The sequence below is a fragment of the Hyphomicrobium sp. 99 genome (genome assembly GCF_000384335.2).
GTDB lineage: Bacteria > Pseudomonadota > Alphaproteobacteria > Rhizobiales > Hyphomicrobiaceae > Hyphomicrobium_B.
Genome location: NZ_KQ031382.1, coordinates 1146286 through 1261628 on the forward strand (window position 1 = coordinate 1146286; position 115343 = coordinate 1261628).

At 59.4% G+C, this 115343-nt stretch carries 99 protein-coding genes, 1 tRNA gene and 1 pseudogene (2 of these 101 only partly in view); 45 read left to right on the forward strand and 56 right to left on the reverse strand.

Features of this window, described 5'->3' with window-relative positions; all coding sequences use genetic code 11:
* Positions 1–1188, forward strand: partial view of a Tex family protein gene (locus G359_RS05720; protein ID WP_045835348.1) — the 3' portion only. Its footprint begins 1113 nt before the window's first position; only the last 1188 of its 2301 coding nucleotides appear in the window; its start codon lies beyond the left edge, outside the window; the stop codon is at positions 1186–1188.
* Between the two features lie 13 nt (positions 1189–1201).
* On the opposite strand, the gene G359_RS05725 is transcribed toward G359_RS05720, so the two are convergent.
* The 7 genes from G359_RS05725 to G359_RS20340 form a co-directional block, all read right to left on the reverse strand.
* The gene (locus tag G359_RS05725; RefSeq protein ID WP_156150679.1) at positions 1202–1567 is read right to left on the reverse strand and encodes a hypothetical protein; all 366 of its coding nucleotides are present in this window, start codon (positions 1565–1567) and stop codon (positions 1202–1204) included.
* 32 nt (positions 1568–1599) lie between these two features.
* Complete coding sequence (locus G359_RS05730; protein ID WP_045835349.1) at positions 1600–2052, reverse strand: PAS domain-containing protein; 453 nt, start codon at positions 2050–2052, stop codon at positions 1600–1602.
* A gap of 95 nt (positions 2053–2147) precedes the next feature.
* Positions 2148–3398 (reverse strand): formyl-CoA transferase, encoded by a 1251-nt coding sequence (frc, locus tag G359_RS05735; RefSeq protein WP_045835350.1) that lies wholly within the window; start codon positions 3396–3398, stop codon positions 2148–2150.
* A gap of 53 nt (positions 3399–3451) precedes the next feature.
* A complete protein-coding gene (gene oxc, locus G359_RS05740; protein ID WP_045837697.1) occupies positions 3452–5188 on the reverse strand; it encodes an oxalyl-CoA decarboxylase in 1737 nt (578 codons plus the stop codon).
* A 582-nt stretch (positions 5189–5770) separates the two neighbouring features.
* Entirely contained in the window at positions 5771–6475 is a 705-nt protein-coding gene (locus G359_RS05750) for a GntR family transcriptional regulator (protein WP_045837698.1), read from the reverse strand.
* A gap of 371 nt (positions 6476–6846) precedes the next feature.
* Entirely contained in the window at positions 6847–8148 is a 1302-nt protein-coding gene (gene oxlT / locus G359_RS05755; protein ID WP_045835352.1) for an oxalate/formate MFS antiporter, read from the reverse strand.
* 398 nt (positions 8149–8546) lie between these two features.
* On the reverse strand, positions 8547–8996 hold the full coding sequence (locus tag G359_RS20340; protein WP_156150680.1) for a hypothetical protein: 450 nt from the start codon (positions 8994–8996) through the stop codon (positions 8547–8549).
* 113 nt (positions 8997–9109) lie between these two features.
* On the opposite strand from G359_RS20340, the gene frc (G359_RS05760) reads away from it, so the two are divergent.
* The 6 genes from frc (G359_RS05760) to G359_RS05785 all read left to right on the forward strand — a co-directional run bounded on the left by frc (G359_RS05760) (position 9110) and on the right by G359_RS05785 (position 16533).
* Positions 9110–10384 (forward strand): formyl-CoA transferase, encoded by a 1275-nt coding sequence (gene frc / locus G359_RS05760; RefSeq protein ID WP_045835353.1) that lies wholly within the window; start codon positions 9110–9112, stop codon positions 10382–10384.
* 105 nt (positions 10385–10489) lie between these two features.
* Positions 10490–11635, forward strand: a complete 1146-nt coding sequence (locus G359_RS05765) for an ATP-grasp domain-containing protein (protein WP_045835354.1) — start codon at positions 10490–10492, stop codon at positions 11633–11635.
* Positions 11636–11649: 14 nt separating this feature from the next.
* On the forward strand, positions 11650–12561 hold the full coding sequence (locus tag G359_RS05770; protein WP_045835355.1) for a succinate--CoA ligase subunit alpha: 912 nt from the start codon (positions 11650–11652) through the stop codon (positions 12559–12561).
* 62 nt (positions 12562–12623) lie between these two features.
* Positions 12624–12821: a sulfur carrier protein ThiS gene (gene thiS, locus G359_RS05775; RefSeq protein ID WP_045835356.1), complete on the forward strand. Its 198-nt coding sequence runs from the start codon at positions 12624–12626 to the stop codon at positions 12819–12821.
* A 2-nt stretch (positions 12822–12823) separates the two neighbouring features.
* A complete protein-coding gene (locus G359_RS05780; protein WP_045835357.1) occupies positions 12824–13594 on the forward strand; it encodes a thiazole synthase in 771 nt (256 codons plus the stop codon).
* A 551-nt stretch (positions 13595–14145) separates the two neighbouring features.
* A complete protein-coding gene (locus G359_RS05785; RefSeq protein WP_045835358.1) occupies positions 14146–16533 on the forward strand; it encodes a CehA/McbA family metallohydrolase domain-containing protein in 2388 nt (795 codons plus the stop codon).
* Positions 16534–16579: 46 nt separating this feature from the next.
* On the opposite strand, the gene G359_RS05790 is transcribed toward G359_RS05785, so the two are convergent.
* The 8 genes from G359_RS05790 to G359_RS05825 form a co-directional block, all read right to left on the reverse strand.
* Positions 16580–17530, reverse strand: a complete 951-nt coding sequence (locus G359_RS05790) for an ABC transporter substrate-binding protein (RefSeq protein ID WP_045835359.1) — start codon at positions 17528–17530, stop codon at positions 16580–16582.
* Positions 17531–17546: 16 nt separating this feature from the next.
* The gene (locus G359_RS05795; RefSeq protein WP_052699204.1) at positions 17547–18338 is read right to left on the reverse strand and encodes an ABC transporter permease; all 792 of its coding nucleotides are present in this window, start codon (positions 18336–18338) and stop codon (positions 17547–17549) included.
* Complete coding sequence (locus G359_RS05800; protein WP_245279942.1) at positions 18335–19159, reverse strand: ABC transporter ATP-binding protein; 825 nt, start codon at positions 19157–19159, stop codon at positions 18335–18337. The genes G359_RS05795 and G359_RS05800 overlap by 4 nt, the downstream gene beginning before the upstream one ends.
* A gap of 229 nt (positions 19160–19388) precedes the next feature.
* Entirely contained in the window at positions 19389–20555 is a 1167-nt protein-coding gene (locus G359_RS05805) for a metallophosphoesterase (protein ID WP_052699205.1), read from the reverse strand.
* 259 nt (positions 20556–20814) lie between these two features.
* The gene (locus G359_RS05810) at positions 20815–21648 is read right to left on the reverse strand and encodes an ABC transporter permease (protein ID WP_045835360.1); all 834 of its coding nucleotides are present in this window, start codon (positions 21646–21648) and stop codon (positions 20815–20817) included.
* Complete coding sequence (locus G359_RS05815; protein WP_045835361.1) at positions 21648–22514, reverse strand: ABC transporter permease; 867 nt, start codon at positions 22512–22514, stop codon at positions 21648–21650. The genes G359_RS05810 and G359_RS05815 overlap by 1 nt, the downstream gene beginning before the upstream one ends.
* A gap of 103 nt (positions 22515–22617) precedes the next feature.
* Entirely contained in the window at positions 22618–23781 is a 1164-nt protein-coding gene (locus tag G359_RS05820; protein ID WP_045835362.1) for an ABC transporter substrate-binding protein, read from the reverse strand.
* A 19-nt stretch (positions 23782–23800) separates the two neighbouring features.
* A complete protein-coding gene (locus G359_RS05825) occupies positions 23801–24889 on the reverse strand; it encodes an ABC transporter ATP-binding protein (protein ID WP_045835363.1) in 1089 nt (362 codons plus the stop codon).
* A 735-nt stretch (positions 24890–25624) separates the two neighbouring features.
* Here G359_RS05825 and mgtA point away from each other — a divergent pair.
* Positions 25625–28189 carry a magnesium-translocating P-type ATPase gene (mgtA, locus tag G359_RS05830; RefSeq protein WP_045835364.1) on the forward strand — a complete coding sequence of 855 codons (2565 nt, stop codon included), beginning with the start codon at positions 25625–25627 and terminating at the stop codon, positions 28187–28189.
* 252 nt (positions 28190–28441) lie between these two features.
* On the forward strand, positions 28442–28783 hold the full coding sequence (locus tag G359_RS05835; protein WP_156150681.1) for a hypothetical protein: 342 nt from the start codon (positions 28442–28444) through the stop codon (positions 28781–28783).
* An 84-nt stretch (positions 28784–28867) separates the two neighbouring features.
* Here the strand turns inward: G359_RS05835 and G359_RS05840 are convergent, their stop codons facing one another.
* Positions 28868–31600, reverse strand: a complete 2733-nt coding sequence (locus G359_RS05840) for a bifunctional acetate--CoA ligase family protein/GNAT family N-acetyltransferase (protein WP_045835366.1) — start codon at positions 31598–31600, stop codon at positions 28868–28870.
* Positions 31601–31782: 182 nt separating this feature from the next.
* Here G359_RS05840 and G359_RS05845 point away from each other — a divergent pair, with 182 nt between their 5' ends.
* From G359_RS05845 to G359_RS19600, 7 genes are all read left to right on the forward strand, one after another.
* Positions 31783–33627, forward strand: a complete 1845-nt coding sequence (locus G359_RS05845; RefSeq protein ID WP_371199038.1) for a PHA/PHB synthase family protein — start codon at positions 31783–31785, stop codon at positions 33625–33627.
* Between the two features lie 102 nt (positions 33628–33729).
* Positions 33730–34104, forward strand: a complete 375-nt coding sequence (locus G359_RS05850; RefSeq protein WP_082072821.1) for a phasin family protein — start codon at positions 33730–33732, stop codon at positions 34102–34104.
* Positions 34105–34162: 58 nt separating this feature from the next.
* Positions 34163–34906: a CBS domain-containing protein gene (locus G359_RS05855; protein ID WP_045835368.1), complete on the forward strand. Its 744-nt coding sequence runs from the start codon at positions 34163–34165 to the stop codon at positions 34904–34906.
* Positions 34903–36045 (forward strand): ABC transporter permease, encoded by a 1143-nt coding sequence (locus G359_RS05860; RefSeq protein WP_082072822.1) that lies wholly within the window; start codon positions 34903–34905, stop codon positions 36043–36045. Before G359_RS05855 ends, G359_RS05860 begins: the two co-directional genes overlap by 4 nt.
* Positions 36046–36048: 3 nt before the next feature.
* A complete protein-coding gene (locus G359_RS05865; RefSeq protein WP_045835369.1) occupies positions 36049–36840 on the forward strand; it encodes an ABC transporter ATP-binding protein in 792 nt (263 codons plus the stop codon).
* Between the two features lie 10 nt (positions 36841–36850).
* A complete protein-coding gene (locus G359_RS05870; protein ID WP_045835370.1) occupies positions 36851–37975 on the forward strand; it encodes an ABC-type transport auxiliary lipoprotein family protein in 1125 nt (374 codons plus the stop codon).
* A gap of 211 nt (positions 37976–38186) precedes the next feature.
* On the forward strand, positions 38187–38624 hold the full coding sequence (locus G359_RS19600; protein ID WP_052699206.1) for a c-type cytochrome: 438 nt from the start codon (positions 38187–38189) through the stop codon (positions 38622–38624).
* Positions 38625–38763: 139 nt separating this feature from the next.
* On the opposite strand, the gene G359_RS05880 is transcribed toward G359_RS19600, so the two are convergent.
* From G359_RS05880 to G359_RS05910, 6 genes are all read right to left on the reverse strand, one after another.
* The gene (locus G359_RS05880) at positions 38764–39801 is read right to left on the reverse strand and encodes a zinc-dependent alcohol dehydrogenase family protein (protein ID WP_045835371.1); all 1038 of its coding nucleotides are present in this window, start codon (positions 39799–39801) and stop codon (positions 38764–38766) included.
* 49 nt (positions 39802–39850) lie between these two features.
* Complete coding sequence (locus G359_RS05885) at positions 39851–41878, reverse strand: protein-L-isoaspartate(D-aspartate) O-methyltransferase (RefSeq protein WP_082072823.1); 2028 nt, start codon at positions 41876–41878, stop codon at positions 39851–39853.
* Between the two features lie 541 nt (positions 41879–42419).
* Positions 42420–43019, reverse strand: coding sequence for a sll1863 family stress response protein (locus G359_RS05895; protein ID WP_045835373.1), 600 nt, complete (start codon positions 43017–43019; stop codon positions 42420–42422).
* Between the two features lie 221 nt (positions 43020–43240).
* Positions 43241–43597: a c-type cytochrome gene (locus tag G359_RS05900; protein WP_052699207.1), complete on the reverse strand. Its 357-nt coding sequence runs from the start codon at positions 43595–43597 to the stop codon at positions 43241–43243.
* Positions 43598–43676: 79 nt separating this feature from the next.
* Positions 43677–44522, reverse strand: a complete 846-nt coding sequence (locus G359_RS05905) for a universal stress protein (RefSeq protein WP_045835374.1) — start codon at positions 44520–44522, stop codon at positions 43677–43679.
* A gap of 52 nt (positions 44523–44574) precedes the next feature.
* Entirely contained in the window at positions 44575–45231 is a 657-nt protein-coding gene (locus tag G359_RS05910) for a Crp/Fnr family transcriptional regulator (RefSeq protein WP_045835375.1), read from the reverse strand.
* Between the two features lie 126 nt (positions 45232–45357).
* Here G359_RS05910 and G359_RS05915 point away from each other — a divergent pair, with 126 nt between their 5' ends.
* The gene (locus tag G359_RS05915; RefSeq protein WP_045835376.1) at positions 45358–46074 is read left to right on the forward strand and encodes a response regulator; all 717 of its coding nucleotides are present in this window, start codon (positions 45358–45360) and stop codon (positions 46072–46074) included.
* A 4-nt stretch (positions 46075–46078) separates the two neighbouring features.
* Here the strand turns inward: G359_RS05915 and G359_RS05920 are convergent, their stop codons facing one another.
* Complete coding sequence (locus tag G359_RS05920; RefSeq protein ID WP_045835377.1) at positions 46079–47989, reverse strand: hybrid sensor histidine kinase/response regulator; 1911 nt, start codon at positions 47987–47989, stop codon at positions 46079–46081.
* A 287-nt stretch (positions 47990–48276) separates the two neighbouring features.
* Between G359_RS05920 and G359_RS05925 the strand changes: the two genes are divergently transcribed.
* From G359_RS05925 to G359_RS21105, 3 genes are all read left to right on the forward strand, one after another.
* A complete protein-coding gene (locus G359_RS05925) occupies positions 48277–48711 on the forward strand; it encodes a hypothetical protein (RefSeq protein WP_210165511.1) in 435 nt (144 codons plus the stop codon).
* Between the two features lie 36 nt (positions 48712–48747).
* Positions 48748–49197: a host attachment protein gene (locus G359_RS05930; RefSeq protein WP_045835379.1), complete on the forward strand. Its 450-nt coding sequence runs from the start codon at positions 48748–48750 to the stop codon at positions 49195–49197.
* 320 nt (positions 49198–49517) lie between these two features.
* Complete coding sequence (locus G359_RS21105) at positions 49518–49850, forward strand: c-type cytochrome (RefSeq protein ID WP_371199097.1); 333 nt, start codon at positions 49518–49520, stop codon at positions 49848–49850.
* A 960-nt stretch (positions 49851–50810) separates the two neighbouring features.
* On the opposite strand, the gene G359_RS05940 is transcribed toward G359_RS21105, so the two are convergent.
* Genes G359_RS05940 through G359_RS05950 form a run of 3 tightly spaced genes read right to left on the reverse strand, consistent with a single transcriptional unit; the run spans position 50811 to position 56118 of the window.
* Positions 50811–53912 carry an efflux RND transporter permease subunit gene (locus G359_RS05940; protein WP_045835380.1) on the reverse strand — a complete coding sequence of 1034 codons (3102 nt, stop codon included), beginning with the start codon at positions 53910–53912 and terminating at the stop codon, positions 50811–50813.
* Positions 53909–55036, reverse strand: a complete 1128-nt coding sequence (locus tag G359_RS05945; protein ID WP_082072825.1) for an efflux RND transporter periplasmic adaptor subunit — start codon at positions 55034–55036, stop codon at positions 53909–53911. Before G359_RS05945 ends, G359_RS05940 begins: the two co-directional genes overlap by 4 nt.
* On the reverse strand, positions 55036–56118 hold the full coding sequence (locus tag G359_RS05950; protein ID WP_045835381.1) for an efflux RND transporter periplasmic adaptor subunit: 1083 nt from the start codon (positions 56116–56118) through the stop codon (positions 55036–55038). Before G359_RS05950 ends, G359_RS05945 begins: the two co-directional genes overlap by 1 nt.
* A gap of 128 nt (positions 56119–56246) precedes the next feature.
* On the opposite strand from G359_RS05950, the gene G359_RS05955 reads away from it, so the two are divergent.
* A complete protein-coding gene (locus G359_RS05955) occupies positions 56247–56897 on the forward strand; it encodes a TetR/AcrR family transcriptional regulator (protein WP_045835382.1) in 651 nt (216 codons plus the stop codon).
* 505 nt (positions 56898–57402) lie between these two features.
* Here G359_RS05955 and G359_RS05960 read toward each other — a convergent pair.
* The 11 genes from G359_RS05960 to G359_RS06010 form a co-directional block, all read right to left on the reverse strand.
* Positions 57403–58113: a hypothetical protein gene (locus G359_RS05960; RefSeq protein ID WP_197077534.1), complete on the reverse strand. Its 711-nt coding sequence runs from the start codon at positions 58111–58113 to the stop codon at positions 57403–57405.
* The gene (locus G359_RS05965) at positions 58110–60527 is read right to left on the reverse strand and encodes a xanthine dehydrogenase family protein molybdopterin-binding subunit (protein ID WP_197077535.1); all 2418 of its coding nucleotides are present in this window, start codon (positions 60525–60527) and stop codon (positions 58110–58112) included. The genes G359_RS05960 and G359_RS05965 overlap by 4 nt, the downstream gene beginning before the upstream one ends.
* A gap of 8 nt (positions 60528–60535) precedes the next feature.
* Positions 60536–61060 (reverse strand): (2Fe-2S)-binding protein, encoded by a 525-nt coding sequence (locus G359_RS05970; protein WP_245279943.1) that lies wholly within the window; start codon positions 61058–61060, stop codon positions 60536–60538.
* Entirely contained in the window at positions 61057–62094 is a 1038-nt protein-coding gene (locus G359_RS05975) for a M29 family metallopeptidase (protein ID WP_045835384.1), read from the reverse strand. The genes G359_RS05970 and G359_RS05975 overlap by 4 nt, the downstream gene beginning before the upstream one ends.
* A 25-nt stretch (positions 62095–62119) precedes the next feature.
* The gene (locus tag G359_RS05980; RefSeq protein ID WP_052699209.1) at positions 62120–62947 is read right to left on the reverse strand and encodes an alpha/beta fold hydrolase; all 828 of its coding nucleotides are present in this window, start codon (positions 62945–62947) and stop codon (positions 62120–62122) included.
* Positions 62944–63705: a maleate cis-trans isomerase family protein gene (locus G359_RS05985; protein WP_045835386.1), complete on the reverse strand. Its 762-nt coding sequence runs from the start codon at positions 63703–63705 to the stop codon at positions 62944–62946. Before G359_RS05985 ends, G359_RS05980 begins: the two co-directional genes overlap by 4 nt.
* Positions 63706–63798: 93 nt before the next feature.
* Positions 63799–64446: a CoxG family protein gene (locus tag G359_RS05990; protein WP_045835387.1), complete on the reverse strand. Its 648-nt coding sequence runs from the start codon at positions 64444–64446 to the stop codon at positions 63799–63801.
* Positions 64447–64455: 9 nt separating this feature from the next.
* The gene (locus G359_RS05995; RefSeq protein ID WP_045835388.1) at positions 64456–65328 is read right to left on the reverse strand and encodes an FAD binding domain-containing protein; all 873 of its coding nucleotides are present in this window, start codon (positions 65326–65328) and stop codon (positions 64456–64458) included.
* Positions 65325–66422 (reverse strand): PEP/pyruvate-binding domain-containing protein, encoded by a 1098-nt coding sequence (locus G359_RS06000; RefSeq protein ID WP_045835389.1) that lies wholly within the window; start codon positions 66420–66422, stop codon positions 65325–65327. Before G359_RS06000 ends, G359_RS05995 begins: the two co-directional genes overlap by 4 nt.
* Positions 66419–68302: a PEP-utilizing enzyme gene (locus G359_RS06005; RefSeq protein ID WP_197077536.1), complete on the reverse strand. Its 1884-nt coding sequence runs from the start codon at positions 68300–68302 to the stop codon at positions 66419–66421. The genes G359_RS06000 and G359_RS06005 overlap by 4 nt, the downstream gene beginning before the upstream one ends.
* Positions 68303–68348: 46 nt before the next feature.
* Positions 68349–68993, reverse strand: coding sequence for an isochorismatase family protein (locus tag G359_RS06010; protein ID WP_045835390.1), 645 nt, complete (start codon positions 68991–68993; stop codon positions 68349–68351).
* A 238-nt stretch (positions 68994–69231) separates the two neighbouring features.
* On the opposite strand from G359_RS06010, the gene G359_RS06015 reads away from it, so the two are divergent.
* The 3 genes from G359_RS06015 to G359_RS06025 all read left to right on the forward strand — a co-directional run bounded on the left by G359_RS06015 (position 69232) and on the right by G359_RS06025 (position 72635).
* Positions 69232–70608 (forward strand): ammonium transporter, encoded by a 1377-nt coding sequence (locus tag G359_RS06015; RefSeq protein ID WP_082072827.1) that lies wholly within the window; start codon positions 69232–69234, stop codon positions 70606–70608.
* Positions 70609–70673: 65 nt separating this feature from the next.
* The gene (locus tag G359_RS19610; RefSeq protein WP_052699210.1) at positions 70674–71666 is read left to right on the forward strand and encodes an XdhC family protein; all 993 of its coding nucleotides are present in this window, start codon (positions 70674–70676) and stop codon (positions 71664–71666) included.
* 255 nt (positions 71667–71921) lie between these two features.
* On the forward strand, positions 71922–72635 hold the full coding sequence (locus tag G359_RS06025; RefSeq protein ID WP_052699211.1) for a GntR family transcriptional regulator: 714 nt from the start codon (positions 71922–71924) through the stop codon (positions 72633–72635).
* 739 nt (positions 72636–73374) lie between these two features.
* Here the strand turns inward: G359_RS06025 and G359_RS06030 are convergent.
* Both G359_RS06030 and G359_RS06035 read right to left on the reverse strand, forming a co-directional pair.
* A tRNA-Gln gene (locus G359_RS06030) sits at positions 73375–73448 on the reverse strand.
* 211 nt (positions 73449–73659) lie between these two features.
* Positions 73660–74457 carry a M15 family metallopeptidase gene (locus tag G359_RS06035; RefSeq protein WP_045835391.1) on the reverse strand — a complete coding sequence of 266 codons (798 nt, stop codon included), beginning with the start codon at positions 74455–74457 and terminating at the stop codon, positions 73660–73662.
* Positions 74458–74645: 188 nt separating this feature from the next.
* Here G359_RS06035 and G359_RS06040 point away from each other — a divergent pair, with 188 nt between their 5' ends.
* The 6 genes from G359_RS06040 to G359_RS06065 all read left to right on the forward strand — a co-directional run bounded on the left by G359_RS06040 (position 74646) and on the right by G359_RS06065 (position 81233).
* Positions 74646–75977: a Ppx/GppA phosphatase family protein gene (locus G359_RS06040; RefSeq protein ID WP_052699212.1), complete on the forward strand. Its 1332-nt coding sequence runs from the start codon at positions 74646–74648 to the stop codon at positions 75975–75977.
* Positions 75974–76738: an RlmE family RNA methyltransferase gene (locus tag G359_RS06045; RefSeq protein WP_045835392.1), complete on the forward strand. Its 765-nt coding sequence runs from the start codon at positions 75974–75976 to the stop codon at positions 76736–76738. The genes G359_RS06040 and G359_RS06045 overlap by 4 nt, the downstream gene beginning before the upstream one ends.
* Positions 76739–77055: 317 nt before the next feature.
* Entirely contained in the window at positions 77056–78570 is a 1515-nt protein-coding gene (gene guaB, locus G359_RS06050; RefSeq protein ID WP_045835393.1) for an IMP dehydrogenase, read from the forward strand.
* Positions 78571–78620: 50 nt separating this feature from the next.
* Entirely contained in the window at positions 78621–79043 is a 423-nt protein-coding gene (locus tag G359_RS06055) for an MAPEG family protein (protein ID WP_045835394.1), read from the forward strand.
* Positions 79044–79056: 13 nt separating this feature from the next.
* Positions 79057–80346 carry an RsmB/NOP family class I SAM-dependent RNA methyltransferase gene (locus G359_RS06060; RefSeq protein WP_045835395.1) on the forward strand — a complete coding sequence of 430 codons (1290 nt, stop codon included), beginning with the start codon at positions 79057–79059 and terminating at the stop codon, positions 80344–80346.
* Positions 80347–80648: 302 nt separating this feature from the next.
* Positions 80649–81233, forward strand: coding sequence for an SET domain-containing protein (locus tag G359_RS06065; protein ID WP_045835396.1), 585 nt, complete (start codon positions 80649–80651; stop codon positions 81231–81233).
* Positions 81234–81237: 4 nt separating this feature from the next.
* Here G359_RS06065 and G359_RS06070 read toward each other — a convergent pair whose 3' ends face one another.
* Positions 81238–81633: an SET domain-containing protein gene (locus G359_RS06070; protein WP_045835397.1), complete on the reverse strand. Its 396-nt coding sequence runs from the start codon at positions 81631–81633 to the stop codon at positions 81238–81240.
* A 157-nt stretch (positions 81634–81790) separates the two neighbouring features.
* On the opposite strand from G359_RS06070, the gene G359_RS06075 reads away from it, so the two are divergent.
* From G359_RS06075 to G359_RS06095, 5 genes and pseudogenes are all read left to right on the forward strand, one after another.
* Positions 81791–83803 (forward strand): acyltransferase family protein, encoded by a 2013-nt coding sequence (locus tag G359_RS06075; RefSeq protein WP_045835398.1) that lies wholly within the window; start codon positions 81791–81793, stop codon positions 83801–83803.
* 113 nt (positions 83804–83916) lie between these two features.
* On the forward strand, positions 83917–84366 hold the full coding sequence (locus G359_RS06080) for a TspO/MBR family protein (RefSeq protein WP_082073061.1): 450 nt from the start codon (positions 83917–83919) through the stop codon (positions 84364–84366).
* A gap of 131 nt (positions 84367–84497) precedes the next feature.
* Positions 84498–86045: a glutamine-hydrolyzing GMP synthase gene (gene guaA / locus G359_RS06085; RefSeq protein WP_045835400.1), complete on the forward strand. Its 1548-nt coding sequence runs from the start codon at positions 84498–84500 to the stop codon at positions 86043–86045.
* 249 nt (positions 86046–86294) lie between these two features.
* Positions 86295–87518: a GGDEF domain-containing protein gene (locus tag G359_RS06090; protein ID WP_045835401.1), complete on the forward strand. Its 1224-nt coding sequence runs from the start codon at positions 86295–86297 to the stop codon at positions 87516–87518.
* A gap of 2 nt (positions 87519–87520) precedes the next feature.
* Positions 87521–87928 (forward strand): annotated as a pseudogene (locus tag G359_RS06095) (GMP synthase (glutamine-hydrolyzing)); the annotation flags it as partial.
* Positions 87929–87973: 45 nt separating this feature from the next.
* Here the strand turns inward: G359_RS06095 and G359_RS06100 are convergent.
* From G359_RS06100 to G359_RS06110, 3 genes are read right to left on the reverse strand one after another with little or no spacing between them, the layout of a single operon-like run.
* On the reverse strand, positions 87974–88555 hold the full coding sequence (locus tag G359_RS06100; protein ID WP_045835403.1) for a TetR/AcrR family transcriptional regulator: 582 nt from the start codon (positions 88553–88555) through the stop codon (positions 87974–87976).
* Positions 88556–88588: 33 nt separating this feature from the next.
* Positions 88589–89080 (reverse strand): DUF302 domain-containing protein, encoded by a 492-nt coding sequence (locus tag G359_RS06105; RefSeq protein WP_045837716.1) that lies wholly within the window; start codon positions 89078–89080, stop codon positions 88589–88591.
* 31 nt (positions 89081–89111) lie between these two features.
* A complete protein-coding gene (locus tag G359_RS06110; protein WP_045837717.1) occupies positions 89112–90569 on the reverse strand; it encodes an amidase family protein in 1458 nt (485 codons plus the stop codon).
* Positions 90570–90916: 347 nt separating this feature from the next.
* On the opposite strand from G359_RS06110, the gene G359_RS06115 reads away from it, so the two are divergent.
* Entirely contained in the window at positions 90917–92161 is a 1245-nt protein-coding gene (locus G359_RS06115) for an alpha/beta fold hydrolase (RefSeq protein ID WP_052699213.1), read from the forward strand.
* A gap of 23 nt (positions 92162–92184) precedes the next feature.
* Here the strand turns inward: G359_RS06115 and G359_RS06120 are convergent, their stop codons facing one another.
* A complete protein-coding gene (locus tag G359_RS06120; RefSeq protein ID WP_045835404.1) occupies positions 92185–92553 on the reverse strand; it encodes a DNA glycosylase AlkZ-like family protein in 369 nt (122 codons plus the stop codon).
* Between G359_RS06120 and G359_RS06125 the strand changes: the two genes are divergently transcribed.
* Positions 92552–92986 (forward strand): YybH family protein, encoded by a 435-nt coding sequence (locus tag G359_RS06125; RefSeq protein WP_045835405.1) that lies wholly within the window; start codon positions 92552–92554, stop codon positions 92984–92986. The two genes, G359_RS06120 and G359_RS06125, sit on opposite strands and share 2 nt — an antisense overlap.
* 57 nt (positions 92987–93043) lie before the next feature.
* Here G359_RS06125 and aat read toward each other — a convergent pair whose 3' ends face one another.
* The 7 genes from aat to G359_RS06160 form a co-directional block, all read right to left on the reverse strand.
* A complete protein-coding gene (gene aat, locus G359_RS06130) occupies positions 93044–93727 on the reverse strand; it encodes a leucyl/phenylalanyl-tRNA--protein transferase (protein WP_045837719.1) in 684 nt (227 codons plus the stop codon).
* 60 nt (positions 93728–93787) lie between these two features.
* Positions 93788–95128, reverse strand: coding sequence for an acetyl-CoA carboxylase biotin carboxylase subunit (gene accC, locus G359_RS06135; RefSeq protein ID WP_045835406.1), 1341 nt, complete (start codon positions 95126–95128; stop codon positions 93788–93790).
* 40 nt (positions 95129–95168) lie between these two features.
* The gene (accB, locus tag G359_RS06140) at positions 95169–95660 is read right to left on the reverse strand and encodes an acetyl-CoA carboxylase biotin carboxyl carrier protein (protein ID WP_045835407.1); all 492 of its coding nucleotides are present in this window, start codon (positions 95658–95660) and stop codon (positions 95169–95171) included.
* Between the two features lie 59 nt (positions 95661–95719).
* The gene (gene aroQ, locus G359_RS06145; protein WP_045835408.1) at positions 95720–96175 is read right to left on the reverse strand and encodes a type II 3-dehydroquinate dehydratase; all 456 of its coding nucleotides are present in this window, start codon (positions 96173–96175) and stop codon (positions 95720–95722) included.
* A gap of 165 nt (positions 96176–96340) precedes the next feature.
* Entirely contained in the window at positions 96341–97192 is an 852-nt protein-coding gene (locus tag G359_RS06150; RefSeq protein ID WP_045835409.1) for a DsbA family protein, read from the reverse strand.
* A gap of 35 nt (positions 97193–97227) precedes the next feature.
* Positions 97228–98637, reverse strand: a complete 1410-nt coding sequence (locus tag G359_RS06155; RefSeq protein WP_045837720.1) for a M48 family metalloprotease — start codon at positions 98635–98637, stop codon at positions 97228–97230.
* A gap of 238 nt (positions 98638–98875) precedes the next feature.
* Positions 98876–102013: an Rne/Rng family ribonuclease gene (locus G359_RS06160; protein WP_045835410.1), complete on the reverse strand. Its 3138-nt coding sequence runs from the start codon at positions 102011–102013 to the stop codon at positions 98876–98878.
* A gap of 795 nt (positions 102014–102808) precedes the next feature.
* Here G359_RS06160 and G359_RS06170 point away from each other — a divergent pair.
* The 3 genes from G359_RS06170 to prfB all read left to right on the forward strand — a co-directional run bounded on the left by G359_RS06170 (position 102809) and on the right by prfB (position 108037).
* The gene (locus tag G359_RS06170) at positions 102809–104041 is read left to right on the forward strand and encodes an N-acetylmuramoyl-L-alanine amidase (protein ID WP_045837721.1); all 1233 of its coding nucleotides are present in this window, start codon (positions 102809–102811) and stop codon (positions 104039–104041) included.
* Between the two features lie 149 nt (positions 104042–104190).
* Positions 104191–106773 carry a penicillin-binding protein 1A gene (locus tag G359_RS06175; protein ID WP_052699214.1) on the forward strand — a complete coding sequence of 861 codons (2583 nt, stop codon included), beginning with the start codon at positions 104191–104193 and terminating at the stop codon, positions 106771–106773.
* Positions 106774–106902: 129 nt separating this feature from the next.
* Positions 106903–108037, forward strand: a protein-coding gene (gene prfB / locus G359_RS06180; protein WP_156150683.1) for a peptide chain release factor 2 whose coding sequence is annotated in 2 segments (ribosomal slippage) — positions 106903–106971 and positions 106973–108037 — 1134 coding nt in all. Because the reading frame shifts where the segments join, the coding sequence is not laid out codon by codon here.
* A 44-nt stretch (positions 108038–108081) separates the two neighbouring features.
* Here prfB and G359_RS06185 read toward each other — a convergent pair.
* Both G359_RS06185 and G359_RS06190 read right to left on the reverse strand, forming a co-directional pair.
* Positions 108082–108387: a hypothetical protein gene (locus G359_RS06185; protein ID WP_045835413.1), complete on the reverse strand. Its 306-nt coding sequence runs from the start codon at positions 108385–108387 to the stop codon at positions 108082–108084.
* 140 nt (positions 108388–108527) lie between these two features.
* Positions 108528–108965, reverse strand: a complete 438-nt coding sequence (locus tag G359_RS06190) for a winged helix-turn-helix transcriptional regulator (protein WP_045835414.1) — start codon at positions 108963–108965, stop codon at positions 108528–108530.
* 124 nt (positions 108966–109089) lie between these two features.
* Between G359_RS06190 and G359_RS06195 the strand changes: the two genes are divergently transcribed.
* The 5 genes from G359_RS06195 (at position 109090) to G359_RS06215 (ending at position 113158) form a co-directional block, all read left to right on the forward strand.
* The gene (locus tag G359_RS06195) at positions 109090–109698 is read left to right on the forward strand and encodes an FMN-dependent NADH-azoreductase (protein ID WP_045835415.1); all 609 of its coding nucleotides are present in this window, start codon (positions 109090–109092) and stop codon (positions 109696–109698) included.
* Positions 109699–109820: 122 nt separating this feature from the next.
* Complete coding sequence (locus tag G359_RS06200) at positions 109821–110747, forward strand: class I SAM-dependent methyltransferase (protein ID WP_045835416.1); 927 nt, start codon at positions 109821–109823, stop codon at positions 110745–110747.
* Positions 110744–111553, forward strand: coding sequence for a TrmH family RNA methyltransferase (locus tag G359_RS06205; protein ID WP_045835417.1), 810 nt, complete (start codon positions 110744–110746; stop codon positions 111551–111553). Before G359_RS06200 ends, G359_RS06205 begins: the two co-directional genes overlap by 4 nt.
* Position 111554: 1 nt before the next feature.
* On the forward strand, positions 111555–112493 hold the full coding sequence (locus G359_RS06210) for a 50S ribosomal protein L11 methyltransferase (protein ID WP_045835418.1): 939 nt from the start codon (positions 111555–111557) through the stop codon (positions 112491–112493).
* Between the two features lie 71 nt (positions 112494–112564).
* Positions 112565–113158, forward strand: coding sequence for an NnrU family protein (locus G359_RS06215; protein ID WP_045835419.1), 594 nt, complete (start codon positions 112565–112567; stop codon positions 113156–113158).
* On the opposite strand, the gene G359_RS06220 is transcribed toward G359_RS06215, so the two are convergent.
* The 3 genes from G359_RS06220 to G359_RS06230 form a co-directional block, all read right to left on the reverse strand.
* Positions 113155–113784, reverse strand: coding sequence for a hypothetical protein (locus G359_RS06220; RefSeq protein WP_045835420.1), 630 nt, complete (start codon positions 113782–113784; stop codon positions 113155–113157). The two genes, G359_RS06215 and G359_RS06220, sit on opposite strands and share 4 nt — an antisense overlap.
* Positions 113781–114980, reverse strand: coding sequence for a sialidase family protein (locus G359_RS06225; protein ID WP_245279944.1), 1200 nt, complete (start codon positions 114978–114980; stop codon positions 113781–113783). Before G359_RS06225 ends, G359_RS06220 begins: the two co-directional genes overlap by 4 nt.
* A 123-nt stretch (positions 114981–115103) precedes the next feature.
* Positions 115104–115343, reverse strand: partial view of a L,D-transpeptidase family protein gene (locus G359_RS06230; RefSeq protein ID WP_045835421.1) — the 3' portion only. 1491 nt of this gene lie beyond the right edge of the window; the window shows 240 of its 1731 coding nt (coding positions 1492–1731); its start codon lies off the right edge, out of view; its stop codon occupies positions 115104–115106.

Here is a 115343-nt window from a genome sequence, read left to right on the forward strand (position 1 = left end):
TGCATGAAGCATAAGGTCGAGATCATCGCCATCGGCAACGGGACGGCCAGTCGTGAAACCGACAAGCTTGCCGCCGATCTGATAAAGAAAATGCCCGATCTGAAGCTCACGAAAGTGATCGTCTCTGAGGCGGGTGCATCGGTCTATTCCGCGTCCGAAATCGGTGCGCAAGAGTTTCCAAATCTGGATGTCTCCTTGCGCGGCGCCGTGTCGATCGCCCGCCGTCTCCAGGATCCGCTCGCAGAACTCGTCAAGATCGAACCGAAAGCCATCGGCGTCGGCCAATACCAGCACGACGTGAACCAGAGTGAGCTGGCGCGCTCGCTCGATGCCGTCGTCGAGGATTGCGTCAATTCCGTCGGTGTCGATGTGAACATGGCCTCGGCGCCGCTCTTGGCCCGCGTTGCTGGTCTGAACGCGACGATCGCGGCCAACATCGTTCTGCACAGAAATGAAAACGGTGCTTTCAAGAAGCGGACGGAGATCAAGAAGGTTGCTCGGCTCGGGCCGAAGGCCTTTGAGCAGGCTGCCGGCTTCTTGCGGATCGCGAATGGGCCGAACCCGCTCGACGCTTCTGCAGTTCATCCCGAGGCCTACGAGGTCGTCGAACGTATCGCGAAAGAAATGAAACGGCCTGTCAAGGCGATGATCGGCGACAGCGCATTTCTGAAATCACTCAATCCCAAAATGTTTGCCGACGAACGCTTCGGCACGCCGACCGTGATCGACATTCTCGCCGAGCTAGAAAAGCCTGGCCGCGATCCGCGCCCCGAGTTCAAGACGGCGGAATTCAAAGAAGGCGTCGAGAAAATTTCGGATTTGCGCCCTGGCATGCTGCTCGAAGGCGTTGTGACGAACGTGACGGCATTCGGCGCGTTCGTTGATGTCGGCGTGCATCAAGATGGTCTTGTGCACGTGTCCGAACTCGCCGACAAATTCGTGAAAGATCCGCGCGAGATCGTAAAGGCGGGAGACGTCGTCAAGGTTCGCGTGAAGGAGGTCGACGTTGATCGCAAACGCATCGCGCTCACGATGAAATCCGGGCCGATCGAAAACCATTCGACAGGGCGCGAACGCGGTCCCGATATTTCTCGCTCAAACGTTCAGACATCGAGTCCGAAAAGCCAAGAGGGGGAGTCGGCTCTCGCAGCCGCCCTTCGTCGCGCGCGAGAGGCAGGAAAGAATTGAGGGACCGCAAACCTCAAAGCCTGCCGCGCTCAATGACTTGCGCTTCCGCGAACTGCTCGATCACGGCGGCTGGGATGCTTGGCGTTTCCAGCGCTGCGTAGCTCCCACCGAATTTTCGGCCGTGCTGATCGAATGCCGCCCACAAGTTCCCGCGAACGTAAAGTCCCACGATTTCCTCGGACGCGTTCCACCTGACGGATACATCTGACGCTTGAAAATCGGCGTGTCTTGAACCCACGCATATAGCGCCGCGAGCCTGCCTTCCGCGCTCCTTCGTCAAATCGAAGAGATAGAAATAGCCGCCCTCGCTATCGAATTCGAAAATTCCAGCGAGGTCTCCCGAGGTGCGGACGGCGCTTTCGAAGATGTCATTTTCCATAATGCGTGCCTCCTTGAAGCGGGCCGGTTCCTTCACATGCCGACAAGTTTTTCAGTCCGCGCGACGAGTGCTTCGAGCTCGGAAATTCGTTTGCGCTGAGCCCGGTCCTTCTCGAACCGGCGCGTGTCGTCTCGCATGACGGAGGCGATGGCCGATACTTTGCCGTCGGCCGAATGAAGAAGAGAAACGGTGAATGCGATGGAGAACTGGCGGCCGGACTTGTCGATCGCCGGAACCTGCAGCACGTCGCTGCCGTACCGGGTAATCCCGGTCTCCATTGTCTTCTGATATCCTTCCCAGTGCCGCGCGCGCAGCTTCTCCGGTATCATCAGGTCGAGCGACTGACCGAGCGCTTCGGCTTCCGTGTAGCCGAACATGCGCTCCGCGGCTTTATTCCATAAGATAATTGCGCCCTGCACATCGCTGACGACAACGGCATCGCCGACGGCAGATACGAGTTCCTGAAGATCAACCGAAGTTTGCATACCGACCTCCGCGATCAGGAAGGGAAATCGAGGAAAAGGCGACGCCCTCGCGGGCGTCGCTAGTTGGCTCTCGAAGGATGGTCGAGCTAGTGTCCTTAGACGGCGTTCGCAGCGTGGAGCTGTTGGATCCGGTCTTTCGTGTAACCGAGTTCGGAAAGCACCTCTTCGGTGTGTTCGCCAAGAAGAGGAGAGCCCGTGATCTCGATCTTCATGTCCGAGAACTTGATCGGGCTACCGACGGTCAGGTACTTGCCGCGAACCTTGTGGTCGACTTCCACAATCGTGCCGCTCGCGCGCAGCGAAGGATCGTCGGCCAGTTCCTTCATCGACAGCACCGGCGAGCAGGGGATGTCATACTTGCGAAGGATGTCGACCGCCTCGAACTTCGTCTTGTCCGCGAGCCAAGCTTCGATCGTCTCGAAGATCTCGATGATGTGCGGCTGACGCGCCTTCGCCGTCGTATAGTTCGGGTCGGTCTTCCACTCAGGCTTGCCGATGGCATCGCAGATCGGTTCCCAGGCATGGCCCTGGATCGTGAAGTAGATGTAGGCGTTCGGGTCCGTCTGCCAGCCTTTGCACTTCAAGATCCAGCCGGGCTGTCCGCCGCCGCCGGCGTTACCGCCGCGCGGAACGACATCGCTGAACGATCCGTGCGGATACTGCGGGTATTCCTCGAGATAGCCGACGCGGTCGAGGCGCTGCTGATCGCGAAGCTTGACGCGGCAGAGGTTCAGCACGCTGTCCTGCATCGACGCGGCAACCTTCTGGCCTTTGCCCGTCTTGTCGCGCTGACGAAGCGCAGCCAGAATTCCGATCGCGAGATGCATGCCGGTGTTGCTGTCACCGAGAGCAGCCGCGCTGATCGTCGGCGGGCCGTCCCAGAAGCCGGTCGTCGATGCTGCCCCGCCTGCGCACTGGGCGACGTTCTCGTAAACCTTCAGATCGTCGTAGTGGTGGCCGTCCGAGAAGCCCTTGACGGAGGCGAGGATCATCTTCGGATTGAGCTCGAGGATCCGCTTCCAGCTGAAGCCCATGCGATCGAGCGCGCCGGGGCCGAAGTTCTCGACCATGACATCCGAGGTCCGGATCAGCTTCTCCAGAACTTCCTTGCCTTCCGGCTTCTTGGTGTCGAGCGTCAGAGAACGCTTGTTGGAGTTGAGCATCGTGAAGTAGAGCGCGTCAGCATCCGGAATGTCGCGAAGCTGACTGCGCGTGACGTCGCCCGAACCGGGTCGCTCGACCTTGATCACGTCAGCGCCGAACCATGCGAGAAGCTGCGTGCACGCCGGGCCCGCCTGCACGTGCGTGAAGTCAATGATCTTGATGCCATCAAGAGCTTTGGTCATCGGTGCGTTTCTCCTTGGTAGAAGGTTGTTGGAATGAGCCGGCTGATCCGGACTTATTTTTTCTTCAGAACGCTTTGCGGATTGAGGTTCCCGATGCGGCCACTCTCGGTGCCGGCCGCCGGATCGATCACTGCGTTGATGAGTGTTGGCTTGCCGCTGTTCAGCGCTTCATCGACAGCGCGCTTCAGCTCGGCGGGACTTTCGACGTTGACGCCGACGCCGCCGAAGGCCTCCATCATCTTGTCGTAGCGCGAGCCTTTGACGAACACGGTCGTCGCGGGATCGCGGCCGGTCGGATCGGTGTCCGTGCCGCGATAGATGCCGTCATTGTTGAAGATGACGATGCAGACCGGAAGCTGATACCGGCAGATGGTCTCCACCTCCATGCCGCAGAACCCGAAGGCGCTGTCCCCTTCGACCGCGAGTACCGGCTTGCCGGTCTCGATCGCTGCAGCAATGGCAAAGCTCGTGCCGATGCCCATGATGCCCCAGGTGCCGACGTCGAGCCGCTTGCGCGGCTGATACATGTCGATGACGCCGCGTGCGAGATCGAGCGTGTTGGCGCCTTCATTGACGAGGATGGTATCCGGCCGCTCTTTGATGACGTTGCGGAGCGCACCAAGCGCACCGTGGAAGTCCATCGGCGACTTGGTGTTCGCCAGCCGCGGCGCCATCTTGGCAATGTTCTCGTCTTTCTTTGCCTTGATCGCGCTGGTCCATTCGGCGGGAGGCGCCTGCCACGTGCTGTCCATGCCCTCGAGCAGAGCCGTGACGCAGGAGCCGATATCGCCGACCAGCGGTGCGGCGATCTCGATGTTCGAGTCCATCTCTCTCGGCTCGATGTCGATCTGAATGAATTTCTTCGGCGCGCTGCCCCAGGTCTTGCCCTTGCCGTGCGACAACAGCCAGTTGAGACGGGCACCGATCAGCATCACGACATCGCTGTCTTTCAGCACAGTCGAGCGTGCCGCTCCCGCGCACTGCGGATGCGTGTCGGGAAGCAGACCCTTCGCCATGCTCATCGGCAGGAACGGGATGCCGCTCTTCTCGACCAACTCGCGGATGGCGTCATCGGCTTGGGCATAGGATGCGCCCTTACCGAAGATAATGAGAGGACGCTTCGCGTTCTTCAGCACATCGAGTGCGCGCTGAACGGCGTGCTTGGCTGGTATCTGGTCGGGCGCCGCGTCGATGACTTTCACGAGCGACTTCTTCCCGGCGACGGCATTCATGGTCTGCGAAAGCAACTTGGCGGGAAGATCGAGATAGACGCCGCCGGGACGGCCCGAGACAGCTGCGCGGATCGCGCGGGCGACGCCGATGCCGATGTCGGCTGCGTGCAGCACGCGGAAGGCCGCCTTGCAAAGCGGCTTGGCGATGGCGAGCTGATCCATCTCCTCGTAGTCGCCCTGCTGCAGATCGACGATCTCACGCTCGGATGAGCCGGAAATGAGGATCATCGGAAAGCAGTTCGTCGTGGCGTTGGCGAGCGCGGTCAGGCCGTTGAGGAAACCGGGAGCTGATACCGTGAGGCAGATGCCCGGCTTCTTGGTCAGGTAGCCGGCGATCGCCGCGGCATTGCCGGCATTCTGCTCGTGCCGGAACGAGATGACACGCAACCCATCAGCCTGCGCCATCCGGCCGAGGTCCGTAATGGGAATGCCCGGCACGCCGTAGATCGTCTCGATGCCGTTGAGCTTCAGTGCGTCGATGACGAGATGAAAGCCGTCCGTCAATTCGGGCTCTTCGGTCGCCGCGGGCTTTTCGCTTGTGGCTGCCTTGGGACCGATCCCGAGTGGATAGGCCGCCGGAACGAAAGCCGGAGCGTGGCCGCCCGAAGCAGGCTTCGCGACGCCGAGGGGATACGAAGCTTTGGGTAGGCTGGCAGGGGGCGGGGACGGGATGCGGGCGGCGGTCTCATCCGCACTTGGAGAAATCGGTCTGCTCGAAACCGTCTTCGCGAGAATGTTCACGGCGATCCTCCCTCTTTTTGGACTCGTTCCTTGGCGTTCACGTTTGCGGTGCAGCACATCACCGCATGGTCCTGTTATTTGGCATACGATATACCAGATACATACAGCGAGCAAGGTTTTGGCGCGATTTCGGTGGTGAAAAATCGCTGACGGCTTTCGAGATTGATATTCTTGGAAATTATGCGAGCGCGCACAGCCAGCGCCTAGCTGCACCAGCGCGAATGCGCAAGTTAGAGCGAAAAATTTTATTCGAGGTGGGCAGCGAGGGAGGCGGCTTTGTGCCCGCAAGCGGCCTGCTCAAGCGCCGGTCGCGACGACGCGTGAGCACGACAGCGCGCGCTGAACCCTAACGATCATCTCAAGATCAGATGCGTCCCGTGGAACGCCTCGTCATAACGATCAGTCGAAGATGCCTTCGCTGTGCTCTTCGACGTAAGCTGCAAGACCCAGCGTATGATCACGCGCCAGTTGCTCGGCGAGTTCCGTGTCGCGTCTTTCCAGAGCTTCGATGATTTTAAGATGATCTTCGATCGACCGCGCCGCGCGATGGTCACGACCAATCGTGATCTGCCTGATCCCGCGCACGTGCAGCAGCAGGTTCTCCGTCATCTCGGCAAGAAGAGCTGAGCCCGTCAGTTCGATGATCGTCTGATGGAATCGAATATTGGCCGTCGAATATTCGCTAAGAAAATCCTCGGGCTTGTGACTGGCGTTGAACTCTCTGAAAAGCAAGCGCAGCCGAGCAATTTCTTCATCGGTTGCACGTTGCGTGACAAGGCGCGCTGCCATTCCCTCAAGCGCGGCCCAAACTTGAATCATCTCGATGACTTCGCGCTTAGTCTTTTTGACGACCATAATTCCGCGACGCGGCACCGACTTCACGAAGCCTTGCTGCTCGAGCATGAGTATAGCTTCGCGCACAGGCGTCCGGCTCACACCGAGCTGTTCAGACAACTGGCGCTCGTCAATCCAAGCCTGCTCGGGTGAGCTGTAAATGTCCATTCCGATAATTGCGCTCTTGAGAGCCTTGTAGGCTTTGGCCTTGAAGGTTTCTTCCTGCGCGAACGGCTTGAGGACAATATCTGGCGTCGTTGTTTGAGCTATAGGCCAGCTTGTTTGAGCTTCGGCTTTCTCAGCCACGGTTGTCGTCTCCCGAGAGGACTTATATTTCTTGTGGCATACTATAGGCCAAGATTAGACAATTCCCCAATTACTTAGCCGCGATACAAGAGCGGCTGAGTACCGCAGATAAGGGCTAGGTGGCGGCAGTATTCGCCGCGAGCACGCTCGAAGCAGTGCAGCATTTATGAAAAAGCGAGAAGGCGAACCCGTTCATGAGTTGGCCTTCTCGCCCGGAGATCTCTTTGACGTAAACGGGACGGGTCCATGAGGAGCGTGCCGGGTGGCGCAAGGGGAAGTACTTGAATTGAGGGATGGCAACCGATGCGCCGCCATCCCTGTTCGCCGGTGCTGATCTAGGCCAGCACGCGAGCTTCGGGCAGTTCGTTCCGGCGCACGACACCGGCCCGCCAGGGCTTCAAGACTCCGATTGCGAGCAGCGAAGCCGCGATATTTGCGCCGGCAGCGATGATCAGAACCGTGTCCCACGATCCGGTCTGCTGCTGGAGCACGTTGGCAAACGGCACGATCAATGCAGCGGTGCCCTTGGCGGTATAGAGAAGGCCCGCATTGGTCGCAGCATACTTGGTGCCGAAGGTGTCAGTGCACGTCGACGGGAAGAGACTGTAGATCTCGCCCCAGGCGAAGAACACGCATCCGCTGAGAATAACGAACCAGACGGGATCGTGGCCCCAGAGATGAAGCAGATAGATGCCGATGCCTTCCATTGCGAAGGCGATAAACATCGTATTTTCACGACCGATATGATCCGAGACCCAGCCGAAGAAAGGACGAGTCAGGCCATTGAGAATTCGGTCGATCGTCGCGGCGAATGTGATCACCGTCATCGTGAGGCCGAAGAGAGTCACCGGAATGCTGTCAATTCCGAAGTCAGCGGCGATCGGCTTGAGGTTCGCCGTCGCCATGAGGCCACCGGCGCCCACGATTACGAACATCAGATACATGAGCCAGAATAGAGGCTGGCGCAGCACTTCCGACGGCGCAAAATTCTTCTTGGTCTGGATGACATTCTGGCTGACCGCTGCTTCGGGCGTCTGGCCCCGCTTCGGTGCCACCATCAGCAGGGCGAAGATCATCACGATCAAGCCTTGGCCGATGCCGAAATAAAAGAATGCCGACTGGAAGCCTTGCGTGCCGATCATCCATTGGATGGGAGCGACCGTGAGGGCGGAGCCAGCACCGAAACCTGCGGCGGTGATGCCGGCCGCAAGACCGCGTTTGTCGGGGAACCATTTGAGCGCATTACCGACGCACGTGCCGTACACGCCACCTGCACCGATACCCGCCAGGACCTGGCCAACATAAAATTGGCCGAGAGTTGTCGCGTAGGAGTTTACAACCCAGCCAATGCCGCAAAGTAGGCCACTGAATAAGACCACGCGCTGGGGGCCGTATTTGTCCACGAACCAGGCTTCAACGGGCACAAGCCAAGTTTCTGCTAGTACGAAAAGTGTGAAGGCCCATTGGATGGCTGAACGATCCCATCCAAACTTCGACTGGATGTCTGGGACGAAGAAGGTCCAACCGTATTGAAGGTTGGCGATCATCACCATACAGACGACGCCGATCGCAAGTTGCCGCCAGCGGTAACCGTCGGTTACACGTTGGGTGGCCAATTCTCCTTGAGTTCCTGCCATTTACTTCCCCCTTGGTTGTGTTGTTGGGAGGTATTTGAGGGTTTTTTTCCGCACTCAATTCGTCAACTTTGTCACAGGGGCATTCTGGTATATTGAATGCCAGATGGCAAGGCGCAATTGTCGCAGATGCGGATTTTCAACCTGGAAATGGCACGCAAAATCGGGCCCGTCGCGGGTCCTCCGCGGCGAGCAATCCATTCATACGTAACGATTATCTTTCGTGAGCTTTGATCAGCTCGACATCAGCCAAAAAATTTTTGTCGACGAAGGCTGACGTATTCCCTGCGGGGACAAGGCAAGACTGCGAACAAGGCGATTTTTCTCAAGCTACGCAAGCACTTGCCTTCTTTGAATGCCGCAGGAACGACCTTTGAGGCTATTCAGTCCGATCCACACACTCACAGGCCGAACGGTTCGGTTGAGTTATTGCGGCGGCTGATTTCGGCCGTCTTGTCCAAAAAGGCCGAGAGCCATGCCCAAAACCGGGCGGACAACGAACGATGACCAATGGAGCGGCGCAGCACAGTTGCAGTCATGATTAAATCTCCTTCCAAAATGTCGCAAAGCCCTGATAACGTGACTTCATCTAGTCTGGTATATAGCATGCCAAATACCGTATTTCCAGGATTTTGCTGCATTGCGGGAATGCGCCATTTGCATGGGTTCTGGGACATCGCCTGCGAAATGGGTATGCCTAAACGTCGCAGTTCGCGTTGACATTCTGGTATTTCGTATGCCAGATTCAGGCCACTGAATTTCTCGGCTCGCACCTTCGTGAAGCCGGTGGCTCCAATAAAAGAAGAACGAGGAGCGAGTTCATGGCGACGACCAAGACGCTCCCCCGGCAACCCCGCCCAATGCGGTGTCGAACTTTTAGCGAGCGGGCGAACCTTCTGAATGAGCGCGTCGGTCTGAGCGCGACGCCACCTTCCCAATACCAAGAAAAATCGAGGTAGGTCTCATGGGCAAAGCACTCGACGGCATACGCGTCCTCGACTTCACACACGTGCAATCGGGCCCGGCTTGCACTCAGCTTCTGGCGTGGTTCGGCGCCGACGTCATCAAGGTGGAAAAGCCTGGCATCGGCGACGTGACCCGCACGCAATTGCGCGATGTCCCTAATGCGGACAGCCTCTACTTCACGATGCTGAACCACAATAAGCGGTCGATCACGCTCGATACCAAGAACGCCGAAGGCAAGGCTGTGCTCGAGGAGCTCATTAAGACGTGCGATGTGCTCGTCGAGAATTTCGCGCCCGGCGCGCTGGATCGCATGGGGTTCTCCTGGTCGCGCATCCAAGAACTCAACCCGCGCATGATCGTGGCCTCGATCAAAGGTTTTGGTCCGGGGCCATATCAGCACTGCAAGGTCTATGAGAACGTGGCGCAGTGCGCAGGCGGCGCGGCTTCCACGACCGGCTTCGACGATGGTCCTCCGCTAATCACGGGAGCGCAGATCGGCGATAGCGGCACGGGACTTCATCTCGCGCTCGGAATCGTCACGGCACTTTTTCAGCGGACGGTCAGCGGCCGCGGTCAACGTGTCGATGCGGCCATGCAGGATGGCGTGCTGAACCTCTGCCGCGTCAAGCTCAGAGACCAGCAACGGATCGAGCGCGGGCCACTGACCGAATATCCGCAGTATCCCAACGGTACATTCGGAGACAGCGTCCCACGCGCGGGGAATGCATCGGGCGGCGGCCAGCCAGGATGGATTCTCAAGTGCAAGAATTGGGAAACCGATCCCAACGCCTACATCTACTTCATCACACAGGCGCCGGTCTGGACTGACATCTGCAAAGTGATCGGAAAGGAAGAGTGGATCACTGATCCCGACTACGCCACGCCGGCAGCGCGCCTGCCGCGCCTCAAGAGCATTTTCGCAACGATCGAGGAATGGACCTCGAGCAAGACGAAGTACGAGGCCATGGAGATCCTCAACAAGTATCACATTCCATGTGGGCCGATCCTGTCGATGAAAGAGATCGCCGAAGATCAGTCGCTTCGCCAGACGGGCACCATCGTAGAAGTCGATCATCCTGTTCGAGGAAAATATTTGTCGGTCGGCAATCCAATCAAGCTTTCCGATAGTCCGACGGTGGTCGAGCGCTCGCCGCTTCTAGGCGAGCACACCGAAGAGATCCTGCGCGATGTTCTGAAATTCGACGAACATCGCATACGCGAAATCGAGGCAAGCGGCGCTCTGGGCGAACTGGTTCCGATCGCAGCCGAGTGATCACCGCAAAGCCTTGGGCGGCGGAGGCGCTTCCTCCGTGCTTTCGCCGCCTTTTTCAAACACCTGAGTTCGTTGCAAAACAAAAAACCAAAATAGGAGGAGTACATGAAGCTCCACGAATTCCAGACGAAGCAGCTGCTGTCGGATTTCGGTCTGAAGTCTCCCGAGTGGGGCGTCGCGATTACGCCGGAGCAGGCGGAGGAGATCGCCGTCGGGCTCGATGCTAAAAGCTTCGTCGTGAAAGGTCAGGTCCACGGATTTCGCCGCAAATTATCTGATGCATACCTCGTCTATTCTCCAACAGAGGTGAAGAAAGCGGCGGGCGACCTGCTTCAGCGAAAGATTGCCGACGACGGCGGCGTAAAAGCGAATTCAGTCCGTCGCGTCATGGTCGAGGCCGGTGTCATCGCTGAGCGCGCGATCTCGTTGTCCCTCTTTATAGATCCGGCTGTGCGAGGAATCGTACTCTCGGCTCAAAATTGCGACGCAGCCGGCAACGTAGCCGCATTTGGCCAGGCAGGCGTGCAGCAGTTGACGCTCGGTACAGGCCATACGTTTCCCGAATACGATGTGATGCTATTCGCGGCTCGCCTTGCCATTCCGGACAACGCGCGAAATGCGTTTTCGACATTGACGCACGGGCTCATGCGCGCCTTCGTGGAGCTCGACGCGAGCCGCATCGAAATCGATCCACTCGCGATCATGCCGGACGGCGAGTTGCTTGCGCTGAGTGCGGTGCTGACGATCGACGATAACGCGATGTTCCGCCATCCGTCGCTCTTCGCGCTCCGCGCCGATGACGAAAGGGAGATCAACGCGCAGAGTTATAGGCTCAACTACGTCAGCCTCGATGGTGATATCGGCGTCGCCGCAAACGGCGCAGGGCTGGGGCTCGCGACCATCGATATGGTTCGCGCCGCCAAAGGCCGGCCGGCGAACTTCATGGATATCCGCACCAGCGCTTCGAGCGTAGAAATCGCCCGTGGCTTTGCAATGATCCTCGACAATCCGAAGGTCCGCTCCCTGCTTATCAATATCCACGGAGGCGGCATGCAGCCTTGCGATAAAGTCGTCGAAGGTCTCGGCATCGCCATGCGTCGCACCGGCCGCTCACTGCCGACGGTTGTCAGGCTGGCCGGCAACAACGCTCACGCCGCCAGGGCACGTCTCGAAGATTTCGGCTGCCGCATTGTCGATTGTGCCGACATGTGGTCGGCCGCCGAGCACGCCGTAGCCGAAGCACGTCAGTAGGAAGGAGGAAACTCATGTCGATCCTCGTCAATCGCCAAACTCGTGTCATCTGCCAGGGCATGACCGGCCGCGCCGGAACGCAGCAGACCGCGACCATGATGAAGTACGGGACGAATGTCGTCGCTGGTGTAACGCCAGGAAAGGGCGGTCAGCGGCATCTCGATCTCCCCATTTTCGATACTGTCGCGGAAGCGGTTCAGCAGACCCGCGCCAATGCCAGCATGATCTTCGCTCCGCCGATGCAGGCGGCCGCCGCCATGATCGAGGCGATCGAAGCGGAAGTTCCGTTAGTCGTCACGCTGACGGAGCACGTTCCCGTTCTCGACATGGTCCGTGTCTGCCATGCCCTGAAGGGCTCGCAGACGAGACTTGTCGGCCCGAATTCAGAAGGCATTCTTGCGCCGGGCATATGCAAGCTTGGTGTGATCGCAACGGGGAACGCGCGCCCCGGCGGCATAGGTGTCGTTTCACGCTCGGCATCGCTGACGAGCGAGGTGATTGCCCAACTATCCGCAGCAGGGCTCGGCATATCGACGAGCGTCGGCGTCGGCGGCGATCTCGTGCACGGCCTAAGCATGAAGGATTGCGTCGAACTGTTCTTGGCCGACCCGGAAACGGAGGGCATCGTCCTCATCGGGGAAGTGGGCGGCACCGAAGAACAGTATGTCGCCGACCTCATTCGCCAGAAAAAGCCGCGCATTCCGATCGTTGCGCTGGTTGTCGGTTGCCATGCGCCCTCCGAACGGCGCGCGGGAAATACCGGCGCGCTGCTGGTGCACGGCCGCGATACGGCTGCCGCGAAGATCGCAGCTCTCGGGAGGGCGGGGGTCATCATCGCGGAAAGTCCACATCTCGTGGGCGCAACGATGAGCGCAGCACTTCGTGGCCAGAAGGATCAGAAACAACCTCGCGCCGCGCTGGGCTGACCTGCAAGAGCGCCGAGCATGTCGACTGGCGGCGGGACTGCGTGCCCGCTGCGGAGTGACCGATGACGATCGTTTGCAATGGCGCGAAACGCGAAGTTCAAAATCTCGTGCTGTCGAAGACTTTGGTCGAGATTGGATACGGGGAGCGGCGGGTAGCGACGGCTGTCAACGGATGCTTCGTGTCGGCGCGTCAACGCGATTCCGTTTTATTGAAGGAGGGCGACAAGCTTGAGGTCGTCACGCCGAGGCAGGGAGGCTGAGAATGGAAGTTTACGGCACGACGCTCAGCAGCCGCCTCTTGCTCGGCAGCGCGCAATATCCCTCGCCGAAGGTTCTAGCCGACGCCGTACGAGCCTCTGGCACGGAAGTCGTCACGGTCTCGCTGCGGCGTGAGGCCGGAGGCGGGAGGGCCGGTCATAGTTTCTGGTCGCTCATCCGCGAGCTTGGCGTACGCGTCCTTCCGAACACTGCTGGTTGTCATTCGCTCAAGGAAGCTGTCACGACGGCCCATATGGCGCGGGAAGTTTTCGAGACGAACTGGATCAAGCTCGAAGTGATCGGCGACGACGACCTTCTCCAACCGAATGTTTTCCAGTTGGTCGAAGCAGCGCGAATCCTTTGCGAGGACGGCTTCGAGGTCTTCCCCTATACGACCGACGACCTGAGTGTCGCTGAACGCTTGGTAGAAGTCGGTTGCCGTGTGCTGATGCCGCTCGCGGCGCCGATCGGCTCCGGCCGGGGATTGAACAATCCGTTCGGCTTGCGCGCGCTTCGAAACCGCTTCCCGGATACGCCACTCATTGTCGACGCGGGGATCGGACTGCCCTCGCACGCAGCCCAGGCAATGGAACTCGGGTACGATGCTATTCTTTTGAATACAGCGGTCGCAAAGGCCGGCGACCCGGTCGGCATGGCGGCCGCGTTTGCTAAGGCGATTGAGGCGGGTCGCATGGCATATCTCGCCCACCCGATGGAGCCGCGCGACATGGCATCGCCGTCGACGCCGCTTCTCGGGCGAGCCGCGCTTACTTGAACTGGCTTTCAAGAATCTGCGTGGCTGGTGCGGACAACCTGCCGACATCGTTAAGCTTGCACATCAGTATGAAGTCGTCGCCATGTGCAGCAACCAGTCCCGGCCGTTGGCAAAGAAGCTCAGAAAATCATACTTTTGGAATCTGCACTTCGATTTTGCGCCACCATCGTCAAAACGACCCCTCCAAGCGAAGAGGGCAGGCAGCATGCCTTAGCCCTTATCGCGCGATGTGTTTCGGTGTCGCTTCGTGCGGTTTCGATCGCCGCGACTGATGAGTTCCCAAAGAAAGAGATTTAAGCAGACGCCCTGGACGTCTTGACGCCGTAAGGCGAAGGAAGCGGAAGCGCGCCGGGATGGCACATGCCAGGCCCTTTCAGTCCCGGCACCGGCAACAACGATCCCCCTATTTGGGAATATGCATTTCTGAATTTGTTGATTAGCAAGCCGTTCTGCCCTGCCTATAGGCAGGTTGCGCCAGACCTTACCGAACACTCCAGCGGCCTTCTGCGCGCCTCACAATTTCCGGCCGCGCGAACATCGAGGGAACGCGCTTGCGAGACGAACACGATCAGGATCACAAGGCTTTTTCTTCTCCTCAGCGCACCGCCCCGCTAGGGCTCCGCGAAAACAACAAGCGCTATCCGTTTTTGGGGACACTTCGCTCATCTCACGACCGCCTTGTGGCCGGCGTCTGGGAGGATATCGTGCTCGACTATACGGTGGGCGAAAGCGGCATTGCGGACGGCGCCAGGCTCAAGATTGCTTTCAAGTTCTACACGGACTGGGCCCTGTTTCAGACCAGCGACCCGGCGGCCGCCAACTACGTCTCGGCGGAGTATTCGGCAGGCCCGCTCGTTCCCGGACAAGGCCCGGCCACTGTCCAGGCCCTCAAGGTTAGCTTTGACCAGAAAGGGCACGAGCGGCCGTTTCAGAAGGCCCTCTTGATCGACATCGTCGACGGATATCTCAACCCCGGTGATCGGATCACGATCCGCCTTGGCGACCGGCGCGGCGGCGGGCCGGGGACACGCGTGCAGACGTTTGAGGAAAAGGGCTTCACATTCCGCGCATTCGTCGATCCGCTCGGCACCTCGAAATTCGCTCCCGTGCCGGGTGACGCGAAGATAGACATTGTCTCAGGCCCGCCCGCGTCTCTCTCTATCGTGACACGCCGCCTCGCTGGAACTGGAGAAACAACTCCGGTTCGCATCCGAGCGTTCGATCGCTGGGGCAACTCTTGTCTGGGTTTAAGCGAAAGCCTCGAAGTTGGCGTCGCTCTCAACGGAGAGGCAGAGGAAACAAAAACGTATCAGTTTCCAAGAGCAGCGTGGGCTGTCGTCAAGTTCGAGGTCGAGACTTCGGGCCAGGGAGAACTCCAGATCACGGCCCGTATTCCTACTCTTCCGAACGTGACGGAAGCCCGCGCCGTTCTGCGCATTGATCAAGCGCTCGCAACGCCGCGCGCATGGTTCGCCGACCTCCACGTCCACTCCGAGGACACGGTCGGCATCAACAATACCGACTACAACTTGACGTACGGACGCGACGTCGCCGGGCTCGATGTGCTCGGCTACACCGCCAACGACTTCAACATCACGGAGAAGAACTGGGACGCCGCCGTCGACCTGATTCACAGCCTGCATACCGACGGCGCATTCGTCTGCTTTCCCGGCACCGAATGGTGCGGCAACTCCTGCGCTGGTGGCGACCACAACGTCATCTTCCTGCATGGCAACAAGCCCGAGTTCCCCTTCGACCGTACTGGCAAGTCCGCGCGCTCGTTCGAATGGAACGCGGAAATGAAGGGCGGAACTATCGAGCCGTCGGTCTGGCCGCTGGAAAATCTCTGGGACGTTTACGCGAGCGACCCTGAGGGTCACCTTCTGATCCCACATGTCGGCGGGCGGCGTGCAAATCTCGATTGGCACGATCCCTCGCTCGAACGGCTCATCGAGGTGAGCTCTACGTGGGGACATTTCCCGTGGTTCTATCAGGACGCCATATCGCGGGGTTACAAACTTGGCGCTTCGGCCGCCGGCGACGAGCATCGCGGGCGCTGCGGCGGGGGCGCGCCCGGAGCCGCGGTCTTTGGCGTCAAGGGTGGCCTGACCGGAATTCTCTCTCCCGCACTTACGCGGAGCGACATCGCAAAGGCACTGCGCGCACGCCACACCTGGGCAACGACCGGCGAGCGCATCGTCGGTTTGCTTTCGTCCGGCGTGCACATTCAGGGCGATGAATTCGACGCCCATGGACCGGTCACGCTCAGCTACCGTCTCCTCGGCAACGCAGCGTGGGATCACGTCGCGCTCCACGATCACACCGGTGTCATTTGGGAGCGCAACCTGCAGCGGCAGGCTGGCTTCAGCCGCCGCCGGTTCCGCTTCCGCTGGGGCGGCGCGCGCATCAAGGACCGCTACCGGGCTGCCAAGTGGTCGGGCGTTCTCACCATCACCAACGCCGTCATTCACTCAGTCAAATCGTATGGATTCGAACACCCCGAGGAAACGGTGTGGCGCAAAGGCGCGACAGAGATCGTCTTCAATTCCGAAACCTATGGCGACGCGGACATCATCGAGATCGAAGCCAGCGGATTGCCGGACGCGTCGATTGCCATCGAAGGCACCATTGGCGAATACCAGAAGATCGGCGATCCGAGGACGCACGCCGCATTCGTGCATCGCCCGACATTCAACTGGGATGTCACCGGGGCCGAGCTGTTTGAGACGGGTGAGCTGCGCCTTGACCTCGGCGGTGAGGGCCTGTTCCTGGCGCTAGAGCGTCTGACGGACGAGCAACTGCCTTTGGAAATCTCAGGTGAGATCGAGGTTGAAGCGAGAAACGGACCGCACGGTTTCCGTCCAGTTTATCTCTCGGCGCGGCAGATCGACGACGAGAAAGTCTGGACGTCGCCACTATTCATCCGCTTCCCGAACTGAAGTCGGACGTTGGCCGCCATCCGAAGGCGGCGGCCAACGTCACGCCTTACTGCGTAAGAACGGACGACTCGATCTTGCCCTTGATCAAACCGTATTTTGTCGCCGCCTCAAGTCGCTCTGCGATGAGCTTCTTGAACGCGTCGTCCACTTCGATCTTGATGTCCTCGCGCTTCGTCGCTGCATAAAGCGGGTTCTCGCCGGACAGCTTCTTCACGACAGAGGGATCAAGCCGCTGCGATTCCGCGAACCATGTGGCTGCCTGATCGGAATTGGTGGCAATGAAGAAAACCGCGTCCTTCAAGGCCTCGATGTAGTTCTTCACAGCGTCCGGATTGGCGGTGAGATACTCGGTGCGGACAATGGACGTGAAGCGGAACGGCCACTTCTGAATTTCTCTGGCCCCGAGGCTCTCTTCGAGGCGCAACGTCTGCGGCTGGCGGATGAGCACCGCATCTACGAGTCCCTTCTCCAGCGCGGCAGGGAGTTCGTTCGGCTGCAGATTGACGAGCTGAAAGTCGGTTTTATCGTCAAGGCCAAGCTCTTTGAGCGAGATGATCAGATCGAGGTGTGATTCAGAATTGAGCGAAAGGCCGATTTTGCGACCCTTGAGATCGGCGAGCGTCTTCGCCGTGCTGTCCTTCGGCACCAGGATCGAATGGCTGGACTGACCCAGCGTGGCGACAAACTTGATAGATCCCGGAAGCTTTGCCGACAGATTGAACGGCGGCAGGAAGCTCGTCACGACGGCGTCAAGCTGCCCTGAAGCGAGGCCCTCCATCATCGGCGGACCATATTGGAAGCCTGTGAATTCGGCGGCGAGGTGATGCTTCGCGGCAAGTCCGGCCTTATCCAGGACCACTGGCACTTGGCCGTTCATGCCCGAGGGATAGCCGATGCGGATCTTCGCGTCCTCGGCGAGCGCTGCTCCATGGATCGCGACAGCGGCGAGAAAACCGGCTGCAAGCGTGCGCACGATGCCGTGCAGTGATCGTGACATTTGAGAGTTCCCTTTTCTAGCGAGGATAATTCCACGGAACGATGAGGCGCCGCTCGATGATGCCGAGCGCACCGATCATCAGTGCGCCGAGCAGGCCGATCACCGTCATGCCGACAAGGACGCGCGAAGTTTCGAGCGCGAGTCGGCTCACTTGAATCATGTAGCCGAGCCCCGATTGGGCCGCGATCAGCTCCGCCGTCACCACGGCCATCCAGGCTTGTCCGAGACCGATCCGCAATCCCGTGACGATCATCGGCAGCGCCGACGGCAGCATGACCTTGACGAGAATCGCGCCGGGACCTGCGCCGAGCGAGCGGGCGGCATTGACATGCTCCTGCTGCAGCGAGGTGCCGCCGGCGAAGGCATTGAGGAAGATCGGGAAGAAGGCGGCGATGGAGGTGATGAAATAGCTCGGCGGATCGCCAAGTCCCATCCAAAGGATGGCGAGCGGGATCCACGCGATAGGCGGTATCGGGCGAATGAGGGCAATGAGCGGCATCACGAGCCCGCGCAGGACGCGCGAATAGGCGAGGATGAGTGCGAGCGGTACGGCGACGCTCGCCGCCATCAGAAAACCAGCGATGACGCGCACAAGGCTCGCGCGCACGTCACCAGCCAGAGAGCCATCTGAAATCAGTTCGCCATAGGTTTCGAACACCGAGAGCGGTGAGGGGAGCAACACTGCGTTGCCGAGCCTTGCCGAAGCCCACGTCCAGATGATGAGAAAGATAGCAAGTCCGGCTGTGCCGAGCGCGAGCGCAGTTCCTGCAGAGCCGATCTTTGCAACGAGTTTACGAGTGGCGGTCATCGGAACGATTTCCGGGCTTCAACGCGAATGATATCTGCGATCTCGCGGCGTCGCTCGATGAACGCCGGCTCGTCCATGACCTCGGGGGCGCGTGGCCGGTCGAATGGAATGTGGAACTCGCGCGCGATGCGGCCAGGAAGCGCCTCCATGACGACGACGCGATCGGCGAGGAAGATCGCCTCCTCTATGTCATGCGTCACGAACACGACGGTGGGGCGCAGTTTGTCCCAGATGGATAAAAGCTCTTCCTGCATCAGCGCGCGCGTTTGCGCATCGAGCGCGCCGAACGGCTCGTCCATCAGCAGAACGGGAGGCCGTGTCGCCAAGGCGCGGGCAATGCCGACGCGTTGCTGCATGCCGCCCGACAGGCTCGACGGCCAGGAGTTGGCGACGTCGCCCAGCCCCACGGTGTCCAACAATTCGCGGGCTATACCTCGCGGATCGGGCAGTCCGAGGCGTCGCGGGCCGAAGGCCACGTTCTCGAGCACCGTCATCCAGGGGAAAAGAGAATGCTTCTGAAAGACGACGCCGCATTTGGCCGACGGGCCATTCAGCGGCTGTCCGTCAAGATAAGCTTTACCGCTGGAGGGCGGGCGGAATCCGGCGAAGACATTAAGAAGTGTGGATTTCCCGCAGCCACTGGGTCCCAGCAAAGCGACGAACTCACCGGGCGCGATCGACAGTGAAACATCCTCGACCGCCGCGTGCGGCCGGCCATCGAAGCTGACCGTAACCCCGTCGAGGCTAAGGCGCGGAGTCACATCTTGGCTTGCGGTGGGGCCAGGCTGCTGACCGCCCTCGACCAAATGCAGAACCGGCACGGGTGGTGTATCCGAGGTCGCTGCGAGTGATGTGGCTTGGAGTGAATGTCGATGCGCGCCCAAGCGTCACCCGGATTGGTCGTTGGTAAAGTTCATGAGTGGAAATGGATCACTACGATCCACTCATGAATGCCGGAACGAAGAAATCCTTCGATGCTTAGCAGTCGGGCTGCTTTCCCGACTGCGATCTTCGCCGCAGCAACCGTTATGTCGGATGCTTCCAACGCGCTCACGCGGGAACGAACGGTTTGCTGAGTTCAAGCACGCGTTCGGCCGGACGATACCAGCCTTGTGGCGCATAACTGTCATCGTGCAGATAGAGCCGCACACGCACGAGCCGGGAACCGGCAGTGAAAGTGAAATGTCTGCTCATTGGTGGGCAGGTGACGAAGGAGTGGTACTTCGACAGCTGCGCGCAATTGACGAAGTTGGTTCCCCACCGCTGCTCGACGTGGCTGCGTCCGCTCACAATATCATCTGGATACGTGTGCGTGTGGCCGCCGAGCCAGACGTCGACCGAGCCGGGATTCTCTGCGAGGTAACGTTCGAATTTCTGAGCCTTAGGCTCGTCGTCGACGAAATAGAGATACGACGCGCCCTCCGGAACGCCATCGACACCATGATAGCGACCATGCCGGAAACGGCCGTCGGGATAGCGTGAGACGCCTTCGTAGTCTCCAGATGCAACGGTGGTTTCGCGCAGCATGTGATGGTGACAGCTGATCACGATCTCGTCGCGGGCCGCCTCGACTTTCTGCTTCCACCACTCCCACGTCTCGCTCGTAACGGCTCCAGCGGGCGAACCGCCCCCGAATTCCTGCCGTCCGACCGGATAGGGCAAGTCGTTGCGATCGCTCATCATCAGGAAATTGAGATTGCCGACCTTGAAAGAATAGCGCTCCCACGTGCCTTGAACGGCATAGGGTCGGCGGCTCGGATCGACACCGGATGTCTCCTGGCTCTCGCCAATCGGATCGATCCATTTGCGGAACCACCAATTGTCCGGCTTGCCTTTGCTCGATGGGGCATCGCCCGGCGAGGCGTCGTGGTTGCCTGCCACGGGATAGATCTGCTCTCTACGATGGTGCTTGAGCACGCCGATTTGCCGAACGACCTCTTTGCCTTGCTCGTCGTCGGGGAGATCCCAAAGACCGGCATTGTCGCCGAGATCGAGCGCGATATCCCAGCGGAACGCAGGTCCGCCGAGATCGCCACCTTCCTCCGACTGCCGCAATGCGTTCGCTAAGCTTTCCGGATATCCCGCCGGCGGGATGAAACCCATGCCATTGCGGATGGCAGCGGACACCGCCCGATCGGTCGCCACATGGGCATCTGAAAACACCCAGAGGTGAAAGGTCTCGTTGTCGCTGACGCGACCGGCGGGCTCGCTCGTCATGTAGGTCTGCTCTGCGGACTATATTGGAAACTGTTAAGGGAGGCCCGCATGTGAAGGCTCACATCGAGGAGCGCAAATAAGACATTCTGCTTTCCTTTTTCGAAGTTCGTATTTGACCTGTGAGAAGCGCACACGGCGAGGGGCGCGGTAAGAGGACACCGTCGGGCGAACAAGAAGCTGGTTGTCTGAGAAACTTTAGTGGAATGGGTTTGCCAAATTCCCGAAGCCACCCGTCTCCAGATTCTGACCGCGGCTCAACTCAAGCTTTTTGAACTTGGTCGCCGGACTTGAGCTTCTTCTCGCGCGTCAGGAAGCGGGCCATGACGATGAGGACGAGAGAGGCGACGAGAACAATGGTTGCGATTGCGTTGATCTCGGGCGTGATGCCGCGCCTGATCGAGGCGAAGACATAAATCGGCAACGTCGTTTTTGAGCCGGCGACAAAGAAGGCGATAATGAAATCGTCGAAGGAGAACGTGAAGGCGAGCAGAAATCCCGCGGCGATCGACGGGCTGATCTGCGGAAGCACGATCTCCCGAAACGTTGTCAGCGGGGTCGCATAGAGGTCGCTCGACGCCTCGACGATGTCCCGGCCGAGGCTCGCGAGGCGCGCCCTCACGATCATCGTCACCAGGGCCATGGTGAACAACCCATGCGCCGCGACGATGGAGCCATAGCCGAGGCCAAGCTTCGGTGGATCGGTGCCGGGCCAAACGGCGGCGATAGCAGGATTCAAAAACGAGAACAGCTCCACGAGCGCCACCAGCGTGGCGATGCCAATGACGACGCCCGGTACGACGATGGCTGCCGAAAGGAGGCCGTCGAAGACGGCTCTCGTTCGTTGCCCAAGCCGCTCCAGACCTATCGCCGCCATGGTGCCGAAAATCGCGGCAAGGCTCGCGCTGGTGAAGGCGACGATGAGACTGGTCTCAAGGGCGTCCATGAGAAAAGGATTCGAGAGCGCGCGGCCATACCATTGCGTCGAGAAGCCCACGAGCTCGCTCGCGTTACGTCCCGAATTGAAGGAGAACAGCACCACCAGTGCGATCGGCGCGTACAGGAACACATACAGGGCGAAAACCAACGCTCGCATCAGATCAGATCCACCTGACGTGTGCCGGATACGCGCCATGCGATGCGCATGGCAACCAGAAGCACCGCGACGACGACCACAACCAACGTGACGGCAATGGCAGAGCCGAAAGGCCAATTGCGCGATTGCAGGAAGAGGTCGACCAAAGCGTTGCCAATGAAGAAAACCTTGCCCCCTCCGAGCAGCTGAGGGATCAGGTATTCGCCGAGCAGCAGGATCGTGACCAGCGAGACCCCCGTCATGACACCCGGCAGCGATAACGGCAGCGTGACTCCGAAAAAGGTCGAGAGGGGCGATGCGCCAAGATCGGCCGAGGCATCCAGCAAACGCCTGTCGAGCTTTTCGAGGCTGACGTAAATCGGCAGGATCATCAGCGGCAGGTAGCCATAGACGATTCCAAGCAGCACAGCACCCGGCGTGTTCAGAAGCCGCACGTCGCCAATGCCTGCGAGTTCGAGAAGATGAGGAATTCCGCGCGCGCCAAGCAGATACATCCAGGCATAGGTGCGGACCAGCATGCTCGTCCAGAACGGTATGACGATCAGCGAGATGAGGAACATTCGGTATTTCTGATCAGCCTTGATCGCCAGATAATATGCGACCGGATAGGCGATCAGCAGACAAGCGAGAGCCCCGATTGGAGCCAGCGTCAGCGTGTTGGCAAAGGCAGCCGAGCGAGCCCCCAAATTGGCAAACTGTGCAAGCGTGAAAGCAGGCTGATAGCCGCCCTCCGGTGCCCGCTCGCCAAATGCGAAGATGACGACTGCGGTGAACGGCAGCACGAGAAACGTAAACAGCCATACAGCTGCGGGCCCGACCAGCGCCGCGGTCACCAACCTTCGCTTATTCTCGGCTGAAACCGCCATGTAATCACGTGCCTTCGGGAAGTGCTTTCCCTGAGGCCGTCCGGTTCTCGCCGCGATGGCGAGGACCGGACTGTGGTCTCAGAGATAACAACTGCGGGCTCACTCAGGCGGACTTGAAGCGCGCCATCAGCTCGGCCCGGCCGGGGTCGGTCAGCGTCACGGCAGCGCCGAATTCGAGTGGCGTCAACGAGGCTTCATCCGGATAGACGATCTTGTTCGACACGATCTCTTTGGGAAGAAGCGAGATCACGCGGCTGTCGGTGGTCGGAGCGCCGTTGGCGATATGCTCTTTCACCGCGTTCTGCGGATCCATCAGGTAATTGAGCAGCGCATAACCTGCCGCCTTGTTCGGGGCATCCTTCGGGATGGCGTAGTAATCGGTCCAGATCTCGCCGCCGTCGGTACCCAGTATGTATTCGATCGACGGTACGTCGCGATTGAGCTGCGCGCCGTCGTTGGTCCAGCACATGGTCATCCAGGCATCGGTCGCGCGCATGCCGGGCTGGTAGTCGCTGTTGATCGCGAAAAGATGCGGCTTGACCTTGATGAGCAATTCTTCCGCTTTGGCGAGCTCGTCGGGTTTGATCGAATTGAAGCCGAAGCCAAGCGCCACCAATGCGCTGCCGATCGTGGTGAGCTGGTAATCGTGCACCATCGCGCGGTGATCAGCTTCGGTCTGGGCAACCTCGAAGAAATCCTTCCAGGTCTTCATCGGCGTCTTGATCTTGGAGGTATTGACGGCAAAGCCCGTTGTGCCCCAGTTCTTCGGCACGGCGTAGGTCTTCCCGTCGATCTGCCCTTCCTTGGTGAAGCGCGGGTTCTCGGTTGCAGCACTGAAGTTCGGCAGCTTCGAAAGGTCGAGTTCGTCGATCAAACCCAGCTTGTGATAAGTCGAAATCGTGTAGTTGGTCGGCACGAAGAGCGACCAGCCGGTGGCGCCGGCCTGCAGCTTGGCCAACATCTCCTCATTCGAACCGAAGACATTGACCTCGACCGCGACGCCGGTAGCCGCCTTGAAGTTTTCGAACGTCGCCGGATCGTGGTAGTTCGGCCAGGTGGCGATGGACATCTTTGTGCCGAGTTCTCCCGCCGCATACGCGGCCGTCGAAAACGCGCCGGGAATGCGTGACATCACCGCTGTCGCCAACCCGAGACCAGTGACGCCCAGAAAGTGGCGCCGGGTCACGGAGCCACGCTTGAAACGCATGAACTCGTGCATGAAGTCGTCAGGCGAGATCGGCAGATTTTCCCTGTGCTTCTTGGTCATGTGCGTGGTTCCCCTATGGTCAGGCGGCGCTTGAAACCGGAAAGAGATGAGCGGTGGTGGGATCGAAACCGAGGAAGACCGTCTGCCCCGGCTCGACGAGTTCGCTTTCGTGAAGGTTGCGGCGGTCGGACGTAATCAGGAAGTCGCCGAGGCCCGGAACGGCAACCGAATACTCCGCGGTCGACCCGAGGAATATCCGGTTTGTCACGGTGCCCTGGAACCCGGTGGCGCCGGGCTTGGCATGGCGATCGACGCGAATGGCTTCAGGGCGAATAGCCAGGATCGCCTCACCGGCAGTCAGGCCGCGCCGCTCACCGACGTTGATTGCCGATCCATCGGCGAGCCGTAAGGTCCGGCCGTCGGCTTCCAGTAACGCGGTGACGCGGTTCGTCTTTCCCACGAAGTCCGCCACGAACAGGTCGGCCGGGTGATCGTAGACGTCCTGCGGGGTGCCGAGCTGACTGATGCGGCCAGCGTTCATCACGCAAACGACGTCCGCCATCGACAAGGCTTCCTCCTGGTCGTGCGTGACCAGCACGAAGGTGATGCCGAGTTCGCGCTGCAGCGTCTGCAACTCGATCTGCATGGCTGCTCTTAGCTTTCTGTCGAGCGCCGCAAGCGGTTCGTCGAGCAGGAGAACGGCCGGCTTGTTCACAATGGCCCGCGCCAGTGCGACCCGCTGCTGCTGTCCGCCGGACAGCTCATGAATGCGTCGCTGCGCGAAGCCGCCTAGGCGCACCATTTCCAGCGCCTGGGTTGCCTTGCGCGCGATCTCGGAGGCCTCGATGCGGGGCCGCATCTGCCGCAAGCCGTAGGCGACGTTCTGCTCGACATTGAGGTGCGGAAACAAAGCGTAGTGCTGGAACACCATGTTGACGGGACGGCGGTACGGCGCGATGCCGTTCATTTCCCGTCCGCTGATCAAAACGGTGCCGGAGGTCGGCTGCTCGAAGCCCCCGATCATTCGCAGGCACGTCGTCTTCCCACAGCCTGAAGGGCCGAGGAGCGCGAGAAAGGCCCCCTTCGGCACTTGAAGATCGACATCCGAAACCGCCGTCACGGCACCATAGTTCTTGGTGACCGAACGGAACTCAATGTCATTGTGCAAACAGGATTCCCGGTCTGTTTCCCTAACCCCAGTAGCTCGGCGAGTAGCTCGGCGATCGATCTTACGAGTGAATGATGTTTCCTAACAGATAAAGCAAAGCGGCCCCGTTATCGCAATGGCAATTTTTCGCCGAGGCGGTCACCAATCCCTGCTCAGCCCCTCAACCTAGATCGATGATTGATCATTGTGCCTGCCGATCGGGCGGTCCGATACCGATTCGATTTCGCCGGTGCAAACAGCCGATTACAAAAGCACGATGCTCCGGGAAGTCCGCTTTGGGTCAAAACCGTCGGCTGATAACCATCCGCCCGAAGATGCAGGGCTGAATCCAGGCATCGGATCGGCGCCTCGCGCCCTAGGGGTGCATGCATGTTTGTCTCTCTAATAAGGAGACAAATCATGGAGAGGAACAAGCATTCACAGATGACAAGCAGACAACCCGCATCCCGTGGAACAAAGGCAGCGTATGGGGATGAAATGCACTTCGAATGGCAGGATCATGCCAGAAGCTATTCTGACAACCAATTGATCCGAATTAAGGAAGCAGGATTCGATCCGCGTATCTTCGAGCGCAAAGTCGGGGGGAGTTTCATCGGAAATACGCGCCCATTATTACCCTACTCGTCTGGGCATCTCTCTTGTTGACCGGCTCACGGATGATTGCCATGGATCAATTGAGCCGCACCGCCAGCAGCTATTGTGCGCTGGCGAAGAGAGCTGGACGGAGCAACGGGCGTGAGGCATGAGCGGTTACTTCAGGACGAAGACAAAGGCGATCGGCCGAGATTTTGGACATCTCGCAACGATGACATTCTCCGCGCGCTTGGGGCCCGGCCTGAAGGCCTAACCTCGGCAGAGGCCGAAGAGCGGCTCGCGCGCTATGGCGCAAATATCGCGGTCGCCAGCGTACGACGGAGCCTCGTCCTCAAGATCGTGAGGCGACTAGCCGAGCCGCTGATCGCAATTCTGCTCATTGCCGGCGCGATTTCGGGTGCAATAGGGGACTGGCAGAGCTTCGCCATCATCGTAGTTATCGTCTTGTTTTCCGTCACTCTCGACATGGTGCAGGAGCAGAAGGCGGAAACCGCAGTCGACGCGCTGAAGCGTTCAGTTGCCGTCCGGGCCTCCGTCCGTCGCGACGGACGTGCCCTTGAACTGCCGGTTGCAGATATCGTCCCTGGCGATGTGATTGAACTTCACGCCGGCGATTTTGTGCCCGCGGACGGTATCGTGATCGAAAGCCGGGCAGCACTCGCCAACGAAGCTGTTCTGACAGGAGAACCTTATCCGGTCGAGAAACGGATTGGACCATGCGAGGGCATCTCGCCCGCGGACGCCTTCAATGCGCTGTTTGGAGGCACCAGCCTCGTCGGCGGCGAAGCGGTCATGCTCGTGGTGGCGACGGGCGGGGCTACACGCTTCGGCGCGATCGCGGCTTCAATCCAAGCGCAGGCGGCGCCGACGGCGTTCGAGCACGGCGTTCATGCACTGGGCATGCTAATCCTGCGTCTCACGGGCTTTCTCGTCCTCTTTGTGCTGCTCACCCAGCTCGTCCATCACGCGCTCTCCCTCGAAAGCTTTTTGTTCGCTGTAGCGCTGGCCGTTGGTCTGACGCCCGAACTTCTTCCTATGGTGATGACTGTCACGCTCTCGCGCGGGGCGATGCGGATGGCCGAGCGCAAGGTCGTCGTCAAGCGGCTGTCAGCTATTCACGATCTCGGCGCGATGGATATCCTCTGCACTGATAAGACCGGCACGCTGACGGAGGCGAAGATCGCGCATGCTGGCAGCTTTGGCATCGACGGCGTTGAAAACAATCGTGTCACCGAGTTGGCACAGCTGAACAGTCACTTCGCGAGCGGCATGCGCAGCGCTATGGACGATGCTCTCTTGTCCGGCGCGTGTGCTTCCGTCCAAGACTGGCGCCACGTCGACGACCTGCCGTTCGACTTCAACCGCCGCCGATGCTCGATCTTGATCGCGCGCGGCAACGAACATGAGATGATCACGAAGGGCGCCCCCGAGTCTCTCCTCTCGCTGTGCAGCCAGGCGGAGATTGCAGAAGATACGCTCGTTCCGCTCGACGCCGCGTTGAAGGCGAAACTCATCGACCTCATGGAGGCCAAGGGCCGAGAGGGTGTCCGTCTGCTTGGCGTGGCGCGGCGCCCGATAGCGGCGGATCGCGATCATATTGATCTCGCCGATGAGGCCGATCTCATATTCGTCGGATGTGCCGCTTTCCTCGATCCGCCCAAGTTGTCGGCGACGAAGACCGTTGCTCGTCTCGCAGAGGCAGGCGTACGTGTGAAGGTCGTCTCGGGCGATGCAGCGCCCGTTGTCCAGCATCTCGTCGAAACGCTTAAGCTTCCGGCTCGCGGCATGATCGCGGGCGAGGAGATAGCGAGCCTGAGCCAAGCTGCGCTGATCTCTAGGGTGAATGAAGTCGACCTATTCGTTCGGGTCTCGCCGGATCAGAAGAGCCGTATCGTCCAGGCCCTACGTTCCAGCGGCCACACGGTTGGATTCCTCGGCGACGGAATTAATGACGCGCCCGCCATTCATGCGGCCGACGTCGGACTTTCCGTCGAAGGCGGAACGGAAGTGGCGCGCGAAGCTGCCGACATCATCCTGCTTGCGCCCGACCTCGGCGTTCTTGGGGACGGCGTAGCTGAAGGCCGGCGCACGTACGCCAACATCATGAAATATGTCCGCATGGGGACGAGTTCGAACTTCGGCAACATGGTGTCGATGGCGCTCGCCTCGCTGGTCTTGCCGTTTCTGCCACTGGCGTCACTGCAGATCCTTCTCAACAATCTAATCTATGACTTGTCCGAAATCGGTATCCCCTTCGATTCCGCCGACGCAGAGGATCTGGCCCGGCCGAAGACCTGGGATATGAATGCCGTGCTTCGCTTCACTCTGATCATGGGCCTTCTGTCATCTGTATTCGACGCGGCGACTTTTGCGCTGTTGCGAATTGGCTTTAATGTGACCGTTGCGGAATTTCGGACGGCGTGGTTCGTCGAGTCGATCGCGACGCAGATCCTTGTCATCTTCATCATCCGTACGGCGCAGCCGTTTTGGGCGAGCCGGCCCCATCCAGTCCTCGTCGGCACGTCGCTTGGGGCGCTGACCGTTGCGCTCATCGTGGCGTTGACGCCGCTGGGCGGTGTCGTCGGCTTCGTTCCTCTGCCGCCCTCAATTCTCGCCGCGATTACCTGCGTGACCCTGCTTTATCTTGCGGGCGCCGAAGCGCTGAAGCACGTGGCTGTCTCGCCGCAACGCCAGAAGATAGCTTAAGGTTATCGAGGCTTACATGCATTGAGGCTCTAGTGTCCCCGTGGCCTATCTTTTAAAGGGAAGAGGGCGCGTGCGGTGTTTATTCCCAAAATCGAAGGTCTGTGACCCGTGAACTTGCAAAGTCTCACTCAGGATATCGATAGACTGTCGTCTGCGGACGCCGTCGTTGTAAATAGTTATGCGCGTTATATCTTGAAAAAGTCCGCGCTTTACGCGCTCTCCGCGTTTATCGCGATTTGCGGCCTTGGATTGTTGGAACTTGCTTCGTTTTGGCTTCTTGAGCCATCTTTAGGTCCTGTCGGAGCCGTGGCTGTCCTGGGCGCCGTCAACGTGTTCCTGGCACTTTCGGTTTTTGCAATTGCCGTATTGCTCAACCCTGGCCGCGAATTCTCCTTCGCGCTCGACATGCGAAAATCGGCAATACAGGCATTGGAGCAGGGTGTTTCTCCGATGCCCGGCCGGCCTGATGCTTCTGTCTTTACAATGGGTGAAGCACTGGTTTCCGCGGTCGTCGTGCCGCTGCTGGTAACGCTCCTTCGAAATTTTAGGGCTGCACAATCCGCGAAGACCGAATTAGCCGAAACAGAGAAATGAATATCGATTTCTCGAACGCCATTGCTCTTTATTTGGCGGTCACCGTCAAGAACGAGAAGCGCTAGAGATGAGCGCGTGACGAGATTATTCTGCGGCGCTGGTTTGTGGCGGTTGAGACGGGCTCGCGTGAGCTGCGATGCTTTGCGGATGCCACACGACTTCGCGGATAGACGGATCCTCCGGGACGATGTGCAACTCGAAGCCGAGATCATCTGCCATCGTGAGCATCTGCCGGTTCTCGATGTGCACAAGTCCAAACACCTCCGCCACTCCTTCGGAACGCGCGTAGCTCAGCAGCGCGTTCATGAGGTGCCGGCCAAGACCGTGGCTGTGCAGGTCGGATCTGATGAGTACACCGAATTCACCTCGGGTCCGGTCAGGTTCCAGAATGAGGCGTGACACACCGAGCAGTTCGCCGGAGTCCTTCTTGATCGCGACAAATGCCATTTCTCTCGCGTAGTCGATCTGTGTCAGCGTGGCTAAGAACGTATGCGGAAACGCGCGCCGGCCCGTAAAGAAACGCAGCCGGATATCGTCCGGTGATATGCGCGCGAAGAATGGTCCGTAGCGCGGTTCGTCATCTGGCCGGACCGGCCGCAGCGTAATCTCGCCAATGCCATCCACGGTGATCGTTTTTTGCAACCCTGAGGGATAGGGTCGGATTGCGAGTTCCTGTCTTGGGTTGATGTGCTCATCAGCGAGCTTCAGACGGGCGTCGATCGCGATCACGCCGTTCTCGTCGACCAACAGCGGATTGATATCCAATTCGCGGATTTCGGGGTGACGGATAATGAGATCGCTCACGCGTACCAACACATCAGCAACGGCGTCGACGTCAGATGCAGGCCGGTCTCGATATCCGGCCATCAAGCGCGAGATGCGGGTCTCGGCTATCATCTGGCGGGCGAGGAGATTGTCGAGCGGCGGCAACGCGAGCGCACTGTCGGCAATGACTTCGACAGCGACGCCACCGGCGCCGAACAGCATCATCGGGCCGAATGTCTGGTCGACGTTCATCCCGACGATGATTTCGAGCGCATTTGGCCTGCTGATCATGGGTTCAACGGTAAATCCATCGATGTGCGCGTCCGGTAGCTTGGACTTGATGTGCGCCAGCATTTCCACGGCCGCCTGTTCCGCGGATGCGGCGCTCTCCAAACCGAGGCGTACACCCCCGACATCGGATTTGTGCGAGATATCGGGCGAGGCGATCTTGAGCGCGCATGCCTGCGCCTGCTTCAGTACCTCAGAGGCGATGTTTCGAACCTCGACGGTGTCCCTCGCGAGCACGGCCCTGTTGGTTGGGATGCCGTAGGCTGCCAGGATCGTCTTCGTTTCGAGTGCTGACGCGACCGTGCGTCCGGCTTTGAGTATGCGTTGAATTTCCTTAGCCGCGTCTTCCGCGTGGTACCTCCGCTCTTCTGCGGCAACGGGCGGCGTCTGCATCAACTCGGTTTGGGCTCGCGCATAGTCGACCAACTGCATGAAACCGGTAACTGCTTCCGACGTCGTCGCGAATGTCGGGATATTGTTTGCTGTGAATAGCTCGCGCGGTTCCTTTGCAACCGCCTCTCCGAGCCAGCACGTGATGACAGGCTTTGTCGGCCGGCCGCTGTCACGGCGATTGAGATTTATTTCTTCGATTACGGCAGTCGCTGCGTCACGCGCCGGTGTGATCGCGGTTGGACAGTTCAGGACAAGGACGGCATCGGACTGCGGATCTTGGAGAAGCTCGTGAAGCGCATCGGTGTACCGCTTCGCAGTGGCGTCGCCGATGATGTCGACAGGATTGCCGTGCGACCACGTTGCCGGAAGCACCTTGTCGAGCGCCGCTATCGTTTTCGTATCGAGCTTCGCCAGGACGCCCTTGGCATCTTGCAATTCGTCGGCTGCGAGAACGCCGGCTCCGCCGCCGTTCGTCAGGATTGCCAGTCGTTCTCCGGCGAGTTTTGGTGCGTGGGCGAGGATTTCGGCGGCCGCAAAAAGTTCATCGAGCGTCCTGACCCGGAGCAAACCCGAACGGCGGAACGCAGCGTCATAGGCGGCATCTGAGCCAGCCAACGCGCCCGTGTGCGAAAGAGCGGCGCGGGCTCCGCCAGTGTGGCGCCCGCTCTTGACGACGACGACCGGCTTCAACCTTGCGGCACGGCGCGCGGCAGAGAGAAACTTCGGCGCGTGCGTAACGGCTTCGACGTAGAGCAGAATAGCGCGGCTAGACCGGTCGGTCGCAAGATAGTCGAGCATATCGCCAAGGTCGATGTCTGCCATTTCTCCGAGGGACACCACGTGCGAGAAGCCGATGTGACGAGCCGCCGCCCAGTCGATAACCGCAGTAATCAGCGCGCCGGATTGCGATACGAAAGAAAGATCTCCCACCAGCGGAGCGCGATGTGCGAAGCTCGCATTGAGGCCTATCTGTGGAACCATAAGTCCGATGCAGTTCGGTCCCAGGATGCGCATACAATAGGGACGAGCGACCTCGAGCATCTCTTTCGACCTTGGGCCGAGACCTGCTGTCAAAACGACAGCGGCGCGTGTTCCTTTGCGGCCGAGGTCGGCGATTATGCCAGGCACTGCGGCAGGCGGGGCCGCGACGACTGCGAGGTCCGGCGCCTCGGGAAGGTCATTGACCGAGCCGTAGCAGTGGCGGCCCTCGACCTCGGAGTGATTTGGATTAACCAGGCGGATGTCGCCAGCAAACTTTCCTGTCGAGAGGTTGCGCATCACCGTGAGCCCCACCGAGCCTGGCTTCGAACTGGCGCCAATCAATGCGACTGATTTTGGAGCCATGAGGTGCGTGAGGTTGCGTATGGTCATCCCGTTCCTTCGCTAGTTGCACGTTCCGCCGAGGACGTCTTAGCCGGTACGATCAACCAGGGGCTGATCAGGATCAACCCTTTACGCCCCGCCGACTAACCCTTTTTGACATGGGTCAATTCCATTGGCGCTGGGCGTCCCTATTCGATAAGCTAATTGCGGAGCAGTTTGGAGAAGATGCCGTGTTGACCAAGGTGAAGGACGGCGCGCCAAAGCTGAGCCCCAATTCAGGTCGTGTTCTCGCAAGCGGGCGCGAGACTACATCTGAGAGTGGCGCCGCGGAACGGGTGCGTACGCACGATCATGATGAATTCTATCATAATCTGGACCGCTATTTGCACTATCTGCTTGCGCGGACGACTGCCGGTGTGTCTCCCGCAGCGTGCGCCAATGCTTACTTCGATTGGGCCATTCACTTGGCATCGTCTCCGGGACGTCAACTCGAGCTTTTTGGTGAAGCCGTCCATCAATGGACCCGGCTGGCGGACTTCACAAAAACTGCGGCATTGGCCGGTCCCGATGCAGCTCCGTGCATTCTGCCGCGTTTGACCGACAAGCGGTTTCGTTCCGAGCGCTGGAAGGAGTTCCCCTTCAACGTTTATGGCCAATCGTTTCTTCTCTGGGAAGAGTGGTGGCATTCCGCGGTTACCGGAGTACGCGGCGTAGAGAAGCAGAATGCCGAGCGTCTCGACTTTATTATGAGGCAGACGCTCGACGTCTTTGCCCCGACGAATTTTCCGCTGACCAACCCGGATGTTCTCGTCCGTACTCAGGCAGAAGCCGGATTCAATCTTGTTCGCGGCCTATGGAATTTTCTCGAAGATCTGGAACGGCTTCGTAACCGAGAGGGGCCGGAAGGCGTAGAAAATTTCAAGGTCGGTGAGACCGTCGCTGTGACGCCCGGAAAAGTCATCTTTCGGAATCATTTGATCGAGCTCATCCAATACGCGCCGACGACGCCGGACGTGCATCCCGAGCCAATACTCATCATTCCCGCCTGGATCATGAAATTCTACATTCTGGATCTCAGGCCGGAAAACTCATTGGTAAAGTATCTCACGGGCCAAGGCTTCACCGTGTTCATGGTTTCCTGGCGCAACCCGGGGGAAGAGGATCGCGATACGAGCTTTGAAGATTATCGCCGTCTTGGCGTGATGGCCGCGATCGACGCGGTCAGCAAAGTTGCCCGAGGAGAGAAAATTCACGCCGCCGGCTACTGCCTCGGCGGAACGCTGCTGGCTACGGCCGCGGCGGCCATGGCGCTCGATAATGATGATCGTCTCAAAACCGTGACGTTTCTTGCTGCTCAAGCGGACTTCAGGGAAGCCGGAGAGCTGACGTTATTCATCGACGAGAGCCAGATTTCATTTCTCGAAGACATGATGCAGCAGCAGGGGTTCCTCGATAGCACTCAGATGGCAGGGGCTTTCCAGCTTCTGCGCTCGAACGATCTCATCTGGTCGCATGTCATCAACCGCTACCTCCTCGGCGAACGCCAGCCTGTATTCGATCTGTTGGCTTGGAACGCGGATGCGACTCGCATGCCCTACCGCATGCATTCGGACTATCTGCGTTCCCTTTTTCTCAACAACGACCTCGCTGAAGGACGTTATACGGTCGATGGCCGGGCGATTGCGCTCACCGATCTTCACATGCCGATTTTCGCGCTCGGAACCGAGACCGATCACGTGGCGCCGTGGCGATCGGTCTACAAGTTCAACATTCTGAGCGATTCGGACGTTACATTCGTGCTGACCAGCGGAGGACACAATGCTGGCGTCGTGTCACCTCCGGGATCACCGGGGCGCAGCTACCAGATGGCGACCGAGTTTGAAACCGATAGATTCGAAAGCCCCGACGAGTGGCAGGCCAATGCGCCGAAATTCGAAGGCTCCTGGTGGCCGGCGTGGACGGATTGGGTCGCCGAGCGTTCATCTAAAAAGTCTGCGCCCCCATCAATGGGCGCACCGCGTGATGGACTGGAACCCCTCGAAAATGCGCCGGGAACCTACGTTTATCAGCGTTAAGATTGTTGGGGTGATCGTTGTTGATTTCCCTCAAGCAGAAGAAGACGGGCGAACGAAGGTGATGGGAGGGAGGGGTCCGATTGTAGCGTAGGAGTTACGGATATGTCCGATCGTCAACAAAATTCAGGATACAAGGCGACGTCAGAGACGGTCTCTGGGGCTGCCATTTTTCCCTTACTAACAGCGTGGAATCCAATGGCCGGGAAATTCGGAGCGTGGAATTCAGATGCCCAGCACGCAACCGAGGAAATCGCGGACCGCTGGCTCCGGTTCGTCGGCGACCGCATGGCAAAGGACGCCGCTTTCCCACAGCAACTCGCAAACTGCAAGACAGTGAACGACGTCTACCAGGCCTATGCGCAGTTCTGGCAGCAGGCTGCCAATGACTATGGCAATGGCTTTACCGCCATCGCCGATACGGTCTGGCAAGCAGCGCGCGGGCCACTCGCCCCGTTCTCCTCAGGCAAACGCCAGTAGTGCGGTGGGTGTTCTGCGCATCAATCTGCCATTCACGCTCACTTAAAGGAGTAGAACCATGAAAGCGCGGGATATCATGACCAAAAACGTGGTGTCGATCACGCCAGATAGTTCGATCATGGAAATGGCGGAGACGATGCAGAAGTTCCGCGTCAGCGGTTTGCCCGTGATCAACGCCAGCGGGCAGCTGGTTGGCCTCGTCACAGAGGGCGATTGCCTGCGCCGTGCTGAGACCGGCACCGAGACCAAGAGATCGGGCTGGCGCTCGTTTCTAGCGGCGCCGGCAACGCTTGCTGGAGAGTACATTCATTCTCATGGCCGCAAGGTCGCCGACGTAATGACGCGAGATCCGATCACAATCAACGAAGATACAGATATCGATGAGATCGTTCATCTCATGGAGAAGCATCAGATCAAGCGCCTGCCAGTCGTAACGGACGGCGCCGTCGTCGGCATTGTAAGCCGGGCCAATGTCGTGCAGGCGCTGGCAAGCTTTGTTCGTGGCATGAGTGCCGTCCGCGCGGATGATGCGATCATCCGCGAGAATGTGCGTACGGAACTGCGCAAGCTTCCGTGGATGGCTATCGAGTTCATCACCCCCACTGTGAAGGACGGAATCGTCGACCTCTGGGGCTCATTCACCGCCTATCAGCAGGATGAGGCTGCCGTGGTGGCCGCGGAAAATGTTCCGGGCGTCAAAGAGGTTCGAAACCACCTCGCATGGGTTGATCCGATCTCTGGACTGGTCATCTATTCGCCTGACGACAAGGAGCAATCTCTGCCGGCAGAACCTGTATCTTGAGCGCAGATTCCACGTCCCTGCTGACGGTCGATAGAGACGCGAATTCGTCGCTGATCACCGCAGCGAACGAATGGACCGCCGCGCGTGCGAAGGCGCTCGATCAGATCGTCAGCTCGTTGTTGGCTGCGGCAGATCAGCCAAATGCGACGTCGATAGACATGAGCGGTGTCCGTGCCTTCGACACTTTCGGCGCGTGGCAACTTGCGCGTTTAGCTCGCGAGTTGAAATCGCGGGGCCGCGAAGTGACAATTGTCGGCCTTCCAAGCCAATTCTCCGTCTTGTTCGATGCCGTGCAAAAATCGAGCGAAGAAGCCGATCGTGTGCATCCAAATGCCCGTTTGGGATATTCGGGGGTGGCGGCAGTCGGCGAGTCCTTAACGGGCGCTTGGCAAGATTTTTTGTTGCTCATCAATATGCTTGGCGCGGTCTCCGTCGCGGCGCTGCGAGCGCTGCTAAGGCCCTCGGAATTCCGGCTTACGTCTACGGTACACCATCTCGATCGGGTCGCCTGGCAGGCCGTACCGATCATCCTTCTGATCACGTTTCTGATCGGCGCGATCATCGCACAGCAGGGCTTTTTCCATTTCCGGAAATTCGGCGCGGACGACTACGTCGTCGACATGGTGGGAATTCTTGTCCTCCGTGAGATCGGCGTGCTCATCGTGGCCATCATGGTGGCGGGCCGTTCGGGAAGCTCCTACACGGCCGAACTCGGGTCGATGAAAATGCGTGAAGAAATCGACGCTCTGAGGACTATGGGGTTCAATCCCGTAGACGTTCTCATTTTGCCTCGCGTGATTGCCCTCGTGATCGCTCTACCGATCCTGACGTTCCTCGGCTCGATGTCGGCGCTTTACGGAGCCGAATTGGTTGCCTGGCTGTACGGTGGGATGAGTCCCGAGATTTTCGTCGCGCGGCTGAAAGAAGCCATCTCGATCACGCACTTCAAAGTGGGAATGATCAAAGCACCCTTCATGGCGCTCGTCATAGGCATTGTAGCATGCACAGAGGGCTTGAAAGTCAAAGGGAGCGCTGAATCTCTCGGGCTTCAAACGACGTCTTCCGTCGTGACTTCCATCTTTCTCGTCATTGTTCTCGACGGACTATTCGCAATCTTTTTTGCGTCGATCGGTATGTGAGCCATGCAAAGCGCTGAAGTCCAACCGATAATTCGTGTCCAAGATTTGGTCGTCGGCTTCTCCGATCGGATCGTGCTCGATCATATTTCTTTGGATGTTCGACGCGGTGAGATTCTCGGTCTCGTAGGTGGATCAGGAAGCGGTAAATCTGTTCTTTTGCGAACGATCATCGGACTGCTGCCGAAGCGCTCCGGTACGATCGAGGTTCTCGGGCAAAACTTGGATGTTCTCGATGACGAGGCTCGTCGCCAGTTCCAGCGACGCTGGGGCGTTCTATTTCAGAACGGCGCGTTGTTCTCATCGCTGACTGTTATTCAGAATGTACAATTTGCGATGCGCGAATTCCTGCGTCTACCGGAAAACATGCTTGAAGAGTTAGCGGCGACGAAGCTCGCCATGGTCGGGATATCCAGGAAGGACGAGAATAAGTTTCCTTCCGAACTCTCCGGCGGCATGACGAAGCGCGTGGCGCTGGCCCGTGCCCTTGCACTCGATCCGGAACTGGTTTTTCTCGACGAACCAACCTCGGGCCTCGATCCCATTTCGGCCGGCGAGTTTGATTCTTTGATCCGGACGCTCCAAAGGACGCTCGGTCTGACGGTCTTCATGATCACCCACGATTTGAACACTTTGCACGCGGTATGCGATCGCATCGCCGTTCTCGCAGAGGGTAAAATCGTGGCGGACGGCCCAATGTCCGCAATGCTTTCCAGCGAGCACCCCTGGGTTATGTCCTATTTTCGCGGGCAGCGAGGGCGGCTGCTCGAACACGGATCCGCACGATTAGCTGTTTGAGGGAACCTGGATGGAAATTCGCGCCCGCTATACGTTGATCGGGTTTTTTACGCTCTCCGCTGTCGTGGCGGCTTTCGCATTTGTCTACTGGCTGAACCACGCCGGCGGCCTGACGAAGCAAACACTCTACCGCGTGCGATTTGAAAATACCGTGTCCGGGCTTCTGAAGGGCTCTGGTGTGCAGTTCAACGGCATTCGCGTCGGTGAAGTCGTTGCACTACAATTGAACCCAGAAAATCCAAAGCAGGTGACGGCGGTTATGTCCATCGACCGCGATACGCCAGTTCGTGCCGACACGAAGGTGGCAATTGCATTTCAGGGGCTCACGGGTTCACCGGTTCTCTCATTAGACGGTGGAGCGGCGAACGCGCCGCCCGTGACATCGACCGATAATCAGCCGCCGCTTCTTACCGCCGACCCGGATGCTGGTCAAAACATGACGGACTCAGCGCGAAGCGTTCTTCGCCACATCGACACGGTGGTAACCGATAACGCCGAGCCGTTGCGTTCGCTCATTACAAATATCAATACCTTCTCCGCTGCGCTTGCCCGCAATTCGGATCGTGTTGACGGAATACTCTCAGGGCTCGAACGAATGACCGGCGGAGGAGCGCAGAAAGCCGCAGCTCATGTTTTTGATCTCAAAGCCGCGGAGGCGTTTCCGCCGCTGGCTAAAATTCCGCAAGGTCAGCTGGTCGTTCCTGAACCGGACGTGGTCGGCAGCGTCTTCAACGATCAGGTTGCCGTCGTAACGCCGTCCGGCGACCATTCCACAGCGTTCCAGGCAAAATGGCCGGATACATTGAGCCGGCTCGTGCAATCGCGCGTGGTTCAAAGTTTCGAGAATGCCGGCTATCTGAAGGTTCTTGGGCGCCAGCCCGAAGGGCTCAAAATCGATTACCAGCTGTTGATAGATTTGCGCAGCTTCCAAGTCGTGATGTCAGAAACGCCCACTGCCGAAATCGCTTTTTCGGCAAAGATCATCGGCGAAAATGGCAACATTCTTGGTGCAAGGCTGTTTGAGGCTCGTATCCCTTCGAACATCGTCGACGAAGCCAGTGCCGCGGCGGCGCTTAATCAAGCATTCGTCAAGGTTGTCACGGATCTCGTTGTTTGGACATGCAAAACCGCCTAGACTCCCGGTCATCTCGCGAATAGGGTTTGCTCAACCACGTTGGGATCCCTCCACCAATGAACTCGTCAAAGGCTGGTTTCACCAAACGCTTGGAAGGGGTGGAAGCAGCCTCCCAACGCATTCTTAAACTTGACTTTCGTCAATGTGGGTGGACCTTAATTCCCCTGTCGTCTTTACGCGATGATTTGAGTTTGTGATCGAGGTGGGGATTATGAGCGGCCTAAAAAAATGGATGCGCACCCTCACATTCGTCGCCGGTGCTGGAACCGCAATGCTGGGACTTCTTCTCACGGCGGGGAACGCAACGACGCCTGTTCCGGTCCCATCGGGACACGAGCTTTTCGTCGAATATTGTTCTCAATGTCACGGGGCTGATGGCGTCGGCAACGGGCCGACCGCAAAGTATCTCACGGTGACGCCCGCCAACCTTACCGAGATCAGCAAGCGCGCCAATGGCCAATTCCCTGCCGCTCGCATTGCAGAGATTATTCGATACGGCGGTGATGTCGCCAGCCATGGGCCGCAACGTATGCCGCTTTGGGGCAAGGTCTTCAGTGAGAAAGGCGGAAGAGGCAAAGGCGGAGGAAATTACTCTCGTGTAGCCGTCATCCAGTTGCTGAAGTACCTGGAATCCATTCAGAAGAAATAGCGTGGTCTGGCGAGACCCGACGCTCCGCGCTCGGTCGACCTTTACCGGTTTTTTCTCAAGGCCATTTCATTTCTTTGCGCGCGCTGCGTGAAGAGCGTCCACCTTCCGACAGAAGCCACGTCGGTCGCGAGGCGCTGCGTCACGCTTCGATCACGACCTTGAGCGCACGCGTCTCCGCTGCGTGGCTGAAGGTGTCGTAGGCATCGAGGATCTTGTCGAACTTGAAGCGATGTGTGATCAGCTTGGCCGGATCGATTCTATGGGCCTGAACTATTTTCAGCAGCATCGGCGTGGTGACAGTATCGACAAGCCGTGTGGCAATGCTGATGTTTTGACTCCACAGGCGTTCAAGGTGCAGATCGACTTTGACACCGTGCACGCCGATATTGGCGATCGTTCCGCCCGGCGCGACGATATCCTCGCAGGTCAGAAATGAAGCCGGCACACCAACGGCCTCGATCGCCGTATCGACGCCACGCCCGCCGGTCATTTTCATGACGGTCTGTGCCGCCTCGGCGCCTGTCGCGTTGACCGTTGCCGTTGCCCCAAAGCGCTTAGTCACTTCGAGGCGATTGTTATCGGGATCGATCATGATGATTTCGGCCGGCGAATAGAACTGCGCCGTTAGCAGAGCGGCCAGTCCAATCGGGCCCGCGCCGACGATTGCGACTGTGCTGCCTGGTTCAACCTTGCCGTTGAGGACACCGCACTCAAATCCGGTTGGCAGGATATCGCTGAGCATCACAAGCGCTTCCTCGTCGGCCCCTTCCGGTATCCGATAGAGGCTTGTGTCCGCATGGGGAATCCGCACGTATTCCGCTTGCGTACCGTCGATTTTGTTGCCGAGAATCCAACCTCCCGTCGTGCAGTGTGAATACATGCCCCGACGGCAATACTCGCAACGCCCACAGGCGGAGATGCACGAGATGAGCACGCGGTCGCGAGGGTGGAAGGTCGTTACGCCTGCGCCGATCTTCTCGACCGTTCCCGTTCCCTCGTGACCAAGTATCCGGCCGGGCGTGCACGTTGGAACGTCGCCCTTCAGAATGTGAAGATCCGTTCCGCAAATCGTCGTCTTGGAAATTTTAACGATGGCGTCATTCGGGTCTTTGATTTCAGGGATAGGCCGATCTTCAACGACCTTCTGACCGGGGCCTTTATAGACAAGTGCCTTCATCACGTATCACACCCATCGGTTAAACGTGCAGTGTCCGCTCGTACGCCTTCTAGACGCCAAACGGATAAGTCTCGGGCATTCCCTCTAGTTCGATGCTAGCGAGCGGCTTAACGGCGCTTGTTCGGTCGATCCATATGTATTCGTCAAACTGGAGCGGCAGGATTGCCTCGAAGTAGTGGCTCGCGAGCTCGCTATCGGGACGATAGATGACGCCGATCGCACGTTCGAGGAGCGGTCGCATCAACTTTGCGCGAAGCTCGTTCTCTTCCTGAAGCGAAAGCATCAATCCCGGCGCGTTCGTCAGATGGAAGAGCCGCTCATAGCTTTGCGCGTGCGCGGGCCGCACATTCATGACCTCCATAGCCCCGTCCCAGTTCGAGGCAGCAGCAACCGTTCCATCGTTTGTGCCAAAGCCAATACTGAAGCAATCGCTGCCAAAATCTCGTCTGCACAGTTGCCCGATATTGTATTCGCCGCGCCGGCTCATCTCCGTCGCGGAGGCATCGCCGATATGGGAATTATGCGCCCAGATGACAGCCTTGGAATTTGGGCCATGATGGTTGAGGAGCTGATTGAGGGTTTCAAACATATGGCTGTCGCGCAAGTTCCACGACGCTCGCGAGCCGTAATACATTGTGCGGTAGTAGCGTTCGGCATTCGCGATCAAACGCGCGTTTTGAGCGGCGTCGAAGAAGCGCTCGCCGTCATTCGTCGCGTAGGCCTGTTGCTTTTCGAGCAAATCTACAAGGACATGCGAAACGTCTTGTTCGCACTTTCGATAAGCCCCTGTCAGTGCCGCACGACCGTAAGCCGACGGGTCCGCTTCCCAAGGGCTAAGGCACCCATAACGTTCGCGAGCAATCGCTGCGAGGTCTGCATCGACAGAGTCGAGATAAGCAATGACCACTCGCACCGAGTTATACAAACTGTAGAGATCCAGCCCATAGAAAGCGGCTCGTTGCTCGTATGCCCGCGTCGCGTTGTGCTTATGGAGCCAGTCGACGAAGCTGCGGGTTTCTGCGTTCCGCCACATCCACGTCGGGAATCGCGCAAACGCCGTCCATTCCGATGGTGGCACGTCCCGATGCCGGGCATAGTGATCGATTCGCGCGGCATCGGGCCAGTCCGCCTCAGCGGCGACAAAATTGAATCCCTTCTCTTCGATCAAGCGCTGCGTAATGCGCGCCCGCATTCGGTAAAACTCGGAAGTGCCGTGACTTGCTTCGCCGATCAGGACGATGCGTGAATTACCGATACGATCGAGAAGCGGCTCAAATTTCGCGTCTCGAATCTGGGTGAAGACCTCCGCGCTCTTGGCGATCAGGGACGGCACCGAGATGCTTACAGCGGGTCGCGCACGAATGACTCGCGGTGGCTTCACTTGCCACTCGTCTTCCGTGGTTTCCCATCCTTCTTTTCCGATCAGCGGCACAAACCGTACGTCGGCTATGTCCTCCTGCTCGAAATCTTCATCGCCCGTTCTCGTAATGCGCACCAGTTCTTGGGAACGCAGATTGTCTCCAATGGGTACGACCATTCGTCCACCGACCTTTAGTTGATGGAGAAGCGTGGCCGGTACATCGGGCGCCCCTGCAGAGACCAAAATGGCATCAAATGGCGCTTCCTGCTGCCAGCCTTGCGTACCGTCGGCGTGCCGCACATGCACATGGCCATAGCCGGCGTTGGCCAGATTCTGGTTGGCTCGCGACGCCAGTTCGCCGATGCTTTCGATCGTGAAAACCTCGCTCGCAATTTGCGCCAAGACCGCCGCGGCATAGCCCGAGCCCGCGCCGATCTCTAAGACCTTCTCGCCACCGCGCAGACCTAACGCTTCGATCATGAAGGCGACAATGTAGGGCTGGGAAATTGTTTGACTGGAACCGATCGGCAGGGGCGCATCATCATAGGCCTCGGCTGCGAATTCGTGTGGAACGAACATTTCACGCCGCACTGTTCGCATCGCATCTAGGACAAGAGAGTCACGAACCCCTCGGCCTTCGATTTGCGTCTCAACAAACTGGCGCCGTTTTTCATCCGATACAGACATTTTTGGATTTATCGTTGTCATCTTGGGCATGACGCCACCGAAATCAAAATCTTGCGCGGATGATCAGTATTACAGGCGTTTTATGCCTACCGAATTTGCATTGGAGCCAACGAACGCCGGCAATCACTAACGAACTCGGCATCCTCTCAGCTGCGTTGCCTTCCGCGAAGCCGAATAGAGTTCCCGATTGGGCTGCTCTCGTTCATTGCGAGAAGCAATTCACACGACCGATTGATCGGAATAAAAGAAGTCCATCTCGCTCGGGTCTACACGAAAAAGAACGGTCCGACTATCCATCATCGGGCTGATGATTGGGAGGCTCAACTTCTCCCCCCTGAAATGAGCCGATGCCTTCGAGATATCAGAGGCAATCAACCCAAGATTAGGCGGCGCCAAGCCTTCCCCCGGCTTGGCGCCGTAAATCGTTGCGCGCCCTTCGGTGCGAAGTCGGAGGGCTTTGCCTAACGCGTGCAATGTCAGCTTTTGCATCGCTGCCCACGCAGGTTTCACCAAATCACGCGCGCACCCGTAGTGCGCGCGGGCCGGAGGATCGGTTCGGCCCGCAATTCGGTCATGCAGCGCGTTTAAGGGACTCGTGAACAGCCTGATTAGCCTTGTCCCAGGCAGCGCGCGTCTCGGTGAGAGCTGATTGCATTGCCGCCCAGGATTCGCTTCCACTTTTTCTCAATTTTTCCAGCTTGGCTCTTGCTGCGTCGGCATCGACCTTCATATGCTTCACCGCTGTTTCAACTTCTTCGCGGCGATTGTCAGCGAAGTTCTTTGCGCTGCTGTGCAGCTTATCAATCGCTTCCTTCCAGGCCTTGCGTTGTGCATCAGCGCGGGCCCGAAATGCCGCCTCTTGCTCCTTGGCCTGTTGATCTGTCGCGTTAAGAAATGACGATACGCTCGATTCGAACTTAGCCCATTGCGTCTGTAGTTCCGTCTTCGAATGCGCGATGACAGCTTCGCTCGCCTGCCCATGCTCCCTGATCGCCTTAAAGAAGTCATCTCGTGCCGCGCGCATGTCGGCGATGGACTTTTCTGCATTCGTTCGGGCGTCGGCCTGGAGCTTAGACGCACCATGTTCGAAGGAGGCCAACGTTGCATCAATCTCGTCGAGCCGTTCCTTAGTCCAATCCAAATATGCATGCAAAATGCTTTGGCTACTCATCTCAATACTCCTTATTCTCAAAAGCAATGCCCGAGCATGGCTCGGCAATGGCACTATTGCCTTGATTTGCCTCAATCGCAGGACACATCTTGCGCCCGGCCAGCAAGACGTCCCGGTTCAGCGCGTAGATTTACGAAAGACCGGCAAACACTTTTGTGGCGGGCTTCGTGGGTGGCATATATCGGGCAAGAGTTTTCCCGGCCGCAGCGCGCATCAGCGCATCACTGCGGTGTTTTCCGCTTCAGACTGATAATATAGGCGATTACGTCATCGCGGTCTTGCTTTGAAAGCACGAGGTTCGGCATTGTGGGGTGGGATGTATCGAGCCACGCGGAAAGCGCCAAGCCGGTCATTCCCGATGTGCTGGCGACGCTTGTAAAACTGGGTGCACCGGCATTCGGCGATACCACCTCATTTTCGTTGACGGCGTGGCATTCGGAACAGTGATTCAACGCGAACGTGCGCCCTATTTTCGGGTCGCCAAGTTCCTCCGCGCGAGACTCTACTGACGTGAGGAGCGCCACAGTTATCGCAAGCACGTAAGGTACTTTTGTCCCGTCAAAGATTTTACCAGCCATGCTTTCACCCCGTCGAATGACATGCCAAAGCCGGAACAATAACTGGTCGCGTCGAATTTTATAAGTGCTCGCAGATGCGCTAATGGGCAAGTAGGACCGGCACCTTCGTGTGTTGTAGTACGTCTCGTGAGACGCCGCCCAAAATAAATTCTCGGAATCTCGAATGACCGTAAACGCCCATGACGATGAGGTCTTGATACGTACGTCGCGTATGCACCAGAAGCCGATTGGCGACGGACAGATCATCCTGGCTAACCGTTTCGGTCTCAGCATGAACGCCGTGGCGCAGAAGCGAGGAAGCGAGTTCGTCGCTTGATGTTCGGTTGCTGCCGTCAGGCGGAGAGACCCCGTTCTCATTTACGGTCAAAATGCGAACGCGCCGAGCGCCTTTCAGAATGGGCAATGCATCGAACACGGCGCGCGTGGCTTCTTTTGTCGGCTTCCAGGCGATGGCGACGTCTTTACCTATTTGGTCAAAATCTCCTTCCTGCGGAAGGACCAAAACGGGCCGGCCGCTTTCAAGCGCGACGCGTTCCGGGACGTCGTCGATCCATGGGTTTTGACCAGCCTGACTGACGATGACCAAATCGGCCGTGCGTGCATGATTGATAACGGCATCTGCAACGTCAGCATCGAACCTTGAATCGTCTATCCGCCATTCATGCGTGATGTTGCTCGCTTCGCTGATCTTGGCATCAAAAACAAGCTTGATGCGATGTCCTTGCTCTCGATAGCTGGCAAGTTGATCTTCCATCAACGTCACTGCAAACGGGCCCACGAGATCAGGCGGAGGAATAGCCGACGGCATCACGTAAAGGCCGATGACATGGGCCCCGCCACTTCTCGATAAAGTGGTGGCTGTTTTTATGAGGTGTCCGACGCGCTTTTCGTCGTTCAGGTGCAGCAAGATCGTTCGATATTGCATGGCGAAACCTCCAGCTCATGATTAGCCAGGTAACGATGCGAACCAACAGCCGTCAGCCTGCCAACTCCTGCAGGCGATCGGGATCAAGAATGCGAACGTCATTTCCATTCTCAATCTGGATGATACGCATCATCCTGAGTTTCGTCAGCGTCCGGCTGACCGTCTCGATGGTCAAGCCAAGCAGATCAGCAATATCGGACCGGCGCATTGGCAGGTTAATAATATCGTCTTCTAAATGGCCGCCGCGGCCCTTCAATTCGATGAGAAATGAAGCAATTCGTTCCATTGCCGTACCTTGGCCGACGCTAACTAGCAGCCGGCGGGCGGCTGACAGTTCCGCTGAAACAGCGTTATAGAGCCGTAAGGCGAGGGCAGGATCTCGCGCTGCATCATGTTCCAATTGTGATGTCGGCAGACACTTGACCTTGGAGGCGCATGTGGCCTGCGCGTCGAAAACGTGGTCGCCGAACATCCCGAGGCCGATGTAATCGCCGGGATAGGCAAAGTCGATAATCTGTCGCCGCCCGTCGCTGAGGACCTTTGACAGTGCAATCACACCATCTTCGATGCGATATACATGTGTCCTAGGGTCTCCTTCGCAAAAGACATGTTCCTTCGCTTCAATGCGCCGGACAGTCCCGGAATGGAAGCCGTCTCCCCGCTGGACCTTGAAGCCCGTGGCCTGCTCGGTTTGTGGCGCGCTGAACATGTCCTGTGTATCCTTCTGCCCTCATCCGTTTGGGGCATAAGACAGGATGAACGTGCCGGGCATTTGCGCTCTGTGTAATCAATTGTAATAGATTGTAACCGCCTGACGTTTGGGAACCGCCGCGTTGTGACACAAATACTCGTTGTCGATGATGATCCCGAGATCCGGAGCTTGCTCAAGACCTGCTTCGAGCGGGAAGGTTACGACGTCATTGAAGCGCCTGATGCCAAGAACGCTCGTGCCGCCCTGGAGCGGGGTACCATTAGCCTCATAACATTGGACCTGACCCTCGGCCGTGATGATGGCCTTAGTCTCGCGCGAGAGATTCGCGCCTCCTGTGACGTGCCGATTGTGATGCTTTCAGGCAAGGGAGATACGGTCGATCGCATCGTCGGATTGGAAGTTGGCGCAGATGATTACATCGCGAAGCCCTTCAGTCCGCGAGAGGTTCTGGCGCGCGTGCGCGCCGTGTTGAGGCGGAAGGAGGGGGGCAAAGCGTCTGTCGCTCAGCCGGTTTCCGGGCATGAGGTTTTCCGTTTCGGCCATTGGACGCTCGACATAACGAGCCGTGAACTCAAGGGGCAACTGAACGAGCGCCGCGAGCTGACCACGGCCGAATTCAATTTGCTCGAGCTCTTCGTCAGGCATGCGCATCGGGTCCTGTCGCGAGACGAAATTATGGATCTCCTCAAGGGTCACGATTACTCGCCGCTCGATCGCTCGATCGATGCACTCGTCAGCCGGTTGCGCCGGAAAATCGAGGACGAGACGGATACCGAGCACATCAAATCGATCCGCGGCGTCGGGTATATGTTCGCGAGCGACGTGCGCCGGACTGTTTAGGCCGTCAGTCACGCAGCGGCGCTTGGCGGGCGGCCTGCTCATCGATCGTTGCGCGCAACATGCAGGCGAGCTGCTTCTGCGTGTATGGCTTGCGTAGAATTGGCCATAAGGTGTCGGATCCGCCTTTGCCGACAGCTTCATCAGCAAAGCCCGTCGTCAAAAGGACGGGTAGATCCGGCAGGTTGGCCGAGATCCAGGTAGCCAACTCAACACCGGTCATGCCGCCCGGCATCATGATATCTGTGAATACTGCGCTGACCTCTTGTCCGCTTTCGAGCGCGGCCCTAGCCTCGGCACCGCTCACGCACTCGACCGTATCATAACCGAGCCTTTTGAGCCGGTTTACGGTCAGCTGGCGAACATCGCGGTTGTCCTCAACGACAAGGATGCGCTCGCCATTCGCATGCGGTTCGGCGGTGGGAATGAAGCCTCCATCGTGCACCGGGGCCGCTTCGTCGCAACGCGGCAAGTACAGATTGACGGTCGTTCCAACGCCTGGCTCGCTGTAAACCGTGATGTTGCCGTTAGACTGCTTGATGAAACCATAGATCGTACTGAGGCCAAGCCCTGTGCCGCGTCCTGTAGACTTGGTCGTGAAAAAAGGCTCGAACACGCGGGTCAAAATCTCTTTGCTCATTCCGATACCGTTGTCGGAAACGGAAATGCGCACATAATCTCCAGCTCTGAGGGCATCCTCGAGGCCTGTCTCGCCTTCCTCCAGCACGATATTATCGGTCCGAACAGCCAACGTGCCGCCTTCGGGCATCGCGTCGCGTGCGTTGATGGCAAGGTTCAACACGGCCGCTTCGACTTCACCGGCGTCGGCTCGGACCAGCCACAAAGGCGAGGCGAGGTTGGTGCGGAGCTCGATCATATCGCCCAGCGTCCGACGGAGCAGTTCCGTCATGGCGCGCACTTGGTCATTCAAGTTGATGACCGCGGGTGCGAGATGGCGCCGGCCCGCGAAGGTCAGCAGACGCTTGGTAAGCCGAGCGCCAGAATCCGCCGCTCGTGCTGCTCGGTCAAGAAGATCGCGATCTTGCTCGCTCAAAGGCTGCTCTTCGAGAAGCTCGAGGTTGCCTGAAATGATCGTGAGCAGATTGTTGAAGTCGTGGGCGATGCCGCCGGTGAGCTGTCCGATGGCTTCGAGACGCTGCGATTTGACTGCCGCTTCTTTGTTTTTGAGCCTTTCCGTGACGTCGCGGAATACGCTCACCCGGACAGTCGGCTTCGCATGCTGATCGACAACCTGAGTTATGTTTCCTTCGGCGGGAAATGTGCTGCCGTCCTTACGACGTAGCATGACGGAGAGATTGAGGTCTGGTGCTCGCTCGATCGATCGAGAAATATTGAATTCGATCTGGGGCAGGCTATCGGCATCTCCGAACAAGTTTGCCCATTCCATACCGGTGGCTTCGGCCAAATCGTACCCGAATATTTTCGTGGCTGCGGGGTTGAAGAGAAGGATTTTTCCGTCCGGCGACGAGATGACGAGAGCTTCGGGGGCGTGTTGGAAAACGGTCTCGAATAGGCGTGACTGACGATCCACCTCATCCCGCAACTCAGCGCGGTCGCTGAGATCGTTGATGATGCCGGAGAAGAAGCGCTGGCCGTCGACCAAGAACTCACTAACGGCCAAATGGATCGGGAAAATGCTGCCATTTTTCCGTTGGCCTTTGACTTCGCGGCCGATGCCGATGATGCGCTTCTCGCCTGTTTTGACATGCCGGCTGATATAGTCGTCATGCTCCGTGCGATAGGGTTCGGGCATGAGCATTTTAATGTTTTGGTTCAGCATCTCATCGGCGCGGTACCCAAACATCGCTTCCGTCGCCGGATTGACGCTTCGGATGCGGCCGGCATCGTCAATGGCCAAGATGGCGGAAACGGCAGAATCCAGAATCGCCTGAAGCATTGAGGACCTTGAAATTATCGCTTGGCTCGTCTGCACTTTACTGCCTCGATGATCAGCAATCCACCCGACAATGCTGGATGTGATCACAGCAAGATATTTGCCGTAAGGCGGGTGGAAACTGATCTCGATCAAAGCCCGAAGGTCGCTGGAGACGCAGATTAGGGTCCAAAATGGGAGCCTTTATGCCGGTAGTCGAGCAAATATCCGCATCAAACTTCGACGAGGATCATCCTGGGGCGAGGTTTCTTGCTGACCTCGCGCTACAACTCGAAGCTTGCCGGGGACTGTTGGCGCTCGCGGACGGATTGCCAAAGGCAGCTGACTACAATCTTGCTCAACGCCTCATTGAAATATTTAACGCAGCTTGGGTAGGGCATGTCCGCTTCCAAGAGGAAGTCATTTACCCGCTTCTCAAACGTCGGCTGAGAGAAGAGCAATGCCGGAGTGCGGCACTATTCGATCGCCAGCACAAAGAAATTCAGTTCGCCGACGATGAAGTGGTCGACACGCTTCGCATGGCCCGGTCCAGCGAGGCGGCAAGCGATGCGCTGTCGTATCTTTTGCGGCTTGTGGCTGAGCGCAGGCGGGATCACATTGAGGCGGAACAAGTTCTACTTCTGCCGGTCTTGCCTCAGATGCTCACTCCGATCGAGCGCAAAATGTATATCGAATGGGCCGCGGCCAATCCATTGCCGTTTGCCGGCATCGGACTGGATAGTTGAAATCGAAAAAATCCAGAGCTTCAGGGAATTGCGGACATGAAACCGACACGCACCTGGATACTTATCGCCGATGGCGAACATGCTCGGATGGTCGAGGCCATCGGCAAGGGGCATGGCCTTCATGAAGTGCCGGGAACGGAAACCCGGCTGGATAATCCGCCGAGCCATCTTTTGGGAAGAGCGGAGCCGGGCCGGGTTCATGAATCCGTCGGCTACACGCGTCACGCCATTGAACCCAGAAGCGATCCGCACGAATCTTTGGAGGTGAAGTTCGCCGAGCAACTTGCAGATCAGCTTCAGCGGTACGTCGAGGTCAAAGCCTTTGACAGGCTCGTCATCGTGGCGCCGCCGACAATGCTGGGCTATCTCCGCAAGTGCTTGGCAGCAGACGTCACATCGAAGTTGATCGCGGAGGTCGACAAGGACCTGACGAAGGTTCCCAACAACGACGTGGCTTCTCATCTCGAAAGCGTCGTTTTTCTGTAGGCGCAGTCGCTTCTAGTTATTGCTGAATCGCTTCGAGGTGGCGTTTCTCGCGCCGACGGTAGTTGCGGACGGCCAGCGGCTAAGTTTATTATCCGGGGCTTGGAGTAGGTTTGGGGCAAGATTTTTCCGGCGGGCGGCGTCTACCGATTGCGCCACGTCAATTGCAAATGGCCCGAGCTGCAATACGGTTCAATTGATTTCAAGAAATAGACCTGGAGACGCCTATGGCGGTTCAATCAATCGTCGAATGGATCTGGCCGACCAAGTGGCGTGCACGTAACGCTGCCCGCTTATTCGCGATCATCCCGGCCGCTTGTGCAATGACATCTCTGGCTAATGGTCTGCCCAACGATAGCGAGCCCGTCCAAGCAGCCGACGCAATAAAGTCGAAGAAACCAGATCCCCAAAATGGGCGCGTCATTGTTCGCGCGCTATGCACAAATTGCCACTTGATCGGAGAGGCACCGAACTCGGCTGTAAACGCTGACGTGCCAAGCTTTCCCGCCGTTGCCAACAAGCCGGACCAATCAGCCGAGCACATATCTAACTGGCTTCTCAACTCTCACGGGCCGATGCCGAACGTTCATCTGACGAAAAAAGAACTTAGCGACGTCGCGGCGTACATAATGTCTCTGCGCCGGCCCAAGTCGTAGGCAAGGTGATAGCGGAAAAAGTGAAAAGGAGTTCTGGCGCGATCACCGCGCGCGCATTCAATCACGCAAACTCTGGTCGGCGTCTTTCACCTTGTCGAAATTCTTGGCTTCATACCAAAGGCAAGGGTCTAAGCGGAAGTTGTTATTGCGTGCTAGGCGCTGAGGATAACAGCACATAGAGGTTGGCGCGTCGTGTCAGACCGTCTTGCGTGTTAGGTGGCACTGGTTGACGGAGGATGGCATGCGACAGTCTGGGCACGCGGCAGTCTCGGGATTGCTATTCTTTTTTTATAATGGGCCAAGCGAAGCTACCGAGGCAGCAAGCGGGGAGGCATTGCTTCGCAAAAACTGTGGCCAATGCCATGCACTGACTGCGGGGACATCGAGTCCGCTCAAGAAAGCGCCGAACCTCTGGACAGTTCTGCGTTCCTATTCTTCCGAGCGACTGGAGTTTGAATTATCCGAAGGGATCGGCTCAAGACACAAAGACATGCCGCAGATTCAGTTCTCATCAGATGAGATAGATAAGATTGAAAATTACCTCGCGGGTGAATGATTGAAAACGGGGGCGCTCCCTACCGTAAGTCAGATGCCTCGGTGATTGATCTATTAGCCATCCCGATCCGTCCCTCGGGAACATGACGACGTGCTCGCCAGCCCGCAGGCGTTTCCAATAGGCCCCCGGGGGTAGGGGGCTTAAAGTAGGGCACAGATGTCCGCGAGCTGCCGAAGGGACATGCCGAGCGTTACCACCAATTCCTGCATTGGTTGAGATGGCCCGCAGCTTAGATGTTTCGCCTTCTACGCTCCGGCGAGCCATTTGCGCCCGGCGAAAGTTCTGCCCCCATGCTTGCAGCGCATAGCTCACGAAAAATTCGAAAAAACGACCAGCAATACGCAGAGGGTGGACCGAGGGACCGAAACGGCGGGACTTCGATCCGGTGCTAGGCGCGTGCGCGGCTACGTCGGTACGTCAAGCGGACGTGCCTCAGTAGGGTTGGAGACTTCCACTCCACTAGCGCCTTTGGGCTCCTTGATGCGAAACAACGCGACGTAGAGAGCGGGCAGGAATAGAAGTGTCAACACGGTGCCGACGATGATGCCGCCCATCATGGCGAACGCCATTGGGCCCCAGAACACTTCAGAGGAAATGGGAATCAGTGCCAAGCTCGCGGCCGCCGCCGTCAGCATGATCGGGCGCGTGCGATGCTCCGTCGCTTCGACGACCGCATCCCATGGCGCGCGACCCTCCTTGAGCAGATCCTCGATCTGCACGATGAGGATCACGGAGTTGCGGATCAGAATACCGATCAGCGCCAGCACGCCGAGGATGGCGACGAAGCCGAGCGGCGCTCCGCTGGGCAGCAGCGCGCCGACCACGCCGATGAGACCGAGCGGCGCGACCGCCACCACGAGAAACAGACGCTGGAAGCTCTGCAGCTGCACCATCAGGATCGTTGCCATCACGAAGAGCATCATTGGAACGACGGCAGTGATGGGCCCTTGGCCCTTGGCGCTCTCTTCGACCGCGCCGCCCGTCACCACGGCGTAGCCTGCAGGCAGCTTGTCTTTGAACTTTTCGATCCCCGGCGCGAGCGCAGAGACGATCGTTGCTGGCTGGGTAGCATCCAGGATGCCAGCCTTGAGCGTAATGGTCGGCAGTCGCACGCGCCGCCACACCACGGGCTGTTCCAATTCATAGCGGAAGGTCGCAACCGCTGCGAGCGGGACAGGCTGCCCGTTAGAGCTTGAAAGCTGCAGATTCTGGAACGTTTCGATCGAACCCCGCTCGGAACCCTGAGCGCGGCCCACCACGTCGACGAGATAAATGCTGTCGCGGATCTGCGTGATGGACGCCCCGCCAACGACGCCGTTGAGCGTCGTTGCGATGTCTTCGGACGTGATGCCGAGAAGGCGTGCCTTGTCCTGCTGCACATCGACCTTGATCACGCGGGCCGGCTCATTCCAGTCGTAGGTGACATCGCCCACGCGGGCATCGGCTCCCACGATCGTAGCAAGCTCCTGCGAAAGAGCCCTGACGATTGCAATGTCAGGCCCGCTCAGCCGGTATTGAATCGGACGGCCGACGGGCGGCCCGATGTCGAGCAACTTGACGAACGCGTCCGTGCCGACGAACTCCCGCTTCAGATAGGCCTCGAGCTTGGCCTTGAGGCGGTCGCGAGCCTCCAGGTTCTTCGTGACGATGATCGTTTGCCCGAAGGAGGGATGCGCCGGCTGCACGTCGAACGACAGGACGAAGCGCATCGCACCCTGTCCGACGTAGGACGACCAGTGGTCCACATCGGCATCACCTGCGAGCGCCTCCTTCTCAAAACGCGCCATCTGAGCTGCGGTCTCATTGATGGAGCTGTTTTGCGGCAGGTTCCAGTCGACGATCAGCTCATTGCGGTCGGAGGATGGGAAGAACTGCTGCTGCACGAATGTCATGCCAACGACGGAAAGGGCGAACATGGCCAATGTTACAGCAATGGTGAGCCAGCGCTGCCGCATGCAGAACCGGAGCAGCGATGAAAAAAGCGAGAATGGTAAGCTCGGCTTGTCGTGATGCTTTTTCATGGCCTCGGGCAACAGCCACACGCCGAGCAGAGGCGTGAACAGCACCGCTACGATCCACGACACCAGCAGCGACACCGCCAAGACGACGAATAGCGTGAATGTGAATTCGCCAGCCGCGCTGCCGTTGAGTCCGATCGGGATGAAGCCTGCGACCGTGACAAGCGTGCCCGTGAGCATAGGAAACGCCGTCGATGTGTAGACGTAGCTCGCAGCCTTCTTGAGGGGATCGCCCAATTCGAGACGCGACACCATCATCTCGACGGCAATCATGGCGTCGTCGACGAGCAGCCCGAGTGCGATGATGAGCGCGCCAAGTGAGATGCGCTGCAGGGTAATGCCAAGGTACTCCATCGCCACGAAGGTGATCGCGAGAACGAGCGGGATCGAGAGAGCGACAACGAGACCTGCGCGCATGCCGAGGGAGAGAAAGCTGACGATGAGAACGATCACCACCGCTTCGAACAGAGCTTTAGTAAACCCCTTTACGGATTCATCGACGATTAGCGGCTGGTCCGACACGAGATGGACACCGACACCGACTGGAAGCTCGCCAGCAATCTTGGCCATCTCCTTGTGCAGAGCCTCACCGAACTGCAGCAGGTTGGCTTTGGGCTTCATGCCGATGGCAAGGCCGATCGCCGGTTGGCCGTTGTAGCGAAACAAGGCTGTGGGCGGATCAGCGTAGCCGCGCTTGATGGTCGCGACGTCGCTCAACCGGAAGAAGCGGTCGTTGATCCTCAAGTTGATGGCATCAAGGCTCTGCTCCGAGGCGAACTGTCCACTGACGCGAACACTGATGCGCTCGGCTCCCGTCTCGATCACGCCTGAAGGCGTAATCGCATTCTGGGCTTGCAGGGCCGACAGAACCTCCTGGCGGCTAATGCCATAGGCCGCGGTCTTGCGCGGCGAGAATTCGAGATAGACCACCTCATCCTGCGCGCCGACGATGTCGACCTTGCCGACATTGGACACCATTAGAACTTTGGCGCGAACCTGCTCCACGTAGTCCCGTAATTGCCGCTGGCTAATGCCGTCAGCAGTGAACGCGAAGATGTTGCCGTACACGTCTCCGAAACGGTCGTTGAAAAAGGGACCCACGACGCCTTGTGGAAACTCGCCCTTGATGTCGGAGATCAGGTTGCGGACTTGCACCCACGTCGGCGTGACGTCGGCGGCCTTGGTGGTATCCCGCAGATTGAGAAAGATAGTGGTCTGACCCGGAGTCGTGATCGACCGGGTGTAGTCGAGAGACTCGAGCTCCTCGAGCTTCTTCTCGATGCGGTCCGTGACCTGCTGCGTCGTTTCCTCGACGGAGGCTCCCGGCCACTGCGCCTGGATGATCATCGTCTTGATGGTGAAGGCGGGATCTTCCTCCCGCCCCAGGTTCAGGTAGGAGAACAGCCCCGCCAATGAGAACACGATCATGAAATAGGTGACGAACGAGCGGTGCGCGAGCGCCCACTCGGATAAATTGAACGACTTCATGAGCCTGACGCTCCGTTCTCGATTTTGACCTTCTGACCAGGCGACAGACTGTTGACGCCGGCGCTCACGACGCGAGTCCCGGGTCCAAGGCCTGCGGACAGAGTGATCGAGTGCTCGTCTCTCGAAGCGATGCTCACTTGCCGCTCCGAGATGATGCTGGTCACCTCGTCGATGACGAAGACCATGGATTTCCCGTCCCGCTCGAGAAGTGCCGAGAGTGGCAATTGCACGGCACTCGGTGCGTTCTTCCCGCTCCTGATCGCCGCGGTCACCATCGTACCGAGCCGGAACGTATCCGGGGGATTGTCGAGCTTAATGCGCACGCGCCGGGAGCGGGTCACGCTGTCGGCTTCCGGAGCAATCTCGCGAACGCTTCCAGTGATGCGGATGCGCTCATCGAGTTGAAGCGCTACGTCGAACTCTGTTCCAGGCTTCACCTCGCCGTTGAGGCTTTCCGGGATATCGATCACAGCCTCGCGGACATCGGGCTTCGCCACGGTCACGACGGTCTGGCCGGCGGAGACAGTCTGACCGACCTCGGCACTGACGGCCGTTACTACTCCGTCGAAATCGCTCTCAAGCTGTGCGTAGCCAAGCTGCTCCTGCGCCTTCGTCAGGCTGGATTGCGCTCGCACCACTTCGGCTTGGGCCGCGATGCGCGTTTGCTCGGCTGCTTCGAACGTGGCCGGCGGCGACACAGCGCGGTCGCGCAGCGTCTTCTGGCGGTCCTCGGTCGCCGATGCGTTCGTGAGCTGGGCTTGTGCATTGGAGAGTGCAGCGCGCTGGCTGCGAACGGCAAGCTCAAGCGCTGTCGGATCGAGCGAGGCAACGCGTTGGCCTTTGCGCACCAGATCGCCCACATCGACGTCGCGCGTGATGATGCGTCCGATGACTCGAAAGCTCAAATCGGTCCGGTAGCGAGGCTCGATAGTCCCGGCGAGGGCGAGCAATGATCGGGGCTCGACGGAGACGACTGTCGAGAGTACCGGGCGAGGCGGCGGAGCCGGCTCATTCTGGTTCTCGCTACATCCCGTCAGCAGAAGGAGTGTCAGCGCGAGCGGCGAGACGAGGCGGGTCGTTGAAGGCAGGAATGCCGGACGTCGCGATTGAAGGGGATGTGTCATCAACCAGCCTCTGGCGCCAGAGCAATGATTTGATTGGGACGAAGAATTTTGGCGCCTGCAGTGACGACGCGCTCTCCGGGCTCCAGTCCACTCTCGATCACGACGTTCTTGGTCTGGTAGGCCGCCACTTCGACCGCTTTGAGAGAGACGACGGACGACTTGGGATCCACCACCCAAACCGCAGGCTTGCCCGCGAGCGTCGAGAGCGCAGTCCAAGGGAGGATAACGACTTGACGAGCCTTCATCCTGGCGGCGCCGGATACCAACGCGCCCAACGTGAAGCCAGGCGGGGGATCATTGATCTCGATTTTGACGCGGATGGTTCCGGATTTCGTGTCCACGCTCGGTGAAACTTCGCGGACGACGCCCGTGGCAGTGATGGACGGATCAGACGCCAGGGCGAGCGTGATCGTGGATGCGGAAAGCTGCTGCAGGAAGATGGCCTCGTAGACGTAGAACACCGCATCTCGTGGTCCGTCCTGGGCCAGCGTGAACATCGTCTGCGCGGCCTGCGCTACTTGCCCTACTTCGGCAGTGCGCGCAGTGATCACGCCTGCAGCGCCTGCCCGCAGCTCCGTGTAGGACAACGCATCACGCGCTGTGCCGAGCTGAGCATTGGCGGCTTCGAGCGAACCTTCGGCTGTGCGCAAAGCCTCCTCTGCTTGATCGTAGTCGCGCCGTGTCGTGAAGCCGTCCTTGATGAGGGCCTTTTGCCGCTCGAAGGCGGTCGCCGTCTGGCGCACGCGCGCTTCCGCGGATTGGACCGTCGCCTCCGCCGACACGACATCGGCGTTCTGTTCCTTTGGATCGATGCGGGCGAGCACCTGGTCGGGCGTAACACGGGCGCCAACATCGACCAGCCGTTCGCTGATCCGCCCGCTCACCCGGAAGGAGAGGCCGGTTTGCACCCGGGCTTTGATCTCGCCGGTCAGCACCACGTTGGGCGCATAGTCCGTAAATGCGACCACCTGGGTCCGCACGAGAGGCGGAGCTTTGGGGGTCCCCACATTCTGTTCGCCGCACCCCGCGAGGGCAACAAACGGCATAAGAAACAAGGCCTTCGCGATCCGAACGCGCGTCATTACACCCCCAGGCTAGGCCCACGTCCCGAACAAGATCACTGACCGGTCATTTATTATTGACTATCTGGTCAGTCAATAATAATTTTGCGCCATTCAAGGGTTGCCGACTCGTCACAGGAGGGGAGCGCATGACCGTAACGGCTAGAGCGCGGCGCAAAGCGGAACGCCCGGGCGAGATCCTCGATGCGGCCTTCGAGGAGTTCGTTCAGCGCGGTTACGCGGCTACCCGACTTGAGGATATCGCGGCGCGAGCCGGCGTTACGAAGGGCACGATCTACGTGTACTTCGAGAGCAAGGAGAGGGTGTTCGAAGCCCTCGTTCACGACCTTGAGAATTCATTGCGGGAGCAGGTCGAACCATTTTTCGAGGACCGAGGCCCGCCCACCGCGCAATCGATCCGTGCCGATCTGACGATGCTTTATCGCGTCTTTGCCAACGACAGGCGCGGGCGCGAACTGTTGCGTCTGCTCATCGCGGAAGCCGTGCGCTTTCCCGATCTTGTCGACGAGCACTACCGCAACTTGGTCGGCCCTATGTTCGAAGTCTTGGGTCAGCGGCTGCGCCAGGGCGTGGCGAACGGCACCTTCCGCCCGGCACCGGCGACCAATTTCCCCGAACTCCTCCTTGGGCCCGCGCTTTCGCTCCACATTTGGAAGCTCCTGTTCTCCGACCGCAAGCCGCTCGATGCGGAGCTGCACTTTGAGGCAGCGCTTGATATGATCCTGAGGGGATTGCTGTCGCCGGAGACTGAGGCCAACCGGGTCAGCGATCAGCAGTGATCCGTCTAACGTCTGATTGCTTCAGAGTGCATTTCGCCCCGAGTTCTTGGGTCCGTGCGGTCAGGTTCTCTCTTCAGATTCGTCGACGCCCTTCCTAATCATTGCCGTGACCCTGGCGATACCTTCGTCGCGAAGGACGACGGGCACGCGTTCGAAAGGTCATCCGCCAAAATCAGATGGCGGCTTCTTCCATCCGTTTAAACGACCCAGGCTTGCGTAAACTACGATCGTCTCAAAGCGGAGCCTATTCGAGCACTGGCAAAGTTGGTCTGAACGCCGAACTCCCAATTTCTCTGTCTTGCGCAGATCGGAACCAAGGCGCCATCTGTATTGATGTCCGCCCTGGGGCAGCGACGGAACTGTGAGGAGCCAGCTTCACGTCCGCTTCTTACTTCGAACCAGACATCTGTTACTGGAGCCGGTAACGATGCATTGGCGCATCTAGCCAATGTCCGCTTCTGGGAGTGAGTGTCGGCAACAGAGTCAACCACCCGCGTCGGTTACACTATTGAGCCTCATTCCCCTTGCTCATTTCAACGACATCCCCAACAAGGCTTTTCGCGCTTGACGCAAACTTTCGTCGTTCCTTGAGGTCTATTTCGGTATCTTTTGCGTCTTCCAAACGGTGCACCGCGCGAGAATAAAACGGCAGTGCCGCGCGAACGGCATCTGGGATGCGTATTCGCTCGACCATCCAGTCGAGCTTGGCCCGCGCTTGGTCGAATGTGTAGACGCCTTTATGAACCCACTCGACGACGAGCCAATCGAAAGTTTCGAGAAACGACAGCGAATCTGCGGCCTGCAGGATGTCTTCTTCCTGATTGCCTCCAATCTCATGGCGCAGGATCAGCGCACGGACGCGTTGGGTGAAGGCAACATCGCAGGCAGGTGTTTGCTTCTTGAGCCATTCACTAACAATGTCGGCCGAACGCATGGAGTGAACGAACAGATAATCGGGATTGTCGAACCCATCCGAAGGCATGCTTGAAGGGCCTCCCGGAAAGAAGCGCTCTGCGTCATGGACGAGAGCGGCAAACTTGAGTTCAGGAGAGGCCGAGCCGGAGAGGCGAATGGCCCAGGCACGTGCCGCGAGTAAGTGTTCGAGCTGATAGAAGCCGTCGAGCCAAGTTATTGCGCTAAGCTCGAGCGCACTGAAGGCTGGTTCGGCGTAGGGGATGGCATTCTTCTGTGAAGCTTTATTCGGCGGCATGCTCATGGGGCTTTGTTTTGTGACGAAGGGTTTTCCAGAGGACTTGATGGCTTGCCTGCGCGCAGGGCTCGCCATACCGATTCCGGCGTTACTGGAAGATCGGAGATTTCGACGCCGTAGTCGATGAGCGCATTGCAGATTGCGTTGGTGATGGCGGCCGCCGGAGGGATCGTACCGACTTCGCCGACACCGCGCACGCCGAATGTGGTGACTGGGGACGGCACCTCCGTATGCAGAAGTTCAATCGGGGGAATATCGGCCGCGGTCGGAACGAAATAGTCGAGCATACTGCCGCTCAGCAATTGTCCTGACTCGCTATCGTAGCGCAATTCTTCCCCGAGTGCCGCCCCGAGACCCTGCACCAATGCGCCTCGGACCTGTCCTTCAACTACCATGGGATTTACTGGCACGCCGCAGTCGTGCACCATCACAAAGCGCTCGACCGCGAATTCTCCCGTCTCGGGATCGACCGCCACAACCGCGGCGGCCGTTCCAAAAGAAAAGGCGGCGTCGGTTGGCTCAAAGAAAGCAGTCGCCTCCAGCCCAGGCGTTTCGCTCGCGGGTATGCCTTGCCCCAAGATAGCACGCCGGAAAATATCCTTGAGCGGAACAGAGCGATTCGTATCGGATTTGAGGACGACCACGTCTCGCTGAATGGTGAGATCCGCGGGCGTAGCTTCGAGAACGCCAGCTGCGATCCTAAGTGTCTTCTCGCGGAAAATAAGGGCGGCCTTATTTATCGCCCCCGACGCCGCGATCAAAGTGCGTGACGCGAATGCACCGGTATTCAACGGAGAGGCGGCGGTATCGCCCATGTGAACGTGGACGGCCTCGTAGTCGACGCCAAGCACATCTGCGCAAATTTGTGCGAACGCCGTTTCGTTGCTCTGGCCAAACGTCGAGACGCCGCTATAGAGATCTATCGTTCCTGAGCGGTTGGCGCGAAGCGTTACGCTCTCGTGCGCGCCAAATTGCGATCCCCGATTGGCGAGGAAGCGCGCGCTCGCATATCCTGTTCGTTCGACAAACGATGATATCCCTATGCCGGTGAGGCGGCCATCTGGCCGCTTGGTCCGCGGCTTCGTGCGGTGCCCAGCATAATCTACCGCTTCCATTGCCATATTGAGAGAGCGAAGGTAGTCCCCGCTATCGTAAATCGCCCCGCTTGGCACACGCCAAGGCAGATCCTCTGGCCTCAGCATGTTCATGACCCGGAGATCATAGGGGTCAATTCCAAGCCGGCGCGCCAATCGGTCGATGAGAACTTCCAGAGCGAAATTGACTTCGGGTTGACCGTAACCCCGATACGCACCGACCGGTGTCTTGTTCGTTATGGCGACGCGTCGCTCGACCCGCGCATCGGCAACCTTGTAGGGTCCCGTGAATACGACGCTTGAAAGCTGTGCTGACCCAAATGATGAATTCCACCCACCGAGATCAGTCGTATAAGTGTTGGTCAGTGCAAGGATGCGGCCTGTTCGGTCGGCGCCGACGGCGAAATCGTGCACGGCTTCTCGGCCGTGGGTGCTCGCCCTGAAATGTTCCATCCGGTCTTCGATCCATTTCACCGGACGTCGCAACGCCATGGAGTGAAGGCACGCGAGAATATCCTCGGGATAAATGCCAAGCTTCAACCCGAACCCGCCGCCGACGTCAGACGCCACGACGCGGATCGCGCCCTCATCAAGCCGCAGCGATTCCGCAAGCTGCTTCCTGACAAGATGGGGAACTTGCGTTGACGATTGTACGGTGAGCATCCGCGCGCCCGGTCGCCATGACGCGAGAATGGCGCGGCCTTCCATCGGAAAAGCCGTCACGCGGTTGATCCGAAAGCGGCCCGTCAGCACAACATCGGAGGCAGCTAGCGCATCATCCGGTGCCCCGGCGCCATCGAAGTTGGACGCCAAAAGGTTAGACGCAAGTACGCCGGAATGAAGAACAGGCGCACTCTCCGAGAGCGCTGCAAGCGTATCCACGATGTGGGGAAGAGGCTCATAATCGATTTCAATCTGCTCGATGGCGTCTTCTGCGATGGCGCGGCTTGTCGCTGCCACACTTACAACCGCCTGGCCTTCGTGCAACGCCACATCTTGGGCGAGGGCATAATACGACAGCGGCGGTGCGCCGGGGACTGGCCTTAGAACCTGTATCGGCTCGCTCAATTCTTTTACGTCCGCTCCGATAAGGATGTGCTTAACGCCAATCATTTCCACCGCGCGCGAGACATCGATGGAGCGAATTCGCGCGTGTGGAAACGGACAGCGTGATACGGCCATCTCGAGCTGATGGGCGGCGTCGATATCGTCGACGAAACAGCCGTCGCCGCGCAACAGGCGATCATCTTCTTTGCGCGGAAGGCTACGGCCAATCAGCCGGCTGGAATCGTTGAGAGGCCGCGGAGACCCCAATTTTTTGCTCACATGTTCGTTCACGGAATCTGTTCCGCTGTGTTCGACCGCCCGCAAGTCTGAGACAAATATTCTTCCGCCGCCCTGATGATTCCTTCGTATCCGGTGCATCGGCATAGAACACCGCTGATCTCTTCGCGAATCTCATCGCGAGATGGCGGTGTCGCACGTTTTGCAAGGCTCGTTATCAGCATTAGAAAACCGGGCGTGCAGTAACCGCATTGAAGCGCATGATTGCGCTTGAATGCCTCTTGGAGATCGTTCAACCGGTCACCTACGGCAAGCCCTTCGATCGTCAATACGTCGGCACCTTCGAGCTGCGCTGCAAGCATCAGGCAGGATTTTACTGCCTTGCCATCAACGATTATGGTGCAGTTTCCGCAGACGCCTTGCTCACAGCCGATATGGGTGCCAGTAAGACCTGCGCGGTGGCGCAGGAAGTCGGCCGCGTGCATCCGAACTGGAGCGCTCGCGTTGACTTCCTCACCATTCACATTGACCGTGATTTCGAGCTCGTTAGTTCCCAAGGGTTCGGCCTTCTTCAAACTGCTCGACGGGCGGCGGGAAGCATCTCTTTGACGACAACATCGCCGTCCAACACGATGGGCTCATCGTCGAGGAAAAGGCTGCAGTCCCGCATCGGGATATCGAGGTGGCAGGCGGTGTCATTGGGGCCGCCGAGCTCATTGTTCGGTCCGGTCGAGAACATGACGTTACCAAAGAACGATCTGAGTTCCATCCCCATGCCGCCGGGGAATTGCGTCAAGCCATGCCATTTGGCGCGCTCATCGAGGCCCCATCCGACGTGGGACATACCGAACCCGCGTGGGTCATCGAACGTGGCCATATACGATTTGATGAGTTCGGCATCGAGCCCGCCGCGGATATCTTGGATCATGCCCTTTTCGATCGTGTATGTGACAGGCTCTCGTACATAAGTGTTGAACGGCAGTAAAATATCGCCTGGCGCCAAGACGATCTTGCCGTCAACGCCATCATCGGCGCCGCCCGTGAACACGAACGCCGCTGGCCAATGGTCCCAGCGACCGGGCGTGTCGGTATAGCCGTACTCGCTCATCGTAGGATACATACCGATCTTATAGACGACATCCGTCCCATGCTTGTTGGTAATGCGCATGGTCTTCGCCTTTGAGAGGAGTTCGGCTCCAACCTCAACCCGTTCCCGTAGTTCGCGCGTTGGGATGAGACGAGCGAGAAGAGGCGCCGGTTCGACTGCGGTAAGCACGCGCGCGCCCGCTGCCTGAATGGCCATTTGCTCCTTGCTGAAGAGCAGGAAGATCAAATCCACCACCATGTCGGCTTTCTTGAGCGCTTCAACCGCTTCGGGAAGCTGAGCGAGCTGCGAGACACCGACTTCCCACGAGCCGGACGTCGGCTGCGGCGCGGGAAGTCTCATGTGATAAGCGCTCGCGCCTAAATCGCGGGCCGCCGCCAGGAACGCATCGGCGTAATCGAGACGCTCCTCGCCTTGCGAAAGAATGACGACTTTCTGACCCTCCCGAACTGCACTGAGTTCCAGCTGGATCTTGCAAATCGCGTTCAATGCATTTCGGTCCATAAGGAATCTCCTTTTTGGGGCTTGCTCAAGCAGCTTTTTGAGCGCGCGGAATGAGGCGGACGAGGATCTTGAAGAAGTCGTTGAAGTTGTCCCAGGGCACCATGTGCCCCGCATTCGGTACCGATACGATCGGGATGTGCGGGTTGGCGACGGCGAGTTCTGCAGCTGCAGACGGAGGAACCACTGGGCTGATCTCTCCCCTGACAAGCGTTGCAGGTCGCTTCAACACAGACCACAAGGCAAAGAAGTCTTCGTTGTTGAAACCTGCGTGCGTTTCAACGACGGCGGTCTCATCGCAGCTCGCCAAAACTTCGGCGCGCAACTGGAGTTCGCGCGTTGGCCACTTGGGGTAGAAGACGCGCACCTCCTCGGCAGTTGTGCCGCGCTTCGCCGCGTGAAGCTGCTCAAGGAAAGCCGCGCGGCTCGTCGGATAAGTGCCGCGCCCAGGTCCGGAGGTCGGTGGATCGACGAGCACAAGCATTCCGTGATCGTCGCTGCAAAACTCAGCTGCGTAGGCCGCCGCTATTCTGGCGCCGAGAGAATGTCCGATGATGTGAGGGCGCGAGAGACCAAGCTCTAAGATGAGCCCGGCGACGTCGGCAGCGTAGTCGATAAGGCGGTAGCGCCCGGAGAGTGGCGCGTCCGTCATTCCACGGCCTCTGAGGTCCGGCACGACGACGTTGAATCCCCGAGCGGCCAGCGGTGCCGCGATGAAATCTGCTGTCGGGGCAGGGCTCGTTATTCCAGGTAGGATAAGGACATCGCCCGCATTTCCGCCAGCATAGGTCAAGAGGTGATGTTTTAGTCCGTTAGCTGCGACGTGACTGGTGCGGCCGGAAATTCGAATGCTCACGCCGCAACCTCCGCTGACTGCCGCTGCAACGCAGCTCCAGCATTTGGAAGCGTTGCGGAGAGACCTAGCGACAACAGAATTTCCCGTGTCGTCGCGGTTGCTGCGGTTATGACCGGAAGCCCCGTCGCGTCTTGGACCTGCTGGACTGCAGGCAGCGACGGCATCTGAACGCAGGCCGATAGGATGATCCCATCCACGCCCGAAAGATCGAGCTTGCTCACGTATCCCGGGAGCGCCGTGGGATCGAGACGGCCGACCATGAGATTGTCGGCAACGGCAAGACTGAGGCTATCGAGAACTGAAATCCCCGAGTCTTCGATATAAGCGATGACAGTGCGAGTGAGCTCCGGCATGTAGGGTGCCACGAGTGCCACTTTGCGCAGGCCGAGACTTTTCAGCGTTCGCACGAGCGCGCCGGCACTGCTGACGATAGGCGGTGACGCTCCGCGGCCGGCGGCGATTACATCGGCGAAACGCTTTTCCGCGGCGGAATGTGCGCCGGCACCCCGCGCCATGAGAGCGACGAGGCACGCGTAAGCAACGACATCAACGTCAGCATCACCGACCTCAGCGGCGCAGCGCTCGCCATCATCAACCATGCGGGCAAGAGAAGCGACATCGACGTTATGCAATCGTGCCCGGCTCGCATGAAACGTGAAACGCGTTCCGTGGAGCTGCGAATGCCTCGCAAGCATCTCAGGAATTTCTGTTTCCATGGTCGTATTCGAACTCGGAACGATCAATCCGATGCGGTGCATGAGCTTCCAAAATCTCCGTTTATCACTTGTTGTTTTGATCGGGGCGCGCAGACTTTTCGCGCTACGCGCCTGGCGTGGCTTTGTGCTTCCGCCTCAAGGTTGAACTCCGATGCGCCAAAGAATGACGAGGCTCAGAACAAAGGACAGTGCGCTGAAAACCGCCGATGCCTTCGACCAGGAGTCGCCTCCTTGTATGAGGTTCGACGAACTCCCTGCGGAGCGGCCGGACGCAGGAGGCAGCCGAGACGGAGCCGAGGCCGATGCACGGCTGCCGGCGCTCCCTGTGGCGAGCGAACCGCCTGAGAGGACTTGCTCGAGATTTTGCGCGAACTCGGCTGTAACTTTATCCGCCTGTTTCATGATGATCTTCTGGCCGACGCTTCCGAGCATGCCCGCCAGAACAACCTCGCCTTCGACGGCGACGCGCGTACGATCGCCAAGAGATTCAAGTAGAACGGTGTTCGTCGCCCGAAAATTTCCCACCGCGCCGCGCACGGCCTTGCCCGTGGACGAAAAATGGAGCCGCTCTTGAAAAACGCGCTCGTTGATGTGGACCTTGGATTCCAGCGTTGCGCTGATCGGCCCAACTTTTTGTGTCGCGCGGACGAGGAGCGTGTCGGGGTCAAGAACTTGAACGGACTCCACACCCGGTATGCAGGTCGCAACGCGCTCAAGCTGCTCGAAGAAGGCCCACACCCGGGCGATCCGATCGTTGACGTCGAATTCTTGTCGAAACTTCACGAAACGCCTCTAATTAAATGCGCGGGTCTCGGCCGACGCGCGAAGCTCTCGCAACACCCGCGGCACGTAAACGGAAACGAGATGTCGGCGGTATTCTTCGCTCGCGCGCATATCGCTGGGTGGTGAAATGGCGCGGCTGACCGCTTCGGTGGCGGCAGCGATATCCTCATCTTCTAATCGGGTGCCTTGGAGCCTCTCGCCCGCTTCCTCAACGAGGATGGCCGTATCGTGGACGCCGCCAAGCCCGAGCCTCACATTGGACCAGCGTCCTTCGGTTTGGTCGCCAACGACAGCGATGGACAGAACGGCAAAATCGTTGTGACGGCGATTGAGCTCATGAAAGGCATGATAAGTTGGATGGCGCGGAAAGATGATTTCGACCAAAAGCTCATCCGCGTGGAGGGCAGCCGCATATGAGCCTTCGTAGAAATCCCGCATAGCGATTTCGCGCGAGTTGCCATGGCTGGTCACACACACGCGCGCGCCGAGCACCAAGCAGCCGAGCGGCATCTCGCCGGTCGGATCGCCCTGGACTAGGCTCCCTCCGATCGTCCCTCGATTGCGCACTTGGCGGTCGGCAACGTGACGGATCATTTTCGCGAGCAGCGGAAGCCGTTCGGCAATAAGCGGCGAGGTCTCGACGGTCACGTGACGTACCAAGCCACCTAGCACCGTTTCGGAACCGCGAACCTCAATCTTCGCGAGTTCCTCAAGACCGTTGACGTCGATCAACGCAGCAGGACGGAGCAAGCGCATGTTCAGCATAGGGACGAGACTTTGTCCCCCCGCCAGGATACGTGCGGTTCCGTCATAATCGTCGAGCAGACGAAGCGCGTCATCGACCGACACAGCACGATGATAGATGAAATCGGCTGCCTTCATGACTTGGCAGACCCAGCGGCCGGTTGCGAGATACGGATGCCCGACAGGCGCGCCAACACATGGTTGACTGGTGACGTTTTCGCAGACACGACGCCTGACGCAATCTTGCGACTCCAGACGGTTTCGGGCCGCACCTGAAGAACCCAAACATCCCCTTGCTTGTTGACGCCCCATTCGATGTCTTGAGGTGCGCCGCGCGACGTCTCGATCCGCTTCGCGAGCGTGGCTAGTCGAATGATATGATCGTCGTCGAGGCAGAGCTTATCCTGACGATCAGGCTCGATGGGTGCGAGCCCAACGCCGCCGAGAGCCGGATCAAATCGATATTCTTCGATCTGGCTCGACGGCTTCTTCCGCGTGATCTCAAATGTCACTTTATCGACGGCAAATTGGCTGGGAGTGATGTCTCCCTTGACCACGCCCTCGCCTAGCCCCCAGCACGCTTCCAACACGATTTTGGAGCGATCTCCGTTGATAGGATCGAGCGTGAACATGACACCCGCAGCGCGCGCCTCGATCATCTGCTGGACGCCGACGCAGATAGCGAAATCGCCTTTGGAGATGACCGTCTCGCCATCCTGCTTGTAGGATAAGACGGCGTCGCCGAACATCCCGGCCCAACAGGCGCGCATGTTGCGAAGAACATCGTCGGCGCCGCAGATCCATAAAAACGTCTCGTATTGGCCGGCGAAGCTGGCACCGGCGAGGTCCTCCGATTCTCCCGACGAGCGAACCGCTACGGGGACATTCGAACCTCCGGACCTCTTTTCGAGAAGCGCGTAGTTCTTGCGCACTTCGTCTTCGAGATCGGCCGGTAAGGGCGCCGTCTTTATTCCGTCGATGAGAGCGGCGGTCTCCGCTTTGATGTCCGAGAGTTCGAGCTTCGGTGCGATAGCCTTGACGCGGCGCGCCTCTTCCGCGAGGCCGGACTTTTCCATGAAGTAACGATAGGCGGCCGTCGTGATCCCAAAGCCATTCGGGACCGCAAGTCCCGCTTCTACCATCTCGGCAAGACTGGCAAACTTGCCGCCGAGAAGTGGATTGCCGTTCGCCGAAGGATCATCAAGCCAGAGTACGTAAGTCTTTGTTGTCAACGCGAGACCTCCTCGATGACGCGTACAGTGCCGACATTCCCGTCGACCTCAATCAAGTCTCCGGTTCGAATACTGGATGTGGCGAAGCCCGTGCCGACGACAGCTGGCAGACCATACTCACGGCATATGATTGCAGTGTGCGCCATCATTCCGCCGACGTCGGAGACCGCTGCCGAAACGCGCGTGAATACGGGCGCCCAGCTCGGCGCGGTCACGCGGCAGACCAAAATATCACCTTGGTCGATTTCGTAGAGCTGGGAGGGCTCGGTTATGACCCGGGCCCTGCCGGTGACTTTTCCAGCGGAAGCAGCGACCCCTTTGAGTGCTTTGCCCGCAGCGTTTGGATCGACGCCGAGCCACTCCTGGAGGGTCTCCTGCGTGATCCCCCAAAGCATGACGGTCAAAGGCTCGGTGATGTTCTCTGGCGGCAGACCCAATGCCGGGGGCGGAGACCATTTCGCGAGGACATCGCGAATTTTCCGCCTCTCGGCAATGATAGGCTTCCAATAGATCTCGCCGCGCGACTGCGAGCCTGTCGCCCAACCAATCAAGAGATCATAGAGGGCATCGTAGATCTCGTGGCGGTGGAGATAGAAAATGTCTTCGCGATCGCTGAAGAATTTGTGAGCCACGAAGACGTCTCCGAGCTCGCGAACCTTCGACCAGAAGATCGAATGGTGCCAATGCTCGACGTAGAAGTTGTGGTCTTCGACATAGGGGAAGACCTTGCGCGTGAGATCGATGAGCCCGTCAAACGCTGCGCGATCATCATCGGTTGCCAGAAGAGCACGATATTCCGAAGTGACTCTCGTACGCTTTTCGAGAATCTGCTCGAGCGGCCGACGGATTTCCTCGCCCCTCCGAAGGGCTTCGATATAGCCGCGTATTGCTGTAAAGGGCAGACGAAGATCGTCCATCCATACCGGATCCGAATGCGTATAGCCGACGCCTGTCGAGAACCAGAACCAGGGCTCTTTTGCCTTCTCAAGCCCTTCAAGCCACGCTCCGCCGAACGGCGCGTTCTTCAATTTTTGAAGAACGACTTCGGGGCCCTCGTCGGTAACAAGAATATCGGCGACATTGAGCGCCACCGCCAGATGAGCGAGTCGGCGTAGCTCATCGTCAGGGCGGAAAAGTAAGATGTCGATGCCCGACACCATACTCGTCACCGTCTGGTCGGTGATTCCCGGGAAGGCGTGCTGGCAGAATTCGCGGAACGTCAGATAAGCGCCATACCCGAGATTGAGCATCTCAAAGTGATAGGAACCCATCTCGAGCATGTTCTCGATGAGCCGGTTATAGCTCGTCAACAGATCGTGAGATGAGTAGACGCCGCGATGCTTGAAGACACTCTCTTCCGGCTCATAGGTCGGCAGCGGCTTGAACGATAAGGCTTTGAGGCGATCGATGCAGTTGACCGCCTTTTTCTTCCACTCGTCGTAGATCGAGTCCCAATTCTCGAAGTAATGGCCGGCACGGCGGGCGAACAGCTCCTGCCGTTCAGGAATGACCGACGGGTCCGTCACGGCATTGGGACTGATGTAGAGATAGCCGTTGATGATGCGATGATCGATGCCCATTGCGGGTGGGATGGGCCAGACTCTGGTGGTCATCTGGCTCGCCGCGACCCACCAGTTCTCGGTCATGATGGTGTCGAAGGGATAGAGCGGCTCGGGATTGTGCATCCCGTCAAAGAACCAAAACTTGCCCTCTTCGAGCTCCCGCCTTTCCTGGCTGATGAGAGCAAAGTAGGGGAACATCTTCTCCCACCCTTCTGCTCCTGCCGGCGTTGTTATATCGAACGGGCTCGCAAAGCGCGTCTTCCTTTCGGCACTGCCGGCCGAACCTGAATCTGCCTCGACCTTGTTGACGATATTCAACGTGGACCTCCACACATTTGGACTGCTGCAGCCAAAATCCCGATTCTCATTTTTCCCGACCACCGAGAGAGCCGAGATATTCAAGCGTTTCGCCGAGCGAGATGACGTCGGCATATTTTTGGCGGATATCAAAAAGGTTTGCTTCGTGCGGAGCAGCGGCGCGATCGGCGACGCATTCCTCAGGCACCAGGACATCATAGCCAGACTGCACCCCGTCGACGACGCTCGCCCGAACGCAGCCGCTCGTCGTCGCCCCCGTGACGATCAAGGTATCTGTGCGCCAAGACGCAAGAAGCGTCTGCAGGTTTGTTCCGAAGAAAGCTGAAGCCCCGAGCTTCACGACAATCGGTTCCCGCTCTTGTCGTAGGAGCCGCTCATCGATTTCAACAAGGCGCGATCCGGTCTTAAGAGACGCCATGCCAGCCGACTTCCGAAGCCAAGGCAAAGTCTCGATATGTCCTGCCTCAAAGCTAATTGTCGTGAACGCGATCGGCACTCCTTTTTCACGCGCAGATGCCAAGAGCTTTGTCGTTGCATTTATTGCGCCATCCGCATCGGTTGCGGTCGGATAAGCCGGATCGGTAAAGCCATAAGAGAAATCGACGACCAATACTGCAGGTCGCGCACCACGCCGCACGCTTCGACCGAAACCCGCGCCACGATAAACATCCCCGACCGTGAGCTTATTCATGCGGCTCCATGCTCATTTTTTTATCAATCGCGCGTCGCGAAACGATCTTGCTACGAGGTCGTAATCAGCATACTGGTATACCGGTATACCAAAATAAAAAAGGCGACAAGTGCTTTGCGAAAACTTTCACGAAGTGAGATCGCGAAGCGCCCTAGCACTCGAGCTCGGGAGAAATCAGCTCGATTGAATCCTCATTCACACCAGCAAGGAGTTTTCACGATGAAGGGGACCGTGCGCAATGTTTGCTGAACAAATGAAGCTTGATAATCTGACCTTTGCTTTCGTCTACGCTGTCGGGGCCGTCAGTGTGCTGTTTGTCGTCATCGGCCTTGGTCTCATCGATATGGGATTGGTACGTGCACGCAACGTGCTCGATACGTGGGTTCAAAAGTTCGCGGCGGCGATCTTCGCGGGCTTCGGGACACTCTTCGTCGGCTATGCGATCTGGCAGTATCAATTCTATATTGCGTTCGCAGTTCCTGATCCGCTTGTGCAGGTCTTTAAAGACTGGTGGATCGGCGGCGGTGCTGCGAGCTCGATGGCGATCAAGCTCGATCCGAAGGTCGTCCCCGAGGCCGACATCCAGCAAATATTTCTAGTCTTCTTCGTCACGTTCTCTATGGCGACCGCGGCTCTCATACACAGCAGCGTCATTGAGCGCATAAAAAGTCTGCCACTGTTGGTGATGTCGTTCCTGATCGGATTGGTCTTCTCTCCCCTGGTCGGATATCTCTGCTGGGGACCGCTTTCTCCGTTGACCAATGCCGGAACTCACGATTTCGAAGGTGTCTTCCCGCTCTACATTTTTTCGGGAACCTGGGCGCTTATTCTCTCCTGGCGCTTGGGACCGAGGCTTGGAGCGCTGTCATCGCATCCCGATGGCCTGAAGCCGGTTCCGAGCAATCAGGCCCTCGTCGCTCTCGGCGTGCTTTTTATCTTCGTCGCCATTCCCTTCGTCTCGATCGGTTCGACTTGGGTCTTGCCCGATAAAGCCGTCTACGGCATCTCGATGACCCAAACCGGCCTCGGGCTGATCCTCATCAACATCTTCAGTGCCATGCTCACGGGAGGCGTGGTCGGCGCTCTTATCGGTAGGACCCGAAAGGATGTGTCGTGGGTGTTTCTCGGACCCATTGCTGGTGTCGTAATCAGCGGAACGCTGTTCGATATCGGAACGCCGCTTGAATGCATGGTGTTTGGTGGTTTGGGTCCTATCGTTGCGTTCGCGACCAGCAGGCTCGTGCATGCGCTTGGTCTCGAGGAGCCTAAAGTTGTGCCGCTCGCACTTGGTCCGGGCATTGTCGGCGCCATCCTCGTTGGATTCGTCCATTGGGGCACGCCAACTGGAGGGTTCCCTGGTCTGGAAGGCGCCATGGCCCCAGGACACGCGACGATCACGCCATACTGGCAGTTGATGGGCGTTCTGGCGACCGTGACTGTTGCAGCAGTTCCGGCACTCATCCTTAGTTTCTTCTTTGAGATGACCACCGGCCTGCGCGTCTCTGCGGAGGCTGAGCTCAATGGGCTCGACGCCGCAAATTGGGGTGCGAGCAACTTTGGAGACGACCTACGGGGGAAGAGCGTTCCGATGGCAGGTCGCGCGACCGCAGGCTGAAAACAAGGTCGCCGCCTCAATGGGCGGCGACCTTCCTACTCCGCAGACTTTCTTTCAGTAGGGCAATGAATAAAATCGATCTGTCCTTTATCGATGAGTCCTCGCCGCGGAATCTGGTCGCGACGGAATATATTCTTCCCAGTCTTCTTGCGTGGCATCGGATGGGGCTTAGATATGCCATCATCACGCTGGTCAATATCGTTGGCAGCTCCCCGCGGGCCTTGGGCTCCCTCATGGCCGTGTCATCTGAGGGTCACTCTGTCGGCTACCTCTCTGGCGGCTGCTTGGAACGCGCAATCATCATTGAAGCGCAACGATGCATCGAGCAGGGCCGCAATCGCCTGATCCGCTACGGCAAGGGCTCACCTTATTTCGACATCCAGCTTCCTTGCGGAAGCGGCGTCGACGTCTATATCGATCAAGGTGTCGAGATTTCGCTTCTTACTCGCCTCGATGAGCTGTCGCGCAATCGAAAAGCGGTGATCCAATCAACGGACCTGGAAACTGGCGCCAACACGTTCGCCATCGTCAATACGGCGAACGAACGAAGTCGGCTTGATGGCCGCGTCTTCAGACGCGTTATCTGGCCGGCTGTTAGAGTTTATCTTGTCGGGGCAGGTCCTGCAGTTCCGGCAATCGCGCATTTACTTTCGGCGGTTGGCTTTCCCGCGGAAGTGGTCAGTCCAGATGAAGCAACCAGGGCCGAGGTTCGAGCCTTTGGTCTCGCTTCTAGCGCCCTGACCAACGCCACGATCGGAGCCCTGGAAGGGGACCCCTGGACGGCAGCTATTCTGGCTTTTCATGAGCATCGTTGGGAATTGTCGCTGATCGAGCAGCTCCTTACCTCGGATTGCTTTTACATAGGCGTTCTTGGCAGCAAGGCCGTGGCGGAAACACGAGTCGCCGAACTTCGTCGGCGAGGCGTCGGTCCCGAAAAGTTGGGGCGCATCCGCGCTCCCGTTGGCTTGATCGCCGGCACTAAAAGCAGACTAAGCCTTGCGGTCAGTGTGATATCGGAGTTGGTTGGCGAGGCCAAGGCACGCGAGTTTGTCGCATAGGTTACAGTGTGGATAAAAGTAGATAAAATCATTCTCGATCGACGAGATCGAACAGGTGGACCGAGGCCGCCACTATTTCTTTCAGAAAATGATATAGTTTCCCCAAAAAAGTATACCACCATACCGGCATTTCATCTGTAAGCTCAAACCAAACCCCTCTAAGCAGCGGGCGTTGCGCTACTAATCCCGTAAGCCTCGATTCGCATTCGGTGGTGGCTGCCCGCGCCTGCGGAAAATGAGTGGAGACGATCTAGAATGACAGACCTTTTGGGAGGATTGATCAACGGACCGATGGCGGTCCGTACGAGTGAGGGCATTGCACACGTCGTTCGCCAGGCAATCCTCGCAGGCAGATTGATGCCGGGTACGGAATTGCCCGAGCGCAAACTCGCGGACGAGCTGTCGGTCAGCCGGACACCAGTGCGGGAGGCATTATTTGTTCTGCAAGGCGAGGGACTGATTGATCTCATCCCAGGGCGCTGCGCGCGGGTCCGTGAAGTCTCGACAGAGGAGATCGAAGAGATTTTCGTGTTGAGACGTCTTCTCGAAACCCATGCAGTGAAACGCGCCGCGAAGCTTCGCAATGCATCGAAAATAAAAAGTATCGAAGATACCCTGGCTGCGCAGAAACGTTTGGGCCAATCGGGCTCGGTTCTAGAGCAGGCGCAAGCGGACCTAGCGTTTCACAAAGCCGTCGCCGAAGCTGCGGGCAGTCAACTGCTGGTGACGCTCGTTTGCCGCGTGTTCGCGATTACCGTAACGTATCGCTTTGCGTACAAGTACTCTGCGCCGCGCACCTCGCGAGTTTTCAAGCAGCACAGCGCCATATTTGATGCAATAAAATCGGGTAACGGCTCGGAAGCGGAGTCGCTGATGTCACAGCACATCAAAGAGTCGAGCGAGCTCGTTCTCAAAAATGTTCTAGGCAATCAAGCTAACACGGAAAAATTGCGCGAAAACGTGGGCTAGAAGCAAAAGGGGCCCGAGAGAGCGTGGCCCTGCGCGCATATTCGGAAGCAAATAATACAGATTGCATCTCAAGGATCGTAACGATGGTTGAAGAATGCGCTAGCCCGCCGGAAAGCAGTTGATCTACGGTGCGACGTCCGCTTTCCTCTGGGATGGAACGCCCATTGTGAGCGAACATGACGGCTCGGGGCGCCTTTCGGACGCGGACAGCATATCAAGGGCTCCCTCTCAACCCAAAAACTGTCGTGGTGGCGATCGGTTCGGCGATAGACGGTGTAATGGTCATCCGGCCTGCTGAATCAGCGACGGCTCGCCCGTCGTCATCGCGGAGCCCAAAGTGGGCCTTCGCACGACATGCCGCGCCGAAGCTCAGACTTCCCAAAGCGAAAGCGGGAGCCGCAAAATTTCCGAGTGATATCGACGTTTTTCACTCATCACGAAAATCGTGAAACCCCGCCAATCCCCCTTTATTCCCTGCCAAGCCCCGGACAGCGGATACGGCTCTTGTTTCCGTTTTCAAAAGCGGGAATATCCCTCTCGAACGCGAACACATTTGCAGAGAGGAGGCATCATAGCGAAAAGCTAATTCGAAAATTCGCCCACTCCATTCATTGCGCCAAGTTACATCGGCGAATGACCTGCCCGGATTAGTACCGAGGCGAGAAGGAGGAGAAGACGCTTCAAACCAAGCCTAAACTGGGTTCGTCCGGGTGACGTTCGCCAGCAAATGGCAAAATTGTGGCTGGGGGACTAGGATTCGAACCTAGACAGGCAGAGTCAGAGTCTGCAGTCCTACCATTAGACGATCCCCCAAAGCCGGGATCAGGCGGTCGTTGCCGCCGGAGCGCGGGTCATAGCAGCAGCCTCCGATGTCTGCAAGCGTGGCATCCGGGGTCTTCCTGACGCGGATCAGACTTTTGAACAGCAAGAGCAACTGCCTCGTTATTACAGGGGCGAAGGGACCGGGACACGGGGATTTGGCCAAACCCGGCCACCCGGAGTTTTCGCTGGCAGCCCGCCGCAGCTATTTTGGCGCCGCGAGGAGTTCCGGCCGGTACTCGAAGTGCATCGTATCGTAATGGTACCACCGGCCACCCCAGATGAAGCCGTGCTTCTCGAAGATGCTGACGATCTCCGGCGGGATCTCGTTTCGGAAGGCGTAGGAATGCCCCGAACCCTCTTTCGCCCATCGCCAATAATGTGATCGTCGCGTCGCGATATCGATCGCAATGCCATAGCCGTGACCCGAGCGCTGTTCGGTTCCGGCGATTGTCCGGCAGAGATAGCCGCCGGCGGCCGGAACCAGAAAGACATCGAACTTCGCCGGAAGCGCGTCGAGCTCGTGACTGACGGCCTGCAAGTGTTCCGCGACACCGTTCAATCGGGAGATTCGGATCTTTTGTCCGGATTTTGAAGGTAGCCACGTGATCGTTGTCAGCGACGAAGCGAACCCTGGCTTCGCGCAGTCGCCGTAGATCTTCGTGAAGAAAGCCTCATTCCGTGCGCGGCCGGGATCGAAATTCCGGGCAGGTGCAACGGCTGGCGCGCCCTGCGGATACGGAAATCGAAACATGTCTCGAATATCGGGGTTCGCAAGCCACGCATCGAACGGCTTGTCCTTCCCGTCAGTGATCGGAAGCCTCGAGCCGTCGCGGAAAACGATCTTGTCCCCGTCGACGCCCGAGACGAATGCCGGATAGGCAGATCGCAGCCGCGATTCCAGTTCGGCGCTGCCGATGCTGTCCGCGAAAGCCGGCGATGCAAGCTGGCAAATGCCAGCAGCAGCCAGCGCCACGAGGAAAATTTCCGTTCTCCTCAGCATAGATAAATCACTTCAAATCCGCGCAGAATGCGTCTCGCTCGTTTGCGTCGTTAAGCAATGGCCCGCCGGAGCTTTACGACGGAACGCGACCTGCTACACTCTAACCAACAGAGGTCCAGATCAAACGGCCTGCGGAGCGCGGCTGCATTGCGGCAAGTCAGCGCTATACCAGGTCCTGGAGAACGACGTTGAAGCCTGCAAATTCAATTCCTGACCGGTCCGACGGTTCAGGTCCCCCAGACAACTCTGACGACGACTTTGACCCTGTCTCGGGACAGGAAAAGCTGGCGCTAGCGGGAAACCGCTTTGGCAACGGGGCCGAGCGCCAGTTTCGTCACAGAAGCCTGTCGACGCCCGGAATTCTGTCAAACCGGCTGGGCTCGGCTTCGAAGCTCGAGAGCCCCGCGGAATGGCAGCGGCAGAGTTTTGACGAACGGAATTTTTCCATAGGTTCCAATCGCCCGAGTGATCAGATCTACGGGGCGCTCGATCTCGGCACCAACAATTGCCGGCTGCTTCTGGCGCGGCCCTCGCGACGCGGCTTTCGCGTCGTCGACGCGTTCTCGCGCATTATTCGTCTCGGTGAAGGCGTCAGCCAGACGGGCCGTCTTTCCGATCTTGCGATGAACCGCACCCTGGACGCGCTGCGGGTCTGCGCTGGGAAATTACACCGTCACCAGGTTTCGCGGACGCGTCTGGTCGCGACGCAAGCCTGCCGCGTTGCCACGAACGGATCGTCCTTCGTCGATAAGGTCAAAAATATCTTCGGCCTCGACATCGAGATACTGACGCCGGAGATCGAAGCGCACCTGGCCGTCGCCGGCTGCGCGACGTTGATCGATGCCGCAGCCGATTACGTTCTGGTGTTCGATATCGGCGGCGGCTCGTCCGAGATCGTCTGGCTTGATATGACGCGGCTCGGCTCCAGACGGGATGTCTTGACCGGCCGCTCCGACGTCAATGATGCGATCGTCGCCTGGGAGTCGCTTCCCGTCGGTGTCGTGACGCTGGCGGAACACTACGGCGGCCGCGATGTCACCCCTGCAACTTTCGCGGCAATGTCGAATGCCGTGACAGATCTTCTTCTGCCGTTTGAAGCCAAGCATCGGTTTCGCGATCTGATGGCCGGAAAGCCTGTACACTTCCTTGGCACGTCCGGAACGGTTACGACCATCGCCGGCGTGATGCTCGGACTTGAGCGCTACGATCGCAAGCGCGTCGATGGAATTTGGTTGAACGTTGGCGACATTGACGATGTAACGTCCAAGCTTCTCGCTCAAAGCTATGAGGAGCGTATCATGCAGCCCTGCATCGGGCGCGAGCGAGCCGATCTCGTCCTCGCCGGCTGCGCAATACTTGATGCAATATTGAAAATGTGGCCCGCGGATCGCCTGCGCGTTGCAGACCGTGGACTGAGAGAAGGCATTTTGATGCGACTGATGATGGAAGACGGCGTCTGGCGTGCCGGACGCCGCCGGCGTGGACGCTCGAAGCGGTCAAACGGTGCTGAGCAATCGTGACAGGCAAGGGAAACAATAAGGGCGGCGGCAGCGGCGGCATCCGCAGCAGCTTGAGCGGCGGCCAGCGCCAGCTCCGCACGAACGTGAAGACGGCTAGGAAGCGCTCCGCTTCGTCGGCGCGCTGGCTCGACCGCCAGTTGAACGATCCCTATGTCGCAGCTTCAAAGCAGCAGGGGCTGCGCTCGCGCGCGGCATTCAAACTGCGCGAGATCGATGCGCGCTATCATTTTCTGAAACCGGGTCAGCGCATCATCGACCTCGGAGCGGCGCCGGGCGGCTGGTCGCAGGAAGCGGCGGAGCGCGTCAAGGCAGCGGAGGGTAAGGGCCAGGTCGTCGCCATCGACTATTTGGACTTCGAGCCGATCAAAGGCGTCGAGATCATCCAAATGGACTTCACCGACCCGACGGCCGAAGACCTGTTGAAGTCGCGTCTTCGGGGCGGCCGGGCCGATATCGTTCTGTCCGACATGGCCGCGCCGACGGTCGGGCACGCCAAGACCGATCACATCCGCATTATGGGTCTTGCCGAAGCTGCGGCAGCCTTTGCGGCGGATGTCTTGGAGCCGGGCGGCGTCTTCCTTTGCAAGGTCTTCCAGGGCGGCACCGAGCGCGACCTGCTCGACGCGCTGAAGCGCGATTTCAAGGTCGTACGCCACGTGAAGCCGCCGGCCAGCCGCTCAGATAGCTCCGAGCTTTACGTGCTGGCGACCGGCTTCCGGGGGAAGAAAGTAGAAGAAAATACGGAAGAAGAAGCCGACTGACGGCCGGGGATTGGTTCTGCGCCCCTTGGGCGCCGGGGCAGGGGGGCTACGCTCAACTGCCCTGCCTGCGGCCAAATCCGAAGCAAATCTCATGGGGGCTTTGAACCCCGTGATGTCAATTTGGCAGCTTCCTGCGACACCCCCATGACGATTGGCGGGTAATTTTCCGCCCTACGTTGAATTGATTACCAAGATCCCCATTTGACGCGGCTCGGGCGCTTCCAAGCGCGGAACCTTGGTGATATAGACCGCGCGACAATGTTCCGCCCCAGGGGGCCAAGAACGTGTCGCCCCCACAAAATATTGGAGAAGTCCGCATGACTTCGAGCCTATCCGCGCTCGATTCGGGGATCGCGCTTACGTTCGACGACGTTTTGCTCGTTCCTGGCCCGTCCGACGTGATGCCAGGACAGGCGGACGTCTCGACCCAGCTGACCAAAGCCATCCGTTTGAGCATTCCTCTTCTGTCGTCGGCTATGGACACCGTCACCGAGGCAAGGCTCGCGATCGCGATGGCCCAAGAGGGCGGCATTGGTGTGATCCACCGCAACCTGACCATCGAGGAGCAGGCGCGGCAGGTCGGACTGGTTAAGCGTTACGAAAGCGGCATCGTCCTCGATCCGGTGACGATCGCTCCGCAAATGACACTCCGTCAGGCCCTCAAGCTGATGGCTGACAAGGGCGTGACCGGCGTTCCGGTCGTGGAGGGTGGAACCGACACGCCGGACGGCAGTGCCGGGAAAGGCAAGCTCGTCGGCATTCTGACGAACCGCGACGTGCGCTTTGCAACACGGTTAGACCAGCCGGTCTCCGAGCTGATGACCCAGCAAAATCTGGTGACCGTTAAGCGCAGCGTCTCGCAGGAAGAAGCCAAGCGGCTGCTTCACCAGAACCGCATTGAAAAGCTGATTGTCGTCGACGACGCTGGCAATTGCATCGGCCTCATCACGGTCAAGGATATCGAGAAGGCCGCGAAACATCCGAATGCGTCGAAGGATGCCCAGGGACGTTTGCGCGTCGCCGCCGCGACGACGGTTGGCGAAGACGGCTTTGAGCGAACCGAACGTCTCATCGCCGCCGGTTGCGACGTGATCGTGGTCGACACCGCCCACGGCCACTCCGCGAAGGTCATCGATGCGGTCGCGCGCATCAAACATCAGTCAAACAGCGTGCAGGTGATCGCCGGAAACGTCGCGACGGCCGATGCAACCAAAGCATTGATCGAAGCGGGTGCCGACGCGATCAAGGTCGGCATCGGTCCGGGCTCGATTTGCACGACACGCATCGTGGCGGGCGTCGGCGTTCCGCAGCTGACGGCTGTCATGGAATGCGCGAAGGAAGCCGCGCGCTCGGGCGTACCCATCATCGCGGACGGCGGAATCCGCTTCTCCGGCGACATCGCCAAGGCGGTAGCAGCCGGAGCATCCTGCGTCATGATCGGATCGCTTTTAGCTGGCACCGACGAGGCGCCGGGCGAAACCTATCTGTATCAGGGCCGCACCTATAAGTCCTACCGCGGCATGGGCTCGGTCGGCGCCATGGCGCGCGGCTCGGCGGACCGCTACTTCCAGGCTGAAGTGCGCGATACGCTGAAGCTCGTCCCGGAAGGCATCGAGGGGCAGGTTCCCTACAAGGGTCCGATGGAAGCCGTCGTTCACCAGCTCGTCGGCGGCCTGCGCGCCGGCATGGGATACCTCGGAGCCAAAACGATCCCGGAACTTCAGAAGCGCGCCAAGTTCGTTCGCATCTCCCCGGCTGCAATTCGCGAGAGCCACGCCCACGGCGTCATGATTACCCGCGAAAGTCCGAACTATCCGGGCGTTGGTGGTTGAGCTAAAGAAGTTGAGTATTCGAGCGAAGCAAACTGGCGAGGGGGACACCAATGACGTTCACTGATTTCCTCTTGCCGGTTTTCGTCCAAGTCTTGCTGATTTTCCTGCTTCTTGGCCTCATGGGCCGTGAGCGCCTCGGCAGTTTGGCGAGTGGCGAAGTCAAGGCGGACGACGTTCTCTTGACGGACGCGAACTATACGACCCGTGCCCGGCAGTTCGGCAATTGCTTCCGCAATCAGTTCGAAATGCCGATGCTCTTCTTCGTGCTGATCGCGTTCATTCTGATCACACGCACGGGCGACATTCTACTATTGGCGTTGGCTTGGGCTTTTGTGCTTCTGCGGTTTGCGCACGCCTACATCCACACGACCAGCAATGACCTTAACTGGCGTTTCAGAGCGTATGGCGCCGGGGTGATTGTCCTCATCGTCATGTGGGTGCTCTTCGCCGCGAAAATTCTAACAGGCGTTTGAGATTGCACCAAATATGAAAGCCGGAGCCCGCATCGCCGCGGCGATCGAGGTATTGGAATCCATCCTCAATCGCTATCAGCCCGTTTCCATCGCTTTGACCGATTGGGGAAAAGCTCACCGCTTCGCGGGATCCGGAGACCGCAACGCCATTGGCGGCATGGTCTACGACGCGCTGCGCCGCCGCGCCTCGATTGCCTGGGCGCTGGGTGCCGACACGCCGCGTGCGCTCGCCATCGGTGCGGCGCCCTCGGCGCTGGGCCTGACGCCGGAAGCCGTGATCGCCGCCTGCGACGGAGCCGATCATTCGCCGGCGCCCTTGACCGAGACAGAGCAACTCGGCCTGACACGTCCGCTGGACGGGGCGCCTGACCATGTCCAAGCCGACATTCCCGAATGGTTGTGGCCGGCCTTCTCCGGCCAGTTCGGAGAGCGCGCCATCGCCGAAGGCCAAGCCATGGCGCGGCGCGCACCCGCCGATCTCAGGGTCAACACACTGAAGTCTACGCGCGAAAGAGTTCTGAAAGCGCTCGCGAGCTTCGGAGCCGAGCCCTGCGCCATTTCCCCGACGGGCGTCCGCGTTCCGCCGCCGGTTGGCGCGCAACGCACACCCAACCTGCAAGCCGAAGCGGCGTTCCAGGCAGGCTGGTTTGAAATCCAGGACGAAGGCTCGCAGGTCGCAGCGCTTCTCTCAGGCGCCGGACCGAGGAAGCAGGTGCTCGATCTTTGCGCTGGCGCGGGCGGCAAGACGATGGCGCTCGCCGCGATGATGCAGAACACCGGCCAGCTTTACGCCTACGATGCCGATCGCAACCAGCTGAAGCCGATCTTCGAACGGGTGAAGCGCGCTGGCGTGCGCAACCTGCAGGTGCTTCGAGCCGGAGACGAGGCCGCGGTCGATGCGCTCGGTCCCCGCTTCGACGTCGTCCTCGCGGATGCTCCCTGCACGGGAACGGGAACTTGGCGGCGGCGACCCGATGCCAAGTGGAAAGTGAAGCCGGAAGCGCTGACTGCGCGGATGGCGGAGCAACGGACCGTGTTGAAGCGCGCCGCGGCGCTGGTAAAGCCCGGCGGCCGGCTCGTCTACGTCACCTGCTCGCTTCTCCCCGAAGAGAACACTGAGCAGATCGCACGTTTCCTGGCGGACAACGCAGCCTTCACCGCCGTCCCCATCGCGGAAGTTTGGGATGCGGGCTCCGGCGATCTTCCCCAGTCCGCAGACGGCCGGACCGATTCGCTTTTGCTGACGCCGGGGCTACATGGCACCGACGGTTTCTTCATCGCCGTCCTAGCGCGCATGGCCTAAGCCAAGTTTCTGTGGATTGATCCGAGGAGGGAGTCTCCTGTCCCTCCCGGCGGCGAACGCCAAATATTGTCAGTATTCGTTCTCTTCCCGGACTGTTTTTTTCTGCCCGCGCCCGCGAGGCAGAAATCCTGGGCGCACAGCCATCACTTAAATGCCTACTTTTCGCCGTTGACATCGCACGCGACGAAACTATGTGATGCAACGTTTGCTGACGGCTAGCGGCAAATCGAGGGACAGGTGCCATGGTTCGCTTTCTGCGGTCGCGCCGTGCCCACGCTCGTGAGGCCAATTGAGGTCATTGAATGAGCGACAGGCCCCACTCTTTCCTCACTCCGAAATGCGAAGTTCATTCGACTCCAGATCGCGGCGGCCACACCGTCGTCGCGCGAGAAGCCATCGCCAAGGGCGAGCTAATCGTTGTCTGGAGTGGAACGCTCATTTCCGGCGAAGAATTGAACGAGATGCCTCAAACCGTGCGTAGATATTCTCTGCAGGTCGAGGAAAACCAATATCTCGTGTCTCTCTCCGACTGTGAGCCGCCGGATTACGTGAACCATAGTTGTGAGCCGAATTCCGGTCTTTCCGGACAAATCACGCTCGTGGCTATGCGCGACATCCAGCCCGGCGAGGAAATCACCTACGATTACGCGATGAGCGACGGCTCCCCCTACGACGAGTTCGCCTGTTCGTGCGGCTCGTCCCAGTGCCGGGGGCACGTCTCGGGAGAAGACTGGATGCGGTCGGATCTCTGGCGCCGCTACGCGGGCTATTTCTCGCCCTACCTTCAGCGCCGTATCCTGGCTGCCGAAGCGCTCCGGTCTCTCGCCGCCAAGCGCCGGCGTTCCGCGCGGAAGGTATCCGAAACCGTTGTGGTTCCAGGAGAGTGAGCCGCTATTTTCCGCCGAGCTTTTGCGCGACATGCGCGTCAAAAGTCCGGTAATCGCAGGTCATTTCTTCTCCGGCGCGAATATCCCGAACCGCAATGTCGTAGCCCTCGATCGCCCCGGGCTCATGGACACCTGCCGTGTTGGGTTCATCGGCATGGTTCATGAAACGCGCGTTATCGGCGCAGAGCACGAATACGCCGCTCGCCGCATCGAGATAGGTGTGGTCGAGAATGTTCGATCGCGCGGGCTCCGGCAGCCTGTCGATATCGCGTTCCGTCAGAAGTCTGTCGAAATCGCGCATGAAACGCCACGTTACAGTGCCCGTGGGGATGTCTTCTTCCGCGAAAAGGCCAATCCCCGCGATATCGCTTGGACCGATCCGGGTTTTGACCATCAGCATCGACTAGCTCTCCACCTTATCCAAAAAAACCTCGCAAAAAAATCACCTGTCCCGTGTTTCTCGTTCCAATCAAAAGTAATGCGTTGACTGATAAAAACCGGGCCGCTCTTATCGCAGTAAAACCGGAGGGCTTCCATCGGAAGGGAAGGGCGGGGGAATGCTTTATATGCCATTTGTCGATGGATTGCGTGCACTCGCGATAATCGCCGTCGTCGCGTACCATGCTTTTCCCGGCGTGATCACGGGGGGCTTCGCTGGCGTTGATGTTTTTTTCGTCATCTCGGGATTTCTAATCACATCCCTGGTGGTCAACGAAATCTCGGACGGTAGTTTCTCACTCTATCGCTTTTTCGTCCGCCGCGCCCGCAGGCTTCTGCCTGCGGCGTTCGCCTGCCTCGTCGTCGTGACGGTTCTTGCAGGCTTCATCCTGCTGCCGGATGCCTTCTGGTATTACGGGCGTAGCCTTCTGTCGTTCGTCGGTTTCTTCGCTAATGTCTTCTTCTACGATACGGGCGGATATTTCTCCGCTCCAGCTATTGAAAAGCCGCTGCTGCATACTTGGTCGCTCTCGCTCGAAGACCAGTTCTATCTAACGTGGCCGCTCTTCCTGATGCTGGCGGCACCGTTTCTTTCGAAGCGCACCATCATCGGCGTCGTGCTCATTGCAATTGCGGCATCGCTCTGGCTGGCGGAAGCGAAAGTTGCCGTCAATCAAGAATACGCGTTTTTCATGCTACCGGCGCGCGCCTGGGAGCTACTTTCCGGTGCGGCCCTTGCACTGGTCGCGCCGCAGATAAAATTGGGAAGAACGGCAAGCGAGTCCTTGAGCATCGCTGGCCTGATAGCCGTCCTCGGAAGCTTCTTTCTTCTCAGTTCAAGTTCGGATTTCCCGGGCCTGAACGCAGTCCCGGCCTGCTTGGGCACCGTTGCCATCATCGCCGGCTGCATCTCGCAGAACGTTTCATTGAGACAGGTGCTGAGTTACCGGCCGGCGATATTCGTCGGACTGATTTCCTACTCGCTTTATCTGTGGCACTGGCCGCTCCTCGCGCTCGCCAGTTATCGCTTAGAGCGGCCGCTGAATGCCGGAGAAGCATCGGTGATCGTCCTCATCAGCGTGATTGCAGCGGCTGCCTCCTGGCGTTGGGTCGAGAGACCTTTCCGCGTTTCGCATCGTCCGGCAGAGGGCGCGACGCGAGATCGATCTGATCTGAAGTTTGTCACGGCCGCTCTGTCATGCCTTTTGGTGCTCGGAGCGGCTGCCGGAACTATCAAAGCCATGAAAGGCGTACCCGAGCGATTTGCATCCGATTCCCGGCGCATTTTGAGCCAGCTCGTTGCGGGCAACCCGAATCGAAGGGCCTGCGATAACTTCCAGAACGTCTTTGCCAACGATGACATCTGCAATTTCGGGAAACGGCGCGAGCCTGGAGGCTCGTACGAAATTGCGCTCTTCGGCGACTCGATGAGCGATCATTGGACGCCGCTCGTCGCCAAATATGCCGAAGATCATAATCTCTCCGGGCGGCAGGTCACGAATGGCGGCTGCGCATTGTTCTTCGGCGTTTCGATCCCCGCTCAAAAGGAAGATAAGGCGCGCGAATGCGCCTCATATCAGAGCGAAGCGAAGAAGTTCATCGAGCAAAACTCGAACCTCAAGATCGCAGTCGTCTCAGGGTATTGGGAGAAATGGCTTGCTCTTTTGAATGCCGCCGACAAGGGACAGGTAAAATCCACGGACCAAGCCGCCAGCGCCCTATCGAATTTCGATCAGGCGCTGGAGACGACCGTGCGGACGTTCACCGATCGAGGCATCAAAGTGGTGATGATCGGTCAAATCCCTACTTACGATCCGCTGCCAGTTCGCTGCATAATAAGCGCGATCGAAAATCACCGGGACGCTGCATCGTGCGGTAAGTTGAAGACGGCGGCCTTGGACGAGCTGAAGCGGTCCAATGCAGCATTGCTCCGGGTCGCAGCCGCTAATCCCGGCGTCAGCGTTTCCTTGCCGTCCGATTTCATGTGTCAGCAGGAGCGGTGCTCGCCAGTGATGGATGGCGTTCTGCTTTATAAGAATGGCGGACACGTCAACCAATTTGGTTCCCGCCTTCTGGAGCGGTTCGTAAAGTTCCCGGAGATCGCGCAAGAGTCTTCGCTCCCCCGGTCTTGATGCGTCACGTGACCGCCGATCCGATTTGCGATTATCAACGTTTAGTTACCTGAGCGGGAAGCAGTTCGCCGCCCGGCCCAATGAAGGACCGGAGGAAATTAGGAGCGATATCGTTGCGCAATATTGGATCACTTATCATTTTTGCGGCGCTCGTCGCCATCGCGGCAACCTCCGGCGCGACGTTCATGCCGGGCGACTGGTACGCTTCGCTCAATAAGCCAGCTTGGACCCCGCCCAATTGGGCTTTCCCGGTCGCCTGGACCATCCTTTACATCCTGATCGCCATCGCTGGCTGGCTGACGTGGAAAGCGGCGGGCTTCACACACGCGACCGTCGTCTGGGGTATAGCGCTGATCCTGAACGCGCTCTGGTCCTATATCATGTTCGGGCAGCACCAAATTTCTCTGGCGCTTCTGGAACTCGTCGCTCTCTGGATCGCGATCATCTTGTTTATCGGGATGGCCTGGCGAGTCGATGCCCGCGCGAGCTACCTCTTCCTGCCGTATCTCGCCTGGGTAACGTTCGCCGGGACCCTGAATTTCGCGGTTTGGCAATTGAATTGAAATGGCTTTCGGCCCTGGCTGCGCCATTCCCGCGCCCGGGCCGCACTGTCGCAGCGCGAGGGCCTAGGCAGGCGTTGCGGCAGACGCCGTCTTCGCGTAGGGGATGGCCTTGAACAGAGGCTCGCCCGACTTTGACCGACGCCGTTCTCATCATCGATTTTGGAAGCCAGGTGACGCAGCTCATCGCGCGACGCGTGCGCGAGGCGGGTGTCTATTCTGAAATCCACCCGTTCCAGAATGCCGCCGAAGCGTTCGCCAAGCTGAAGCCCAAGGCAGTCATCCTGTCGGGCAGCCCGGCGTCCGTGACCGAGGAAAATTCTCCGCGTGCGCCCGACGCTGTTTTCTCATCCGGCGTGCCAGTCTTCGGCATCTGCTACGGCCAGCAGACGATGGCCGAACAACTTGGCGGCAAGGTCGAAAGCGGCCACGACCGCGAATTCGGCCGCGCCTTCCTTTCGATTGGCAAACCGAGCCCGCTGTTCGACGGGACGTGGGCACCGGGTGAGCGCCATCAAGTCTGGATGAGCCACGGCGACCGCGTCACGCGCTTGCCCGAAGGTTTCGAAGTGATCGCGACGAGCGAGAACGCTCCGTTCGCCGCCGTCGCCGACGAGAAACGACGCTACTACGCCGTACAGTTCCACCCGGAGGTGGTGCATACGCCGGATGGCGCGAAGCTCATCGCCAACTTCGTCCACAACATCGCCGGTATCAAATCCGATTGGACGATGGCCGCCTACCGTCGCGAGATGATCGCCAAGATCCGCAAGCAGGTCGGCAAAGGCCGCGTCATCTGCGGATTGTCGGGCGGCGTCGATAGCGCCGTCGCAGCCGTCCTCATCCACGAAGCGATCGGCGATCAACTGACCTGCGTCTTCGTCGATCATGGTCTGATGCGGCAAGGCGAGGCGGACGAGGTCGTCGGCCTCTTCCGCGATCACTACAACATTCCGCTGGTCCACGTGGACGCCTCCGAGCAGTTCCTGACGGCGCTGGAAGGCGTCTCGGATCCGGAAACAAAGCGGAAGACGATCGGCAAGCATTTCATCGACGTCTTCGAAGCAGAAGCGAAGAAGATCGGCGGCGCCGAATTCCTGGCGCAGGGCACGCTCTACCCCGACGTCATCGAAAGCGTCTCGTTCACCGGCGGTCCGTCCGTCACGATCAAGTCGCACCACAACGTCGGCGGCTTGCCCGAGCGCATGAACATGAAGCTCGTGGAGCCGCTGCGCGAACTCTTCAAGGACGAAGTTCGCGCGCTCGGCCGTGAACTGGGACTTCCCGAAGCCTTCGTCGGTCGTCACCCATTCCCCGGGCCAGGTCTCGCGATCCGCATTCCCGGAGAAATCACGCGCGAGAAGCTCGAGATCTTGCGAAAGGCCGATGCCGTTTATCTCGATGAGATCCGCCGCGCTGGTCTCTACGATGCCATTTGGCAAGCCTTCGCCGTTCTCTTGCCCGTCCGCACCGTCGGCGTCATGGGCGACGGCAGAACCTACGATCACGTGCTTGGACTTCGCGCGGTCACCTCCGTTGATGGCATGACGGCGGACTTCTACCACTTCGACATGGCCTTCCTCGGTCGCGTCGCTACACGCATCATCAACGAGGTCCGCGGCGTCAATCGCGTCGTCTACGACGTGACCTCAAAGCCCCCCGGCACGATCGAGTGGGAGTGAAATCGTTCGCGACTGCGCCGGACCGAGTTGCGCTGCAATTGGAGTGCGCACGCAACTGATACTGGCGGATGTCGATACCAGTTGATTCCTCCTGCATCTGGGGCCTCTCGGGTCGGGTGAGGGGGGTAACGCTGCCAAGCGGCATCCTGTCGCGCGATAGATCGGGTTCCACGCCGTCGGCTTAAGCTTTTCGCAATGGCAACCAATCGATAATCCACGCGCTTTCGCCAACCGTTCCAGAGTTCTACCGTGCCGCTGGACTACCATTCGCTCCTGACGGCTTTTGTTCTTTCCGGCTGCGGATTGGCGATCACATTTTTCGTCAGCTGGCTTGTCTCCAGGACGGAACGCTTCCTGATTGCCTGGAAGCTCGGCGTTTCCTTCATGGCACTCGGCGTGCTCATCTATAGCTGGTACGCAAAGACCATGTCTCCGGCGCTCGGCGCGGCCGGAAACACGATCTTGCTGACTGGCCTCGCCATCGTTTTCGGTGCCGGCCGGGAGTTTCGCACCGGCGTTTTCCCCTGGCGCGGCGTGGGCATCATCGCGGTCACCTCTTCCACCGCCATGGCAGTTCCCATGCTGGCCGGCTACAACGGTGCCTCCATCGTCGTGCTGAATATTGCGGCGACGGTGATCCTGCTTGTAACGGCCTGGGACTACTGGCTCGGGCGCGCTGAAGCCCGACTAGCCATCGCGCTGCTGACAGCCCTTTATATCCTGACAGGGCTCTCCTTCGTTCCTTGTGCAATCGTGCTGCTGTATGCCGGCGAATGGCGCCTGTCGCAGATCCCGTCGAACTGGGCAGAGGACCTCAATATCGGCATATGCTTGACCACCCTCGCCGGCATCGGCGCCCTTTCCTTGGTGCTCAACCAGGCGCGGTTGGCATGCGGCCACAAGCGTGACGCCGAAACCGATCCTCTCACCGGCTTGCTCAATCGGCGCGCGCTGCTCAGCCATATCGCGGACGACATCGAAGGCCCCGCCGCGCTCGTCATTTTCGACATCGATCATTTCAAGATTATCAACGATGTCCATGGACATCTGGCCGGCGACGAAGTGTTGCGAACTTTCGGGGAGATCCTCAAGTTATCCTCTCCGCCGCAAGGTCTCGCGGCGCGGCTCGGTGGCGAGGAGTTCGCGCTGCTGGTGCCTGGCGCCTCACTCGTCACAGCGGCGCTTCTCGCGGACGTCGTGCGCATGCGCCTCGCCAAACGCCATTTCACCGGAAATGGCGGCTCATTCAACAGTACCGTCAGCGCCGGCGTGTCCTGTTCCGAGGATGCCGCCACCGATTTCGAAACGCTGCTACGCGGCGCCGACAATGCACTCTATGCTGCCAAGCGGGACGGCCGCGACCGGGTCGCCGTCAATTCAGGCAAGATTGAATTCCTAGCTCACATCCGGTCGTTGCAGGACGGTCAGCGCGGTCCTATCGACCTCGACTTTGTCAGACTCAAGACTGGCTAGGCGTCGGAAGTCATGAAGCGTTCGTCGGCCGCCATCCGTTCCCGGGACCCGCTCTCGCGATCCGCATTCCCGGAGAGATCACGCGCGAGAAGCTCGAGATCTTGCGAAAGGCCGATGCCGTTTATCTCGATGAGATCCGGCGCGCCGGTCTCTACGATGCCATCTGGCAGGCCTTCGCAGTTCTTCTTCCCGTGCGCACCGTTGGCGTCATGGGCGACGGCCGAATCTACGATCACGTGCTGGGACTTCGCGCGGTAACCTCCGTCGACGGTATGACCGCCGACTTCTACCACTTCGACATGGCGTTCCTCGGTCGCGTCGCGACGCGCATCATCAACGAGGTCCGCGGCGTCAATCGCGTCGTCTACGACGTGACCTCAAAAGCCCCCGGCACGATCGAGTGGGAGTGAGCCGGGCAATCGGCTCACGCGATCGCCTCTCCCAACCTTCCTGATTTAGGCAGACGGTGCGCGTGCCAGCTGCAGCGCAGCCTCGACGCCGCCTTCAAGAATCTGCTCCGCCTCCGCAGCGTCGGACACGGCCCGCGCGAACTGGAGGGTTCCGACCATCAGGCCGAAGATAGCCGTCGCGCGGCGAACGCTTGCCGCGGTGCCAGCGTCCGGAAGCAGTGCGGCCAGCGCCGAAACGTAGTTTTGCAGAGCGTCCTCGTAGATTTGCCGGGTGGGCAGCGGCTGGCGGGCGATTTCCGGGAGCAACGCCGCCGAGGGGCAGCCTCCTGCCGGGTCTTCGAGGTGGGCGCGGTTCAGGTACCGCCGGATCGCGCCCTCTAGGTCGATACCCGTCCGCTGTTCTTCATCGAGTCCATCTTGCTGGTTGGCGAGCGCATTCGCCAACGCCTCACGAACGAGCGCCTCCTTGGACTCGAAGTGGGCATAGAATGCCCCGTTGGTCAGGCCGGCTTCGCCCATGATCCCGGCGATTCCCGCAGCGGAAACCCCATCTCGGCGGAAGCACTTCGACGCCACATCGACGATGTGCCGCCGCGTCGCCTCCTTATGACCCTTCTCGAAACGCATCTTTCCTTCCCGTTTCTCGGAATGCTGCCGTGCTTACGTCGCAGCCGCCTCGAGCACCGCTTGTAGGTCGCGATCAAGCTGCTGCGCAACGGCATCGACCTCACCGTCGCCGAACTGGCCGAAGACGGATGCGGGCCGATCATATTCAAAGGCGACCATGCCATCGCCATCCTCGCGCAGCAGCACGCGGATGGGCGCATAGAGCCCCGCTGACAATTGGTGACGCGTCATCTTTGACGCCGTGAGCGGATTGCCGATGTCGTACTGCAGCGCTTGGCGCTCTAGCCCTGCGATCGACAGCAGTGCGCCATGGTTGCGCTGCCCGAAGATCGAGAGCGGCGGACACGTTTCCAGCTCTCGTCGCGCGCGCTCGCTTTCGCCGTACTGGAGCAGCGTGAAGATCCCATCATCGATGCGGGGCACCAGCGTCTCGAGCTTGGCCCGGACCTTATCGAACGGTCTGTTGGAGCCGATGGTAACGTGCTCGACCGAAATGCTCCGCACAGAGGTTGCTCTATTGTTCATCTGATAATCCATCTTGTTGGTTGTCCTCCTGTCAGATCGGTGCCGGCCGGGTACCCAAGACACCTTCGATCCGGCGTGCGAGGCCCAGAAGCTCCCGGTCCCGGACCAAGGGCGCGTCGAGTTCCAGCCCTATCGGAAGCCCACCGCGCGACAAGCCAACCGGAAGGCTTATGCCCGGCAGACCCACGCTGCTCGCCGACACCGTGTGGTTCGCCAGCGTAATGTTGCTGACGTCCCGCCCCGCGATCTGGAAGCTCGTCTGCTGTTCGATCAAAGGCGCGGTGCAGGGCGTCGTCGGCTGCAGAAGGGCATCCGCACCGTGGTCGATGAACACCTTGTCGAACCGGCGCTGGATTTCGGGGCGGCTCACGGACAGCGCGGTCTGATAGGCCTCTGCGGAGATAGCGCCGCCACCTCCCGGCAAGACCATGTGTCCCCACGTCTCGTGAAGCTCGGGCCGGAGGCCCTCGTAGATCGTCTCGAACGTGATCGGGATGTTGTGGCTGCGAATGAACTCCGAGATCGCGCCCATCGTCTCATGGAAGAAGATGTTCCATGTCGCGGTCTGGATGAGCGCGTTGAAGTCGTCGCCCAGATCCACCTCCACGACCTCTGCGCCTGCTTCCCGCAGCCGCCGCACAACATCGCGGAAACGTGCTTCGACCTCAGGGTCGACAAGCTCGAGGAATTGCCGCGGCGCGTAGGCGAGCCGTGCTCCCTTCATGTCGTATCCGGCCTTTGGTGGCTTTGCACTCTGCTCACCGGTCACGACCTGATCCACGAGAGCGCAATCCTCCACGCTGCGGGCGAACACGCCCGTCGTGTCGAGCGTATGCGAGATCGGCGCGACGCCATTGCGCGGCCATCGCCCGGTCGTTGGCTTGAACCCCACCACGCCGCAGAGCGACGCGGGTACACGGATCGATCCGACGGTATCGCCGCCGAAGCTCGCGGGTACGATGCCGGCGGCGACGGATGCAGCGGAGCCGCTTGATGATCCGCCCGACACGCGATCGTGGGCGTGCGGGTTTTTCACCTGACCATAGCGCGCGTTGGTGCCGGTCAAGCCGTAGGACATTTCCACGAGGTTGTTCTTGCCGAAGACGAGTGCGCCCGCAGTCTTGATCGCACGGACAGCGTCCGCATCTTCTCGCGGGACGAAGTGGGCGAGACTTCCCAGGCCCAAGCTCGTCGGCAGCCCTGCCGTGAGATAGCTGTCCTTCACCCCGAGCGGCATGCCGAGGAGCGGAGCCGCTGACCCGGCTGCACGCGCCTTGTCTGCATCTCTCGCGGCGGCAAGCACGGCGGCCTCATCGATCGTAATGAAAGCGTTGAGTTCGGCCTGCGATCGCGCCCGCTGCAGCAGCGCCGCCGTGTAGGCTTCCGACGTGATGTCGCCGTTCCGAACTGCGACGGCGGTCTCCGCGAGCCCGAGCGAGGTGAGGTCCGCGGTCTTACCTTCGCTGGCTTCCGCACTCGTCGTGCACATCGTCGCGCTGGCTGCTGCAGCGCAGACGCCGAGGGCGACGACCTGTCGACGGTTCATGTTCTCGGCATTCATCTGTTCGGTCCTCCATTGCATTGGATTGCGCATTGGCTTGGCTTGCGGAGACGGTCCGCACGGCCGGTTTCACGACCGCACGGGCGGCTTGGCTCAATTAAATTACGATCGTAATATCACATTATGATCGTAATGCAATGGGGATTTTCTGGGGCGTCGCTACGCGCCTGGCGGCCGGCTCCGCGCCAGCGGATCGCCAGGCACAAACCAAAAAGTTTACGCGCCCTTAGGCCACCCCTCCTAAGACCGGCGTGCTGATATCGGGGGGCCAAGCCATGACCGTCGTGCGCAACTTTGTGATGGCGAGCGCATGCACGCTCATTTCCGCTTTCGCCGCGTTACCGGTAGCTGCTGACGAAATTCCTCAAGGTCCCGCAGGCGACGCGTTCTACATCTCACCGTCGGAATTGCCCGCCGGTGAGCGCGGCTCGTTGATCTATGTGCGTGCTCTCGATGGCACGATGGCGCTTCCCAGTGCGGCGCGGAACAGCTTGGTGCTCTATCGTTCGCTCGACCAAAATGGAAAGAGCACGGTCGTTTCCGGAACGGTTTCGATTCCAAATGGCGAACCGCCGGAAGGCGGCTGGCCGGTGATCACGTGGACCCACGGCACGACGGGCCTCAACGCGATCTGCGCACCCTCTCGCGATACCGCTGAGGGCCCCGAACATCCTTACATCGAGACGATCTCGCACCTTCTCGACGGCTTTGTGAAGAGCGGATTTGCGGTTGTCGCGACCGACTATCAAGGTTTGGGCGTCGCGGGCTTCCATCCCTTCTTGCAAGGCGTACCCACCGGGCGAAACGCGCTCGACATCTTGCGCGCCGGACGAAACCTGGAGCCGAAGATCGGCAAGCGCTACGTTGTGATGGGCCATTCTCAGGGCGGGCAAGTCGATCTCTTCGCCGCGTCGCAAGGGCCGTCCTACGTTCCCGAGCTGGAACTTTTGGGCGACGTCGCCTTCGCGCCCGGATCGCAGATCGCCGAACGTCTCAAGGCCGTGATGACATCGGCTAAGACCGAGCTGTCACTTCCTTACGTGCTCTATACCCTTCAATCCTACGCGAAGACGGATCCGGCGATCGATCTGAAACGCATTCTGACCGCGGAAGCGATCGCGCATCTGCCGGACCTGCACGAGCAGTGCATGAGCCACGCGTTGATGACCGGCTATTGGTCGACCGCGATCGCAAAAGACCAATTCGTCGCGAACCCTGATCTAGAGCCCTTCCTTAAATTCGCCGCCGAGAATGAAGCCGGCGCGTTGAAAATTGCCGCGCCCACTCTTGTAATTCAAGGCACGCAGGACGTGACGGTATTCCCGTCGACGACGAACGCGCTGGTTCGGCAGATGTGCGCTGGTGGCGATGCCGTTGAATACAAAGTCTTCGCCGGAGCCGATCACAACGGGTCGATGGTCTCCGGCGGCGCAACCACTGAAGAATGGATCAAGGCTCGCTTCGCAGGAAAACCAGCGCAAAACGATTGCGAAACCATCTTGAAGACAGCCACCGACTGACGACTGGTCAGTCAAGAGCCTGATCACGGTGCGATCTTCCGATGGGCGGCCAGTCTCTCGATAGGCGCTGCATTCAAAACGGATAGTCCCAGCCAATCCGCCATGCGATTGAGTTCTTCGCGCAGTGCTTCGGCCGTATGCCGCGGTGCGCCCTCCTCGAAGTGCGCACGCTGCACGATCAGTGTGCCGGTCTGGCGGTCGGCTTTGAGGTCGACCGGCGCGACGAGGGCGCCGTCGAGCAGAAAAGGGAGAACATAATAACCGTGCTCGCGCTTGGCTGCGGGCGTGTAGATCTCGAGGCGGTAGCGAAAGCCAAACAGGCGCTCAGTTCGCTCGCGACGCCAGATGAGCGGATCAAAGGGGGAGAATCCCACCGCAGAGATCGAATTCATGAAAGGCGAAAAGATTTCCACGGGTGTCAGTGCTTCTGACATCGACGAAATTCGTGCACTCTTCTTGCGGCAAGCCGCAGGCGAAACCGCCCACGACATCGACGAAATCGATGCCGTGCTTGCGCGCACACCGCCAGGGCAGCCGGATCCGGTGAACTTCGTGGCCCGCGCCTACCGCTTCTGGGGTCGCGAGGCTGTTATCGATCACTTCCGCACGACGTTCGCCGGCACCTGGAAATTCGAACCCGACGAGAGCGCGATCCAGGTCATTCCTCTCGGCCCGGACGTCGCCCATATCTATGCACCGACGCGCATTACCGCAGGTGCGGCTGGCCAACAGGCGGCCACCTATGAATTCCTCGTCAATGAGTTTGCGATCCGCACTCCTGACGGTTGGCGCATCTCGGCCATCGTCCCCGTGCCAGTGAAGTGAGGGAGAAAGCGGCTCCGAGGCGGACCTCGGCTCTGCTTGCAGAAGTGAAGTCTCGGCCTATTTGTCGGCGGCGTGCACGGACGAGAAAATCGCTGCGACCTCCGCTCCCGAGGCGTCAGGTCGCAAAGCGTAGAAATCGGCGCTTTTCTCGAGCGCCATTTCGAGCTGCCTCTGGAACGCATTCCTGTCGAGCTCGATCGTTCCGAACTGACGCAAATGCTCGGTGACAAACTGCGTATCGAGCAGCGTGAAGCCGCCCTTGATCAACCGCGCGGCGAGATGCACGAGCGCGATTTTTGAAGCGTCGCGTTCAGTTGAGAACATGCTCTCACCGAAGAACGCGCTTTTGAGAGCGACACCGTAAAGTCCGCCGACCATTTCGTCGCCGTTCCAAACCTCGACGGTATGGCAGGCGCCGATGTCGAAAAGTTCGCGGTAGAGCGTGCGGATACGGGTGTTGATCCAGGTCGACATCCGGCCGGCCCTTGGCGCCGCGCAGCCATCGATGACACGGTCGTAGTCGCTATCGACCGCCACCCTGAGCGGCGTCGTCCTGACGGTCTTGAGCAGGCGGCGAGGTATATGCATCGCATCGAGGGGCAGCACACCGCGCTGCTGCGGCTCGATCCAGTAAAGCGCCGGGTCGTCGGCGCTTTCGGCCATAGGAAAAATGCCGCAGCTATAGGCTTTCAGGAGAACCTGCGGCGTGATCTCGAACATCGGGTCGTCGCGCGACGCCATGCTGCCAATTGCCAAGCGAACTCTCGGACGCGCGCGGAACATGTCGCGCAGAGGCAAAGTCTACTTCATCCCTAAATGTTTTTCGAGCCAATGAATGTCGTACACGCCATTTACAATGTCTGGGTCTTTAACGAGATCCTGGAACAACGGGATCGTCGTTTCAATGCCGTCAATGACGAACTCGGCAAGAGCGCGGCGCAGACGCATCAGAGCGTCATTGCGGGTCTTGCCCGTAACGATGAGCTTTCCGATCAGACTGTCGTAATAGGGCGGGATTCTGTAGCCCTGGTAAACGCCGCTGTCGACGCGCACGCCGAGACCGCCCGGCGGGTGCCAATACGTGATCTGGCCGGGCGAGGGACGGAAATCCTTCGGATTTTCGGCGCAGATACGGCACTCGATCGCATGACCTTTAAGCTCGATGTCGTCCTGCGTGAAGCTTAACGGCAAGCCGGCCGCCACGCGGATTTGCTCGAGCACGAGATCGGTCCCTGTGACCATCTCGGTAACCGGATGCTCGACCTGCAGGCGAGTGTTCATTTCTATGAAATAGAATTCGCCGTCTTCGAACAAAAACTCGACGGTACCGGCGCCGCGATACTTGAGCTTCTTCATCGCCTCGGCCACCGTCGTGCCGATCTTCTGGCGCTGGGCCGCGTTGAGAGCGGGCGAGGGGCTTTCTTCCAGAACCTTCTGGTGCCGCCGTTGCAGCGAGCAGTCGCGCTCACCAAGGTGAACGGCATTGCCTTTGCCGTCGCCGAAAACCTGGATTTCGATATGCCGGGGCTTCTGCAGATACTTCTCGATGTAAACCGAGTCATCGTTGAAGGCGGCCTTCGCTTCCGACCGCGCCGTCGATAGCGCCACGCCGAGATCCGCAGCCGATGTCGCGACCTTCATGCCGCGGCCGCCGCCGCCCGCCGCCGCTTTGATGAGGACGGGGAAGCCCATCTCCTTTGCGATCTTCATCGCCTCGGTTTCGCTGGTCACCGCGCCGGCTGAGCCGGGCACAACCGGAATGCCGAGCTTCTTCGCAGTTTCCTTCGCCTCGATCTTGTCGCCCATGATCCGGATGTGCTCGGACGTCGGACCGATGAAGGTGATTTTGTGCTCTTCGAGGATCTCAGCGAAGCGCGCGTTCTCGGACAGGAACCCGTATCCAGGATGCACGGCGTCCGCGCCGGTAATTTCGCAAGCCGTGACGAGCGCCGGAATGTTGAGATAGCTCTCGCGCGCTGACGGCGGTCCGATGCAAACGCTTTCGTCCGCAAGCCTGACGTGCATGGCGTCGGCATCGGCGGTCGAATGGACGGCGACTGTTGCGATCCCAAGTTCGCGGCAGGCGCGCTGTACCCGCAGCGCGATCTCTCCTCGATTGGCAATCAAAATCTTATCGAACATTTGCACTCCAGGCGTCTTTCCCGGGGGGACCGGTAGCGCTCTATTCTATGATGATCAGCGGCTCGCCGTATTCGACGGGCTGGGCGTTCTCGATGAGGATAGCTTTGACGGTGCCGCTACGCGGAGCGGGAATTTGGTTCATCGTCTTCATGGCTTCGATGATCAAGACGGTGTCGCCCTGATTGACCTTGCTGCCGACTTCGCAAAAGACGGCCGCTCCCGGTTCCGGCGAGCGGTAGGCCGTGCCGACCATCGGCGACTTGACGGCACCCGGATGTTTCGAGAGATCGCCCGGACCTGCCGCTGCGGGCTTTGATTCGCTGACCGTAGCAGGAGCAGCTGCAACCGGGGCTGCGGCGTAAGCCTGAGGCGCGGCCGCCGTAATCGATATCTGCTTCGCGACGCGAATCTTGAGGCCGCTCTTCTCGATCTCGATTTCCGTCAGACCCGTAGCGTTCAAAAGCTCGGCGAGCTCGCGGATCATCTGACCTTCGGCGCTTCCAGTCTTCGGCCCTTGGTCTTTTGCGCTCATCAGTCCCGTGTCCTCGATTTGTTGGCGTGCGTCTTATAGCGTAAGCTCGGGGTTCGGCGTCACGCTTTGCTTGTGGATTTATTCAGGATGTTGGCCATCGCATCGATGGCCAGTTCATAGCCCTTCGCGCCGAGGCCGCAAATCACGCCCGTCGCGGCAAGCGAAATGTAGGAATGGTGGCGAAACTCGTCCCGCCGGAAGATGTTCGAGAGATGAACCTCGACGACGGGAAGGCTGACGGACTGCAAGGCATCGAGAATGGCGACGGACGTGTGCGTATACCCGCCCGCGTTGATGATGATGCCCTTTGCTTTGCCGCGCGCCTCCTGCACCCAGCTCACGAGTTCCCCCTCGATGTTCGACTGCCGGAAATCTACCGAAAGTCCGTTCTTCGCCGCAGCTTTCTCGGTGCGCACACGAAGATCGTCAAGCGTCTCGGTACCATAGACTTCCGGTTCCCGGACACCGAGCATATTTAGATTGGGGCCGTTCAGGACGTAAATGAGGCTTGTCATGTGTTTGGAGGCCGTTCGGGCACCGGGCAGACGCCCGAACCAATTGCGGAGCCCTGGGTCTATCAGCTTTCTACGAATGCGCAAAGTGCGCGGGCGTGGCCGCGCACTTTGCCGTGCAAATTATGGTAACTGGCTGCGACAACTAGATATTTCCAGTCGATCGCCTCAGCAGGTTGCGCACTTGTTCTTCCTGAAATCCGAGACGAGCGCCTCGAGCTGATCATGAAGGTCATCCGGCGCACCGGGGATCGATTTGTCGCCGACGAGGAAGTGCGGCGTGCCGTTGACGCCCATCGTCTTGGCGAGCTTCATCTCGGCCAAAAGTTCATTCTTCACGTCGTCGCTCGCCATATCGGCTTTGACCTTGGTCATGTCGAGACCCAGACCCTCCGCCACCTTCAGGGCTGAGGCCTCGTTTGCCTGCCCCTTGGAGCCGAGCAGAGCCTGGTGGAATTCCCAATATTTGCCCTGGCGCTTGGCGGCGAGTGCAACCTTCGCGGCCTCTTCCGAGCCCTTCGACAGGATCGGCAGCTCCTTGAAGACGAAGCGCACATTCTTGTCGTCCTTGAGCAGTTTCTGCACTTCCGGAAGCCCGTGCTTGCAGTAGCCGCAGTTGTAATCGAAGAACTCGACCACCGTGATGTCGCCGTCGGGGTTGCCAGCAACCGCGCTGTCGGGCGAGCGATAGATCGACTTGGCATTCTCGGCCATGAACGCCTTGAGCTTGGCGTCCTGCTCTTTCTGCGTCTTCTCGTCGAGGGCGCTCTGAACCTCGAACATGATTTCCGGGTTCTTGACGAGATAGTCTTTGATGATGTCGCCGAGAGCCTTTTTCTGCTCGTCCGTGAAGGCCGATCCGCCCGCGGTGGGTGCAACCGCCTCGGCGCGAACTGTTTCCGACCCGAAGTGAACGCCCGCGATCGATGCCAGCAAGGCCAATCCGAGCAAGGCCGCAGTGAATCTTTTGCCGGTCGCAGCCAGCTTGGCGGAATCCAAGAATTTCGTCTTCAAGGTCATTGATCTAATCTCGCGTTGTCGCTGACGTAAGCCGCTCACGTCTGCGGTTTGTAATTGACGATGTCGTCATTTTTCAGCCACTCGGGCGAACCCGCGCGTAGCTTCAGTTGCGCGCGTTTCGCAAAGAGCTGCGCCTGCTTGATGTTCCCTTCGTAGAAGTAAGCCTGCGCCGTCATGGCGTCAGCTTCAGCCGACTTGTTTTGCTTATAATAGACGTTGGCGAGCAACCTGTAAGCGTGACCGTTTTCGGAATCGTCTACGAGGGATTTACGCAAAAGATCTACTGCTTCCTTTTGCGCATCGGCATTATCGCTGTTCTGCAGCGCGCTCGCGAGTTCGACGCGGATGAGCGGACTGCTCGGCGCGAGCTTAAGCGCCTGCCGCAGGCTCGGCACGGCTGCGGCCATTTTGCCTGTTCTCATCAGGAAGTCGGCCTTGAGCTCGTAGAAATACGGATACGACGGGTTTTCGCGGATCATCCCGTCAGCGTCCTGCACGGCCGCTTCAAGCGCGCCAGGACCACCTTTGAAGTACTTGGCGATCGCCCGCGCGTAGCGAGCCGGAAGCGTCGTATTGCTTTCAGGATAGCGGTTGAAAACCGTCGTCGGGTTTTCGAGATAGCCCGACAATTTCGCCCGCATCAGATCGTGACGAAGCTGAAGCGACGGCGGGTCCTTCTGAGCGAAATACGGGCTCGTGGTCGCGAGCTGGCTCAGCCGTGCCAAACGGTCCACGGAAAGCGGATGCGATCGCACGAACGGATCCTGAAATTGATCCGTCAGATATTCCTGTTCCTTGAACCGCTCGAACGTGTCGAGCATTCCCTTGCCGGACTGCTTGGTGGCCGTGAGATACTTGATGCCGGCTTGGTCAGCGGCGGATTCTTGCGACCGGCGCTCGGCCAAGAGGCCTTTCATGATGACGGAAGTGCCGCCCTGCAAGATCGCTTGGCCACCCTGCATCGTCTCGCGGCCCGCGTCGCCGCCTGAAACGCCGCCCGCAACCATCGCGCCGATACCGAGAACCTGCGTCAGCAATGCACGCGTTTGATCTTTCGCGATCCGCGCCCTGAGAGCGGCCATGTGACCGCCGGCGATATGGCCGCTTTCATGCGCGATGACGCCGATGACCTCGTTGGGAGTGTTGGCCTGCATCAGTGTGCCGGTGTGCACGAACACGTTGCCGCCATCGAGCACGAACGCGTTGAAGGCGTCGTTGTTGACGATGCGAACCGTGACGCGCCCGCCGCCAAAGCCAGCCGCTTGGAAAATGGGCTTCGCGTAATCCTGCAACAACGCCTCGATCTCGGCATCGCGGATGAGCGGCAGTCCCTGTGCGCGCACGCTAGCAGCCGATGTGAGGAACGAAGCGGCAAGCACGGCAACCATAAGCACGCTGCTTTTGGCGGCCGAGAACGCCGGAAAAGTCCTCGGAATTTCAGGCATTGGATGTGCCCCGATCTCGATGAACCTCGTCGAGACGCCACGCGCGGTCAAACTAGGCAGCCAGCCCCGCTGGGTCAAATTACGACGCGGATAATAACCGCATCAGGCATCACTTTAGGGCATGGGCGTGACGGGCGAGAATAGCAAATGTTGCGCTATCCCAAGAGGGCCCTCGCCGCGTGAGCCTCGGAGTTTGGAGAAAGGAGGCCAAAGCTGCTGCTCTGGCCTCCCAATCTTGTTATTCGCCGCTGAGCTTTCTCTGCCACCAGCCCTTGCGCTGCGGGACGGCCTGGACTTCGGCGACCGTAGCATCGCTCACTTCGCCGGGCCGAACGACAACGCGCTCGATGCGCACCTCGCTCGATCCGACTTCGTGACGCCGCCGAAGCGGCGCGACGGGAACGCTTTCCTCAGGTGCCGGAGCAGCGCGAGGCGTTTCGACCGCCGCGACGGGCTCCTCGGTCTTCACTGAGTGATCCGTAGGAGCAGCAACCTGAGTTTCGACTTGGCCTTCATCACTTGCTGCAGGAGGCGCGTCCCAAATGCGCCGCGGACGCTGACTGGCGCCGCGCGATCTCTCGGCTGGAGCGGGCCGGCCTTCCGATGGTTCGGCATCACTGCGTGAAGCAATGTCCTGGTCAGCCGGTTCGTTGGCATCGAGCCGAAAGTCATCGGACGCGACCTCCAGCAGGTCAGGCTGGTCTCCGCTGAAGCCTTCGCCTTCACTGCCTTCGGCAGCTATGCTCGAGCCTTCACGGCCACCCCGTTCTCTGCCGCGACGGCCGCCGCGACGACCTCTGCGACGGCGCCGTCCCGGCTTATCGCCATTACCGGCACCGGCCTGTTCTCCGAAGCCTGCGCCGTCGACGGTGGGCTGGCCATCGCCTTCATCATCATCGGGATGACCGGCTTCGATATCGTCGTCGTTTTGAGGATACGGACCGGCAGAAATAGCGCCCTCTGCGTCTGAGCGCGGCTCGGACCCGAAGCGTTCGCGACCCTGACCTTCGCCACGATCACGTCCGCCGCGACCACGGCGCCGGCGGCGACGTCCGCGCCTGTTGCCGTTTTCTTCGCCTTCACTCCGGCCGGATTCACGACTGGAGGCGACGTCATCGGTGTCTTCGCCATCGGGTGCGATTTCGATCTCGCCGCCCTCGAACGATGGTGCGTCTTCCTCGCCGTCGAAGCCCCAATCCATATTGACCGCAGCCCGCTCGACGCGGCGAACCGGTGCGGCGACGCCGCCGCGTTCAACCGTGAAGTTCGCGCCCTGGACCCGGTCGCTGCCGAGCACGGTGATCGTGTGGCCGTGCCGTGCCTCCATGTCGGTGACGTAGGCGCGCTTGCTGTTGAGAATGTAGAGCGCGACAGCCGGCGTCGTCGTTGCCGTAAGCGGCCCTGTTGCGCCCGCTGTGATCGCGTCTTCGAGACCGCGCAGAACTGCGAGCGCGATGCTCTCTGTCGAACGGATGATGCCGGTGCCTTGGCAATGCGGGCACTGCGAGGTCGAGCCTTCGAGCACGCCTGTCCGCAGCCGCTGGCGCGACATTTCCATGAGGCCGAAGTGCGAAATGCGCCCAAGCTGGATGCGCGCACGATCGAAACGGAGAGCATCCTTCAGCCGGCGTTCGACCGCACGGTTGTTGCGCTTCTCTTCCATGTCGATGAAGTCGATGACGATGAGGCCCGCAAGGTCGCGGAGCTTCAACTGCCGCGCGATCTCATCGGCAGCCTCGAGGTTCGTCGCGAGTGCCGTCTCTTCGATCGAGAACTCACGCGTCGACTTTCCTGAGTTGACGTCGATCGCGACCAGAGCTTCCGTCTGATTGATGACGATGTAGCCGCCTGAACGCAGCGTTACCTGCGGTTGGAACATGGCGTTGAGCTGGCGCTCGACGCCATAGCGCGTGAAGAGCGGCGTCGGATCCCGATAGGGAACGACATTCTTCGCGTGGCTCGGCATCAGCATCTTCATGAAGTCGGCCGCTTCCTGGTGCCCCGCTTCACCGGCAACGACGATCTCTTCCACGTCCTTGTTATAGAGGTCGCGGATCGATCGCTTGATCAGATCGCCCTCTTCATAAACGAGGCTCGGCGCGGTGGACTGCAGCGTCAGCTCGCGCACGCTTTCCCACAGCCTGAGCAGATATTCGAAATCGCGCTTGATCTCTTGTTTCGTCCGCGCAGCGCCCGCCGTGCGGATGATGAGGCCCATGCCCTCCGGAACCTCGAGCTCCTGAGCGATAGCCTTGAGACGGCGACGGTCCTGCGGATTGGTGATCTTGCGCGAAATGCCGCCGCCACGGGCGGTGTTGGGCATCAGAACCGTGTACCGGCCGGCGAGCGACAGATACGTGGTGAGGGCCGCGCCCTTATTGCCACGCTCTTCCTTGACCACCTGAACCAGAATGATCTGGCGGCGCTTGATGACTTCCTGGATCTTGTAGCTGCGCGGACGGCGGCGCTGGCGCTGAGGCGCCTCTTCGCGATATCCGCCACGGCCCGAGCCTTCCTCGGCATCGGCGCCGCGCTCGTCGTGCGAGGCGTGCTGCTCGGAATGATGATGATCCGAATGATCGTGATCTACGTGATCATGATCGTCATCGCTCTCGCCGTCAGCAGCGTGCTCATGATCGTGATCATGATCATGCTCATGATCGTCGTGATGGGGATGGTCGTACTCGTGCTCGCCGGGCGCAGCATCGCGATGTGCTTCATCGCTTGCGCGCGCCGCTACGCCATCGACATCGTTGTCGTTGCGAGCTGAGACCGGTGCCTCGGAGCGTTCCTGGGCAGGCTCTTCAGAGCGAACGTCGTCGTCCGAGGTCGAAACGGACGCAGCGATGGCGGTTGGCGCTTCCTCGTCGTCGTCGCCGCCGATTTCTTCGATGTGCTCGTCTTCTTCGACGTCCACGATGTGCGCGGTCTCGACACCGGCTTCATCAGAACCGTTATCGCCGTATTCCTCGTCGCCGTTGGCTTCGCCTTCGCTCCGCTGGCTAGCGTCCGCTCCGCCGCGTTGAGCCGAGCGCCGCGCAAGAGCTTCCGCACGCCGGTCTGCGGCGGCTTCAAGCTCGGCTTCGGCTGCCGCTTCTTCATCGAGAAGCGCCTGCCGGTCGGCGACCGGAATCTGATAGTAATCGGGGTGGATTTCGTTGAAGGCCAGAAACCCGTGACGGTTCCCGCCGTAATCGACGAAAGCAGCCTGCAGCGACGGCTCAACGCGCGTCACCTTTGCGAGATAGATATTTCCGCGAAGCAGCTTACGGGCTGCACTTTCGAAGTCGAATTCCTCTACCCGGCCATTCCTTTGAACCACGACCCGAGTCTCCTCGGGGTGGGTGGCATCAATGAGCATTTTCGTGTTGGACATTGCTTATGTTCCTTGGCGCGCCGGGGCGGCGGCTCGCATCTCGAACCGCAAACAACGGAGCGGATTGCGAGATTCGCGCGGCGGCGCGTACTTTTGGTTGATGGCGCTGAAGATGTGATGGGGGGCCGCGCCGCTTTCTGCGTCATCCCGGTCCCGCCAGTGCGCGAAGGGCGCGCGGGAACGCATAGGGGAGCCGCGCAGACCGGGGTCCGCTGGGCGCCGTTATGGATGATGCAAGCTTTCGTCATGGCCTGTCGTGTATTGCCCGGCTGCATGTCCAGAATTGGGGGACGTTGGCCGAGGGGAAAAATTCCGACGCCTTCCGGCATCGCGGTGGATCAATAATGGTCGCCCGGCAATCCGCGCTTTTACCCGACTGACAAATCGGGGCGACCGGCACAAAGTCTTATTGCCCCGTCAAAAGAGCCGCCGGGGGCTCTGAAGTCGAAGCCGTAGAACCTGCTGAGCGACGTGTTACTCCCGTACGCTTGCCTCGAGCAGGTCCCATCCGTGCTCACCTAATTGCCTGGAAAAGCAGGAATTTTTCATCCCCGCAGCAGGCTGATCAGGTATCGCAGGCGCACGTTTGACAAACACCGTCCAGGCGTGTGTCTCGAACGCCACCGAATACATTTCAAACTGTACGAGGTCGCCCCCGCCCTGGCAAGTGCTATAAACCTGGAGCTGGAACATCCCCGAGAGGCATGAATGAGTATTTTATAATACGAATGAAAACAAAGATTTAACGATACGCCGGGCATGGCGATTGGGGTGACGAAGGGGAACAGTTCGGCGATGCGTCGGCCCAGGGAACTTTTGTGGAACGCTTTCGCGACGGCATTTGCCGGGCTTTCTATGCTCGTCTCGCCGTCCGCTGATGCCGCCGAAGCGCTGGACGCGCATCTGACCGTTACGGGCCGATCCACGATATTCGAATTAACCATGAGCGAGGGCGTGACTGCCCAAGTCTTCACGCTCGGCAATCCCTACCGCGTTGTTCTTGATTTGCCCGATCTCTCATTCCGGCTCGATCCGGCGGCCGGTCAAAAAGGGGCGGGGCTGATTTCCGCGTTCCGGTACGGTCAGTTTGGAGAGCACAAATCCCGCGTCGTCATCGACACCAAGGGCCCGGTCAAAATCAATTCCGCCAATATGACGCGGCTAAAGGGGTCCTCCGCTGTGAAGCTCGCGATCGCGCTGATGCCGATCGATGCGGAAACATTTGGCGCGGGAACCGGGTCGCATACCGCCGCGGATGAGCCGTTGGTCGCCAATGCCGCCGCCTCCGAAAACGCCGACGTGGCTCGCAAACCGCACGGAAAGCCTGTTATCGTCATCGACCCCGGACACGGAGGCATCGATCCCGGCGCCATCGGCGCCAACAACGTGACCGAAAAAACGATCGTACTCGCCGTCGCAGCCCAACTGAAGGAAGCGCTGACGAAGACCGGGCTCTACGACGTCAAGATGACGCGCGCCGACGACGTATTCGTCTCGCTCGATAAGCGCCTCGCGTTCTCGGCAGAGAACGCCGCCGACCTCTTCATTTCACTGCATGCCGATTCAATCGAAGAGCAGACCGCGAGGGAGACGATCCGCGGCGCGACAATTTATACGCTATCGAGCCAGGCCTCCGACGAGAAGGCCCGTATCATGGCCGAAAAGGAGAACGCATCAGATCTCATCGCCGGCATCGAGAATTTCGATCGGGGCGGCGGCGACCAAGTCAAGAATATCCTGATAGATCTGCTCAAAAGGGAGACTTCGAACTTCTCCGCTGATTTTTCGCAGGTCTTGGCCAAGCGGCTGGGCAAGACGATTGCAATGTCGCGCATTCCCCGCCGATCGGCGGCCTTCAAGGTTCTAAAGCAGACCCACGCGCCTTCGGTCCTCGTGGAATTGGGCTATCTCAGCAACCAAACGGATGAACAGCAGATGTTGACGGCCGAGTGGCAATCGAAGGTGGCGTCCGCGATCTCCGATGCGGTGCAAATTTACTTCAACAAGAGAACGGCCTCGAAGCCTTAAGGCTTTGGGCTATGGACGACGTGCTGCCACATTCCGTGTTAATGTGCCCAGCCTCTGAGGGTATTGTCATTGCTGCGATGCGGCAATAGACGTAGCCCCTTCGCTCGAAATTTCGAAGCCAGCGCCAGACTGACGGAATCACGAATTTGATGCGTGCGCCAACGCTGCCGCCACCCACGGCGCCCAAAAGAAGAAAGAAGCGGCGGCGGAGCCTGCTGCTCAACTTCCTTGGGTTCGCATTCGGGACCTTCGTTCTGATCTTCATCGCGGGCTCGGCAGGCGCCGGGTTCTTGATCTGGCAGGCATCGAAAGACCTTCCCGACTACGAGAGCTTGTCGAAGTACGAGCCGCCCGTCATGACGCGCATTCATGCCCATGACGGATCGCTGATCTCCGAGTTCGCGCGCGAGCGCCGCATCTTCGTCCCGATCAATACGGTTCCCAAGCGCGTCCTCGGCGCGTTTCTGTCAGCCGAGGATCGCCGGTTCTACGAACACGGGGGCGTCGACCTTCAAGGCATCGGGCGCGCCGTCTTCGCTGCGATCGAATCCAAGATCCACGGCTCGAACAAGCGCGCGCAGGGTGCCTCGACAATCACCCAGCAGGTCGCCAAGAACTTCCTGCTGACGAACGAACGCTCGATGGAGCGCAAGATCAAGGAAGCGATCCTCGCTGTCCGTATCGAGGGCGCCTATTCGAAGGATCGCATCCTCGAACTCTATCTGAACGAGATCTTCCTCGGGATGAACTCGTACGGCGTCGGCGCCGCCGCGTTGACCTACTTCAACAAAGAGCTGAAGGACCTCGACATCGAGGAAGCCGCTTACCTTGCGGCGCTTCCCAAGGCCCCGAACAATTACCATCCGTTCCGCCAGAAGGAGAAGGCAACCGAACGGCGGAACTGGATTATCGGCCAGATGGCCGAGAACGGCTACATCACCAAGGAAGAGGCGGAGGCTGCCCGGAAGAAGCCGCTCACCGTCAATCTGCGTCCCAACGCCGTCCATATCTCGACGGCTGAATTCTTCGCCGAGGAAGTACGCCGGTCGCTTCTCGCAAAGTACGGCGAGGATAAGCTTTACGGCGGCGGCTTGTCCGTCCGCACCACGCTCGACCCGCAATTGCAGCAATACGCCAAGAAGGCGCTGATCAACGGTCTCGTGAAGTTCGACCGGACGCAGGGTTATCGCGGACCCGTCTCGAAGATCGATATTTCCGGCGACTGGGGTCTAGCGCTCGGCAAACTTCCAAGTCCGTCCGATATACAGCCCTGGCGTCTCGGCGTCGTGCTCGAGACGCAGAAGACGAAGGCCATCATCGGCTTCAAGCCGACGCGCCAGCAGGATGCGACCCTCGTCAAGGATCGGGAGGCGGTCGAGGTGTCGCTCGACGAGATGAAATGGGCGGCCAAGCGGCCCGGCGCCAAGAGGATCGACGTCAAATCGACCGCCGACATTCTGAAGCCGGGCGACGTCGTCTATGTCGCTCCGAAAGACCCGAACAATATCCAGGGCGCATGGTCCCTGATGCAAGTTCCGGAGGTCGGCGGCGGCCTCGTCGCGATGGACCCCTACACCGGACGCGTCCTCGCGGTTGCCGGCGGCTTTTCCTACGACATGAGCCAGTTCGACCGCGTCATTCAGGCCAAGCGCCAGCCCGGCTCGTCGTTCAAACCATTCGTCTACGCCGCCGCTATCGATAACGGCTACAAGCCGACGTCGATCATTCTCGACGCTCCGATCGAGATCGATCAGGGGCCGGGCCAAGACGTCTGGCGTCCGAAGAACTACGAGACCAACGACACGACCGGCCCCGAAACGCTGCGCTTCGGCATCGAGCATTCGCGCAACCAGATGACCGCGCGTCTGGCGCAGGATCTCGGCATGCCCGTCATCACCGAATACGCGCGGCGGTTCGGCATCTACGACGATCTCTTGCCGGTGCTTTCGATGTCGCTCGGCGCGGGCGAGACGACGCTGCTGCGCTTGGCGACGGCGTATTGCATGCTGGCGAACGGCGGCAAGGAAGTGACCTCCACCCTCGTCGACCGGATTCAGGATCGCTACGGTCACACGATCTGGCGCCATGACGAGCGCCAGTGCATGGGCTGCATGGCAGATCATTGGGCAGGCCAGCCGGAGCCCGAGCTTGTCGATGGCCGCCGTCAGATTATCGATCCGCACACGGCCTATCAGATGACGCACATTCTTGAAGGCGTCATCCAGCGCGGAACGGCGACGGTTCTAAAGTCTCTCAATCGTCCGGTCGCTGGTAAGACCGGCACGACGAATGAAGAAAAGGACGTTTGGTTCCTCGGTTACACGCCGACGATGGTCGTTGGTGTTTTCGTCGGATACGACACGCCAAAGCCGCTCGGCAAAGGCAACACAGGCGGCGCGATCGCTGCCCCGATCTTCGGCGAGTTCGTTCAGGACGCGCTGGGATCGACGCCGGCTGCACCGTTCCGTGTTCCGCCAGGGATCAAGTTCGTTCGCGTCAATCCGAAAACCGGGCTCAGAGCCTCGGCCGACGACCCTGGCTCCATCATGGAGGCGTTCAAGCCCGACGAAGATCCGGACGACGCTTACGCCATGATCGGCATCGCCAACGCGACGGCCGATGCGTCCCCGCCGCCACCTCCGCCGCCGCCAATGGGCGATCGCGTGGCGCGTCCGGCGCCACCTCCCTCCAGGCCGGATAGCGGATCACTTTCTCCCAATGGTATGTGGTAGCTGAGCTTGGCGCCGATTGCCGCGTAGCGTCCGCGATCGTTTACAGCGCCGCCGCACATCTCTATAGGTCCGCACCTGTTTTTTTGATCCATCACTTTTCGCCAGCACGAGCTGGCTTCGGAGGCCGCTATGCGCGCTGAAGCGCAAAAACTTTCCGACGGCATCGAGGAGGCGTTTGCCCTCCTGAGGAGGTCTCTTTGACTGGGAGACGGCCGAAGACCGTCTCGCCTCGCTGAACGCGAAAGCTGAAGACCCCAATCTCTGGACTGACGCGAAGAACGCTCAGAAGGTCATGCGCCAGCGGCAATCGCTCGAGCGCGCCGTGTCTGAGTTCAAGCGGCTGCAACGCGACTACGACGACGCGTTGACGTTGATCGAACTCGGCGAGGCCGAGAGCGACGACGCGAGCGTGCGCGAAGGCGAAAGCGCGCTCCAGCGCATCGACCACGAAGCGCAGCGCCGCTCGATCGAGGCGATGCTGTCGGGCGAAGCCGACGCGATGAACACCTACATCGAGGTGCACGCCGGCGCGGGCGGCACCGAAAGCCAGGATTGGGCTTCGATGCTCGCGCGCATGTACGTGCGCTGGGCCGAGCGCCGTGGCTACAAGGTCAAGTTGATTGACGAAAGCCCTGGCGAAGAAGCGGGCATCAAGTCGGCGACCTTCGAGATCGAAGGCGAAAACGCTTACGGCTGGTTGAAGACGGAAGCGGGCGTTCACCGCCTCGTACGCATCTCGCCGTACGATTCCAACGCACGCCGCCATACGAGCTTTGCGTCCGTCACTGTCTATCCGGTCATCGACGACACGATCGACGTTGAGATCAATCCGGCCGACGTCGACATTTCATTCGCGCGTTCGTCAGGCGCGGGCGGTCAGCACGTCAACCGAACGGAATCCGCTGTTCGCCTCGTCCATAAGCCGTCAGGCATCGTCATCTTCGCCCAGGAACAACGCTCGCAGCATCAGAACAAGGACATCGCGTTCAAGCGCCTCAAAGCGCGCCTCTACGAGATGGAATTGAAGCGCCGCGAAGCGAAGGCGAACGCCGAGCAGGCGGCGAAGACGGATATCGGCTGGGGGCATCAGATCCGGTCGTATGTCCTCCAGCCGTATCAGCTGGTGAAGGACTTGCGCACCGGCGCGCAGTCGACAAACCCGGATGAAGTTTTGGACGGCGACGTCGATCAATTCATCGAAGCCGCTCTGTCACAACGCATCAAGGGCGGTGGAGAAGCCGTAACGGTCGAAGACCTGGAGTAGCCGCCAAACCCATGGCGGCTCCTCTACGCGTCGCGTGCCGGACGTCAGTTGCGCTCGCGGAGGAGCGGATTGTTGAAGGGCGTGCTGGGCTCCGTCGAGGTATTCTGCGACGCCGAGAAATTGAAACCTGAGGATCCGATCGGGCTCTTCCAATCCGTTCCCGTGCTCGACGAAGTCTGTCCGGAACCGAAAGGCGAGAGCAGCGCGGATGCCTCGTCGGGGTCCTGATAGCGCGCCGAGCCGTCCGCGTTCGTCCCGCCAATCGAAGTCGTCTCGAAAGCCTGCGCCCCGGCAGAGATCAGGGTCATCGACAGAAAGACCGCGGCCGCAATACCTCGATCAAATCGCATAAGAAAACCTCCACCATCGTCTCGTAACGCGCACCTTAACTTTGTCCGCTATCTGCAATTTGCGGAAGGATCTAGGCCAAAGAGTTCTTTTCGAGACCGTGTGGCTTCCATACTACGCCCATCGCGTAGCCAGCCCATCGTCACGAAGTGCTGCGCCAAATGCCGGGCAACCGCTTAAACGCGATCTTCGCGGCGCTGGTACCGGACGCCTTCTCCGCCCGGGCATCGAAACTCGCGCGCGCCTTCTCGACGGTTTCGCGATTTTCCATGGCCCACTGACCGAGCGGACCCAGGATGCAGATGAGCGTCCGGCCAAGGTCCGTCAGCTCGTAATCGACCCGCGGCGGGATCGTCGGAAAGACGGTGCGAGTGACCAGACCGTCGCGCTCCAGCCCGCGCAGCGTCAGCGTCAACATCCTCTGCGATATGCTGCCGACTGAACGCCGGATCTCGTTGAAACGCATCGGCCCGTTCGACAACAGGCCAACGACATAAACCGTCCATTTGTCGCCGATCCGGGCCAGCACGTCCGCGACGGCGCGACAGCTCTCGGTTCCTTTTTTGATACCGGCTTCCAAAAAAGTGCCTCCTTGCGCGGTCTTCGGCAGTGAACAATTTAGCTCTGGTCACAAAATGTGACTGGCTGAGGCGTCTGTCAATCGCGCCCCAGTCTCCACCAGAACTTCGGATGGAGATCCTCCCATGAAACTTCTGCATGTCGATTCGAGCATCCTCGGCCCGGGCTCGGTGAGCCGGCAGCTCTCGGCAGAGATCGTCGCCGCCGAGCGAGCCCTGCATCCGGGCCTCGAGGTCATCTATCGAGATCTGGCCGTCGAGCCCGTCGGCCATCTGTCAGGCGCGCACCTCGCCGCGAACCAGGGCGCCGTCCCAGAAGCGCCGCCGATCCGTCAGGATGTCGCGGCCGGGCAGGCAGCACTCGAAGAATTCCTGGCGGCCGATATCGTCGTGGTGGGTGCTCCGATGTACAACTTCGCGATCCCGAGCCAGCTGAAAGCCTGGATCGACCGGCTCGCCGTCGCGGGCAAGACCTTCCGCTACACCGAGAAAGGCGCCGAGGGGCTGGCAGGCGGCAAGAAAGTCATCGTGGCGTCGTCGCGCGGCGGGTTCTACGGGCCCCAGACGCCAATCGCCTTCCTCGACCACCAGGAAGCCTATCTGCGCAACATCTTCGGCTTCTTCGGCATTACGGACGTGACGTTCATCCGCGCCGAAGGCGTGGCGCTGGGCCCCGATCAGCGCGCGAAGTCCATCGAGGCCGCCCAGTCGTCGATAGCGGGCCTCGCAGCCTGAGGACACCAAAGGGCGGAGATCGGCCAAATCTCCGCCTGAGGGCGTCGGCGAGGTTTGATTTATCGACATAAGCGACATTCGTGTTAAAGCGCGGACGATCCTTCATTCGAAAACCTCTGCCGATGCCACCGCTCGATAATTTGCACCTCATCACGTCCGACGGCTTTCCCGATTACGCGCTGCTCGATTCAGGCGTGGGACGGAAGCTCGAACGCTTCGGAAAAATCATCGTCGACCGTCCGGAGCCGCAAGCGCTCTGGCAGCCGAAGCTTGGCAAATCGGAATGGGCGAAAGCGAATGCCGTCTTCTCCGCCTCCGGCGAGGACGATGAAAAAGGCAAGTGGCGGATCGACAAGCCGGTGCCCGACGCCTGGCCCGTAAAGCTCGCGCTGTCGCAAACTCAGAAATCCGACCGACAGAGCGTGACGATGCTCTGCAAGCTCGCGGGGCTTTGGCATCTCGGTCTCTTCCCCGAGCAGGAGCCGCATTGGAGCTGGATGCTCGAACACTTGGCGAGCGTGAAAGGCGAGACCCCGCGCGTTCTCAATCTTTTCGGCTACACGGGCGCAGCCTCGCTGCTGGCCGCTGCATCCGGAGCAGAAGTCACCCACGTCGATGCATCGAAGAAAGCCGTGCAGTGGGGCAAGGAAAACCAGGAAGCGTCGAAGCTTGGCGCGGCGAAAATCCGCTGGCTGCTTGACGACGCCGCGAAGTTCGCCGCGCGCGATGTCCGTCGCGGCAAGACCTATCACATGATCATCGTCGATCCGCCGAAGTTCGGGCGCGGCCCCGAAGGCGAGATCTGGGATCTCTTCCAAAATCTCCCCGCACTGCTGGGCGATCTCGCCAAGCTGCTGGCGCCACAGAACGCCGCAATGGTGCTGACGATCTACGCCATCCGCGCCTCCTCGCTCGCCTTCGATCAACTGATGCGGCAAGAGTTGAAAGGTCGTGGCGGCACGTTCGATAGCGGCGAACTGGCGATCCGTTCGCAGACCGGTCCGCTCGTGCCGACGTCGCTCTTCGTGCGCTGGAAGCAGAACGCATGAACGAGCCGAAGCTGATCACCAGCCTGACGAACGATCGGATCAAGGCCATCCGCGCGCTCGACATGCGCAAGGTCCGGAAAGAAACGGGCCTGTTCGTCGCCGAAGGCACATCGCTGCTCGTAACGGCGCGCGACCACGGCTTCGTGCCGGAAACACTCGTCTACCAAGCGGGAACGGCGACGAGCGGCATCGCACGCGGCCTCGTGCGACACGCGCTCGATGCAGGCTCGGAAGTGCTCGAAGTCTCCGAAGCCGTGCTCGGCAAGCTAGCCTCGAAAGACAATCCGCAAACACTGCTCGGTGTTTTCCGTCAGCGCTTCGCCGAACCTCCCGATACGAAAAAGGTTGGGCAAGGAACGTGGCTCGCACTCGAAGAAGTGCGCGACCCCGGCAACTTGGGAACGATCATCCGCACGGCGGACGCGGTCGGCTGCGCGGGCGTCATTCTCGTCGGCACCACGTGCGATCCCTACGCCATCGAAGCCATTCGCGCGACGATGGGCTCGATCTTCGCGGTCCCGCTCGTAAAAATGGATCAGCCGACATTCGTCACGTTGGCGCGGGCGTGGCCGGGCGACGTCATCGGAACGCATCTCGCCGCGCGCGAGGATTTCCGAAAAGTCGAGTATAAGGATCCGGTGCTGGTCGTCATGGGCGGTGAGGGCCCTGGCCTCTCTCCCGGCGCGGCTGCTTCGTGTACAAATCTTGTGAAAATTCCCATGGCCGGCGATCTCGACTCGCTCAATCTCGCCATCGCCACCGCGCTGATGCTCTATCAGGTCCGCGGACCACATTTGAAGCTCTGATATGCGCATTGAATATCATCGCACGCTGATCGCCGATCAGGTTCGCAACGAAGCCTTCTTCGCCGCGCTGAAGGCCGTCATCGTCCCTGGAAAATCCGTCGTCGCCGATATCGGCGCCGGCACCGGCCTGCTCGGGCTGATGGCATCGAAGCTCGGCGCGAAAGATGTGTTTCTCTTCGAGGCCGCCGAAGTTGCGGGCGTTGCCGCTGCGGTGTTGAAAGCCAACAAGGCGAAGCGCTGCCACCTCATTCCGTGCCACTCGACGGAATTCCAGGACAAGCTCGCAGTCGATATCATCGTCTCGGAAACGCTGGGCAACTATGCGCTCGAAGAGAACATCATCGCCACGCTCGCCGACGCGCGCCAACGCTTCCTGAAGCCCGGCGGACGCGTCATTCCCGATGGCATCATTCAGTACGTGGCGCCAGTCGTCACGCCGCGCATCGACGAAGAGCTTCGCGCGTGGGATCGCGTCGGCCACGGTCTCGATCTCGCCGTCGCACAAACGATGTCGCTGAACAACGCCTACGTCCGCCATTTGCAACCGGACGAAATTCTCGACGGTTGCCGAAGCGCAATGGTGTGGGACGAGATCGATCTCACATCCGAAACAAAATCGAAACGACGCGGCGACGCCGAGTGGCGCCTTCCGCGCCCCGCAAAAATCTATGGTTTCGCGACGTGGTGGAAAGTCGAACTGGTACCCGGCATCGGATTTTCGACAGGGCCTTTGTCGCCGCGCACGCATTGGGAGCAACTCTATTTTCCCCTGCTCGCGCCGATCGACGCCAGGGCAAGTGACGTCGTCTCGATAGACCTTCGCTCCAGTTCGTCGGAAGAGGCCGGCACCGATCTCGGCTGGACGGCGGTTCACAAAAGTCCTGAAGGCAAAGTCATCGCGCGCCAAGCCCTTGAACTCGACAAGGGCTACATCCCCTGAGGCGAACGCGTTTGGCGCTCTCCCATTTTTGATGCTATGCGGTCGGGCGATTATGAGGGAGAGCGAACGCCATGATGGTTTTGATCGTCGGATTGATTTTATTTCTCGGCGTCCATCTGCTCCCGACCCAACCTGAACTGCGCGACGGTCTCAAGGAGCGCATCGGCGTCGTGCCTTACCGGGTTCTTTTCTCGGTTCTGTCGCTCGCTGGTCTGGCGGTCATCGTGCTCGGCTATCACAAGCTGCAGCTTCATCCGGGCAAAAATCCAATCCTGTGGGACCCGCCGGTCTGGACGCGCCACATCGCCGTGGCGCTGATGCTGCCGGCAATCATCCTGCTCGTCGCCTCGCTCATCCCCTCGCGTATTCGCACGGCGACGCGCCATCCGATGCTGATCGCGATCAAGATTTGGGCCCTCGCGCATTTGCTCGCGAACGGCGACCTCGGCGCACTTCTGCTTTTCGGATCGTTTCTGGCGTTCGCGGTTTTCGACCGCATCTCGGTGAAAAAGCGCGGAGCGAGCGGACCATTCGGCGCGAAGGCGCCGTCGAGCGCGCTCAATGACGTGCTCGTCGTTGCCCTTGGGTTGGCGCTTTATGCGTGGATATTGCTGATCGGACATCAGTGGCTGATCGGCGTCGCGCCGATACCGCAGCTGACCTAGGCCCCCGCCAACGCCTTGGACGGCCTGATGCGCACGACGAGATATTGGATCGCGAAAGCGATCCACGTCACGGTTGCGATGATCCAGGCGACCGGATCGACGACATAGTCCCAGAGATTGAGGCTTTGTCCCGCGCCGAATAGAAACGAGAGGATCGCCGCGTTCAGCGCCAGCGCGACGATGAAATAACCTCGATAGATCGCGTAGCCGAGAACGAACGCTATCCCGATCGGCAACAGATATCCGCTGTAGCCGAGCACGTAGGTGTCGTAATTGAAAAAGCCCACCGCGGCTGGATAGAGCACGAGCCCGGCGACAGCGAGCATCAGCGTACCGAACCGAAACTCCGCCGATGCGCCGAGCCGTCGATTGGTCACAGTCGCGATTGCCAGCACGATGAGCAGCAGCAGTCCCGGCAGCGACGGCCGTTCGACGGCTGAAGTCGTCCATTCGATAAGAGACCGCGCCGAGATCGCGATTAAGAGAGCGCAAAGAACACCCGCGATTCCGATAGCGGCCCGCCGCGCCGGTGATTTCGTGACGAGGCCCGCGATCGCAGCAGATACGATGAAGACGATCAGCGTCGCGCTTGCTCGGTTCATCAAAAAATCGACGGTCATGGTCATTGTTGCGCTGTCCGGGGTTGCATGCCGTGTTGAACCCATGCGCTCGAAAACCGGACGTGATTGATGGATTTCAGCGGTCGCGAATAAACGACATCGAACTGACCGGGCGCCGACTCGATGAGGAACGGATACGTCACGGCACTTTTCTGGTTTTCGGAATCCATCCGCGCAACGACGCCAACGCGTTGAAACGTTTTTCCTTCGAGATCGGTGATGGCGAGTGTGATGTTGCGCTCGATCTCGGGATCGTCGTTGAACGCCATCAGAATGTGAGAAGCATCATAGCGGATCGCGGATATCGGCCCGCCGGGATTGGGAAGATCGATCGGCGCCGGTGGCGTCCAAGTCTTTCCACCGTCCTCGGTTCGCGTGATCAGAATGCTCTGCGGATGCCGGCTCTTCAGGCGCCGGACGAATGCAATAGCCGTCGTCGGTCCCGTCGGAACGATCGATGGCTGGTATCCGACTTTGCCGCCGTTACCCATGCGTCGCCGATCGATGACGCGTCCGCTCTGGTCGAGCACGAGCAGTACCGGATATTTGCGATTCATCTCGTGATAGACGGGGAGGCCGATCCGTCCGTCGGAAAAGAGGATCGGAACTGATTTTGTGAGATGCGACATGTTCAGGAAGGGCGATGCCTGAAGCCGCTTGGCCGGCCCCCACGTCCGGCCGTTATCGAAGCTCCGGACCAGCCCGATCTCGCAAGTCGCCCAACCGCTCAATCTGGAGGCGGCGAAGAAGATCCAGATTTCATTGTCGGAGCGGCGGAAAGAAACGGGGTTGGCGAGCGACTTGATCGTAATGCCGAAGTCGTGGCTGACGCGCGCGCTGTTCGTGACAACCAACTCTTCCGACCAGTGCGAACCATCAAAGCGCGACGAAACGAGCTCGGCGTCGTAAGCCCCTTCATACTTCGCGCGATACCATGTTGCGAAAAGCCCGTCCGGCGTTGCGATCACGGAAGCGCCGTGGACAAAGCGCTTCTCGTCGAGCGGTGTGATGATCTCGGATCGAGTATCGAGAGAGCCGAGCACCGGCGTTTCAGGAACACTGACCACGAAGGTCCACGGTTCGCTTTTGGGCGTCATCTTGTAGAGTAGAACGGCGACGAGCCCCGCGGAGCAAATAAGCGTTGCCCACGTCGTCCAAGCCGCCCAGCTCGCAAAGATCTTGGTGCTGGGATTTTTCAGCAAAATCGTGTCCCCGCCGGAATGTGCACTTGGGGTATAGGCGCGTGAGTTCCCCTGTCAACGACACTGGAACGGCGCCGCGCGCGAATGCCGTCGCGCAAAAGCAAAACGACTGTGGAGATGTGATTATCGCGTCAGGACGACGAATTCCGTACCGCCGCCGTTCTCGTTGAGCGGCAGCTCGCGGTCGGAAACGATCAGCGACGAACCGGGCCGTGCCAGTTCCGTAATCGTCTGAAGGATGTCATCCGGGATGGTAAAGGCGTTGAGCGCTTCCGTCGCCATCTGAACGTTGAGGGCACGCCCTAGCGCCAACGCCGTTCTGGCCCGCTTCTTCTTCCCCTCGTCGAACGACTGTCCCGGAAG

Bases quoted from the DNA above. Each gene is read 5' to 3' on its own strand.
- G359_RS05725 (WP_156150679.1), bottom strand. From the start codon at position 1,567: ATGGAAAATGACATCTTCGAAAGCGCCGTCCGCACCTCGGGAGACCTC.
- G359_RS05730 (WP_045835349.1), bottom strand. From the start codon at position 2,052: ATGCAAACTTCGGTTGATCTTCAGGAACTCGTATCTGCCGTCGGCGAT.
- frc (WP_045835350.1), bottom strand. From the start codon at position 3,398: ATGACCAAAGCTCTTGATGGCATCAAGATCATTGACTTCACGCACGTG.
- oxlT (WP_045835352.1), bottom strand. From the start codon at position 8,148: ATGGCAGGAACTCAAGGAGAATTGGCCACCCAACGTGTAACCGACGGT.
- frc (WP_045835353.1), top strand. From the start codon at position 9,110: ATGGGCAAAGCACTCGACGGCATACGCGTCCTCGACTTCACACACGTG.
- G359_RS05765 (WP_045835354.1), top strand. From the start codon at position 10,490: ATGAAGCTCCACGAATTCCAGACGAAGCAGCTGCTGTCGGATTTCGGT.
- G359_RS05770 (WP_045835355.1), top strand. From the start codon at position 11,650: ATGTCGATCCTCGTCAATCGCCAAACTCGTGTCATCTGCCAGGGCATG.
- thiS (WP_045835356.1), top strand. From the start codon at position 12,624: ATGACGATCGTTTGCAATGGCGCGAAACGCGAAGTTCAAAATCTCGTG.
- G359_RS05780 (WP_045835357.1), top strand. From the start codon at position 12,824: ATGGAAGTTTACGGCACGACGCTCAGCAGCCGCCTCTTGCTCGGCAGC.
- G359_RS05790 (WP_045835359.1), bottom strand. From the start codon at position 17,530: ATGTCACGATCACTGCACGGCATCGTGCGCACGCTTGCAGCCGGTTTT.
- G359_RS05795 (WP_052699204.1), bottom strand. From the start codon at position 18,338: ATGACCGCCACTCGTAAACTCGTTGCAAAGATCGGCTCTGCAGGAACT.
- G359_RS05805 (WP_052699205.1), bottom strand. From the start codon at position 20,555: ATGACGAGCGAGCCCGCCGGTCGCGTCAGCGACAACGAGACCTTTCAC.
- G359_RS05810 (WP_045835360.1), bottom strand. From the start codon at position 21,648: ATGCGAGCGTTGGTTTTCGCCCTGTATGTGTTCCTGTACGCGCCGATC.
- G359_RS05815 (WP_045835361.1), bottom strand. From the start codon at position 22,514: ATGGCGGTTTCAGCCGAGAATAAGCGAAGGTTGGTGACCGCGGCGCTG.
- G359_RS05820 (WP_045835362.1), bottom strand. From the start codon at position 23,781: ATGACCAAGAAGCACAGGGAAAATCTGCCGATCTCGCCTGACGACTTC.
- G359_RS05840 (WP_045835366.1), bottom strand. From the start codon at position 31,600: ATGACCATACGCAACCTCACGCACCTCATGGCTCCAAAATCAGTCGCA.
- G359_RS05850 (WP_082072821.1), top strand. From the start codon at position 33,730: ATGTCCGATCGTCAACAAAATTCAGGATACAAGGCGACGTCAGAGACG.
- G359_RS05855 (WP_045835368.1), top strand. From the start codon at position 34,163: ATGAAAGCGCGGGATATCATGACCAAAAACGTGGTGTCGATCACGCCA.
- G359_RS05865 (WP_045835369.1), top strand. From the start codon at position 36,049: ATGCAAAGCGCTGAAGTCCAACCGATAATTCGTGTCCAAGATTTGGTC.
- G359_RS05870 (WP_045835370.1), top strand. From the start codon at position 36,851: ATGGAAATTCGCGCCCGCTATACGTTGATCGGGTTTTTTACGCTCTCC.
- G359_RS19600 (WP_052699206.1), top strand. From the start codon at position 38,187: ATGAGCGGCCTAAAAAAATGGATGCGCACCCTCACATTCGTCGCCGGT.
- G359_RS05880 (WP_045835371.1), bottom strand. From the start codon at position 39,801: ATGAAGGCACTTGTCTATAAAGGCCCCGGTCAGAAGGTCGTTGAAGAT.
- G359_RS05885 (WP_082072823.1), bottom strand. From the start codon at position 41,878: ATGCCCAAGATGACAACGATAAATCCAAAAATGTCTGTATCGGATGAA.
- G359_RS05895 (WP_045835373.1), bottom strand. From the start codon at position 43,019: ATGAGTAGCCAAAGCATTTTGCATGCATATTTGGATTGGACTAAGGAA.
- G359_RS05900 (WP_052699207.1), bottom strand. From the start codon at position 43,597: ATGGCTGGTAAAATCTTTGACGGGACAAAAGTACCTTACGTGCTTGCG.
- G359_RS05905 (WP_045835374.1), bottom strand. From the start codon at position 44,522: ATGCAATATCGAACGATCTTGCTGCACCTGAACGACGAAAAGCGCGTC.
- G359_RS05910 (WP_045835375.1), bottom strand. From the start codon at position 45,231: ATGTTCAGCGCGCCACAAACCGAGCAGGCCACGGGCTTCAAGGTCCAG.
- G359_RS05920 (WP_045835377.1), bottom strand. From the start codon at position 47,989: ATGCTTCAGGCGATTCTGGATTCTGCCGTTTCCGCCATCTTGGCCATT.
- G359_RS05930 (WP_045835379.1), top strand. From the start codon at position 48,748: ATGAAACCGACACGCACCTGGATACTTATCGCCGATGGCGAACATGCT.
- G359_RS21105 (WP_371199097.1), top strand. From the start codon at position 49,518: ATGACATCTCTGGCTAATGGTCTGCCCAACGATAGCGAGCCCGTCCAA.
- G359_RS05940 (WP_045835380.1), bottom strand. From the start codon at position 53,912: ATGAAGTCGTTCAATTTATCCGAGTGGGCGCTCGCGCACCGCTCGTTC.
- G359_RS05945 (WP_082072825.1), bottom strand. From the start codon at position 55,036: ATGACACATCCCCTTCAATCGCGACGTCCGGCATTCCTGCCTTCAACG.
- G359_RS05950 (WP_045835381.1), bottom strand. From the start codon at position 56,118: ATGACGCGCGTTCGGATCGCGAAGGCCTTGTTTCTTATGCCGTTTGTT.
- G359_RS05955 (WP_045835382.1), top strand. From the start codon at position 56,247: ATGACCGTAACGGCTAGAGCGCGGCGCAAAGCGGAACGCCCGGGCGAG.
- G359_RS05960 (WP_197077534.1), bottom strand. From the start codon at position 58,113: ATGAGCATGCCGCCGAATAAAGCTTCACAGAAGAATGCCATCCCCTAC.
- G359_RS05975 (WP_045835384.1), bottom strand. From the start codon at position 62,094: ATGGACCGAAATGCATTGAACGCGATTTGCAAGATCCAGCTGGAACTC.
- G359_RS05985 (WP_045835386.1), bottom strand. From the start codon at position 63,705: ATGCACCGCATCGGATTGATCGTTCCGAGTTCGAATACGACCATGGAA.
- G359_RS05995 (WP_045835388.1), bottom strand. From the start codon at position 65,328: ATGAAGGCAGCCGATTTCATCTATCATCGTGCTGTGTCGGTCGATGAC.
- G359_RS06010 (WP_045835390.1), bottom strand. From the start codon at position 68,993: ATGAATAAGCTCACGGTCGGGGATGTTTATCGTGGCGCGGGTTTCGGT.
- G359_RS06015 (WP_082072827.1), top strand. From the start codon at position 69,232: ATGTTTGCTGAACAAATGAAGCTTGATAATCTGACCTTTGCTTTCGTC.
- G359_RS19610 (WP_052699210.1), top strand. From the start codon at position 70,674: ATGAATAAAATCGATCTGTCCTTTATCGATGAGTCCTCGCCGCGGAAT.
- G359_RS06025 (WP_052699211.1), top strand. From the start codon at position 71,922: ATGACAGACCTTTTGGGAGGATTGATCAACGGACCGATGGCGGTCCGT.
- G359_RS06035 (WP_045835391.1), bottom strand. From the start codon at position 74,457: ATGCTGAGGAGAACGGAAATTTTCCTCGTGGCGCTGGCTGCTGCTGGC.
- guaB (WP_045835393.1), top strand. From the start codon at position 77,056: ATGACTTCGAGCCTATCCGCGCTCGATTCGGGGATCGCGCTTACGTTC.
- G359_RS06055 (WP_045835394.1), top strand. From the start codon at position 78,621: ATGACGTTCACTGATTTCCTCTTGCCGGTTTTCGTCCAAGTCTTGCTG.
- G359_RS06060 (WP_045835395.1), top strand. From the start codon at position 79,057: ATGAAAGCCGGAGCCCGCATCGCCGCGGCGATCGAGGTATTGGAATCC.
- G359_RS06065 (WP_045835396.1), top strand. From the start codon at position 80,649: ATGAGCGACAGGCCCCACTCTTTCCTCACTCCGAAATGCGAAGTTCAT.
- G359_RS06070 (WP_045835397.1), bottom strand. From the start codon at position 81,633: ATGCTGATGGTCAAAACCCGGATCGGTCCAAGCGATATCGCGGGGATT.
- G359_RS06075 (WP_045835398.1), top strand. From the start codon at position 81,791: ATGCTTTATATGCCATTTGTCGATGGATTGCGTGCACTCGCGATAATC.
- G359_RS06100 (WP_045835403.1), bottom strand. From the start codon at position 88,555: ATGCGTTTCGAGAAGGGTCATAAGGAGGCGACGCGGCGGCACATCGTC.
- G359_RS06105 (WP_045837716.1), bottom strand. From the start codon at position 89,080: ATGAACAATAGAGCAACCTCTGTGCGGAGCATTTCGGTCGAGCACGTT.
- G359_RS06110 (WP_045837717.1), bottom strand. From the start codon at position 90,569: ATGTGCACGACGAGTGCGGAAGCCAGCGAAGGTAAGACCGCGGACCTC.
- G359_RS06115 (WP_052699213.1), top strand. From the start codon at position 90,917: ATGACCGTCGTGCGCAACTTTGTGATGGCGAGCGCATGCACGCTCATT.
- G359_RS06125 (WP_045835405.1), top strand. From the start codon at position 92,552: ATGAAAGGCGAAAAGATTTCCACGGGTGTCAGTGCTTCTGACATCGAC.
- G359_RS06120 (WP_045835404.1), bottom strand. From the start codon at position 92,553: ATGAATTCGATCTCTGCGGTGGGATTCTCCCCCTTTGATCCGCTCATC.
- aat (WP_045837719.1), bottom strand. From the start codon at position 93,727: ATGGCGTCGCGCGACGACCCGATGTTCGAGATCACGCCGCAGGTTCTC.
- accC (WP_045835406.1), bottom strand. From the start codon at position 95,128: ATGTTCGATAAGATTTTGATTGCCAATCGAGGAGAGATCGCGCTGCGG.
- accB (WP_045835407.1), bottom strand. From the start codon at position 95,660: ATGAGCGCAAAAGACCAAGGGCCGAAGACTGGAAGCGCCGAAGGTCAG.
- aroQ (WP_045835408.1), bottom strand. From the start codon at position 96,175: ATGACAAGCCTCATTTACGTCCTGAACGGCCCCAATCTAAATATGCTC.
- G359_RS06150 (WP_045835409.1), bottom strand. From the start codon at position 97,192: ATGACCTTGAAGACGAAATTCTTGGATTCCGCCAAGCTGGCTGCGACC.
- G359_RS06155 (WP_045837720.1), bottom strand. From the start codon at position 98,637: ATGCCTGAAATTCCGAGGACTTTTCCGGCGTTCTCGGCCGCCAAAAGC.
- G359_RS06160 (WP_045835410.1), bottom strand. From the start codon at position 102,013: ATGTCCAACACGAAAATGCTCATTGATGCCACCCACCCCGAGGAGACT.
- G359_RS06170 (WP_045837721.1), top strand. From the start codon at position 102,809: ATGCGTCGGCCCAGGGAACTTTTGTGGAACGCTTTCGCGACGGCATTT.
- G359_RS06175 (WP_052699214.1), top strand. From the start codon at position 104,191: ATGCGTGCGCCAACGCTGCCGCCACCCACGGCGCCCAAAAGAAGAAAG.
- G359_RS06185 (WP_045835413.1), bottom strand. From the start codon at position 108,387: ATGCGATTTGATCGAGGTATTGCGGCCGCGGTCTTTCTGTCGATGACC.
- G359_RS06195 (WP_045835415.1), top strand. From the start codon at position 109,090: ATGAAACTTCTGCATGTCGATTCGAGCATCCTCGGCCCGGGCTCGGTG.
- G359_RS06200 (WP_045835416.1), top strand. From the start codon at position 109,821: ATGCCACCGCTCGATAATTTGCACCTCATCACGTCCGACGGCTTTCCC.
- G359_RS06205 (WP_045835417.1), top strand. From the start codon at position 110,744: ATGAACGAGCCGAAGCTGATCACCAGCCTGACGAACGATCGGATCAAG.
- G359_RS06210 (WP_045835418.1), top strand. From the start codon at position 111,555: ATGCGCATTGAATATCATCGCACGCTGATCGCCGATCAGGTTCGCAAC.
- G359_RS06215 (WP_045835419.1), top strand. From the start codon at position 112,565: ATGATGGTTTTGATCGTCGGATTGATTTTATTTCTCGGCGTCCATCTG.
- G359_RS06220 (WP_045835420.1), bottom strand. From the start codon at position 113,784: ATGACCATGACCGTCGATTTTTTGATGAACCGAGCAAGCGCGACGCTG.